This is a genomic window from Pseudomonas sp. KH_027 (assembly GCF_057838565.1).
Genome location: NZ_CM174470.1, coordinates 1,027,077 through 1,141,673, shown reverse-complemented (window position 1 = coordinate 1,141,673; position 114,597 = coordinate 1,027,077). Strand labels below are relative to the sequence as shown.

Genomic DNA, 114,597 nt, shown 5'->3' with positions numbered 1-114,597 from the left:
CGAGGCGGCCATCAAGCTCTACCCGAACCTGACCCAGGTCGCGGTATTCGATACCGCCTTCCACCAGACGCTGCCCGAATACGCTTACCGCTATGCCCTGCCCGAGTCGCTGTACCGCGAACAGGGCATTCGCCGCTACGGCTTCCACGGCACCAGCCACCGTTTCGTCAGCCATCGCGCGGCGGAGTTGGCAGGCCTGGCGTTCGGCGACAGCAGCTGGCTGTCGGCGCACCTGGGCAACGGCTGCTCGACCTGCGCCATCGTCAACGGCCAAAGCCGCGACACCAGCATGGGCCTGACCCCACTGGAAGGCTTGGCGATGGGCACCCGCAGCGGCGATGTCGACCCCAACCTGCACAGCCACCTGGCTCGCTCCCTGGGCTGGAGCCTGGAACGGATCGAACAGCTGCTCAACCACGAGAGCGGCCTGCTCGGTTTGTCCGGCCTGTCCAACGACATGCGCAGCCTGGAGCAGGCGCGCGAGCAGGGCCATGCCGGCGCGACGCTGGCCATCGAGGTGTTCTGCTACCGCCTGGCCAAGTCCCTGGCGGCGATGAGCTGCGCCCTGCCGCAGCTGGACGGGCTGATTTTCACCGGTGGGATCGGCGAGAATTCACCGCTGATCCGCAGCAAAACCGTGGCCCATCTGAAGCTGCTAAACCTGGCCCTCGACCAGCAGGCCAACGCCCGTTGCATCCGTGGCGTCGCCGGGCCGATTCAGGCGTACGGCCACCCGCGAGTGCTGGTCGTGCCCACCAACGAGGAGCGGCAGATCGCCCTGGACACCCTGGCGCTGCTGACCCACTAATACGATCGGATCGGGATGTACTCATGGGCTATGTCCGGCTAGATGTTGAGCGGGCGGTTGCTCTTCGTAGGCGCGGGCCATGCCCGCGATAGGCGGTTTTGCGGGCATGGCCCGCGCCTACAGGTTTTGTGCTTTCCCAATGCGCGACTTAACTCAGCCATAACCCATATATTTGCCCAACGCGGCATCAGCGGACGAGTGCTCTCGCCCACACTCAGGAAATGACATGCAGACCTTTTTCATCGCCCCGACCGGCTTTGGCGTCGGCCTCACCTCCATCAGCCTCGGCCTGGTCGGTGCCCTCGAACGCGCCGGGCTGAAGGTCGGCTTTTTCAAACCCATCGCCCAGCCCCACCCCGGCGATCTCGGCCCGGAGCGCTCCAGCGAGCTGATTGCCCGCACCCATGGCCTGCACTCGCCGAAACCGCTGGCCCTGACACATGTCGAGCGCATGCTCGGTGACGGCCAGCTGGATGAGTTGCTGGAGCAGATCATCAGCCTGTACCAGCAGGCGGCCGTGGATAAGGATGTGGTGATCGTCGAAGGCATGGTGCCGACCCGCCACGCCAGCTATGCGGCGCGGGTCAACTTCCACCTGGCCAAGAGCCTGGATGCCGAGGTGATTCTGGTTTCGGCGCCGGAAGACGAGCCGCTGAGCGAACTGTCCGACCGCATCGAAATCCAGGCGCAGCTGTTCGGCGGGCCGCAAGACCCGAAAGTGCTGGGCGTGATTCTCAACAAAGTGCGCAGCAGCGATGGCATCGAGGCCTTTGCCGAGCGCCTCAAGGAACTCTCGCCACTGCTCAAGAGCAACGACTTCCGTCTGCTCGGCTGCATCCCCTGGCAAGAACAACTGAACGCCCCGCGTACCCGCGATATCGCCGACCTGCTCGGCGCGCGGGTGATCAACGCCGGCGACTACGAACAACGGCGCATGCTGAAAATCGTGCTCTGCGCCCGCGCCGTGGCCAATACCGTGCAGCTGCTCAAGCCCGGCGTGCTGGTGGTCACCCCGGGGGATCGCGACGACATCATCCTCGCGGCCAGTCTGGCGGCGATGAATGGCATGCCGCTGGCCGGCTTGCTGTTGTGCAGCGATTTCGTCCCCGACCCGCGGATCATGGAGCTCTGTCGCGGCGCGTTGCAAAGCGGCCTGCCGGTACTCACCGTCACCACCGGTTCCTACGACACCGCCACCAACCTGAACCGTCTGAACAAGGAGATTCCGGTCGACGACCGTGAACGGGCCGAGCGCATCACTGACTTCGTTGCCAGCCATATCGACTACCAGTGGCTGAGCCAGCGCTGCGGCGAGCCGCGCGAGCTGCGCATGTCGCCGCCGGCGTTTCGCTACCAGTTGGTGCAGCGCGCGCAAGCGGCGAACAAACGCATCGTTCTGCCCGAAGGCAGCGAGCCGCGCACGGTGCAAGCCGCGGCCATCTGCCAGGCCCGTGGCATCGCCCGCTGCGTGCTGCTGGCCAAGCCGGAAGACGTGGAAATCGTCGCCCGCGCCCATGGCATCGAACTGCCGCCGGGCCTGGAGATTCTCGACCCGGACCTGATTCGCAATCGCTATGTCGCACCCATGGTCGAGCTGCGCAAAGGCAAAGGCCTGAACGCGCCAATGGCCACGCAACAACTGGAAGACTCGGTGATGCTCGGCACCATGATGCTGGCCTTGGACGAGGTCGACGGCCTGGTTTCGGGAGCGATTCACACCACCGCCAACACCATCCGCCCGGCTCTGCAGCTGATCAAGACCGCACCCGGCTACAAGCTGGTGTCCTCAGTGTTTTTCATGCTTTTACCCGATCAGGTGGTGGTCTATGGCGACTGCGCGGTGAACCCGGACCCAAGCGCCACGGAACTGGCGGAAATCGCCCTGCAAAGTGCCGACTCGGCCACGGCCTTCGGCATCGAGCCGCGCGTGGCGATGATCAGCTACTCCACCGGTGACTCGGGCAGTGGTGAAGAGGTGGAAAAAGTCCGTGAGGCGACCCGCCTGGCACACCTGGCACGCCCCGAACTGCTGCTGGATGGCCCCCTGCAATACGACGCGGCGGCGATCGACAACGTCGCCCGACAAAAGGCACCGGACAGCCAGGTGGCCGGGCGCGCCACGGTGTTCGTATTCCCCGACCTGAACACCGGCAACACCACTTACAAGGCGGTGCAACGCAGCGCTAACTGCATCAGCGTCGGGCCGATGCTGCAAGGCCTGCGCAAACCGGTGAACGACCTGTCACGCGGCGCACTGGTCGATGACATCGTCTATACCATCGCCCTGACCGCGATCCAGGCCGCCAACTTGCCGACCGACAAAAGCCCTGAATAACCGCGCATACAGGCTGTTGGTCAGGGCTTGCAGTTCACTGAACACAGGTTACCCTGTGCCGCCACACGGCCCATTGCGCGAATAAAAACAGCGTGGGGCCACTCAATAACAACCATGGGCGTACCAGACCGCCCCCTTTTGGAGGCCCCTGCCCCCATGCTGCGTCTTCTGCCTGCCCCACTCAAAGGCTCGATCGCCACACTGTTGTTGGCGCTCAATACCCTGATTTTCTGTTGGCCGCTGTTCATCGGTGCACTGGTCAAGGCACTGCTGCCCTTCCAGGCGGCCAGGCGGGTGATCAATATCGCCATGCACTGGTCGGCCGAAAGCTGGATCAGCGTCAATAAAACCTGGATGAACGCGGTCGGCCACACCCGCTGGGATGTGCAAGGGCTCGAAGGCCTGGACATGCACCATACCTACCTGGTGACCAGCAACCACCAAAGCTGGGTCGACATCCTGGTGCTGCAATACCAGCTCAACCGCCGGGCGCCATTCCTGAAGTTTTTTCTCAAGCGCGAACTGATCTGGGTGCCGGTGATCGGCCTGTGCTGGTGGGCGCTGGAGTTTCCCTTCATGAAGCGCTTCAGCAAGGAATACCTGAAAAAGTACCCGGAAAAACGCGGCCAGGACCTGGCCACCACGCGCAAGGCCTGCGAGCGTTACAAGACCAACCCGGTGTCGGTATTCAACTTCCTCGAAGGCACCCGCTTCACCCGGGCCAAGCACGACCTGCAGAACTCGCCCTTCAAGTACCTGCTCAAACCCAAGGCCGGCGGCATCGCCTTCGTGCTGGACGCCATGGGCGAGCAACTGACTGCGCTGGTCAACGTCACCATTCACTATCCGCAAGGCAAACCGAGCTTCTGGAGCCTGCTATGCGGACAGATCGAGCAGATCGTGGTGCGCGTCGAACAGCAGAGCATTCCGCGCCAATTCATCGGCAAGAATTACGATCAGGACGAGCAGTACCGCCTGGCCTTTCAGCAGTGGGTCAACCAGCTGTGGGAAGCCAAGGACGCGCAGCTGGCCAGCCTGCATGAGCAATTCCCGGTCCCCACCAAGGGCTGAAGCGCGAACACCGGCGGCGCCCACTGCCGTAAGGTGCGAGTGCTCGCCGCTCAGTCATCGCTGCGGTATTTTGACCAGTCGACCTGCGCGGGAAAGGCATCGGCCTCGGCCACCGACAGCCCTTGGGCGACCAGAAAGCCCTGCATGATGTTGCACTGGTGCTCGACCAGCCAATCACGCTGCTCGATGGTTTCCACCCCCTCGGCGATCACCTCCAGGCCAAGATGGCGGCCCAGGTCGATGATGGTGCTGACCACCGCCGCATCCCGCGGCGAGTCGAGCATATTGGCGACGAACAGGCGGTCGATCTTCAGCGTATCCAGCTCAAAATAGCGCAGATAGGCCAACGAGGAATAACCGGTGCCAAAATCGTCGATGGCAATGCGCACCCCCAGCGCGCGCAACTGACTCAGTTGCTCGCGGGTGGTATCCAGATCATTCATCAGGGCGCTTTCGGTCACCTCCACTTCCAGTTGCCGGGGGTTGAGGCCGTGCTCGTCGAGCACCCGGCGCAGGTCATTGACCAACTGCGGCATGCCGAACTGCACCGGGCTGACATTCAGGCTGAGCACCAGCTCTTCACCGAATAGCGGGCGCCAGGCACCGCACTGCTGCACCCCATGGCGGAAGATCCAGTCGCCCAGGCGGTTGATCAGCCGGGTTTCTTCCAGCAACGGGATAAAGACATTGGGCGCGATGGTTCCGACCGTCGGATGCTGCCAGCGCAGCAACGCTTCAAACCCACGCAAACGCCCGCTATCCAGATAGATCTGCGGTTGATAGACCAGCACGAAGTCGTTTTTCTCGATGGCACTGCGTAGACTTTCTTCGAGCATCAGGCGCGAGCGGGCCCGGCCATTCATCTCCGGCGAGAAAAAGCGGTACTGCTGCCGACCAGCGCGTTTGGCCTCGTACATCGCCATATCCGCCGCCCGCAGCAGGCCCTCCACCGTCTGCCCGCATTCGGGAAAACAGGCGATGCCGATGCTGGCGCCCAAGGTCACTTCGACGCCATCAACCCGGTGCCGCACCGAAATCAGCTCAATGAGTTTTTCTGCCACCCGCGCCGCATCCTCCGGGTGATCGAGGGAGTCGAGCAAGGCGGTGAATTCGTCACCGCCCATGCGTGCCAGGATGTCATAGGGGCGCAGACTGGCTTTGAGCAGCTCGCCGACCTGGCGCAGCACCTGATCGCCGGCGGCATGGCCGAGGGAATCGTTGATCCGTTTGAAACCGTCAAGATCCACATACAAGATGGCCATTCTCTTGCCGTGGCGATCAATCCGCGCCAGGGACGACTCAAGGGCCTGGTGGAATCCGCGGCGGTTGAGCAGGCCGGTCAGCGCATCGGTGACGGCCTGCGACTCCAACTGCTCATACAGGTTGCGCACCACCGACATATCCAACGCCAGCACCACCATTGCGCGCTGTATACGCGGCAATGGCGAACAGGAGAGCGTCACCGGCAGCAGGAGCCCGGAGAACGTGCGCAGGGTCGCATCGTGCAAACGGTAGGCTTCGTCGCGCCGCCAGTGTTGGTAGAAATCGGAATCCTTCCACTCCTCCGGCATTGCCGGGGCATGCAGGTAAGACAGCAGCAGGGTGCCCTCCAGATCGGTCACGGTTCCGCACAGCATCCGCGCCATGGTGGGGTTGGCGAAGCTGATACGGCCGTCCGCATCGACCACCAGAATGCCTTCGGCGGCATTTTCCAGCACCGAGGCATTGAAGGCCCGGGCGCTGTCCAACTGCTTGCTCAGCTGCTGCAGTTCATGACGGTTGCGCTCATGTTCGAGCAACGAATTGATCTTGTGTCGCAACACCCGGGGGTCGAAGGGTTTGAGGATAAAGTCCACCGCGCCGGTGGCATAACCGCGCAAGACAGCGTCCTCGGCATGCGCAATGGCCGAGAGAAAAATGATCGGAGTGAGCCGTGTACGCGGGTTGCCGCGCATCAGGCGAGCCACTTCGAAACCATCCATGTGCGGCATCTGCACGTCCAGCAGCACCAACCCCACCTCGTTATTCAGCAAGCACTGCAAAGCCGCCGCGCCCGAGTTGACCGTATGCACCTGCCAGGGGCTGTCGCTCAGCAGCGCCTCCATGGCGATCAGATTCTCTTCACGATCGTCCACCACCAGCAGAAGCTGCCCGCCAGGCTGGACTTTAAGCTGTGCTGGCGTCATTGCGTGCCTCCGAATCAGTTAACCAGCTGTAGAGCAGATCAAGCAGCTTCTGCCGCGCTACCGGCTTGGCCAGGTAATCATCCGCACCCGCAGCCAGACATTTTTCGCGATCGCCCTTCATCGCATGGGCCGTCAGGGCAATGATCGGCACCGTACAGCCCTGCTCCTGCTTCAGCAGGCGGGTGGCCGTGTAGCCGTCCATATTGGGCATGGCCATGTCCATCAGGATCAAATCGAAAGGCTCCCGGGCAAAACACGCCAGGGCTTCCAGGCCATCCTTGGCGGCTGTCACACTGAGCCCGAGGTCATCAAGCACGGCGCTCATGGCGTAGATATTGCGTATATCGTCATCCACCAGCAGGACGCGCTTGCCGCCCAACGGATTGACCTCCGGCGCCTGGCCCTCGGCTTGCGGCTCGCGCACGCTGGACAGAAACCCCTGGACGGCCAAGCTCAGGGCACCGAGGTCGTCGCCGGCCTTGCGCACCACCACGGCCGAATATCGGCGCAGGCGTTGCAGACTCTGCTGGGTCACGTCTACCCCGGTGTTTACCACCACCCGTGTACCGTTCAACGGACGCTGGCGTTGCATGACCTCAAGCAGATCGAAGCCATCCTGGTCGGGAAGATCGAGGTCGATCACCAGGGCCGAAAAGGCCTGCTGGCCGTAAGCCTCACGCGCGTGTTCGGCGCTGGCCACGGCGGTCACGGCAAAGCCCAGCTGACCAAGGTGCTCGCGGTAATGCTCACGCTCGGTCTCGACATCCTCGACCAGCAACAACCGATGCGGTTCGACCTCGTCAGAGTGGGCCAGATCGGTGAAAACCTGTTCCAGATCGGCACGGGCGATAGGTTTGACCAGGTAGCGCGTGTCGTTGTCACCCCAATCCTGGGGCTGCGGCACGCAGGAAATGATATGCACCGGCGTACCCAGGTGCTGGGGCAGGCTGCGCAGGCTACGGTAGATCTGCCAGCCGCTGATGTCCGGCAGCAGAATATCCAGGATCACCGCGGCAAACCGCTCGTGCCGTAGCAGGGCGATGGCCTGTTTGCCGTTGCGGCAGAGCACGCTGGCGAAACCATGGGCCTGAGCCTCTTCAGCAATCAGATCGGCGAAGTCGGCATCATCCTCAACCACCAGCAAGGCCGGTCCATGACCGATGCGCAGCGGTTCACTGCTGGCCTGCTGCTCGGCCGCCGACTGCTGCACCACTGTCACCGGCAGTCGCACGAGAAAACTCGAACCTTCGCCGGGCGCGCTGTCCAGACGAATATCGCCCTCGAGCACCTCTACCAATTGGCGAGTGATGGCCAGACCGAGCCCGGTACCGCCGAAAGCCCGGCTGGTCGAACCATCGATCTGCTGGAACGCCTGAAACACCCGCTGATGCTGCTCGGCCGGAATGCCAATACCGGTATCGCGGACCAGTATCCGCAACATTTCCCGGCCATCTGCCAGGCCACCTTTCAGGTCTTGGGTTTCACAACTTATGGACAGTTCGACCTCGCCACGCTCGGTGAACTTCAGCGCGTTCGACAACAGGTTGCGCAGTACCTGCTGCAGGCGCCCACGATCGCTGTAGATCACCCGCGGCACACCCGGATCCAGCGTGCTGATCAGGCGCAACCCCTTGAGCTCGGCCATCGGCCGCAGGCTGGCGTCCAACTCCAGCAGCAGGTCGTGCACGTTCAGGGGTTCCAGCTTGAGTTGGACACGCCCAGCCTCGATCTTCGCCAGGTCGAGGACATCATTGATCAGTTGCAGCAGGTCGCTGCCGGCGCGATGGACGATATCGGCATGTTTGACTTGCTTCTGGCTCAGGTTGCCGGCGATGTTCTGCTTCAACTGCTCGCTGAGGATCAGGATGCTATTGAGCGGGGTGCGTAGCTCATGGGACATGTTGGCCAGGAATTCCGACTTGTAGCGGTTGGCCAGGGCCAGTTGTTCGGCCTGTTCGCGCAACCGCTGCTCGGCCGCCCGGCGTTCGCTGATATCGATGATCACCGCCTGCACCATCACGGCCTCGCCGCTGCGCAGGGGCGACAGGCCGACCTCCAGGGGAATCAGATGCCCTTCCCGGTGCTGGCCGAAAAGCTCACGGTTATTGCCCATCTGCCGTGGCTCAGGCGCTTTCAGAAAGCTCTGCCGCAGGCCCGCATGCAGGTGACGCAAGGACTCGGGCAGCAGCTTCTCCACGGGCTGTTCCAACAACTCGGCCCGCGGATAACCGAACATCTTCTCGGTCTGACGGTTGACCATGGCGATCCGCCCACTGCCGTCCACCAGCACGATGGCATTGGGCGAGGCTTCGACCACCAGACGAAAACGCTCCTCGGCGGCCTTGCGCGCACTGATATCGATGATCACCGCCTGCACCAGCACATCCTCGCCACTGCGCAGGGGCGACAAACCAACTTCCAAAGGGATCGAACGGCCATCGCGGTGCAGCCCGAACAACTCGCGGTTGCCACCCATCTGCCGCGGCTCCGGCGCCTTTTGAAAGCCCTTGCGCATGTCGACATGGGCCGCGCGCCCCGACTCGGGCAGCAGCATCTCCACGGCCTGCCCCAGCAACTCGCCCCGCGGGTAACCGAACAGCCGCTCGGTCTGGCGGTTGACCATGGCGATCTGACCGCTGCTATCTACCAGCACGATGGCATTGGGCGAAGCTTCGACCACCAGACGAAAACGTTCCTCGCGCTCGCGTAGGCGATCACTCAACAACCGACTGCTGGCCAGCTCGCGTTCACGCAGGTACAGATAGCCACCGACCAGCAACGCCAGCAGCGCCGCGGCCACCAACCCCACCCACAGACTGATGGACAACCTGTTATTACTTTGCGCCAGCTCATAAGCCGGCGTACTGCTGACGGTCAGTTGCCAGTTGCGTCCGAAAATCGACAGGTTGCGCGTCAGTTGGAACTGCGCGGCGGCCGAGAATCCGCCCTTCAGCAGCGAGCCGCCATTATCGGCACTGTCGACCAGCTCGATCTGATACAACTCCCCCCGTGAACCGAGAATGCCCTGCAACAGATCGTGCAGCCGAAAAGTGCCGGCTACCGTACCCAGCATCGCCGCCGTACGCTCTTCCACGCTGGCCACGGGTGCACCCGCACGGTACACCGGCAGGTACAGTATCGCCCCGGTCTGGACATCCTTCTCGGTTTCCTGCCTAAGCCGCAGCGGTGCGGTAAGCACCGCCTCGCCGCTGTTGCGAGCCTGTACGATGGCCTGACTGCGGATGACTTCGCTGAGCATGTCAAAACCCAATGCCCGGCGATTACGCCAATCCAGGGGGCTGATGTAGTCAACGACCAGGTAATGATCCCGTTCGCCAGGTGGGAGGATGCGGAAGTCCTTGCGCCCTACGCCCTGTTCCTGGGCCAGGAACCCGTCCAACTGCCCGGCCAGAATGTAACGCGACCAACTGATGGCCTGGATACCGGGGTAGCGATCCTGCAGTTGCAACTGATCGGTCGCCCGCTGCCAATCGTCGACGGAGACCTCATCACTGCCCACCAGCAGGCCGGACATGCCTCGCAGCACCATCTCGTAGGCGCGCATGCGCTCATTGATGTTTTGCTCGATGTCATCCACTGCCAGACTGAAGCGTTGCGCTTGCTCGTCCTGGCTACTGCTTTCCAATGCCTGCCATTGCCAGCCAACCAACAGACCCAGAACGGTCATCAAACCCAGAGTGACCAGCAAGGGCAACCAGGGTGTATGCGGGTGAGAAACGGATCCATCGTCCATGCCTGCTCCTAATCCATCTCAAGCCTGTGTCTTCCGAGGGGGTAAACGCCTTGAAACGGTTCCAGCGAACCATTGGCCAGGAGTCTAGTCAGGAATTTGCACACTAGCCTTGGCCATCCAACAAATGACCAACGGCAGCGGGCGCCCTGAAACGACAAAGCCTCCTGAAAGGAGGCTTTGGGCACAGCGGAAACGCTTCTTATTGGTACTGCGGCTGGGACTGTTGCTGGGACTGTTGCTCCGGTAGCGGTCGCAGATTGACCTCGACCCGACGGTTTTGCGCACGGCCTTCGACGTTGGCATTGCTGGCAATCGGCTGATCCGGGCCAGCGCCACGGGTGGACAGGCGCGAGCCATCGACCCCTTGCGAGGTCAGGTAGTTGGAAACGCTCTGCGCCCGACGCTGCGACAGGTCCATGTTGTGCTGCCGGCTGCCGGTGCTATCGGTGTAACCGATGATCTCGATACTGTTCTGGTTGAACTGCTTGAACGAGGTCGCGAGGTTGTTCAGCGGCGAATAGAAATTGCTGGCGATATCGGAGGAGTCAGTGGCAAAGGTGATATTGCCGGGCATGATCAGCTTGATCTGGTCGCCCTGGCGCTGCACCTCGACACCCGTGCCTTGCATGCTGCGGCGCAACTCGGCTTCCTGCTTATCGGCGTAGTAGCCATAACCGGCACCCGCGGCACCCGCGACTGCCGCGCCGATCAGCGCGCCCTTGCCGCGGTTATCGTGGTTGATCAGCGCACCAGCCGCGGCACCGGCCAGCGCTCCCAGGCCACCGTATTTGGCGGTTTTATTCGAGCTGGGCGGCTGGTTGTCGTAGGGGTTTTGCGAAGCACAGCCGGCCAACAGGGCCACAGCGGTAGCGGCGATGATCAGGCGACGCGAAATGAACATGAACTCTACTCCTGGATATTTTTTCAGCCTCTGTGGGCCGCGAATGTTTAGAGCGTGGCCGTGGCCATAAATTCCGTGGACAAACCATTAGCCTCGGACATAGGGATTTTCGCGCATTTCATCGCCCAGCCGCGTGTCCGGACCATGACCGGTGATCACGGTGGCGTCCTCGTCCAGGCTGTAGAGGCGCTGCTTGATCGAACGTTCGATGGTGGCGTAATCGCCGCCCCACAAATCGGTACGGCCGATCCCACGCCGAAACAGGGTATCGCCGGCAATCAGCAGCTTGGCCTCAGGGAACCAGAAGCTCATCGAGCCCGGTGTATGCCCCGGCGTATGCAGCGCCACGCCGCAGCCGCAGGCAAGCGCCTCGTCATCGGCAAGCCACTGGTCCGGCGCCGGCACCGGCGTATACGGCACGCCGAACATGCGGCACTGCATCTCCAGGTTGTCCCAGAGGAACTGGTCTTCCTTGTGCAGGTGCAGGGTCGCACCGGTCCTCTCCTTCATCTGCCCGGAAGCGAGGAAGTGATCGAGGTGCGCATGGGTATGAATGATGCTCACCACCTTGAGGCCGTGAGCGTCGAGCCGCGCCATGATCGCCTCCGGGTTGCCGCCCGGATCGACCACGATGGCCTTCTTGGTCACAGGGTCGCCGATGATCGTGCAGTTGCACTGCAAAGGGCCGACGGGGAAGGTTTCGCGTATTAGCGCGGGTTTTGCGGCTTGCATGGGTGGTCCTGTAGGATCGATGGCACAATTTTGGCACAGTGCGGTTGAAGATGGCGACGTTCAGGAAGAAAACCGTCGCTTGACGAAGTGGGCGGCAACGCGGCAACTAAAGATATAAAGTCGAGAATCATTAGCAATTGAGGGGGCCTGTGGAAATGGATAAGCTAACGCCTCCACTTCTCCCACACCGACTGAAGCAGTTCCAGTGATGCCGCAGAAATACTCCTCGCTACTGGCCTGTTTCATTGCCGAACGGCAGCGCCTGGCAATCTACTTGGCCGGACGCACAGGCTGCGCTGCCACGGCCGAGGATCTACTGCAGGAAGCCTGGCTCAAGCTCAGCCGCGCACAGGCCAGCGAATCCATTGGCAACCCGTTGGCCTACCTGCGGCGCATGGCGACCAACCTGGCGATAGACGATGCCCGCGCCAACGCCCGGCGACTGCTGGACCCCATGGAAGTCGACATGCTCCTGGAGATCGCCGACGAAGCACCGAATGCCGAACAACAAACCTCAGACAGCCAGCAGCTTGAACGCTTGATCGAGATCGTCGACGAGCTGCCCGCCCGGCGCCGCGAACTGTTCCTCGCCGCGCGCGTCGAAGGCCTGCCGCACAAACAGTTAGCCCAGCGCTTTGGTATCAGCCTGCGCACTGTCGAACTGGAAGTGCATCGCGCACTCGACCACTGCACCGAACGCCTGCGCCAATTGGCGGGCGAGTCGGCGTCCTAAGCGCATGCTCATGTACAGTCACCCCTTCCGCCAGCCTGTCCGCATGCTATGACCCAGCCCTCATCTCATCCCGATCAGCCGGCAAACCTGGCGAGCCAGGCCAATGCCTGGGTGGTTCGTGTCACCTCGGGCCAGGCCACGGTCGAGGACGCCCGCAACCTGCGCAACTGGTGTGAGCTGAGCGCGGAGCATGCGGCGGCCTATCGCGATGCCGCGCGACTGTGGCAACAAACAGGACAACTGGCTGCACGCTACCAAGCGCCTCGCCGACGTACCTCCCGATGGGCCGGTGGCGCCGTCGCTGCCTGCGCACTGCTCGTACTGATCGGCGCCATGCAGGTCGGAATGCTGCCAGATGGTCGCGCGCTGCTAGTCGACCACCACACCGCGCAGGCCGAACGCCAGCGGGTCGAACTACCGGACGGCAGCGTGGTGGAGCTCGATGCGCGCACCCGGCTGGATGTGAACTTCAGCACCCGCGAACGCCGTATCCAGCTCGACAGCGGTGCAGCGGTATTCCATGTGCAACACGATGCTCGGCGCCCCTTCGTGGTTAGCGCCGAGGGGGGAACGGTTACCGCCCTCGGCACTGTTTTCGAGGTGCGCCACCAAAGCGAAGGCATCAAGGTCACCTGCAGCGAAGGCGTCGTTGCAGTGCGCCAGAGCGGCTTCGCGCAAAAGCTGCTGAAGTCCGGTGAACAGCTTAACTACGGAGCCCAGGGCCCGAGCGCCAGGACCAGGGTCGACACCGACCAGGAACTGGCATGGCGCAAGGGGTTGCTGGTGTTCAAAAACCGCCCCCTGCAGGAGCTGGTGGACGAACTCAACCGCTATCACAGCGGCCGCATCGTCATCGCCAACGATAACGTCGCGCGCACACCGGTCAGCGGGGTGTTCCACCTGCAACGCCCGGACGAAGCCCTGCGCCACATCGAACAAACCCTGCAACTAAGCGCAACACGCCTGCCGGTAGGTCTGATCCTGCTGCGCTGAACTATTTTTTCCAAAAACTTGCGGGTCGCCCTCCCGACCAACGTCATTCAGATAAGAACGATTTTCAGCTGCGCTTATCAAACGATGCTATTTGGGGGGGGGGAACGATGGGAATTCAAAGCAGGCTGCCCGCTGGCAACAGGGTTAACAGCAAGCAGCTACTTATGCGTAATGCACTGGCTTGCGCGGTCATGCTCGGTTGTTCGGCACTGCTTACAGCACCGTCGCAGGCCGCCGAGACACAAGCGGCAAGCGTGACGAGCAAACAGACGTTTAGCTTCGATATTCCCAGCCAGCCACTGGATGAAGCGCTGGCAGCCTATGGCATTGCCAGCGGTATCCAGGTGCTATATGGCGCCCCTCTTACCGCTGGCTTAACGTCGACCACCGTGAGTGCGCGGCTCACTCGCGAGCAAGCCTTGGCCCAGTTGCTATCGGGCACTGGCCTGACCTATCAGTTCACCGGCGAGCGCAGCGTGACGCTCCAGGCGAATTCACCCGAGGCCAGCAACGTTATCGAAGTCTCCCCGATCATGGTCACCGGGGAAAAAATAAATCGCACACTGGAGCAAACCCAGTCCAGCGTGGTGGTCAACACCGGCGAGGACCTGCGTGAGCATGGCGACAAAGACCTGGTGGACGTATTTGCCCGCACGCCTGGCGTGTACACCCAGGCCGGCAACGAAAACTGGGGGATTCGCGGCGTGCCGGTTTCCGGTTTCGACGACCAGGGTCCCGCCACCCTCAACGGCGCCGTTTCGGTGTATGTCGACGGCGCGCAACAACCGAACCGGGCGCTGACCCTGAGCCCGATGCCGTTGTGGGATGTCGAGCAGGTGGAAGTTTTCATGGGGCCGCAATCGACTACCCAAGGACGTAACTCGCTCGCCGGCGCGGTGGTCATCCAGACCAAAAATCCAACCTTCGAGCCGTCGTTTGCGGCGCAAACCAACGCCGGCAATTACGGCGAGAGCGGCGGCGCTGCCGCGGCGGGTGGCGCGATTGTCGACGGTGTCGTGGCCGGCCGTCTGGCAGTGGATTACCAGGAAGGCGATGGCTACATCGACAACGTCACCACCGGTGACGACGCCAATCCACGCCGCACCAGCAATGTCCGCGGCAAGCTGCTGATTCTGCCCAACGACGATCTGGATGTGCTGCTGACCTACGCCCACGGCGAGAGCCGTCAGGGCGACAGGTCGGTCATGCGCGAAAATGGACGCGTCCAGTACTACAAGATCGCCTCGGATACCAAAGCCTTCGACAAGCTCCAGCAAGACACGCTGACGGCCAAGCTGGACTATCGCCTGAATGATGCTTGGACCCTGACCAACATCACCACCGGGACTCGCTCCGACTACGATGCCCTTCTGGATTTTGACCAGACCGCAGACGCGAACATGGAGGTCGTTCGAGCCCAGGAAGCGCGCATGTTCAGTGAAGAACTGCGGCTGGCCTATGAAGACGAAACCGTGCGCAGTTTCGTTGGTGCCTACTATGGCCGCACCACCAATGACTACCACGACCGGCTCAATTTCGACGGCGAGCTTTTCGGGACCGTCCTGGGCGATACCAAGATCAACAACCAGGCGGTGTTCGGCGAGATGAACTGGACGTTCATCCCCCGCTGGACGCTGATCACAGGATTGCGCTACGACCGCGAGCGTAACGATACCGACGTCGAACAGGACGACTTTTCCAGCCCGGGCGAAGTCTCCAAGACCTTCCATGCCGTGCTGCCCAAGCTGGGTCTGGACTATGAGCTGGCGGCCAGCCAGTACCTTGGGTTCATGGTGCAAAAAGGCTATCGCGGCGGCGGTGTGAACGTTCGCGCGGGTGGCGGTCATGCCGACTACGATCCCGAATACACCACCAACTACGAGCTTTCGTATCGAGGTGCCTGGCTGGACGAAACGCTACGGGCGCGCGCCAACCTGTATTACACCGACTGGAAAGACCAACAGGTGAGCATGCTGGATAGCACCGGTAATTTCTTTCAGGTCTTCAACGCCGCGAGCAGCACGATCAAGGGGCTGGAACTGTTCATCGAACAGGACATCACCAGCAGCCTCAAAGTGAACGCGGGGACTGCCTACACCGATGGCCGCTACCGTGACTTCGCCTTCGGTGATCATGCCGATTTGAGCGGCGAGTCGTTCCTCAATGCGCCTAAGTTCAAGGCCTCGGTCGGCGCAACGTACCGCTTCGAGAATGGGCTGATGCTCGCTAGTGACATCATTTACCAGCAAGGCAGCCCTTCGGAATACGAGTTCGATGGCGACGGCAACGTGACCCATGAGCGAAAAAGCGATGACTACGTGCTGCTCAACCTGAACGCCGAATATGAATTGGTCGAAGGGTTGGCGTTGTCCGGCTACGTGAAAAACCTGTTCGACAAGGAGTACGTCACCAACAACCGCAGTGGCGACATCATCGACGTTGGCGCCCCGCGGACGGTCGGCGTGGTCTTGCATTACGACCTTTGAGCGTGAGCCGGGCGAGCGTGCTCTGCGGCACGCCCCGGCGATGTCACTAGCCCTTCGGCGAGTTGCCAGCCATCGGTGTCGAACTGAAAGGAACCGTGGTCCTCTTCATGCTGGATCAGGACAACCGGTGCACCAGCGGCCCGTGCCTTCTCGGCAACGATCCGCTCGTATTGCTGCTGTTGCTTGGGGCCGCCGTCACCCTGGTGGTGTTCATTGTGGTATGGATGGGTTGGCGGTAGCTGTCGTGCCCAAGGATCGTTCTGGAATGGCCGTTGGAATTTTTGGCACTGCTCGACGGGTCAGCGAAGGTACTGCCATCGTGGTGGCAACGGCGACTCTGCTGGGGATGCTGCAGCTTCAGCTGACGCCGGAGCTGGCGTCCAACCTGGCTTTCGGGCGTGGCGTTACAGCTGAAGTCATGGCGGACAAAGCGACTGCCCAGGCATATCTTGCCGCGTTTCAGATGACCTTCCTGGCAATGGCCGGCGTCACGCTTTTCTCTGCAGTCGTTGCCGCAATGACGCTTAGGAGCGGTGCAGAACATGAAAACCTGCCTTGCGCTGAGGGTGAGTCGAGAGTGCCTGGTTAACCACGCAGGAACTACCTCTTGAGAGCTGAATGGCTGCCCCTGGCCGATTACTCCCCTGACCAGCAGCGAGGCAGTGTCCGTTGGTCGCCGCGATCGTATCTTCACCACTGGGTATGTCGATCCGGTGCCAACTGGATCGACTATAAGTAGATCGGCACCGCAGCGATGCTGCCGATTCACGCGAGGTTGACTGCGCTTCTCCATACACTTCAAGCAGGAGATTGATCATGAAATATGTTGATGGCTTCGTTGCCGCCGTGCCCTCAGCCAACCGCGAGTTCTACACGCGGCATGCCGAAACTGCTGCGGCAGTCTTCAAAGAGCACGGCGCACTGAGCGTAGTCGAGTGTTGGGGGGACGATGTGCCCGAAGGCAAATTGACATCTTTCCCGATGGCGGTGAAACGCAAGGATGACGAGACGGTGGTCTTTTCGTGGGTGACCTGGCCTTCTCGCCAAGTGCGCGACGAGGGTATGAAGAAGGTCATGGCAGACCCCCGGCTGAAGCCGGACACCAACCCGATGCCCTTCGATGGTCAGCGGCTGATCTACGGCGGCTTCGAGATGATCGTGAACGCATGAGATCGCGGCGTGAACAGTTATAGGTGCCAAAGCTGCCGGTGGCGAGAGGCAGAGACCGGCCAAAAGCAGGTATCGACGGACGAACCGCTACACCGATTACTCGGCTACCCGCTTGGTGCTAAATAGAACGTTCAGGAACTTGGCTAGCCCAGGTTTTAAGTCCAGCCCCCTGTCGCGCAATGCAGTGAAACGAGGACCGAAATGAGAGCCTGTCTTGAAATAATTGATGTCCCTGAGCCCAAGGTGCAGCGTGATGGATACATTCGCGGCATACCCCACCAGCAGCCAGCGGTGACAGCATGATTGAGGTGACCGAGGCTTCCATTGCCGAACTGCGCGCCGCGCTCGAGTCCGGCCGGGCCACTGCGGTTGAGCTGGTCCAGGCCTATCTCGCCAGGATCGATGCCTACGACGGCCCCGGCACACCCACCGCCCTCAACGCGGTAGTGGTTCGCAACCCCGATGCGCTCAAGGAGGCGGAGGCTTCCGATGCCCGCCGGGCCAAGGGCGAGACGCTCGGGCCGCTCGATGGCATCCCCTATACGGCCAAGGACAGTTATCTGGTGAAGGGGCTCACCGCGGCCTCCGGTAGTCCCGCATTCGCCAACCTGGTGGCCTACCGCGATGCGTTCACCATCGAACGCCTGCGCGCCGCTGGAGCGATCTGCCTGGGCAAGACCAATATGCCGCCCATGGCCAACGGCGGTATGCAGCGCGGCGTGTATGGCCGTGCCGAGAGCCCGTACAATGCTGACTATCTCACCGCGCCCTTCGCCTCGGGCTCTTCCAACGGTGCCGGTACGGCCACCGCAGCCAGTTTCGCGGCATTCGGTCTCGCCGAAGAAACCTGGTCGAGCGGACGCGGGCCGGCCTCGAACAATGGCCTGTGCGCCTACACGCCTTCGCGTGGGGTGATCTCGGTGCGCGGCAACTGGCCGTTGACGCCAACCATGGACGTGGTCGTGCCCTATGCCAGAACCATGGCCGACCTCCTTGAGGTACTGGACGTGGTGGTGGCGGATGATCCCGACACACGGGGAGATCTGTGGCGGATGCAACCCTGGGTGCCCATTCCCAGTGTCGCCTCGGTACGCCCCGCCGCCTATCAGGAGCTGGCCGCCGATGCCGCCGCCCTGGCCGGCAAGCGCTTCGGCGTGCCACGCATGTACATCAACGCCGATCCCGAAGCCGGCACCAGCGAGGCGCCAGGCATCGGTGGTCCAACGGGCCAGCGCATCATTACCCGTCCCTCGGTGATCGGCCTCTGGGAGCAGGCGCGCCAGGCCCTCGAAGCCGCCGGGGCCGAAGTACTCGAGGTCGACTTCCCGCTGGTCTCCAATTGCGAGGGCGATCGCCCCGGTGCGCCGACCGTATTCACCCGCGGCCTGGTGTCCAAGGAGTTCCTGCATCATGAGTTGTGGGATCTGTCGGCCTGGGCGTTCGATGATTTCCTGCGGGCCAACGGTGATCCCAAATTAAACCGTCTGGCCGACGTGGACGGCCCGCTGATTTTCCCGCATGACCCGGGGACCCTGCCAAACCGCGAAGACGACCTGGCTGCCGGCATGGACGAGTATGTGCGGATGGCCGAACGCGGTATTACGCCGTGGGATGAGATCGCAACGCTTGCTGACGGGCTACGCGGGCTTGAGCAGACGCGGCGGATCGATCTTGAGGACTGGATGGATCGGCTGGGGCTGGATGCGGTGATTTTCCCGACAGTGGCCGACGTGGGCCCGGCGAATGCCGATGTCGATCCGCAGTCCGCGGATATCGCCTGGAGCAACGGTATCTGGGTCGCCAATGGCAACCTCGCCATCCGCCACCTGGGCGTGCCCACGGTCACCGTGCCGATGGGAGTAATGCCTGACATTGGCATGCCCGTCGGACTGACCTTCGCCGGCCGTGCCTACGACGACTCGGCTCTGCTTCGCTTGGCTTCGGCGTATGAGTCGACCGGGACGAAGCGCTTGATCCCTTCACGCACCCCACCATTGCAGCACGGCTAAAAATAGAAGCGGCAGGATTGGGGCGGCACAAGCCCCAATCCTGCCCAGTCTCGGCAAGTCCGAGCAAACTGGCCGCACTCAAAAACCATCGCTCGCCAAGATACTTTGTCGATCTCGCCAAGGTCCGCTTTCGGCCCAGGCCGTGTGAAAACGTGACGAACGAAGGTTAGACAAGGCAAAAACAGGCGAAAAAACGCAGTTTACGAGTTGTAAATGAGCATTTTGAGCCTGTTTTTAACGCCGTATAACCGAGTGCAGTAGTTTTCACACAGCCTGGGTCATTAGCGGACGGTCATACATGCCGGAGACACCAACGGCTATAAGTCCTTCGTAATGCTTTCTTTGTCGTTATTTCGCGCCTGAGTGCGAAATAACGCATTGTCCTGTCAATCAAAGCATTGTCATGCAAATCAACGCATGGATGTTTCGGTAAACGCTTCGGTATGCCGTTAAATGCATTCTTAGGAAAACCTACTAACTAAAACATGCAACCCATCGCAGCCAGCTCTTGCCGATGGCAGGGAGCAAGGAGAGTGGTGCGGCCGCAGGACGCGTATCGAACGCTTCGACAGCGGGCATGGACAGACGTCGCCGGCGTGGCTGCTCACTCGCCACTAAGTTGCATCAAGCTCGGCACGGTAATCGCTCGGCAACTTTCCCGTCCACTTCTTGAACGCCCGGCGAAAGTTCGAGGGGTCGCTGAAACCCAGCAAGTAGGCAATTTCGTACAGCGGCAGGTGTGTGGTGGTCAGGTATTGCAGGGCCAGGCGCTTGCGCACTTCATCCAGCACCTGCTGGTAGCTGGTGCCCATCAGCGACAGGTGCCGCCGCAGGCTGCGGCCACTGGTATGCAGGGCGGCGGCGGCGCTGCCGAGGTCGGGAAAATCCCCGGGGCGCGCCAGTAACAGGCGGCGCACCCGCGTCAGCAGCCCATCCTGAACGTCCAGGCTGGCCAGCAGCGCCTCGCATTGCTGCTCGCACATCTGCACCGTGGCCGGGTTGGCCAGGGCCATCGACCGTTCGAGGTAAGCCTTGGGCAGACTCATGCGGTGATAGGCTTGCTCGAACAGCACCTCGGCGCCAAATACCTCCAGATAGCGCTGTGCGTAAGGCGGTGCGGGGTAGGCAAAACCCACTTCGACCCCTTGCATCGGCTCACCGATCAGAAAGTGCGCGATGGTGTGCAGGCTACTGATCAACCCTTCGGCGGCAAAGCGGCTGAGTGCACCCAGCGGCATCGCTTCGCTGGCGCGCAATTCGACGCGCTCGCCCTCCTCGACCATCTCCAACTCGAACGCCAAGCCCAGCACCCGGTAATACTTGAGCGCGAACTGAATGGCCTTGCCCAGGTTAGCGCTGGACAGCACCGCATAGCCGAGAATGCCGTGGGTCGAGACGTTCAACCGCTGCCCCAGCAGCAACCCCAGGGCCGGTTCGTTGCACCGCACCAGCGCAGCGCTGACCAGTAGATTGAAGTCGACGAAAGACAGGCGGCCATTGGGGTTATCCAGCACCTGCGGCCTGACCCGCGCCGCCGCCAGCAACTCGGCCCGCGGCAGGCCAAGCTGCTCGGCCAAATCCAGCAATGCGCCGACATAGGCGATCGGCACCAGTTCGGCAGTGAAATTCAGGGGCTGTCTCATGGTAGCGGCGGCTTCATTGTTATTGTTTTATCGGCTTTGGCTGAAAAGCTTGGCCGGATATGACTTGAATATTGGCTGAAGATAACCTTGTCCAGCTACGCCCGGCAAGCTCATAGTCGTACGATAGTCCTATAAATAATCGGGAGTTCGTATGCTCAGTACCACCCCCAAAGGTTTGGAAATCCGCCCCCGGCAACTGGACTTCGATCTGCCAAACCCTTTGCCGCGCCACTGGCACAGCGGCGATGCCTTCAAGACCCATACCTTCAACGCCATGTCGGTGCTGTTCCCCGACGGCGAGCGCTTTTTCATCGACTCGGTGCGTTTGTTCCGCCAGCAGATCGATGATGCCGAACTGCAAGGGCAGATTCGCGGTTTCATCGGCCAGGAAGGCCATCACAGCCGCGAACATGACACGTACAGCCAGCGTCTGCGCGACCTGGGCTATGACGTCGACTATCTGGAGCGTGGGCTGAAACGCCGGCTCGGCTTCGTGAAAAAACATCTGCCGGCCAAGCTGCAACTGGCCGCCACCTGCTCAGTCGAGCACCTGACCGCGATCATGGCCGACGCGGTGCTGAAAAACCCGCGCTGGCTGGACGGTGCCGACCCAGCCATGGCCAAACTCTGGCGCTGGCACGCGTTGGAGGAAACCGAGCACAAGGCCGTGGCCTTCGACGTGTATCAGGCCGTCTGTGGCAGCAAATGGTTGCGCCGGCGGGCGATGCTGCAAAGCACGCTGTTCTTCACCGTCGACACCTTCAAGGGCCTGGTGCACATGCTCAAGCGCGATGGCCTGCTGTGGAATTGGCGGGTCTGGCGCGATGGCCTGACCTGGCTGTGGGGCAAGGATGGCATCTACCGCGAACTGGTCGGCGTGTATCTGGACTTCTACAGCGGCAACTTCCACCCTTGGCAGCACGACAACCTGCACTTGGTCGAACAGTACCGCCTGGAGTTCGAGCCCCAACCGAAAGCAGCTTGAACGACCCGCCTATTGCCTGAGGCCCCAACCGGGGCCTTGGTTTTTTCAGACGTGGCGTGACGCAAAAGCCATGGCCACAAATGACCTTAACATTGGCTGCTGATAACCTTTTCCAGCCCGAGCGCGCCCCCCATAGTGAGACCATGGTTAAGCAACGACTCAGGGAGTCAGCATGGTCAGCACCACCCCCGAAGGACTGCAAATCCGCCCGCGTCACCTGGACTTCGATCTGCCCAGCCCACTGCCACGGCACTGGCACAGCGGTGACGCCTTCAAGTCCCATCTGTTCGATGCCATGTCGGTGTTGTTTCCCGATGGCGAGCGCTTTTTCATCGACTCGGTGCGCCAGTTCCGCGAGCAGATCAGCGACCCGGCGCTGAAAGAACAGATCCGCGGTTTCATCGGCCAGGAAGGTCATCACAGCCGTGAGCACCTGGAATACAGCAATCGTCTGCGCGAACTCGGTTACGACATCACCCGCATCGAGCGCCGCGCCCAGGCCCGCATCCGCTACACGCAAAAGAAGTTCTCACCCCAGCGCCAGCTGGCGGCGACTGCGGCACTGGAGCACATCACCGCGATCATGGCTGACGGCCTGCTGCGCGACCCCAAGCACCTGCAGGGCGCCCATCCGGAACTGATCCGCTTGTGGCGCTGGCATGCCCTTGAGGAAACCGAGCACAAGGCCGTGGCCTTCGATGTATTCAATCAGGTCTGTGGTGATCGAAAACTGCTGCGCCGGGCGATGATGATGGGCACCTTCTTCTTCGTGCTGGACACCAGCCGCGGCCTGGCGCATATGCTCAAGCGCGATGGCCTGCTGTGGAACTGGCGCGTCTGGCGCGATGGCATCCAGTGGATGTGGGGTAAGGAAGGCGTATTCCGCCCCTTGATCGGCACCTACCTGGACTTCTTCAAGGCCGGCTTCCACCCCTGGCAACATGACAACCTGGAATTGCTATACGGCTCCCGTGCGGAGTTCGAACCGCAATCGGCTTGATTGGCAGGTGTTTCGAGGGTTCCCATGCTCCCGCGTGGGAGCCCCACCCAGGGAACTCCGCGTCCCGCTGGCAGCGCGTTGGACGCGGAGCGTCCAGAGCTGCATTCCCACGATCAATCAATAGTTGCGACACTTCACGCGCGCAAGCTCGGTGGTGGAGATGTGCGAGTGCCGCTATCGCGGCCGCAGGCGAGGTGCCCGGCGACCTTGTAGTGAGTAACCATCGATGAATCTCCTTCGCAGTGAGTGCGGTGCTGGGCAAGCATCACGCGAAGGCCAATTTTGAGTCAGACAAAATGGGCAATCGTCAAGAAAGGCTCCATAAAGGGAATGGAGCTTCAGCTGTGGGTCTTGAGACCGCCTGCCCAAATGCAGAAAAACGGGGTGGCCTTAGCCCTGCCTGGACTCGCATCATCACCGATCGCATGAAGAAGCTCGAAGGCCCTTGCTCGGTCGCGACCCCATCATTCGTCTAGACCACTGCGTGCGGGTCGCGTTCGCCAGAGAGATGCTTGGTCATGGGCTCGCCGACAAAGGCCCCGAGCGGCGACCTACCAAGCATCCGTAGTTTTAACGCCTCAACCCTGCAAGAAGCGCAAGGCATCCGCCGCGCTTTGCTCTGGAATTTCCTCCATCGGGATATGCCCGACACCCGGGTAGGTTTTCACCTGAATACCCGGCAGGTCGCGCTGCCACAGCGGCACATGCTTGGGTGAAATCCAGCGATCGCGCTCGCCCCACATCAGCAGCGTCGGTGCCGTGATTGCCGCAACCCGTGCGGACGTACCCTGCAGTTCTTCACGGTTGACCTGCAGCAGCACGCGGAAGATATCCATCATCGCCCGGCGGTTGCCCGGGCGGCGGCTGAGGTCGTAATAACGGTCGATCACCCCCGCCTTGATCCGCCCCGGCTCACCGTAGACTTCCTTGATACCCTGGGCGATCAGTGCGCGCGGCATCCACAGCGGCATCGCCCAGGTCGCGCCTGGCAGCGCGGCGGCGGCGATCATCAATGGCACCTTCTGCATGTGATAACCGGCCGGGTCGATCAGCACCAGTTTTTCCACCCGCTGCGGCTGGGCCAGGGCGAAGTTCCAGGCGATATAGCCACCGAGAGAATTGCCAACCACCCGCGCCTTGCCAATACCAAGGTAATCGAGCAGTAGACCGAAGATCCTGACCATGCGCTCGGCACTGTAAACGCCATCGCGCGCAGGGCCGGTCAGGCCGAAACCCGGCACATCGAAACGGATGATCCGGTAATGCGCGGCGAAAGCGCTGATCCAACCATCCCAGGTATGCAGCGAAGCCACCACGCCATGAATCAGCACCAGCACCGGCTTGTCGCGGCTGCCTTCGTCACGGTAATGCACATTGAAGCCATCCAGCTCGATAAACCGCGAACCGCTATCGGCATTGGCGTAGCGCGCCTTCAGCCGCTCCAGCGGCAATGCACCGAAGCCCAAACGAGCAAAACCAACCGCCAGCGGCGGCGTCAGGGGAAGGCTTGAAGCAGACATGCAGGCACCTCGGCATTGTTGTTGTTATCGGAGTCATTTCTCAGCTCCGATAAAACCACACCAGCAATGGGCCGACGCCTAACCTAGGTTGTGGATGGGCACAGGGAAGCGATCAGCAGGTCGCTCAAAACAGCCTTGGCCTGTTCGATCTCTACCCGTGAAGCGCTACGACCCAGCAGCTCCAGGGACGCGGCCTCCAACGCCCAGATCAATGCGCGGTAGGTCAGCGGGTCGCGAACGCTGCGGGTTGCCTCCAGACGTTCCACCAGCAAACCGACCATTTCCAAATGCGCACGCTGACGGTGCGGCGCCAACGGCGAGTCCGCCCGCAACGCCTCTTCCTGCATCAGGCGGATGATCGGCCCCACCGCCAGGTGATAGTCGAAGAAGCTGCTGACCATATCGTGCAGCCAGGCTTGCGGGTGGCCGGCCACGTGCTGCATGTCGCGAAAGCGCGCCAGCAGGAGCTGCACGGCGGTCTGGTAGATGCCTTCGAGCACTTCCATCTTGTTCGCGAAGTATTTATAGAAGGTCCTCCGCGAGACCTTGGCCGCATCGAGCAGGTCATTCACCGTAGTGTCCGCCAGCCCCTTGCGGGCAAACAGCGGTATCGCCGCCAGCTGAATATTGATCCGCTGCAAATGCCCGACCAGGGGGCCTCCACCCGTCTCGCCCTGCTGCCGAACGACCGCGCCGTAGCCACCCAGGTCTTCGAATACCGCCCGGACAATTCCTTGTTCGGCCCGCTCCAGATCCATCGCGCACAACTCCCAACCTAGGCCTGGGTGACGGCACACCCTGAGCTGGTTACTCTGGCGCACGCCCTTTCCCGCAGGAATCCTCTTTGCCGATGAAGCTAACACGCCGCCTGCTCTGGCCGCTGGCCATCCTTTTGCTGGTTGTGGCACGCACACTGCCGGCCGCCGAACTGTTCTACCTCGGGCAGAAGATTCCGGATATCCAGAAACCCTGGGGCAGTGCCGAGTACCAGCAGTTGATCGAGGCACTACAGAAGATCGACACCAGCCAGGCCAATGCCCTGCCGCGACGCAGTGGCGAATTCACCGGGCCGCTCTACCAGCGCATGGTCAGCGAGGAGAACTTTCGCCCACAGCTGAACATCTATGCACCGCTGGAGTTGCGCCAGAACGACGCGCGCGAGGTGCTGTTCCAGCTCAAGGAATTGATGCGCCTGTACTTCGATTTTCGCGCCGCACAGCAGCCTTATGGCGCCGAAGCGCTGGGGCTGATGACCTACTCGCTGCGTCAGCAAGCGGTACTGTTCACCCTCACCACCGAGTTCTGGATGACCCTCTCGCAAACGGAGCAGAACAACCCCATGCGCCTGCAAGGCCTGCAGGAAACCAAGGCAGCGGCGGCCATGCTGACCTCCAGTGCGCTGGACTATCTGGGCCTGACCAAGCAATTCGGCCGTGAGGAGCTGGTGCTCTATGCCGCCGAAATCGGCAAGCAGTTGCCAGAACTGTTCGTCCACCTGAATGCCGCCGTGCGCCCGCAAATCCTCGCGCGCGTCGCGCAACTGGCCGAGCAGCACCCCTATGCCGAGGTGCGCACCAGCATGACCGAGCTGCAACCGGTACTGGCCGGGATTCAGGCCGATGTGGAAATCCAGCTGGCCCAGCCTGGCGCGCCGAACAAGCCGGTGACACCCAAGCTCGACCTCACGACGCCGAATTGAGCACCGGTTGTAGGGTGCCGTTCTGGCGCAAAACCCAGCCGAGGACGCCGCGGGGTTTCAGCGCAACAACCCAAGCCCCTTGGCTCGCGCCACCGCCTGAGTACGCCGTTCGACGCCGAGCTTGCTGTTGATATGCCGGGCGTGGGTCTTGACCGTGTGCAGCGAGATGAACAGCTGCTCGCTGATTTCCTGGTTCGAACAGCCCTGAGCGATCAGCTTCAACACCGCCAACTCGCGCGTACTCAAGGCTTCCGCCGGAGCACCTGGCTCGGCGCTCTGCGGCGCCTCATCGAACGCCGGCAAATTCGCCAACAAGGCTTCGCGCAACACACAGGACGGTCGCGCGGCCAGTTGCTCGCGCAACCACTCCGGGTGCTGCACGAGCAACTCATTGAAGGGTAACAAGCCGCCGCCCGCCGCCGAATCCAAGCTACTGGCCAGCTGCTGCTGAGCCTCACGTTCACGTCCTGCGGCACGCAGCAGCAAGGTCAACTGCACTTGCGCGATGACCCCGAGCAGTTGCCCACCGGCGGTTTGCGCCCGCGCGCTCAAGGCGCGCAAACGGCGCTCGGCGTCTGGCAACCGCCCCTCGATCCGCTCCAGAGCCGCGCGCTGCAACTCGATATGCAATGGCAACTGCGGATGGTATTCCGGCGCCGCGGCCGCCTTCTCCCCACTGTAGGTCTCCGCCAGACGCGCCAGCCAGCTGCCCGCCAGCTCCGCCTGGCCACGCAGCAACCAGAGTTCGCATTTGACCAGGGTGATCATCGCCAGGTAGTAGATCGCCGGCACATCCCAGATATGCATCAGGCGCTCGGCCTCGGCGAGATGGGCGAAGGCTTCCGGCAGGCGCCCACTGCGCGCCTCCAGACCAGCGAGTACACAGTAGCCAATCAGCACGCTGGTATCGCGACAGGCGCGCGCCTCCGCAATCCCTGCAGCCAGACGCACGCGCGCGGCCTCGGGTTGCAGCCTGAGGGTCAGCAGATAGCCTTCATACAAGGTCAGCCGCGCACGCACCGCATACAGGCGTTGCGACGGCAAGCCGCGCAGGCATTCGAGGCCCTGGCGCACTTCTTCACACGAACGCAGCACCTCGCCCCGGGCCTGCAGCACACGCGCCCGGTCGTAATGCGCGAGCGCCTCGAACAAGGGGTTGCCGACCCGCTGCGCCAGCTCCAGGGCATCGCGATTGAGGCCTCTGGCGCGCCATAGGTCGTTACTCACGATCGCCAGGTTGGCCAAGGTCGACAGACACATCAGGCGCTGGCCAAACCGCTCCTGCGGCAGTGACGCCAGCGCCTCCACGCAATAGGACTCAGCCTGCACACTGTCGCCACGGCCGCGCGCAATCACGCCACTCAACGCCAGCCACTGCGCCAGCATCGAACGCTGCGCCCGAGCCGAGGGCGCCGGTAGAAAACGTGACAACTGGCTCGCCAACTCATGCGCAGCGTCGAGTTGGCAGGCCAACGCCAGCGCCCAGGCGTACAACACGATCAACCTCGGCGTGCTGCTGAGCAGGCTCTCCGGCAAATCCATTTTCCAACGCAGCAGCATCGCCACATTCTGCTCGCCCAGCAGTTGCTCCTCGGACAGGTTCTGCACCAGGCTCGCCGCCACATCCCGCTGACCGGCGCGCAGGGCCTGCTCTATCGCTTCATTGAGCAGACCCTGGCTGCTGAACCAGCGACAGGCGCGCAGGTGCAGGCTGGCCGCCGGTTGCGAAGCGGCCGCAGCCGGGCGGGCACGCAACAGGTCGGAGAACAGATGGTGATAGCGGAACCAGCGGCCCTGCTCATCCAGCGGCACCAGAAACACCTGGTGCGCCTGCAAATGCTGAAGAATCGCCGCGCTGTCATGGCTTTCGCGCACCGCATCGCAGAGTTCGACGCAAAAGCGCTCGAGGAAGGCCGTTTCATACAGGAATGCCTGCACCTCGGCGCTCTGGCTCTCGATCACTTCCTCCAGCAGGTAATCTCGAATCAAACCATCGGCGCCGTGCAGCGAATGCGCCAAGCCCTGCGTATCACCGGCCTCCGAAGCCGCCAACAGCCACAGGCGCAACCCGGCCACCCAGCCTTCGCTGCGCAGCAACAGATTGTCGAGGGCCTCGCCTTGCAACGTGACGCCCTGGCTGGCGAGCAGCTCGCTGGACTCCTCGGCGGTCAGGCGCAGATCCTGCTCTTGCAGTTCGAGCAATTGCCGCGACAGACGCAGACGGGCCAGGTGCCAGTCCGGTCGTTGCCGACTAGTGACCAGCAACAGCAAACCTGCCGGCAGGTGATTGAGGAAAAATTGCAGGCAACGATCCAGCACCGCGCCTTGCGCCAGGTGATAGTCGTCCAGCACCAGCAATAGCGGCGTAGCCGGATCGAGGCGCCGGGTCAGCTCATCGAGCAGGCCGTCCAGCCACTCTTCGAACGCGAACGGCTGATGCCGCTGACGCATTTTCAACAGCCCCAGCGCATCCTCGCCCAACCCCGGGAAAAACGGTTGCAAGCCCGCCAGCAAACGTTCGAGAAAACGCCCCGGGTCGCAGTCTCGACGGCTGAGGCCAAGCCATAGGCTTTGCCACTGAGCCGGCAGACGCTCGCAAAACTCGATGGCCAGCGAGCTTTTACCAAAACCGGCCGGGGCGCTGATCAGCAGCAGCCGACCGTCCAACCCGGTCGTCAGCCGCTCGCACAAGCGCGGCCGCAACACGTAACCGGCAGGCAGCGGCGGGCGAAAAAAACGGCCCTCAACGGCAGGAGTGGCGGGATAGGCAAAGCCTTGCGAACTGGATAGGTCAGTCATCACCCGGATCTTGTAATGGTTGCGTCATCGGGAGCGTGAACGTCCAGCAGCCTAGTCGCTTGGCGAACGCATTTGAAGCCCCATGACGGCATTACCTGGCAATTTGCCTGGCATTTAGCCGCGGATATTCGCCAGACGAATACCGGAGAGAAGCGCTGGGCATAAAAAAACCGGCCCTAGGGCCGGTTTTTTAGGCTGCAAGACGCTGGATTAACGCACGCCAGCCTGACGCAGTGCTGCCGGGGTGTAATCGGTTTCCGAAGCGGTGTAGCTGAAGTCGTAGGATTGTTTCTCCTCGTTCTTCATGCCCAGTGCCAGGTAACGGCCGGACAGCAGGTCATAGAGGCTTTCCAGGGTGTACCACGGCACTTGCTTGTCGTAGTAGTACTGGGCGTGCGCCTCAGCCACACGCCAGAGGGTACCGCGACCGTCGTAATGATCGACTTCGGCAGCCTGCCAGGTGTCTTCATCAAGGTAGAAGTCACGCTTGGCATAGATGTGGCGTTCGCCAGACTTCAGCGTACCCACCACATGCCAGACGCGGTGCAACTCGTAACGGGTCAGATCCTGATTGATGTGACCGGCCTTGATGATGTCGCTGTATTTCAGCTGGGGCGAATCGAGCTTGTAGCTGTTGTAAGGAATGTAGATTTCCTTCTTGCCTTCCAGCTTCCACTCGTAGCGATCCGGCGAGCCGTTGTACATGTCGAAGTTATCGGATGTACGCAGGCCGTCTGCTGCAGTGCCCGGGCCGTCATAGGACACCTGCGGAGCACGACGCACCCGGCGCTGACCGGCGTTGTAGATCCACGCCAGACGCGGCTCTTTGACCTGGTCGAGGGTTTCATGCACCAGCAACACGTTACCCGCCAACCGCGAAGGAGCGGTAACCCGCTGCTTGAAGTAGAACAGGATGTTGCTTGTCTTGCTGGCGTCGTAGTCCTTCAAGCTGGCGCGGAAGGTGAACTCATCCTGGAAGTAGACCAGCGAGTACGAGCCGTTCGGTTGCGGCGTCGCCTGGGTGACCAGACGGCGCACGCTACCACCGCGGTAACGGGTGATGTGGTTCCAGATCGCTTCTACACCGTTTTGCGGGATCGGGAACGGATAGGCCTCTTTGAAATCTGCCAGGCCGTTACCGCCCTGCACCAACTTGGTAGTCGTCGCATTAGCCTTGGCCGCAGCGGCTACGTTGGCAGGTACACTTGCCGAACGGTGGGTAGGGAATACCGGAATTTTGTAAGTTTCCGGATAACGCTTGAACATCGCGTACTGGCCAGGGGTCAGCTTGTCTTTGTATTGATCGACGTTTTGCGCGGTGATGGTGAACAGCGCCTTCTCGCTTGGGAACGGATCGGACAGGAAGCCCTTGCTGTCCGCCGTGCCGGCATTCGCCGGCAGACCGCCAGTCCAGGCCGGAATCGAACCATTGGCATTACCCGCCATCTCAGCGCCCAGCGGAGTCAGGGTGGTGCCCAACTTTGCAGCTTCGTCAGCAGAAACGGCAGCCATAACGCCTGTAGCGAGCAAAGACAGTGTCAGAACACCGGTTTGCAACAGACTCTTTGTTATTTTCATTTTCATAGTCTTCCTCAAAGTTCCTGTCCGCTTAGAAGTTCACGCCGAAGCTGAGTGCGACGAAGTCACGATCGATCGAGGTGTTGTAGTCGCCACCGAAGAAATCGGTGTAAGACAGGCTGGACGTGTAGGTGTTCTGGTACTCGGCATCCAGACCGAGGCTGACGGCCTTGGAGCCTTCGTTGAAGATGCCGTTGGCGCCATAGCCATCGACGTCATGGGACCAGGAGATGCTTGGTTTCAGGTTCACACCGGCGATGGCGTCGTTGTAGTCCCAGATGGCACGACCGCGATAGCCCCAGGAGGTGGTGGTCACGAAACCATCGTTTTCGCAGTATTTGCTGGCGTTCTCGGCGGTGGCACTGCCCGCAGCGCTGGCGCCCAAGGCCGCGCAGGTATTAATCGAGCCTGTCGCCGGCAGCGGACCGGAACCGTATATCGGATCACGGCCATAGCGAGCTTCAGAGGTATGTTCCAGCCCACCGACATGACTCACGCCAATCTCGCCAACCAAAGTCATACGGCTCGCGCCCATAACCTGATCGAAGAAATGGGTAAAGGTGGTTTGAAATTGCGTGATTTCTTTCCGGCGATAACCATGCAAATCCTGGCCAGGAGAGCCATCGAGCACCGACGCATTACCAAACAGGCCACCCAGCGGTCCTACTCCGGCAAACAGAATATCTGTGGTATTCAGCTGTACCGGCGCATTCGGACGATAGCTGACCTCACCGCTCCAGGCGGTACCCGTGGGCAGAGTGGTGGAAAAGCTCAAACCGTACAGGCGGATATCTTCGGGGTACTCGATGAAGTACTCCGAATTGCCTGCCACCAACAGCGGAGCAAAAGCCGCCAATGGCCCCGTCAGCGAGCGGGCCAGGTTGAAGGTAGCTTGCGATGCGGCGGTAGCGCTGAAGACCGGACCGCGGCTGTGGTAATTCATGAAGTAGCCGCCAAACTCGGTATCGAGTTCCTCGGCGAAGTAACGCAGGGCCAAGCCATACTGACCGTCGTCATCCGCATCCCGGTCCGGTCCGCGGCGTACCAGCACGCCTTCCTCGTTCGCATCTACGCCAAATCGAGCAGCCAGGGCAGTATTGGCCGGCCCTAGAGCGGTACTGCTACGCAGCACTCGCAGGTTGTCGTCGCAACCATCGGCAATGATATCCGGCTGGGCGAAGAAGGTGCCGCAGTTGTCCGTGACGGTCTGATCCCACTCCAACTGGTAGAAAGCTTCGGCAGACAAGTTTTCGGTCAGGCTTTGCTGCACGAAGAACATATTGACCGGAATCAGGCCTTCCTTGATTTCGGCACCTGGACGACGGAATGCAGACACATCAACCGGGTTGATCGAGTTGATACCGTTCTGGATAAAGGTACTTTCACCCCAACTGACGACTTGCTTGCCCAAGCGCACCGAACCAGGCTGGTCGGCGATTTGGTAGTTGTGGTAAACGAAGGCATCGAGAAGCTGCGCGCCAGAGGATTGGGCACCCTCTTTACGATTGTGATCGTCGATGTCCTTGAACGGACGGCTCTCGTCTTTCAGTTCGAAGTCGTACCAGTACTTGCCACGGACGAACACACCCGTGTCGCCGTATTTCAATTCGAGGTCGTGGATACCCTTGAAGATCTTCGAGAAAGTCTCGCCCTTTTTGAAGTTCAGGTGCGAGTCGTCGGAGGTCTGCGACAGACCATCACCACCGTTATTGGCACCGATCAGATCCGGGTCGCCGTCGCGCGCCGACCAACTGGCACCAACCGACAGCGAGGAGTCGAACTGGCCTTCGATTTCGCCAACATTGAAATTGACCGCGAATGCGGGGGTTGCGATTGCGGAAGCGAGACTGACAGCCAATGGCAGTTTTGCCAGGCGCCAGAACGTTCTTGTTGTTGTCATCGACGCGACTCCATGTGTGTTTTTTTGTTATGGATGGCAGTGACTATAGCTACAAGGTGGTAGCCGATGATCCATCTAAAGTGTGATTTGAGGTCGCCGACCACTCTGGCCCGGTGCTTTCGACTGATCAGTCACGCGGAGAAGACGGTAGATAGCGCGTTTAACGCCCCAAGCGCTTGCTCGGCAAGCTGGCCGCATCACCCGGATGCGGCCGAAAAGCACTAAAGCGTGGACAGGAAGGCGCTGCCCGAGGCCTGCCATTGGGCAATATCCAGACGGATGCGCTTCTTATCCAACTTGCCGACGCTGGTCTTGGGAACTTCAGTAACAAGCGCGATTTGCGTAGGAATCGCCCACTTGCTCAGGTGGCCCAGTTCGACAAACGGCTTGAGGTGCTCCTTCAAACCCTTGGCATCCAGCACCTGCCCCTCACGCACCACCAGCAGGGCAAAGGGTCGCTCACCCCACTGTGGGTCAGGCACGCCGACCACCGCCACTTCGCGCACGGCGGGATGGCGGCTGATCAGGTCTTCCAGCTCCAGGGAGGAAATCCATTCGCCGCCGGTTTTGATCACATCCTTGATGCGGTCACGGATATCGATAACCCCCATACCATCGATGGTGGCGACATCACCGGTGTGCAGCCAGCCCCCCGCCCAAAGTTCGGCGCCCTTCTGCGGCTCGCGGAAGTAACCCTGGGTCAGCCAGGGCGCACGCAGCACCAATTCGCCCTGGGACTCGCCATCGGCAGGCAGGAACTGGCCATGGTCATCCATGATCGCCGCCTCGACCAACGGCACCGGTACGCCAGCCTTGATCCGGTAAGTGGTGCGTTCGTCTTCGCTACCGGCCAGCAACTCGTCGTTGAGGTGCGCACAGGAGATCAACGGGCAGGTCTCGGACATCCCGTAAGCGGCGGTGAGCTGAATGCCGCGGGCCTTGGCCGCCTCGTACTGGGCGCGGGTCAGCGCACTGCCGCCGATGATCAGCTTCCAGCCAGCAAAATCCACGCCTTGCGCGGCCTTGGCATTGAGCACCATCTGCAGAATGGTCGGGACACAGTGGGAAAAGGTGACTTTCTCCTTATCCCACAGTTTCACCAGCAGTTCCGGGTCGTAGCGCCCCGGGTAGACCTGCTTCACCCCGAGCATGGTGGCCACATAGGGCACGCCCCAGGCGTGCACGTGGAACATGGGGGTGATCGGCATGTAGACATCGTCGCTGCCCATCAGGCGAATGCTGTCCAGGCTGCCCAACACGCTGGCCATGGACAGGGTGTGCAGTACCAGTTGCCGATGGGTGAAATACACCCCTTTCGGGTTACCCGTGGTACCTGTGGTGTAGAAGGTGGTGGCCAGGGAGTTCTCGTCGAAATCCGCGAAGTCATAACGCGTACTGGCAGCCGCCAGCAGCTCTTCATACTCGCCGAGCAGGTTTGGCAGTGCGGCTGTCTTTTCGGCCGTATCGGTCAGCAACAGGGTTTTCTCGACCGTGGTCAGGTTGCTGGCAATCCCCTGATAGAGCGGCACGAACTCGCTGTTGACCAGCACGAACTTATCTTCCGCATGATTCATGGTGTAGAGAATCTGCTCGGGCGACAGACGGATATTGATGGTATGCAACACCGCGCCCAGCATCGGCACGGCGAACATGCATTCGAGGTAGCGGTGGCTGTCCCAGTCCATCACCGCCACGGTATCACCGGCCTTCACACCTGCCGCCGTCAACGCGTTGGCCAGGCGCGCGACCCGTTCGTTAAAGGTCGCATAGCTGTAGCGCACGCTCTCGCGGTAGACAATTTCGCGGGTTTTTTCGTAGCGACTACCCGAGAGCAGCAAGCTTTTTACCAACAGGGGATAAGGGTAGGCATTTTCGGCCGGAGGGATGACGCGGGTCTGCAACATGGAAGCACCTACTCGAATACGTGTTGTTTTCTGACTGACCTGCACTCTAGAGGCCGGCGGTCGCCTGGAAATCAGTCCTAAGAATGATTTGCCGGATGACTCTTTGGTCGCTTCCGGTCACGCGGTAGAATCAGCCTCAACGGCCGGTAACGGCCTACCCACACTGAGCCAGCACTGTCACAGAGGTAACTACGATGTCCGATATCGTCATTGTCAGCGGCGCCCGTACTCCCATGGGCGGTTTCCAGGGCAGCTTGTCCAGCGTCCCCGCCGTCGAATTGGGCGCCGTGGCCATTCGCGAAGCCGTGGCCCGCGCCGGTATCCAGGCGGCTGATGTGGAAGAGGTGATCATGGGCTGCGTCCTGCCCGCCGGCCTCAAGCAAGGCCCTGCCCGCCAAGCGGCGCTGAATGCCGGGCTACCCAGCGCCACCGGTTGCACCACCATCAACAAGCTCTGCGGTTCGGGCATGAAGGCCGTGATGCTGGCCCATGACCTGCTCAAAGCGGGGACCAACAGCGTGATGGTCGCCGGCGGCATGGAAAGCATGTCCAACGCCCCCTACATCCTGGAAAAAGCCCGCACAGGCTTGCGCATGGGTCACGGCGAGATCAAGGACCACATGTTCCTCGATGGTCTGGAAGATGCCCGCACGGGCCGGCTGATGGGCTCCTTCGCCCAGGAAACCGCCGACAAATATGGCCTCGGCCGTGAAGAGATGGACGCCTATGCCATCGAGTCGCTCAAGCGTGCCCAGGCCGCTATCGCCAATGGCTCGCTGAATGCCGAGATCGTTCCGGTGAACGTCGTCACCCGCAAGGGTGAGGTGCAGGTCAAAGACGATGAGCAACCGCTGAACGCCAACCTGGAGAAGATCCCAACCCTCAAGCCGGCGTTCCGCAAGGACGGCAGCATTACCGCCGCCAACGCCAGCTCGATCTCCGATGGCGCCAGCGCACTGCTGTTGATGACCGCTGAAGAAGCCGCCCGCCGTGGCCTCAAGCCGCTGGCCAGGATCGTCGGCCACGCCACCCAGAGCCAGGACCCGAGCGAGTTCACCATCGCGCCCATCGGCGCCATGAGCAACCTGTTCAAGAAAACCGGCTGGAACAAGGACGACGTCGACCTGTTCGAAATCAACGAAGCCTTCGCCATGGTCACCATGCTGGCCATCCGTGAACACGGCCTGGATCACGCCAAGGTGAATATCTACGGCGGCGCCTGCGCCCAGGGCCACCCCGTTGGCTCCACCGGTTCGCGGATCATCCTGACCCTGATCAACGCCCTGCGTAATACCGGTGGCAAACGCGGTGTCGCGGCCCTCTGCATCGGTGGCGGCGAAGCCACTGCCGTGGCGGTGGAACTGCTCTAAGGCTCGAACCCGCAGGAACAGGTTGGGCCGCGCTCGGCGAGGCCCAACACTGCGCCCCACTGCTCAACCCGGGTTTGGCAGCCCCGTAGCCTGCATGCCGGGGCTCGTCAGCCCGGCAGCAACCTAGGGTAATTCGGCAAACGCCACCTTCACGCCCAGCGCGATCAACACCGCGCCCATCATTCGATCGAACCAATGCCCCATACGGGTAAAGCCCGACCGCACGCGCTGCTGGCTGAACAGCCAGGCCACCAGACAGAACCAACCCGCCGTAGCCGCCGCCAGGTAAACGCCGTAGCCCGCCTGCACCGGCAGCGGGGTATGCGGGTTGATCACCACGGTGAACAGCGAGAGGAAAAACAGCGTCGCCTTGGGATTCAAGCCGTTGGTGACGAAGCCGCTGATAAATGCTGCGCGTGGAGTACGCTCGACCATCGACATGGCAACCGCGTCGACCGCACCAGCCTGCGCCGGTTTGGCCCGCAGGGCCTTGATACCGATGTAAATCAGATAAGCCGCCGCCAGCCATTTCAACGCGTTGAACAGAACGATCGATTGCGACACGATCAGGCCAATGCCCAGCAGTGAATAGGCCACATGCAGGAAAATCGCGCTGCCCACCCCGAGCGCCGTCCAGGTGCCGGCACGACGGCCGTTGGCCACGCTTTCGCGCACCACCACGGCGAAATCCGGACCGGGGCTGGCCACGGCCAGCAGGTGAATCAGCGCAACGGTCAAGAATTCCGTCCAATACATAGGGCCTCCGCTAAGCCACCAAGTGTCTGTTAGGCTCGCAACCATACGCCCTCAACCGACCGCAAAAAAGGTACAGCTGATGAGTAATGACAGCCGCGCCGTGTTCCTCGATCACGCCTCTCTCGATCTTGGCGATCTCGACCTCGCGCCGCTTCGGCAGGTGTTCGGCGAACTGACCCTGCATGGGCAAAGTACAGCCGAGCAGGTCGCAGAGCGCCTGCGGGGCGCCCAGGTCGCCATCAGCAACAAGGTCGCGCTGACGGCCGAGACCTTTGCCGCCTGCCCGCAGCTCAAACTGGTGCTGGTCGCCGCCACCGGCACCAACAATATCGACCTGGCGGCGGCGCGCGCCCATGGCGTCAGCGTCTGCAACTGCCAGGGTTACGGTACCCCCTCGGTGGCGCAGCACACGTTGATGCTGCTACTCGCCTTGGCCACCCGCCTGCCGGATTACCAAGCCGCCGTGCGCGCCGGGCGCTGGCAGCAGGCGCAACAGTTCTGCCTGCTGGACTTCCCGATCGTCGAACTGGAAGGCAAGACCCTCGGCCTGCTCGGCCATGGCGAGTTGGGTGGCGCCGTCGCCAAACTGGCGGAAGCCTTCGGCATGCGCGTGCTGCTCGGGCAATTGCCCGGTCGGCCGCCGCGCGCCGACCGCTTGCCGCTGGACGAGTTGCTGCCCCAGGTCGATGCGCTGACCTTGCACTGCCCGCTGAACGAACACACCCGCAACCTGATCGGTGCCTATCAACTGAGCCTGATGAAGCCCGGCGCCTTTCTGATCAACAGCGCTCGTGGCGGCCTGGTCGACGAACAGGCGCTGGCCGACGCCCTGCGCCGTGGCCACTTGGGCGGCGCCGCCAGCGACGTGCTGACCCAGGAGCCGCCGACTGCTGGCAACCCACTGCTGGCGGCCGATATCCCACGTTTGATCATCACCCCGCACAGCGCCTGGGGTAGCCGCGAAGCGCGACAACGGATCGTGATCCAGCTGACGGAAAACGCCACGGCGTTTTTCAGCGGTGCGCCTCGCCGACTGGTCGGCTAAGCTGCGCCACTTTTCACGCAATGCCCCAGGTTTAAGGAATACTCATGGACCCGCGAAGCGAAGTGCTACTGCGCCAGCCCGAACTGTTCACCGGCAACCTCCTGCTCGCCGGTTTGCCGGCCGACGATCTGCTCGGCCAGTTGCCCGTCGCCCACGGCTGGAGTTGGCATGCTGGCGAATACGCCTCGCTGCAGGCGCGCTTTGCCGAACGCAGCCAGTTTGGCGTGACAGTAGCCGACGCGCAGTTCGACGCAGCGGTGCTATTCCTGCCCAAATCCCGCGAACTGACGGACTACCTGCTGAACGCACTGGCGGCTCGCCTGCCCGGGCGCGAACTGTTCCTGGTCGGCGAAAAACGTAGCGGCATCGAGCGCGCGGCCAAGCAACTGGCGCCGTTCGGCAAACCCCGCAAGCTGGACAGCGCGCGGCACTGTCAGCTCTGGCAGGTCACGGTCGCGCAAGCTCCTGCCGCACCGGACCTGGAAGCCCTGGCCCAGCGTTATCAACTGGAATTGGCCGACGGCCCGCTGACGGTGATCAGCCTGCCCGGCGTCTTCAGCCACGGGCGCCTGGACCGTGGTACTGCCCTGTTGCTGCAACATCTGGACAAGCTACCGAGCGGCCATCTGCTCGACTTCGGTTGTGGCGCCGGCGTGCTCGGCGCCGCGCTGAAGCGACGCTTCCCGCACAACCAGATCAGCATGCTCGACGTCGATGCCTTCGCCGCCGCCAGCAGCCGCCTGACCCTGGCCGCCAATGGCCTGGAAGCCGAGGTGCTGACCGGCGACGGAATCGACGCGGCACCGCTCGGGCTCAACGCCATCCTCAGCAACCCACCCTTCCATGAGGGCGTGCACACCGACTACCTGGCCACCGAGAACCTGCTGCGCCAGGCCGTCAAGCACCTCAAGCCGGGCGGCGAACTGCGCCTGGTGGCCAACAGTTTCCTCAAGTACCAGCCCCTGATCGAAGAACACCTGGGCCCCTGCCAAACCTTGGCAGAAGGTCAGGGCTTTCGGATCTACCAGGCCAAACGCCGTTAAGCGGTACTTGCCCAAAGCCCGGTGCTTGGGCAGAATGCGCCCCGTCCTAGGGGAGTAGTCTCCCGCGAGCGCCAGGTTCACATCGGCAAGCTCGCCCGGCACGCGTCAACATACTTGGTCCTCAGACCATGGCGCGTGCGACCCAAGGTCCGTTCAGACGGGCCCAGGGGTTTGACAAGACCTATGACACGCACACCTTACCCGGGGCGGGAAGGCGTACGTGTCATAGCCGTGTCTACCCGCCCCTGAGGAAGCCTGATGGAATCGCTCTACATACCTACCCTGATCGTTGCCTTGGCCGAAATCGGTGACAAGACGCAGCTGCTCGCCCTGTTGCTGGCCGCCCGCTTTCGCCGGCCCTGGCCCATCATCTGGGGCATCGTGGTCGCCACCCTGGCCAACCATTTCGCCGCCGGCGCCATCGGCAACTGGGTCGCCAGCTTCTTCGCACCCGCGACGCTGAGCTGGATTCTGGCGGCATCCTTCGTCGCCGTCGCGCTGTGGACATTGATCCCGGACAAACTGGACGACGATGAAGCCTCGCGCCTGAAACGTTACGGCCCGTTCCTCACCACCTTGATCGCGTTCTTTTTGGCGGAAATGGGCGACAAGACCCAGGTCGCCACGGTGATGCTGGCGGCGCAATACCCGCACTTCATCCTGGTGATCATCGGCACGACGCTAGGCATGCTGATTGCCAACGTACCGGTGGTGCTGGCCGGCAATTTCGCCGCCGATCGTCTGCCGCTGACGCTCATTCGTCGGCTGGCCGCCACGGCCTTCGCCGCCCTGGCTTTCTACGCCAGCTACCAGGCGCTGAGGCTCAGCGGCTTTTTCTGAAACGCTGGCAGCCCGGCACTATCCTGACGCCAGCCTGCTGGCGTTTCGGCCAATGCCGGTCGGGGCGCGCCTGCAACAGAGTATGCGCACTGTCACACACCTACTGCGCGCCCCGAGAGAGCCGTTATGTCATTGGATGATATGAAAAAACTGGTCCGCCACCACATTGACCTGTCGTGGAACAAAGGTCGCCTGGCCCTGACCGAGCAACTGCACAGCAAGAACTTCCTCTACAAAAGCTCCTTTGTCGGCCGCCCGTTGGGCAGTGCGGCGTTCGCCCAGATGGTGCTCGACATCCGCAACGCCATGCCAGACTTGGAGGTGGTACTCGAAGAGTGCCTGGCCGAAGGCAATAAGGTCTGCACCTGGAGCACCTTGATCGGCACCATAGAGAAACCCGCGCTCGGTTACCCGCCGAGCGACAAGGTGCTGAGCATCTCGGCCATGGCCTTCTGGACCATTACGCCAACCGGGGAAGTGGAAGAGATTTGCACCATGTTCGACATGGAGAGCTTTCGCTCGCAGCTCGGTTTGGAAACCCGGCCCTTTGCCGAAACAGCCATGCCATAGCGCCGCGCGCTTACAGATAGGCGTTGTCGCGAAACCACTGGATAGTCCGCGTCAACGTCTCATCCACGGGGGTTTGCGCAACGAAGCCCAGCTCAGCCTGGGCCTTGCTGCCATCCAGGTACTGCCCCCCCGCCATCACCGCCAGCGCCGTGTCATCCAGGCGCGGCAAGCGGCCGGTCAGGCGATAACGCCCACGCCCCAGCGCGGCGATCACTTTGGCCACGCCCAAAGGCAATGGCTTTGGCGCGGCAACGCCCAAGCGCGCGGCAATCCGTGCGCTCAAGTCGCCCAACTCGATATTCTCTCCGGTCAGCAGGTAGCGCTCGCCCACCCGGCCTTTCTGCAACGCCAGCAACAGGCCGTGGCCGGCATCGGCGGCGTCGATCAGGTTGCGTTTGCCCGGCACGTAACGGCCCATCGCACCACTGGCAATGGCGGTGATCAACCGCCCGGTGCTCGGGCCGACATCGAACTCGCCAAGGGTCATCGCCGGAATCCCGATCACCACCGGCAGGCCATTGCGCGCCTGTTCACGGGCCTGCTCGTCGAGTGCCCATTTGCACATCAGGTAAGGGTTGCGCCAGCGCGGCATGTCCTCGTAAAACAACCCCTCGTGCCCCGGCAGGCCCTGCGGGTGCCGAGGCAACGCAATGGCGGCGCCCACGTAGACGATACGCGGCACCCGCGCCGCCAGGCAGGCGGCATAGAAATGATTGGTCTGGTTCAACGCGCTGGCCAGATCGTCCTGCCAGCGCCGTGGCCTGCTCGGGTAATAGCCGGCGCAGAAGATCACCCCGTCCACGCCCGCCAAGGCACGACTGAGGGCGGCATGATCGAGCAGCTCGGCCGAGCGGAATTCAGGCTCGAGATAGCCCAGCCGCTCGACCCGTGAAGACGGCCGGTGAATCAACACCAACTGCTGACCAGCAGCGCGGATCGCCCGAGCCGTATGGTGGCCGAGCAAACCGGTAGCTCCGAGAACGGCAATCTTCACGACGACTCCTTCGTCAACTAGAGCAACAGATGGCGCCTTGGCTCACTGCGCGCCTTTGGCCTGCTGATACAGCGGCAGCACCTTCGGAATGGCCGCCTGCAGCGCCGCGGTCCGGCTGCTGGAGGACGGGTGGGTGCTCATGAATTCCGGCGGCGAGCCTTCGTTGGCCTGCCCCATCTTGTCCCACAGGCTGATCGCCGCATTCGGGTCGTAACCGGCACGCGCCGCCAGCTCCAGGCCGATCAGGTCAGCCTCGTTCTCGTTACCCCGGCTGTTGGGCAGGGTCATGCTGTACTGCACAACGGTGTCGGCCAGCGCCAGGCTGTCCTGCCCCAGGCCGAGCAACGCACCGGCGCCCTGCTTGGCCATCTCGACGCCATAGGCCTTGGACATTGCCTCGCGGCCGTGCTCACGCAGCGCGTGGGCGATCTCGTGGCCCATCACCGCCGCGATTTCATCGTCACTGAGCTTGAGCTTCTCGATCAGGCCGCTGTACATGATGATCTTGCCGCCCGGGCCGCAATTGGCGTTCAGTTCAGGGCTGTCGATCAGGTTGACCTGCCACTGCCACTGCGCCGAATCCGGACGAAAAATCGGCGCCTGCGCAATCAACCGCTTGGCGATGGCGTCGACACGCTTGGCATTGGCGCTGCTCTTATCCAGGATGCCTTTGCCGGATGCTTCCGTGAGCGTCTGTTGGTAAGACTGCGCATACATCTTGTTGACCTCATCGGTCGACAGCATGCTGAACATGTATTGCTTGCGTTCGACACCGACGGCGCCACCGCTGGTGGTATTCACGGCCTGACAGGCGACCAGCAGTGAGCAGCCCGCCAGAGCGACCAAACGAAACAGGGTGTTCATGTCAAACCTCCATTGCAACGGGCTCGTATGCTAGAACGCCCGCATGCCGAGGACAACCTCGCCTGCGCGCTGTTCGGCGGCCATCTTGGCTGGATGCAGAGCGGCCCGTCGATGCACAGGAGGCCGCCGCTTCGCCCGCAAGAACTTTTCCCGCCGCCGCTCATGCTTTAGCAACCCTCTGCCGATAAGCCAGGGACAGGCGTAATCCGAATAATGCTGTGGAGTCCCTATGCGATTTAAGTCCATCCAGTTTTCCGTCGTGGCCCTGGCCGGCGCCAGCGTCCTGGCCGTGGTCGTGGCACTGGTGCTCTACGCCCTGTTCTCCGGTGCGCGAACCCAAGCCATGGTTCAGGACAGTACCCAGGACCTGCTTGAAGAAGTAATCGACCAACACCTGATTGCCTTGGCCGAAGCCCAAGTTGGCCAACTGCAGCGCCAGTTCGAGCACCCCATGACGATCGCAAAGTCCCTGGCGAGCCTGAACAGCCGGATGGGTAGTGCGAGCGACGGCAGCACAGCCCTGAGCATCAGCCGTGAGGAGCTGACCGCACTGGTTGGCAACGCCCTCAAGAGCAACCCGGAACTGCTCGACTTCTACATCGGCTGGGAGCCCAACGCCTTCGACCAGGATGACGACCTATACGCCGGGCAGAAGGAAAATGGCTACGACGAGAGTGGCCGCTTTATGCCCTGGTGGTACCGCGAGGGCAGCAACCTGAAACTGGAGCCGCTGAGCGCTACCCAGATGGAGAGCGAGAAACTCCTGCCGACCGGGGTTCGCGAAGGCGAATACTACCTGTGCCCGAAGGCCTCGAAACAACCCTGCGTGATCGACCCGGCCGCCTATGACTTTGGTGGCAAGCAGGTTCTGGTCGCCTCCTTCAACGCGCCGATCCTGGTCGACGGCCAATTCCGCGGCGTGGTCGGTAACGACTTGGCCCTGGACTTCATCCAGGGGTTGCTCAACCAGGCCAAGGGCAAGCTCTATGACGGCGCAGGGGAACTCGCACTGGTTGCCGCCAACGGCACACTGATTGCCGCGACCCGAGATGCCGCGCTGATCGGCCAACCCGCCGAGAAGGCGCTCGGTGGCCCGCTGATGGACAAACTCAAGCAAAACAGCGGCGACCAGCCGATCAATAACCTCGACCAGGAGCGACAGCTCTTCCAACTGTTACTCCCGTTCCAGATAGCCGGCACCTCGACACGCTGGACCCTGGCCATCGAGCTGCCGACGTCGGCCGTATTCGCTGACCTGCAAAAGCTCCAGGCAGGCCTGGCCGAGCAAGCCAAGGAAGACACCCTCGGCATGACCCTGGTGGGCTTGCTGGTGGCCGGTATCGGCCTGCTGGTGATCTGGTTCGTCGGCTACGGCATTGCCCGCCCGCTACGGCAGATGGTCGGCATGCTCGACGATATCGCCAAGGGCGATGGCGACCTGACCCAGCGCCTGACGGTGGATCGCGCCGACGAACTGGGGCAGATCGCCAACGGTTTCAACACCTTCCTCAACAAGCTGCAGGGCATGATCCGCGACGTCGTGGGCTCGGTGCAGAAGGTCAGTGACTCCTCCGAGTACACCGCCGACATCGCCATCCGCACCAACCAGGGTGTACAACGGCAAATGGCGGAAATCGACCAGGTGGCCACCGCCGTGCACGAGATGACCGCCACCGCCCAGGACGTGGCGCGCAATGCTACCCACGCGGCGGAAGCGGCCAACCACGCCGACCGATCGGCCAACGAGGGCAAGCGCATCGTGCAGAACACCTCCCATGCGATTGCCGCGCTGGCCACCGAGATCAGCCGGGCAGTGACGGTGGTGCAGACCCTGGCCAAGGACAGCGAGAACATCAACGCCATCCTCACTGCCATCCGCGGGATCGCCGAGCAGACCAACCTGCTGGCCCTCAACGCCGCGATCGAAGCCGCGCGGGCCGGCGAGCAAGGCCGTGGTTTTGCCGTGGTGGCCGATGAAGTGCGCAACCTGGCGCAGAAAACCCAGCAGGCCACCGAAGAAATCCAGACCATGATCCAGCAGCTGCAACACGGCACCCGTGAAGTGGTGCGGGTCATGGAGGGTAGCCAGGTGAAGACCGACGACAGCGTGCAGCATGCCGCCGAGGCCGCCACTGCGCTGGAGTCGATCACCCATGCGGTGTCGGTGATCAACGACATGAACACCCAGATCGCCAGCGCAGCCGAGGAGCAAAGCGCGGTCGCCGAAGACATCAACCGCAACGTCACCAATATCGGTCAGGTCGCCAACGAAGTCGCCAGCGGTGCCGACGAGGCGAGCCAGGCCAGCGCCGAGCTGACCAAACTGGCCGAACAGCAACGACGGCTGATCAACCAGTTCAAGGTGTAAGCGCCAGCCCGACAGCACGCTTCTGTGGGAGTGGCTTCAGCCACGATGCATTTCGCGGCTGAAGCCGCTCCCACAAGGCGTGGTCCAACTCGGTCATGTTGGGCTTCGCGGAGCGAAGCCCAACCTACGCGCGGCTGCTTGTAGCCCCCTCGCCCCTCCGCAGAGACGACGACAAGGATGCAGGAGGTAGAGCGACGCAGGATGCCAAAGCCAAGGCCCGGGGAGAGGGGAATTTAACCCTACGCCGGGGTCAAACACTCCGGTCCATCCAGCTTGGGATCATTGACCAGGTTCGCCAGCACCCGCTCCCGCAAGGGCGGCTGCGCCTGGCACAGCAACGCCTGCAAAGCCGGTAGCGGCGTATCGTCCGCCAGCCAGGCCTCCTGCCCTGCCGCATCGAGGATCAGGGGGCGACGCTGAGTGGCGGCGGCCTGGGTCACCACCGCGACGCTCAGATAGACATGCCCCTCGACCGGATAAGCCTCCCAGACGGCCGCGAAGTACAACGGCGACGCCTCGCTGGTGAGCCAGTACGGCCGCTTGCGCGCAGTACCACGCCATTCGTAGAAGCCATTGGCCGGCAGCAGGCCGCGACGCAGGCGGAACGCGTCGCGGAACATCGGCTGTTCGGCCAGGGTTTCCGCACGCGCATGGGCGGGAGTCTTCGACAGATCGGTCAGCCAGGGCGGTGTCAGCCCCCAACGCGCGCGCGCGGCGTGGCGCTCGCCCTGCACATTGCGCAGCAGCAACACCGCGGTGTTCGGCGCGATATTCCAGGCGGCGCGCTGATCGGTGGGAAAACCAGGGGTCGCCGCTAGCGCAGGCGTCCAGCGGAACAGGGCATAACGTCCACACATCGGGCGGTAAGACTCATCGAGGAAAGGTGTTCAACAGAGCAGAATGCCGTGGAAATTCTCCGGCTCATCGCCCGGCAGCGGCTGCGCGGTATTGTACGCGGCGATCAGACCCCGCGCCTGCTCGGCCTGCTCATTATCCACCAGCAGGCCAAGCAAACCGCTGACCGGCAGTTCACCCACCGCCCCGAGCAGATCGCCACCGGTGAGGTGCGCCGCCACCCCCTCGCTGGCCAGCATGCCCAGCAGCAGTTCGGCTTCCAGCAGATCCTGCGGCTCGTAGATGCGCTGCATCAGTCATTCTCCGCGCGCACATCCAAGGTCCAGTCGGCGCCATCGGTGCGCAGATCGAAAATAATCGGCCGGCAACACACCGGGCAGTCCTCGATGTACTGCTGGTCGCCGCCCGACAGATCCAGCAGCGCCTGCGCCGGTTCACCGCAATACGGGCATTGGTAGTCTTCAGTCTCAAGCATCGCGGCCTCCACTGTGACTTGCGGGTATAATTGCCGGTCTAGTACAGGCCCCCGGATTCAAGGGGCAACTCCCAACCGCAGCCATTTCCAGAACAAGAGAGCATGATGGGCGAATTCGATGCCATCCGACCGTACGCCGATACTGAAGTCCCTGCCGTACTGGCGCGCCTGTTGGCGGATAAGGCTTTTCTCGAAATCCTCACGCACTTTCGCTTTCCGCGCCTGGCCAACCACTTCGGCTGGCTGCTTAAACCTCTTATAGCTCATCGCCTGCGCAATGAGTTCGCCGGCGTCGCTTCTGTCGCGGCGCTGCAGGATAAAGTCGAGCAATACGTCGACCGCACCATCGAGCACGCCACCGATGGCGTAACCTATTCCGGTGTCGAGCAACTCAAGAGCGGCAGCGCCTACCTGTTTCTCGCCAACCACCGCGACATCGTCATGGACCCGGCCTTCGTCAACTACGCGGTCTACCACGCCGGGCTGCCCACCCCGCGCATCGCGATCGGCGATAACCTGCTGCAAAAGCCCTTCGTCAGCGACCTGATGCGCCTGAACAAGAGCTTTATCGTGCATCGCTCACTGAGCGGGCGCCGGGAAAAACTGGCGGCCTATCAACTGCTCTCGGCCTATATCAACCACTCGATTCGCACCGATTGCGAGTCGATCTGGATTGCCCAGGCCGAAGGCCGCGCCAAGGACGGCGATGACCGCACCGATTCGGCGATCCTGAAAATGTTCCACATGAGCCGCAAGAGCGAAGCCTTCGCCGCGGTCATCCAGGAGCTGAACCTGACCCCGGTGTCGATCAGCTACGAATACGACCCCTGCGACCAGGCCAAGGCCCGCGAGCTGTACATCCGCGCCACAACGGGCAGCTACGAGAAGAGTGCCGGCGAAGACGACCAGAGCATCGCCCTCGGCATCACGGGCTACAAAGGCCGCGTCCACGTGAATTTCGGCGTGCCGATCAGCGCTGCGTTCGAAGACACCAAGCAATTGGCGCTGGAAATGGATCGACAGATCCTCGGCGGCTACCGGCTGTTCCCGGTGCACTACCTGGCCTATGCGCTATGGAGCGGGCGTGACCCGGCGTTGAACGTGCCGAACGCCGCCGAGCTGTTCCCGGCCGCCGAGCTGGCCGCCGCCCAGGCCGAATGGCAGAAACGCCTGGAGGCCTGCCCGCCCGAGCAACGGCCGTATCTGGTTTTGCAGTACGCCAACCCGGTGCGCAATCAATACCGCATCAAGCAGTTGCAGTGACACCTGGGCCACGGGGCAAACCCACGGCCCTGCAACGGCCCGGACTCTGGCGTTGACGGGAATGACGGCACTAGACAACCAGCGCCCCCCCTCAGCCCAGCGCCCTCGCGAAGGCGTGGCCCGGTAATTCACTCAGAGCCGGGTGCTGCACCAGGACACCAGCAATGCAGCCGCCAGGCAGGCGTAACCGAATGCGTTGAAAAACCGATTCAGGCGCAGGGTCCGCTCATCCAGTAACGACGCTTCCTCAGCCCCCTGCTCCAGCTCGGCGTCCGCCGCCAGCTGCGCCACCGCGCGCCGCTCGCGCAAGCGGGTAGCCACCAGCAGCCAGCCGCCGGCAATGGCGAAGAACAACGCCAAACCATTGATCAACTGGGCTGGATGGGCCAATCCCAGGGATAACAACGTCTGCAGCGACATCAAAAACCTCTGCCTCAGGTGGCACGCGGCGAATGGCGTACGCCCCCTGAATAGACTCGCGCAACCCCGACATGGGTTCGCTACGGCGGCGGATTCTACCCAAGCCATCACACCGCGCACGGCGTTTCCGACGAATGCCCGAATACCGCACCTGCGCAGGGCGCACCCGCCAGAAAAACCTCGGGCTCGCCGTTCAACGTCATCAGACCGTCAAACGACTAGGCCACTCTGATGCCCCCACACCCCATCAGGAGCACCGTATGCTGCATGCCCAGAATCAGGACCTGCTCTACCACATCAGCCCCAGCGATGAGCAGCAAGCGCTGATCGACGGCCTTGCCTTCAACGTGCAGGATCGCCATTGGCTGGTCTATTGCGCCCTCGGTGGCCACGAACATTACGATCTGCCAGAGATCGACCAGCAAAGCGGCCTGAGCCTGCCGCTGTGGTACAGCGAAGCAGCCTGAGCACCCGGCTGGCGTCGTTTGCAGCTGACGGCGTTGCCCGCGGCAACGGCACGCAATAAAAAGCCCGGCTTTGACCGTAATGCTGTTCACTTAAGCATTTGAACGCCAGCCGGGCTTCCCCGAGAATCCGATGCCAGTCTTCCTGGTATCGGATTTTTTATGTCTTTCCAACAGCATCTGCTCGATCTGGGCGAGCTATTCAACTTCTCCGACCTGAGCACCTTCACCCAGAACATCCCAATCGAGTGGGTGGCGTCCGCGCTTGATCTTTCCTCTCAGGCCACCATCCGCCGTCGTCGGCTACCTGCCGATCAGGTGCTCTGGCTGGTGCTAGGCATGGCGCTCTTCCGCGATGAGCCTGTCCATGAGGTGGCCAGGCGTCTAAACATTTGTGCCCAGGGACTGGCTTCGGATTGCTTGCTGGCCAAAAGTGGTGTCACTGAGGCTCGCAAGCGGCTTGGCGCCGAGCCGGTCGAGTGGCTGTTCCGCAAAACTGGCAGCCAATGGGGAGGCGAACGCTATAGCGATGACACCTGGCGGGGGCTGCAGGTTTTTGCCGTGGACGGGGCACTCATGCGCACGCCCGATACGCCTGAACTACGGGACCATTTCGGGTCTGGCAATACCTCCACCGAGCGCCAGACGCCCTTCCCCATGATGCGTCTTGTAGCCTTGATGAATGTGCGCTCCCATTTGATTCTGAATGCCCAGCTGAGCCCCTATCGGCGCAGTGAAATGCGCCTGGCCGATGAGTTTTTGCAACAGATCCCCAACCATTCGGTCACGTTGTTCGATAAAGGCTTCTGGAGTGCTGATTTGCTGCTGAAAGTGGCCACGGCCGGTGACAACCGACACTGGTTGATCCCCGCTCGTCAGGGCCTGATCAGCGAGGAGGTGATCCGTTACGGCAAGCAGGATCGCCTGCTGCGTATGAAGGTTTCACCGCAGGCGAGAAAGCGTAACCCAGACCTACCAACCTACTGGGACGTGCGTGAAGTCAGCTATGCAGTGCAGGGCAAAGTGAAAACCGTCCTGACCTCGCTACCGGCCGACGCCTACAGCGCCGAAGCCGTTGCAGAGCTGTACCAGGAGCGCTGGGAAATTGAACTGGGCTTCAGGGATATCAAAAGCTCCATGCAGCAGAATGCCGCAACCCTGCGCAGCAAGAAGATTGACCTGATCTACCAGGAAGTTTGGGGATTGCTGCTGGCCTACAACATCATTCGTCGGGAGGCGAGTCAGGCGGCGGTAGCGTTTGGACGCACCCCGTCCGATATACGCTTCAAGCCGGCTTGCCAGTACATCGCCGTGCAGCTGATCGTGATGGCCGCTGCCAATCCACTGTCGGCAACAGGTAGACGCTTGTCGGCTTTGCGGGCGGGCATCGGAGGGTTGTTTCTGGATCACCGTCCAAGGCCATCACGACCAAGGACGGTGAAAATTTCCAAGACCCGTTACCCAGTTAACCGCAATGCTGCTCCGCTTAAGTGAACAGCATTACGGCTTTGACCGGGCTTTTTCATTACACCTAATCAGCGCATCGGGCTTACTGCGACAACAGTTGGCCAATGGTCGGATCTTTGAAGGTGCGCGTCAGCGCATCGCTGAGCACGTCGCTCACCAGCTTGGTGTTGGTCTGCTGGTTCGGCGCCATGCCGAAACGCTGATCCAGCGAAGCACCGTAGCGGCCGCTGTAACGGCGCGTGGCATTCTGCACATCGGCACGGAAGGTCGCACTGATGGTGGCTTCGGTCACGTACAGGCCTTCTTTCGGCGACTGGTACTTCAGTTCGGCCAAGGTGATGGTCAGCTGTGGCGCGTTATACGCGTTCGGCGTCGGGGTGAAACCGAGCAAACGCACCGCCGCTTCGGCCTGCGCCTGCAGCTTGGGCACGATATCGTTGGCCGCGACGCTGATGGCGCTGGTTTCCGGGTACAAGCCACCGCGGGTACCCAGCAGCGGCGATGGTCGCCCATCGACCACGCGCACCACGACCGGCTGACCTTGACCAACCGCGGTCAGCGGCGTGGTCAGTTTCGGTTGCGGGCTGAGTTGTTGCGGGCTGTGGGCACAGCCGACCAATGTCAGGCTGGTAACAGCGATCAGACCAAGCAACAGGCGATGCAGCATGCTCATCTCTCCAGAGGGTGGAACGCCCGATTGGGCAGCTCAAAGTGGCCGGCAGTATAACCAGCGGCGTCGCGCGCTAACAGGGCTGCACACTCTGACCCAATGCGTTTCCGGAGGTTCCTCGCCGACCATGATCGAGCCATCACGCTGGCGCAACCCTAGGCATGTTCACCATGCCAAGCCCCGGGCGTACCGGTCGTCACGCACTCAGCGCGTCGGCAAGCGTTGGTGGCCTGACCGACGGAAGAAGAAAAGTCACGCTAAAAAAGCGACATTACCGATTTCGCCGTTATAATCGCGCCCCGATTATAAGGACGTCTCCTGATCGGGCCTCGCAGCTACTCTGATGTGCTCAACATCAGCCCGCACCGCCCCAGAGAGTCGCCCACTTCGTGTTGCCTTTTCCGGTTGCACCTGACGCAACAAACGCCTGGCTACCCAGCCGCGTATCGCCCGTCAGGTCTTAACAGCGTGCCGGCGGTACATGAGCTTTTGAGGTTCACGACTCCAAAAGAGCGTGAAAAAACGGTTTCACTACTTCACAAGAGTGTGGCGAGCAAATGGCGCAAAACGATTACGAGGCTGTCGATGTGGTGCTGGTTGGAGCCGGCATCATGAGTGCGACACTGGCCGTGCTGTTGAAAGAGCTCGACCCCAGCATCACGCTGGAAGTCGTTGAGTTGCAAGAGTCGGGGGCTATCGAGAGCTCTAACCCTTGGAACAATGCCGGTACCGGGCACGCTGGTCTGTGTGAGCTGAACTACACACCGGACGCTGCAGACGGCTCCGTCGACATCAAGAAGGCAGTCAGCATCAACACCCAGTTCGAGGTGTCGAAGCAGTTCTGGACCTATCTGATCGAGCAAGGCACCTTCGGCTCGCCGAAATCCTTCATCAACCCGATACCGCACCTGAGCTTCGTACAGGGCGACAAGGGCATTGCCTTCCTCAAGACGCGTTTCGAGGCGATGATCAAGCACCACGCCTTCGCCGAAATGGAATACACCGAAGACAAGGCCACCATGGCCGAGTGGATGCCGCTGATGATGCCCGGCCGCCCAGCCGATGAACCAGTTGCAGCTACCCGCGTACTCGGTGGTACTGACGTCAACTTTGGCGCCCTGACCACACAATTGCTCAAGTACCTGGCCAACAAATCGGATTGCCAGGTCAAGTACAACAAGAAAGTCACTGGCCTGCAGCGCACCGAAAAAGGCTGGCGTGTCAGTATCAAAGACACCCAGAGCGGCAGCGTGCGTGAGCTGGACTCGCGCTTCGTCTTCCTCGGCGCTGGCGGCGGTGCCCTGCCGTTGCTACAGATGTCCGGCATTCCGGAAGGCAAAGGCTTTGGGGGCTTCCCGGTCAGCGGCCAGTGGTTGCGTTGCGATGATCCCGAAATCGTTAAACAGCATGAGGCCAAGGTTTACAGCCAAGCCGCTGTTGGCTCACCGCCAATGTCGGTGCCGCACCTTGATACACGCGTGGTGGATGGCAAGAAATCCCTGCTGTTCGGGCCGTATGCCGGCTTCAGCACCAAGTTCCTCAAGCACGGCTCGTTCCTCGATCTGCCGTTGTCGATTCGCCCAAGCAATATCGGCCCGATGCTGGCAGTCGCTCGCGACAACTTCGATCTGACCCGCTACCTGGTCGGTGAAGTGTTGCAATCCAGCGAGCAGCGCATGGACGCACTACGGCGTTTCTACCCACAAGCCAAAGCCAGTGACTGGCGTTTGGAAGTGGCGGGGCAACGCGTGCAAATCATCAAGAAAGATCCGAAAAAGGGCGGCATCCTGCAATTCGGGACCGAACTGGTCGCAGCCGAAGATGGCAGCATCGCCGCACTGCTCGGCGCCTCGCCAGGCGCCTCGGTGACGGTATCGATCATGCTGGAACTGATCGAACGCTGCTTCCCTGAGCAGGTACGCTCTGCAGAGTGGGCGGACAAGCTGAAGATCATGTTCCCAGCCCGGGAAAAGGTGCTCGAAGCCGATGCAGCGCTGTACCGTGAGGTCAGCGCGCGCAGCGACGAAAGCCTGGAGTTGACGGCTAAGAGCAGCGTCCCTGAGGCTAGCCTCTAAACGCGCTCCACATCTGCCCTAGCCAGTTCGCTCGCTAGAAAAAACCGCCCCTCGGGGCGGTTTTATACCTGCGCTCAGGGTACCGAAGTCCCTGGCTCAGCCGTCTCGCAATTAACCATCCAGCTCACACCGAAGCGATCTGCGAGCGTACCGAAAGCCGATGCCCAAAAGGTTTTCTGCATCGGCATGGTGATCTGCCCACCCTCAGCCAGTGCTTTAAAAACCCGCTCGGCCTGCTCCACGCTATTGGTGTTGATCGACAGACTGAAGCCATTGAACGCCGCCTGGGCGCCTGAACACATTCCGTCCGACGCCATCACCTGGTTGCTACCAATCTGTAGACAGGCGTGCATTACCTTGTCCGGGTCAACCTGAGGCCCACCCTCTTGTTCTGGCGCATCTTTGAAGCGCATAAGGAAAATGACTTTCGCATCCAACGCCTGCGTATAGAACTGCAACGCCTCGTCACAACGACCGTTGAAGAACAGATAGGGTTCGATTCGCATACTGGCCTCCCGAAGCAAATGGCTGTTGCTGGAAAGCTCAGTGTAGAAAAGGCGCCAAATCGCGCAGACAAAAAAGCCCGCCGGATGATGAGCGGGCTTTTCGTGGCCAGTCGATCAGCCGCGGGCGGCTTTGATCACCTCGATGTAAGGCGCGGCCTGGCGTTGATCCTGGATCAGCGCGACAAAGTCCTGGCCCTGGGCATCCTTGGCATCCAGGTCGTAACCGGCGGCCACGAAGAAGCCGATAAACCGCTCGAAATCATCGATGCGCAGGCCGCGGTAAGCCTTGACCAGCTTGTGCAGGGACGCTGGCGTGTCGTCGCCCGGCTCCACATCGAGGAACAGCTTGATCGGCTCATCACCAATCTCTTCGCCAATCACCTGCTTCTTGTCTTTACGCATCGTTCACTTCTCTTGCCGTAATGGTTCGCCGGGCCGGCAGTTTACCCCCGCCATGCCCTGACGCTCAACGCGCGCGCTGCGCACCGGTATGCAGATCGGCCCAGACATGGCCGTTGGCGTAGCTGAGGAACTGGCAATACAGCGTGCCGTTGCGCAGCAGGTCGAGCAGCACGCTGTATTGTGCCAATGGATAGTTCAGGCTCAGTTCGCGGGTTTTCGCATCGTAGCTGGGCTTTTTCAGGCTTTTGCCTTCGGCGTCGAAATGGATCAGCACCTGGCTGACATTCGCCCCCTGACTCAGCGGCTTGCCTTTCAAGCGCAGCAACAACGGCGAGGTGATCGGAATCGGCTGCTGATTGGATTGCCGCTGGCTGCCGACCACCACCGAGTACTCGGTGATCTGAATCAGCTGTTGCTGCTCGGGACCCTCCTGGCGCAAGGACAGCTCATCCGGCGGCAGGAACTGAGCATGCAGCGGGGGCGCGGCGCTGGCGGACAACGGCAGGCTGCAAACCAGCATCAACCATGCAGTGCAACGGATACGGACGCGCATCGGGAACTCCGAAAAAATCAGCGCCCCACTCTAGCATGCGACTCCGCCACCCCATAGATGACTTAGGTGCCCGGTCGGGCAGCCTGCGGCCCTGACGATTGCCGTCGGTGCCGTGCTGCAGGGGGCGCTTGAGGCTGCGATGCGCAATTGTGCCGATGTCGTCTTGTTGCCGGAAGCGGAGCGCAGCTTCGTCGAAACCCTGATGAAAAAGGCCTTGGCCAAACGGCCGAACCTGCCAAATGTGTGGCTGTAAGGGGGGTAAGTTCATTGCGGCTGACGCCGCTCCCACAGCGAAGCCGTAGGTTGGGTTGAGCCTGCGAAGCCCAACAGTGAACAGCGATCAGTCGAACTGCGCACGCATCCAGGCGAGGTAATCGGCAACCTTGCTGTCGCCTTCACGCGGCGCCCAGTCGGCCTGCTCGCCCGCACCCACCGGCCGATAGGGGCCGGCTTTGCACTCGAACAGAATGCTGTCGGCCTCCAGCACCACCAGGGCATGGAACACGCCGGGTGGCAGGTCGACGCCCACGCACTCGCCGCCCGCCTCCAGCACCCGCTTGCTCAGCACCTCGCCGCTGTCGCTGAAGATCAACACCCCCAAGCGCCCTTTGAGCACCAGCAGGGCTTCGGCCTTGTCGGCCGAGAGATGGCGATGCGGTGGGATATAGGTGTGCGGCTGCAGCCCGACGGCCATGCGATGACAAGGCTCTTCCATCTCGTGGAAGTTGTGGTGCTGCCGACCACGCGGGCTGAGCGTGGCGTTCTGCGCCAGCTCGGCGAACAGCGTACGGTCGAGAAAGCGCGGCACGGCCACCGTTACAGGCCTTTGACCGCGTAGATGCCCGGCGCATTGCGCCAATAGCCTTTGTAGTCCATGCCATAACCGAAGATGTAACGGTCAACGCAGGGCAGGCCGACATAGTTGGCCTTGAGGTCCGGGCGCGCTTTACGGTCGTGGGTTTTGTCGATCAGCACGGCGATGTGCACATTGGCCGCGCCGGCGTGACGGCAGAAGTCGATGATCGCGCCCAGGGTGTGTCCTTCATCGAGGATGTCGTCGATGATCAGCACATCGCGGTCGATAAAGGAGACTTCCGGCTTGGCCTTCCAGAACAGCTCGCCACCGCTGGTTTCGTTGCGATAGCGGGTGGCGTGCAGGTAGGACAGCTCCAACGGGAAATTCAGCTTGGGCAGCAACTTGCCGGAGAAGATCAGACCGCCGTTCATCACACAGAACACCACCGGATTGCTCTCGGACAATTCGCGGTTGATCGCGACAGCCACTTCGTTGATCGCACCTTCGATCTGCGCTTCGCTGTACAGGCAGTCGGCTTCAGCCATGACTTGACGGATATGAGCGAGATCGACAGACATGAGTTTTCCTCTAGGGTCAGTGAGGCAAAGATCAGAACCTGATCGAGGCGTCAAAATAAAAGTCGGCAAAGGTACCCATCCGCTTGCCAGGGAGCAAGCCCCGCCGGTCACGTGTCGTCCACAATGACAAGCATGCCTGGCTGCGACATTTCCTGGCCGCTTGCGCAGGAAATCAGTTTGACCAGGCGGTCACCAGAGCACTTGGCATAACGAATGCTTTACTCTAACGCAATTTTTTTGCCAGCCCGTTCGGAGAATTTCCATGCCCATCCGCGAAATCCGCCACCCTCTGATCCGCCACAAGCTCGGTCTGATGCGTCGCGCCGATATCAGCACGAAGAATTTCCGCGAATTGGCCCAGGAAGTGGGCGCCCTGCTCACCTACGAAGCCACCCAGGACCTGCCGCTGGAAAGCTATGACATCGAAGGTTGGTGCGGCACCGTGCAGGTAGAGAAGATCGCTGGCAAGAAGATCACCGTGGTGCCGATCCTGCGCGCCGGCATCGGCATGCTCGATGGCGTGCTCAGCCTGATTCCGGGCGCCAAGGTCAGCGCCGTGGGCGTCGCGCGCAATGAGCAGACCCTGGAAGCGCACACCTACCTGGAAAAACTGGTTCCCGAGATCGACGAACGCCTGGCGCTGATCGTCGACCCGATGCTGGCCACCGGCGGTTCGATGGTCGCCACCATCAACCTGCTGAAAAAAGCCGGCTGCAAGGAGATCCGTGCCATGGTGCTGGTGGCCGCGCCCGAGGGCATCAAGGCGGTGCAGGACGCGCACCCGGACGTGATCATCTTCACCGCCTCCATCGATGAAAAACTCAACGAACACGGTTACATCATTCCCGGGCTTGGCGATGCCGGCGACAAGATTTTCGGCACCAAGCAAAAGGATGCGTAAGCATGCAGGATGAATTCAACGACCCGCTCTGGCGGCAGATTCTGTCGGGCGCGCAGATGCTCTTCGTCGCCTTCGGCGCGCTGGTGCTGATGCCGCTGATCACCGGCCTCGACCCGAATGTCGCGCTGTTCACCGCGGGCCTGGGGACTATCCTGTTCCAGGTCGTCACCGGGCGACAGGTGCCGGTGTTCCTCGCCTCCAGCTTCGCCTTCATCACCCCGATCATTCTCGCCAAGGGCCAGTTCGGCCTGGCCGAAACCATGGGCGGCATCGTCGCCGCGGGCTTCGTCTACACCTTCCTCGGTCTCGCGGTGAAGATCAAAGGCACCGGCTTTATCGACCGCCTATTGCCACCGGTGGTCATCGGCCCGGTGATCATCTCCATCGGCCTGGCCATGGCGCCGATCGCCGCCAACATGGCCATGGGTAAAAGTGGCGACGGCACCGAGCTGATCCCTTACCGCACCGCCATGCTGATCTCCATGCCGGCGCTGCTGACCACCCTGATCGTCGCGGTGTTCGGCCGTGGCATCTTCCGCCTGGTACCGATCATCTCCGGGGTACTGGTCGGTTTCGCCATGGCCTTCTACTTCGGCGTGGTCGACACCGCCGCCATCGCGGCGGCGCCCTGGCTGGAACTGCCGAACTTCACCGCGCCAGCGTTCAACTGGCAGGCGATTCTGTTTATCGTACCGGTCGCCCTGGCTCCAGCCATCGAGCACATCGGCGGGGTGATCGCGGTCGGCAGCGTGACCGGTCGCGACTACCTGAAAAAACCCGGCCTGCACCGCACCCTGCTGGGCGACGGGATCGCCACCTCGGTCGCCGGCCTGTTCGGCGGCCCGCCGAACACCACCTATGCCGAAGTGACGGGCGCGGTGATGCTGACCAAGAACTACAACCCGAAAATCATGACCTGGGCGGCGATCTTCGCCATCACCCTGGCCTTTATCGGCAAGTTCGGCGCGCTGTTGCAAAGCATCCCGGTGCCGGTGATGGGCGGCATTCTCTGCCTGCTGTTCGGCTCCATCGCCGCGGTCGGGATGAACACCCTGATCCGCCACAAAGTCGACCTGGCCGAAGCGCGCAACCTGGTGATCGTCTCCGTGACGCTGGTGTTCGGCATCGGCGGGGTCTTGATCGGCACCGGCACCGGGCCGGATGACTTCGGCCTGAAGGGCATAGCCCTCTGCGCCATCGTCGCCATCGGCCTGAACCTGCTGCTGCCGGGCAATGACAGCTGGAAGAACAAGGTGCTGGACGAGCACAAGCTCTGACCTTCCAGGCATGAAAAAGCCCCGCAACCGCGGGGCTTTTTCATGGAGCCTGTTGATCTCAGATGCCAGCCTCTGCGGGAATAGCCGCTGAGGGTGACGATGCACTCGGTGCTGAGCCGCCTGCAGCGGGTTCGGCAGCCCACTGCTGCAGGCGCGCCACGCTCTCACGGTAGGGTTGCAAGCCCTTGTTCAGCAGGTACACCGAGCTCAGCACCGCCAGGCTGGTGACGATCAGCAGCGAATAGCGCAGCGCGTTATCGTCGGCGAACACATAGTCGGTCACCAGGGCCACGGCTGTCGGGCCGATACCCAGGCCGATCAGGGTGATGACGAACAGATAGATCGCCGACGCCTGGCCACGCATGGCATTGGGCATGATGTCCTGGATCGCCGCCGGCGCCACCCCGAACGGCATGCTCAGGAAGAACACGGTCGGGGCCATCAGCAGCGCCGCCATGTTGGCATTGTCCAGCAGCGGGAAGACCAGCACGCACGGCAGCGCACCCACCGCCGCGTAGAGGCCGACGCGCATATTGGCGTCCGTGCGCCCGTGCTTGGACATCCAGTCCGCCAAGCGCCCGCCGAAGACGATGCCCAGGCAACCGAAGACCGCCACGATACTGCCGTAAACCACGCCGACGTGCCCGGCATCCCAACCATAGGTGCGGATAAAGAATGTCGGAATCCAGGCGGCGCTGCCGTAACCGGCGAAGGCCAACCCGGCGAAGCCGAAGTTATGGCAGAGCACGGTGCGACGGTTGGCGCCAATGTAACGACCAACCTCCGCCAACGGCACTGCCACTCCGGCTCCCACGCCACGCCGAGCGGGCTCGCGCACGGCCAGCATCAGCAAGGTGAAGACCACACCCGCGGCGCCCAGCAGCAGGAAGATCAACTGCCACGGACGCACTTCGCCGAGCACCGGCAACAACACATCGCCCTGCGCCGAGGCGAACTTGATCACCAGGCCACCGAGCAGGAAGGCCAGCCCGGAACCGAGGTAGACGCCCATCGAGTACACGCTGATGGCGGTGGCACGGCGATCGGCGGGAAAGCTGTCGGCGATCAGCGAATAGGCCGCCGGCGACAACGCCGCCTCACCGACCCCGACGCCGATCCGGCAGAGCAGGAATTGCCAATACAGCCTGGCCATGCCGCAGGCCGCGGTCATCGCGCTCCAGAACAGCACGCCGATCGCGATCAGGCCGCGCCGGCTTTTGGTATCGGCAAGGCGGCCGAGGGGAATGCCACAGACGGTGTAGAAAACCGCGAAGGACAAGCCCATCAACAGGCTCATCTGGGTGTCGCTGATCATCAGGTCGCGGCGGATCGGCGCCACCAGCAGATTGAGGATCTGCCGGTCGATAAAGGACAGGACGTACGCCACCATGAGGATGGCGACAGTGCTCCAGGCACGAAAACTGGAGGGATAACCGACATTATTGTTGTTATGCACAAGCGGTCTCCTCGGCGCCGTTTACGCGACGCGCGACGGTTAGAAGTGAGCGCAGCTTAGCCTCATCAATAACCGTACTTATACAGCCTGGAGAGTGTTATCCATCGAGCGAATGCAGCAAGCGCCCTTGCGCGAATGACCGGCAGGTCACAACCCTTGCGGCGCGCGTTCGCACAGGCGGTTCAGCGCCGCCACCCAGCGCGGCTGATCATTCAGACAAGGCACCAGCACCAGTTCCTCGCCACCGGCCTGCTGAAACTGCTCAAGGCCGCGAATACCGATTTCTTCCAGGGTCTCGATACAGTCGGCCACGAACGCCGGGCACATCACCAGCAGCTTTTTCACCCCCTGGCGGGCCAGCGCTTCGAGCCGGGCCTCGGTGTAGGGTTCGATCCATTTGGCCCGCCCCAGGCGCGACTGGAACGACACCGACCACTGCCCGGGCTGCAGGCCCATGCCGGCGGCGAAGGCTTCGGCACTGCGCAGGCACTGGGCCCGGTAGCAGGTCGCGAGCACGTCCGGGGCGGCCGTGCGGCAGCAATCCGGGCCTTTCAGGCAATGGCCGGGCGTGGGGTCGAGTTTGCGCAGGTGGCGCTCCGGCAAACCGTGATAACTCAGCAGCAGGTGATCGAAACCCTGTTCGAGGTGAGGCTTGGCGCTCTCCACCAAGGCATCGATGTACTCGGGTTGCTCGTAGAACGGCGGCAGGATGGCGAACTGCAGGTTCAACTTCTGCTCGCGCACCACGCGCTTGACCTCTTCGATCACCGTGGTCACGGTGCTGTCGGCGAACTGTGGGTACAGCGGCGCCAGCGTTACCCGCTGGATGCCTTGCGCGGCCAGGCGTGTCAGTACGCTCTGGAGCGACGGCTCGCCGTAGCGCATCGCCAGCTCCACCGGGCCCTGGGTCCAGCTGATTTTCATCGCGTCTTGCAGGCGCTGGCTGAGCACCACCAGGGGCGAGCCCTGCTCCCACCAGATCGAGGCGTAGGCATGCGCCGACGCCGCCGGCCGCTTGATCAGGATCAGCGACACCAGCAGACGCCGCAACGGCCACGGCAGATCGATCACATAGGGGTCCATCAGGAACTGGTTGAGGTAACTGCTCACATCCGCCACCTCGGTAGAAGCCGGCGAACCCAGGTTGACCAGTAGCAAAGCGTGATCGGTCATGCAAAATCCCTAGTCAATGACGGCCCAAAATATCGTTCAGGGCCGAATCCACATCGTTGAAGCGAAAACTGAAACCGGCCTCGCTCAGCCGCGTTGGCAACGCCCGCTGGCCCCCCAGCAACAGCGCGGCCAACTCGCCCAACGCCAGGCGCAACAGCGCCGCCGGCACCGGCAGGAAAGCCGGCCGGCGCAGCACCCGGCCCAGCGCGCGGCTGAACTCGGCATTGCGCACCGGCTGCGGCGCGCAGGCATTATAAGGACCCTGGGCGCTGTCCTGCTGTAAGAGAAAATCGATCAGGGCGATTTGATCGGTCAGATGAATCCACGGCATCCACTGCCGCCCATTGCCAATCGGCCCACCCAGGCCCAGCTTGAACGGCAGCAGCAGGCGCTTGAGAAAACCGCCATCGTAGGCCAGCACCAGCCCGGTGCGCACCAGCACCACGCGGATGCCCTGCCTGGCCGCCTGCTGCGCCGTCTCTTCCCAGGCGCCGCACAACTGGCTGGCAAAATCCTCGTTCACCGGAGTGGCGGATTCTCGCAACTCGCGCTCGCCGCCATCGCCATACCAACCCACGGCGGAACCGGAGAGCAGCACCTGCGGCTTTTGCTCGCGACCCTCCAGCCAACTCACCAGTCGTTCGGTCAGGGTGACCCGGCTGGCCCAGAGCAACGCCTTGCGTTTGCTGCTCCAGGGCCGATCGGCGATGGGTGCGCCGGCCAGGTTGATCACCGCATCCAACGGCCCGCTGCCATAGTCCTCGAGCCGACCGATGCCACGTACTGTTGCACCGCAGAGCGCGGTCACCCGCTCCGGCGTGCGGCTCCAGACCGTCAGGTGGTGCCCTTGGGCCAACCAATGCCGGCACAGGCCACGGCCGATCAACCCGGTACCGCCAGTCAGCAAGATGTGCATGGAATCCTCCTCGCAGGGTGTAAAAAATCGAATGCACCCTAGTCTGGTTATCAAGCGTGAACGGCTTTTTTAACCCTAGCGGCTGTCCTAACCTTAGAGAGACTTTTTTGGAAACTCGCGTCGACGGCAGTCATCCTATACATCATGGAGTTATTGTATAGGTTTTACTCAAGGCGTAACCTGAAGATACGGGTAACGAGGTAAACCATGAATGCACCCATCGCGATTATCGGCACCGGCATAGCCGGGCTGTCCGCAGCCCAGACCCTGCACACCGCCGGCCAGCCGATTCACCTGTTCGACAAAAGCCGCGGCAGTGGTGGCCGCATGGCCAGCAAACGCAGCGACGTTGGCCCCCTGGACCTGGGCGCGCAATATTTCACCGCCCGCGACCGCCGTTTTCTCGAAGCCGTGCAGCAGTGGCAGGCCCGGGGCTGGGTCGCGGAGTGGACGCCGAGCCTCTACAACTTCAGCGATGGACGCCTGAGCGCCTCGCCCGACGAGCAGGTGCGCTGGGTCGGCACGCCACGCATGAGCGCCATCACCCGCGCCATGCTCGGGGCTTTGCCGGTGAACTTTTCCTGCCGCATCACCGAAGTGTTCCGCGGCCCGCGCCACTGGAACCTGCAGGATGCCGATGGGCAGAGCCACGGCCCCTTCAGCCACGTCATCATCGCCACTCCCGCCCCGCAGGCCAGCGCCCTGCTGGCCGCCGCGCCGAAGCTGGCCGGTGCCGCCGCCAGCGTCGCCATGGAGCCAACCTGGGCCGTCGCCCTGGCATTCAGCCAGCCGCTGGCGACCGCGGTCGAAGGCTGCTTCGTGGAGGGTGGCCCGCTCACTTGGCTGGCGCGCAACCGCAGCAAACCCGGCCGCGACGCACAGATGGACACTTGGGTGCTGCACGCCAGCAGCGCGTGGAGCAAGCAGCATCTGGACCTGCCCAAGGACAAGGTGATCGAGCATTTACTCGGGACCTTCGCCGAACTGATCGGCTGTGCCGTACCGGCCCCCACCTTCAGCCTGGCCCATCGCTGGCTCTACGCTCGCCCCGTCAGCAGCCACGAATGGGGCTCGCTGGCGGATGCCGACCTGGGGCTTTATGCCTGTGGCGACTGGTGCTTGTCCGGTCGCGTCGAAGGGGCTTGGTTAAGCGGTCAGGAAGCGGCGAAGCGCTTGCTCGAACACCTGCAATGAACCGCCTAACCCCGCGCAAATTGCTGCTGTCGAAATGGACCGCGGCGCAACCGGCAAACCGTGAAAAGCACTTTCTGGTCACCGAGTTGTTTCGTGACGAAGCGGGCACGGTGCTGCAGATCGAACTGCAGGCGGTCCTCACCCAGCGCAGCGAGCGCCTCGACTGGCGAGTACTGCAAGATGGCCAGCGCTGGCGAATGGGCTGGCAATAGCAACCCAAGCAAGGCCCGCCCCCGCTCCGCCACTGAGCCAAGACGCCCCCGCCCCCCCTCAATCGCTCGCGACATCCGCCGAGCTGTCGCCCGCATATCCTGTACAAAAAGCTTGACCTGTACAACTGCGCTTCTATGATGACCATTACCTGTACATAAATTACGCCTTGTACAAGTAAAACGCAGAAGGTGCAGCATGACAGCGTCCACAGCCAGCAAGCCCAGACTGGGCATCAGCGCCTGTCTGCTCGGCAGCGAGGTGCGCTACAACGGCGGTCACAAAGAATCGCGCCTGTGCAGCCGCGTCCTGAGCGAGCACTTCGAGTTCGTCGCGGTCTGCCCCGAAGTTGCCATCGGTTTGGGTATTCCGCGCGAACCAATCCGTCTGGTCGGTGACCCGGATGCGCCACGAGCGCTCGGTACGCTGCAGCGCGCCCTTGATGTCAGCGTGCCGCTGGCCGAGTACGGCGAGCGCATGGCCGCCGAGCTGAACGGCATCTGCGGCTACATCTTCATGCAGAAATCGCCTTCCTGCGGCCTGGAACGGGTCAAGGTTTACCAGGACAACGGCATGCCGGCCGATGCCGGCGGCCGCGGGATATTCGCGGCCGCCTTCTGCGCGCGGCACCCGGATCTGCCGGTGGAGGAAGATGGCCGGCTCCACGACCCGATCCTGCTCGAGAACTTCCTCAGCCGCGTGTTCGCCTATGCCCAATGGCAGGACCTGCTGCAGAGCGGGCTGACGCGCCACACGCTGATCGCCTTCCACTCACGCTACAAATACCTGCTGCTGGCCACCGATCCGCTGCAATACAAGGCGCTTGGCCAGATGCTCGGCAGCCTGGGTCAGCAAGACCTGCAGCAGCTGGCCTCGCGCTATTTCAGCGCGCTCATGGCGGCCCTGAAGAAATGCGCCACCCGCCGCACCCACAGCAATGTGCTGCAGCACCTCAGCGGCTACCTGAAACGCACCCTGTCGGCCGACGAAAAGCTCGAGATCAACCAACTGATCCACCAATACCGCCTGGGCATCGTGCCGCTGGTCGTGCCGCTGACGCTGCTCAAACACCATTTTCGCCGGCACCCGGATCACTACGTGGCGCAACAGGTTTACCTGCAACCGCATCCGGAAAACCTCAGCCTCAGGAACGCGCTCTGAGCCATGGACGAGCCCATCATCACCCCGTCCGATGACGACGAGCTGCTGGCCGCGCTCGCCAGCGACCTGCTGCCGATCCGTGACGTCGCGCGCCAAACCGGGGTCAACCCGGTGACCTTGCGTGCCTGGGAGCGCCGCTACGGCCTGATCGTCCCGCAGCGCACCGCCAAGGGTCATCGCCTGTACTCCGCGGCGCATGTGGCGCGCATCCAGGCGATCCTCACCTGGCTCAATCGCGGCGTTGCGATCAGTCAGGTCAAGGGCCTGTTGGACGCCCCCCGGCCCAGCGCCAACGACAGCGACAACAGCTGGTATACCGCGCGCCAAGTGCTGCTCGGTGCGATCAGCGAGCAGGCCGAACGACGCCTGGACGACAGTTTCAACCGCGCCCAGTCGCTTTATCCGCCGCGCACCCTCTGCGAGCAATTGCTGCTGCCGCTGCTGGCCGAGTTGGAGCAGCGCTGGCAAGGCCAGTTCGGCGCGCAACTGGAGCAGGTGTTCTTCTATTCCTGGCTGCGGAGCAAGTTGGGCGCGCGCATCTACCACAACAACCGCCAGCAAAGCGCTGCGCCGCTGCTGCTGATCAACCTCTCGGCCTTGCCAATGGAGCCCGCGCTGTGGCTCTGCGCCTGGCTGGTCAGCAGTGCCGACTGCCCGGTGGAGGTGTTCGATTGGCCGCTCCCGGCACTGGAGCTGAGCCTGGCGGTCGAGCACATAAAGCCGCGCGCGGTGCTGCTGTATTCCAGCCAGGCGCTGAATGGCAGCCTGCTCCCCGGCCTGCTGTCAGGCCTCGACTGCCCACGGCTACTGGCCGGACCAACGGTACGCATCCATCGGCGCGAGCTACGTGTACTTACACAACAGATCAGCGGCGTAAGCCTGGCCACCGACCCGCTCGATGCCCTGCAAACCCTGCAGCGCCTCGGCTTGCTGGAAAATCATTAGGAAAAGCTCAATGCGTCAATTGATCTGGTTTCGCACCGACCTGCGCGTACAGGACAACACCGCCCTGGCTGCCGCCATGAGCGCGGGGCCGACTGTCGCCGTGTTTTTGCTCAGCCCCGGCCAGTGGCAAGCCCATGACGATGCGCCGAGCAAGGTCGACTTCTGGCTGCGCAACCTGCAGGAATTGTCCCGCACCCTCGGCGAGCTGAACGTGCCGCTGCTGATCCGCAGCGCCGACACCTGGAACGAGGCCCCGCCGGTCATCGCCGGCCTGTGCCGGGAGTTGCAAATCGACTGCGTGCAGGTCAACGAGGAATACGGCATCCACGAAAGCCGCCGCGACCAGGCGGTGGCCGCCGCACTCGATGCGCAAGGCCAGACGTTTCGTAGCCACCTCGATCAATTGCTGTTCAAGCCGGGCAGCGTGCTGAGCAAAACCGGCGGCTATTTCCAGATCTACAGCCAGTTCCGCAAGGTCTGTTACAGCCGCCTGCACACCGCCATGCCCGGCCTGGTAAGGCTGCCCGCCGCCCAGGCGCCACTGGGCCTGGCCAGCGACCCGCTGCCCAGCGCCGTGGACGGCTTCGCCACGCCCGACGCCGGCCTGCGCGCGCTTTGGCCGGCAGGTGAAACCCAAGCACTGGAACGCCTGCAGCGCTTTGCCGACGAGCAGATCGACGGCTACAAGGAACAGCGCGACCTGCCGGCCAAACCCGGCACCAGCCAGCTGTCGACCTACCTGGCCGCGGGCGTGGTTTCGCCGCGCCAATGCCTGCACGCCGCGCTGATGAGCAACTGCGGCGAGTTCGAAAGCGGCAACCTCGGCGTGGTCACCTGGATCAATGAACTGCTCTGGCGCGAGTTCTACAAGCACATCCTGGTTGGCTACCCACGGGTTTCGCGCCATCGCGCCTTCCGCCCGCACACCGAAGCCTTGCCCTGGCGCCAGGTGCCGAAAGAGCTCGCCGCCTGGCAGGAAGGCCGCACCGGCTTTCCGATCATCGACGCGGCCATGCGCCAGTTGCTGGCCACCGGCTGGATGCACAACCGCCTGCGCATGATCGTGGCGATGTTCCTGACCAAGAACCTGCTGATCGACTGGCGCGAAGGCGAGCGTTTCTTCATGCGCCACCTGATCGACGGTGACCTGGCGGCGAACAACGGCGGCTGGCAATGGAGCGCCTCCACCGGCACCGACTCGGCGCCGTACTTCCGCATCTTCAACCCGATCAGCCAGTCGGAGAAATTCGACCCCGAAGGCCGCTTCATCCGCCACTGGCTGCCGGAACTGGTGGGCTTGAACAACAAGGACCTGCACAACCCCGCCGCCTTGACCGCCCATGGCCGCGGCCTGTTCGGTCCGCTCGAATATCCACAGCCGATGGTCGACCTGGGCAAGAGCCGCACGCGCGCCCTGGCCGCCTTCAAGCATCTGGGCAAAGCGCTCCCGCGCGATGCCTATGCCGATGGAGAAGCACAATGGATGAACTGACAGCCGCGAGCGAGCCAAGCGATTTTCTGCGCCGTTTCGCCCACGCCTTCGCCGCCCTCGACGGGCGCAACCTCCAGCGCCTGGAGCAGTTGTACAGCGATGACGTGCAGTTCAGCGACCCGTTGCAGGCCATCAACGGCCTGCCGGCGATGCGCCGCTATTTCGCCCAGCTGTACGCCAACGTCAATGAGCTGCGCTTCGACTTCCATGGCTTCGACCCGGTGCGCACAGGCGAAGGTTACCTGCGCTGGACCATGAGCTACCGCCACCCGCGCTTGAACGCTGGCCGCTCGATCCAGCTGCAGGGCTGCTCGCACCTGCGGTGGCGCAACAAGGTGCATTACCACCGCGACTACTTCGATGCCGGCGCCCTGCTCTACGAGCACGTCCCGCTGCTGGGCCGCGTCATTGGCTGGCTGAAAGGACGACTGGCATGACTGAGGCGCGGCGTATCTGGCTGACCGGCGCCAGCAGCGGGATCGGCGCGGCACTGGCCGAACAGCTGCTCCAGGCCGGCCATCGCCTGGCCCTGAGCGCGCGCAGCGTAGCGCCCCTCGAGGCACTGGCGGCCCGCTACCGCGAACAGGTGCTGGTGGTGCCGGGCGATCTTGGCGAACGGCAGCAAGTGCACGCCATCGGCGAACGCATCGAGCAGCACTGGGGCGCCCTGGATACGGTGATTCTGAATGCCGGCACCTGCGAGTATGTCGAGGTCAGCGACTTCCAGGCGGCTATGGTCGAGCGTGTGCTGCGCGCCAACCTGCTGTCTGCCAGCTACTGCGTCGAGGTCGCCCTGCCGCTGCTGCGCAAAGGCCATAAGCCGCATCTGGTCGGCGTCGGCAGTTCGGTGACCTACCTGCCGCTGCCGCGTGCCGAGGCTTATGGCGCCTCGAAAGCCGGCCTGCGCTACCTGCTCGAAGCGTTGCGTATCGACCTGGCGGCAGAAGGCATCGACGTCAGCGTGATCAGCCCGGGCTTCGTCGACACCCCGCTGACGGCAAAGAACGACTTCCCCATGCCAATGCGCTGGCCGGTACTGAAAGCCGCCCGGCACATCGCCCGGCGCCTGGACAAAAGGCCCTACGAGATCGCCTTTCCCGGCCCCTTTATCGCCACCCTGCTCCTGTTGGCGCACCTGCCCAAACGCCTGCAGCTGGCCCTTGGCAAACGCCTGGCGCGCGCGCAACCGCCGAAGAATTGCTGAGGAAGCCGTATGAAAATCGCCATCATCGGCAGCGGAATCTCCGGCCTGACCACGGCTTATCTGCTGAACCGCCAGCATGAGATCCAGGTGTTCGAGGCCAGCGACTGGGTCGGCGGCCACACCCATACCGTGGACGTCGAGGTAGCCGGCCGTAGCTATGCGCTGGATACCGGCTTCATCGTGTTCAACGACTGGACCTACCCGAACTTCATCCAATTGCTCGAACGACTGGGCGTCGGCTACCAAGCCACCGAGATGAGTTTTTCCGTGCACGACCCGCTCAGCGGCGTGGAATACAACGGCAACAGCCTCAACAGCCTGTTCGCCCAGCGCCGCAACCTGCTGTCGGTGAGATTTTGGGGCATGCTGCGCGACATCCTGCGCTTCAACCGCGCAGCCCTGGACGACCTCAACCACAACCGCATCAGCGCCGACACGACCCTCGGCGCCTACCTGCAGCGCGGCGGCTACAGCCCGCGCTTCATCGAGCACTACATCGTACCGATGGGCGCCGCGATCTGGTCGATGTCGCTGGCCGACATGCTCGGCTTTCCGCTGCAGTTCTTCGTGCGCTTCTTCAAGAACCACGGCCTGCTCTCGATCGGCGATCGCCCGCAGTGGCATGTGGTCGAAGGCGGCTCGCGCCGCTACGTGGCGCCGCTGAGCGCCGGCTTCCGCGAGCGCATCCGCCTCGATTGCCGGGTCGCACGGGTCGAGCGCGACGAGTTCGGCGTCACCTTGCACAGCAGTGCCGGCGTCGAGCGTTTCGACAAAGTGGTGTTCGCCTGCCACAGCGACCAGGCGCTGCAGCTGCTGGCGCAACCGAGCGCGGCCGAGCGGAGCATCCTGGGCGCCCTGCCCTATGCCGACAACGAGGTGGTGCTGCATACCGACACCCGCCTGCTGCCCGACCGGCGCCTGGCCTGGGCCAGCTGGAACTACCGCCTGGGCGGCCCGAGCGCGCGGCCGGCAGCGGTGACCTACGACATGAATATCCTCCAAGGCATCGAAAGCGAGACCACCTTCTGCGTCAGCCTGAACCAGACCGCGGCCATCGACCCGGACAAGATTCTCTCGCTGCATACCTACGCCCATCCGCAATACAGCCTGGCCGGCATGGCCGCCCAAGCGCGCTGGGCCGAGTTGCTCGGTGCCCGGCACAGCTATTACTGCGGCGCCTACTGGGCCAATGGCTTCCATGAAGACGGCGTGGTCAGCGCCCTGCGTGTGGCCCGCGCCTTCGGCGAGGAGTTGTAATGAACAGCGCCCTGTACAGCGGCTGGGTTCAGCACCGGCGCTTTGCGCCCAAGCCGCACGACTTCCGCTATCGCATGGGCCTGCTCTACCTCGACTTGGAGGAACAGGAGCAGGTGCTCGGCCTGTCGCCCCTGGCCGGACGCGGACGCTGGGCGCCTTTTGCCTTTCGCGAAAGCGACTTCCTGCCGCAGTTCACCCGCGCCGGCGTCAAGCTGATCGACGCCGTACGCCAGCGGGTCGGCGAGGCCCTCGGCCACACACCGCACGGCGCCGTCCGCCTGCTGGCGCAGCCGCGCAGCTGGGGCCTGGCGTTCAATCCGGCGAGCTTCTTTTATTGCTTCGAGGCCGACGGACGACTGGCAGCCGTGCTCTGCGAGGTCAGCAACACCCCCTGGCGCGAGCGCTACCACTATGTGCTGCCAGCCGCCGGCGAGGGCCGCCAGCATGTCAGCGTGGCCAAGGCCTTTCACGTTTCGCCGTTTCTGCCGCCCGACCTGGAATACCGCATGGCCTTCAGCCCGCCGGGGGCTCGCCTTGGCCTACGCATGGCCGACTGGCAGGGCGAGCAAAAACTGTTCGACGCCAGCCTCAGTCTGCAGCGCTGCGAGCTCGACCGCCGCAGCCTGCACCGCCACCTGCTGAGCTTTCCGTGGATGACCGGAAAAACCGTCCTGGCCATCTACTGGCAGGCCCTGCGCCTGCTGCTCAAACGTACCCCACTGTTTTCCCATCGGGTGGCGCAAGGCTCTGTGCGCATGGCCAGCCTGAGCCCAAAGGAAACGCCTGATGAAAAGCCCTAGCCTCACCTCCGCCAAGAATCAGCTGCGTACCGGCAACGGTATCGGCGCCAGCCTGTTGCGGCGCGCCGTGCTGCGCCAACTCGGCCGGTTGCGCCATGGCCAGCTGGTGCTCAGCGAAGGTGGTGATCGCCTGGTGTTCGGCCAGACCGATGCGCCGCTGCAAGCCGAGATCCATGTCCTGGACTCCGCGCTCTGGGGGCTGGTGGCCGGCAACGGTTCGATCGGCGCCGGCGAGGCCTATATCCACGGCTACTGGAGCAGCCCGGACCTGACCGCGGTGATCCGTGTCTTCGCCAGCAACCTGGAGGTGCTGGACGGTATGGAGCGCGGCCTGGCCCAGCTCGGCCGGCCGCTACTGCAGGGCCTGCACTGGCTCAACCGCAACACCCGCAGGGGCTCGCGGAAAAACATCGAGGCCCATTACGACCTCGGCAATGCGTTGTTCGAGCAGTTTCTCGACCCGACCATGATGTATTCGGCCGCACAGTTCCTCAGCCCGACCGACAGCCTGGAACAGGCCCAGCTGAACAAGCTGGAGCGCATCTGCCAGAAACTCGCCCTGAGCACCGATGACCATCTGCTGGAAATCGGCACCGGCTGGGGCAGCATGGCCCTGTATGCCGCCACCCACTACGGTTGCCGGGTCACCACCACCACGCTGTCGAAGGAGCAGTTCGCCTATACCCAGCAACGTATCGAGCAGCAGGGGCTGCAGGAACGCGTCACCCTGCTGCTGGAGGACTACCGCGACCTCGACGGCCAGTACGACAAGCTGGTGTCCATCGAGATGATCGAGGCCGTCGGCCACCGTTTCCTGCCGACCTATTTCAAGCAATGCGCCCAGTTGTTGAAACCCAACGGGCTGATGCTGCTGCAGGCCATCACCATCCGCGACCAGCGCTATGAACAGGCGAAAAGCAGCGTCGACTTCATCCAGCGCTACATCTTCCCCGGCGGCGCCCTGCCCTCGGTGCACAAGATGCTGGAAATCGTCACCCGCGAAACCGACATGAACCTGCACCACATGGAAGACTTCGGCCTGCATTACGCCCGTACCCTGCACCTGTGGCACGACAACCTGCGTGCGGCGCGACATAACCTCGAACAACTTGGCTACGACGATTACTTCTACCGCCTGTGGGAGTTCTACCTGTGCTATTGCGAAGGCGGCTTCATCGAACGCAGCATCGGCACCGCGCAATTGCTGCTGGCCAAACCGGCGGCGCAACCGGCACCCTTGCTGGGACGTTTCGATGCCTAAGGTGCTGACCAACGCCGTGTTATTCCAGCTCGGCTGGTTCGCCTGTGTGTTCAGCCCGCAACAACCCTGGTTGCTGCTGGTACCCTTGCTGGCGATCGGCGTCCATCTGGCCTGGGTCAGCAGTTTCCGGGCACAGGAAGGCCGCTTGCTGCTCAGCGTGCTGCTGATCGGCAGCGCCCTGGACAGCTTGCTGATGCACCTGGGGCTGTTCGACTTCGGCCGGGAGCGTCTGCTGATTCCGCTCTGGCTGGCGTTGCTCTGGCTGCTATTGGCCAGCACCCTCAATCACTGCCTGGCCTGGGCCGCGCAACCCTGGTGGCGCGCTAGCCTGCTGGGCGCCATCAGCGGGCCGCTGTCCTATTACGCTGGCGCGCAACTGGCCGGCGTCGTGCTGCCCCACGGCACCTGGCCGAGCCTGTTGCTGCTGGCGGCCATCTGGGCGCCGGGGTTACCGCTGCTGTTGGCGCTGGCCCGCTGGTACCGAGAAGAACCGACGCCTGACGTTTGATCAGGCGCTGGTCGGTTGCTTCACACCGACGGTTGCTGCTGGCTTAAACTGCCGGCCTATGACGACCGACCCCAACCATATCCCGCTCACGCCCCTCGAGCCCGAGCCTGCCGTGACCTGCTCCACCTGCGCGGCCTGCTGCTGCCAGCTGGAAGTCATACTGCTGACCGACACCGGCGTGCCCGATCGTTATATCGACACCGACGAATGGGGCGGCGATGTCATGGCCCGGCTCGATGATGGCTGGTGCATCGCCCTCGACCGCGACACCATGCTCTGCACCATCTACGAGAATCGCCCCTGGGTCTGCCGCGAGTTCGAAATGGGCTCGCCCGAATGCCTGGAGGAGCGCAGCGGCATCTCGACGATTTATCGCTGAGCCGCGCCGTACTCAGGCATGAAAAAACCGGGCATGGCCCGGTTTTTTGTGTCCCTACACCTTAGCCCTAGAACGAAAGGCGGTAATGCAGGGTATAGGTCTCGACCCCGTCGTTCGGGCTCTGCAGGCCGGCGTTGGAATAGTGCATCGCCCGGACCCCCACTTCCTGGCCGGCAAAGCGCAGGCCGGCGCCGATCCGATCCTCGAACTGGAAGGCCGAGCCCAGCTTCTGCTCTTCCACCTCGGTATCGGCGAACAATGCCAAACCGATGCCGGCCTCGACATAGGGCTTCACGGTTTCGCCCGCGAACTCATAGACGAATACCGGAGCAAACGACAGGCTGTGGTTAGTCGAGCTCTCGTCGCCATCCCAATAGGTGTAGGCGGCATCCCAGTAACCGGTCAGGCGACCGACATCGCTCTGGAACCAACTGCTGGAAAAGTCGAACTGTGTACCCAGGCGATAGACCATGGTCGACTCGCCCGTCTGACCGATAGCCACGGATACATCAGCAGCCTGTACCGAGATAACGCCCCCGAAGATAAAAGCTGCACCCGCAACCAAAGAGCTCAACTTCATAGCAACTTCCTTTTTCTTAGTTGGCAAAGCTGAAGAATCTGCGTTCTTGACTTGAGTATAGAAATATTAGCTCTAAACAGAAGCAGGCCAGGGCATAAATGCTACAAGCCCTGCTCAGCGCGCTAACGCCTCGACTCCTGCCGACTCGCCCCACAACACCGGCAATACCCGCGCCAGCCGCGCCGGCTCACCGCTCGACCAGAAGCGCGCGAGCCGCGCCGGGCCCAGCGCCAACAGTTCGCGCTCAGCGAGCAGGCGCTGCAACTGCCGCGCCACCGCCGCGCCGGTGTCGATCAGGCTGACCGACTCCGGCACCAGTTGCCGCAACAACGGCTTGATAAAAGGGTAATGGGTGCAGCCGAGGATCAGCGTGTCGCAGCCCTCGGCCAACAGAGGGTCGACGTAACTGCGCAGCAATTCGCGGATAGCCGGGCCATCCAGCTCGCCGGCTTCGATGCATTCGACCAGGCCGGGACAGGGTTGGGTGATGACCCGCACGTCACTGGCGAAACGATCGAGCAACGCGGCGAACTTGGCGCTCTGCAAGGTGCCGGTGGTCGCCAGTACACCGACCACGCCGCTCTGGGTCGCTGCGGCAGCCGGCTTGACCGCCGGCTCCATGCCGATGATCGGCAATTGCGGGTAACGCCCACGCAACTCGGCGATACCCGCCGCAGTCGCGGTATTGCAGGCCAGGACCAGCGCCTTGGCGCCCTGCTGCAGAAGAAATTCGGCGATGACGCCACTGCGCTCGCGAATGAACGCCGGGCTCTTTTCGCCGTAGGGCACATGACCGCTGTCGGCGACATACAGCAAGGACTCGGCCGGCAGCAGCGCGCGAAGCTCGCGCAGCACGGACAGGCCACCGACCCCGGAGTCGAAGACGCCAATCGGCGCGGACTCAAGCATGCCCGGTGCCACACACCGCGCAAGCCGGGTCGCGCTTGACCCGCAACTCACGAAAACGCGTGCCCACGGCGTCGATCAGCAACAGGCGACCGATCAGCGGCTCACCAAAACCGGCGAGCAGTTTCAACGCCTCCAGCGCCTGCAACGAACCGACCAGACCGACCAGGGGCCCGACGACACCGGCCTCGCTGCAGGTCAATTCGGCTTCGCTGCCGTGGCCGTACAGGCAGTGGTAACAGGGGCTGTCGGCGCGGCGCGGATCGAACACCGAAAGCTGGCCTTCCAGGCGAATCGCCGCGCCGCTGACCAATGGCTTTTGCGCCGCGACGCAGTGGGCATTGACCGCCTCACGGGTGCCGAAGTTGTCCGAGCAATCCAGCACCAGATCCACCGCAGCCACGGCCGCGGCCAGCGAATCCTGGTCCAGCGCAACGCGATGGGCACGCAACTGGACGTCCGGGTTGAGCGCCGCCAGCCGGTTCATCATCGAGTCGACCTTGCTCAGGCCGATGCTCGCGCTGTCATGGGCGATTTGCCGCTGCAGGTTGCTCAGTTCGACCGTATCGAAATCCGCCAGGTGCAGCTCACCGACCCCAGCGGCAGCCAGGTAAAGAGCGACGGGCGAACCCAGGCCACCCAGGCCGACGATCAGCACACGGCTCTGTTTCAGCCGCAGTTGGCCGGCGATATCGATCTGCGCCAAGAGGATCTGCCGGCTGTAGCGCAGCAGTTCCTGGTCACTGAGGAAGCTTGCATCATTCATGGTCATAACGCCCCAGGCTGATCCGTTCATGGCCGCCGAGATCGCGGCGACTCTCCACTGCGCTGAACCCCTGCGCCGTCAATAGCGCACGAACCGCGCCGGCCTGATCGAAGCCATGCTCCAGCAACAACCAGCCGCCGGCCTCGAGATGCTCGGGCGCCTGCTGGATGATCTGGCGGATATCGTCCAAGCCATCGGCCCCGGCCACCAAGGCGCTGGCAGGCTCGAAACGCACATCGCCCTCGGCCAGATGCCGGTCGTTCTCGGCAATATACGGCGGGTTGCTGACAATCAATCGATAACGTTGTTCGGCCACGGCGCCGAACCAGTGGCTGGCGCAGAATTGCGCATTGCGCAACTGCAAGCGGGCGCGATTGCGCTCGGCGAGACTGACCGCTTCGGCCACTCGATCGACCCCGGTGACGCGCCAGCCCGGTCGCTCGTATGCCAACGCCAGTGCGATAGCCCCCGTGCCAGTGCCCAGGTCCAAGACACTCAGCGGCGTTTGCGGCAGCAGCGCCAAGGCGGTTTCCACCAGCAACTCGGTGTCCGGACGCGGGATCAGCGTGTGTGCGGCGACTTCCAGGTCCAGGCTCCAGAAACCCTGCAGGCCGAGGATATAGGCCACCGGCTCGCCCGTACGACGGCGTTGCAAGTCGGCTTGGAAGCGCACGACCAGTTCATCCGGCACTTCGCGCTCCGGCCAGGTGCGCAGGTAGCTGCGCGACTTGCCCAGTATCGCGGCGAGCAGCAGCTCAGCGTCCAGGCGCGGGGATGGCGAGTCCGGAAGTTCGGCGTGGTTCAGCAGGTTGTCGATGGTTACCATCGGTACGACTCCAGACGGTGCGCACACTCAATCGCCCAACGCGGCCAACTGATCGGCCTGGTATTCGCTGAGCAGTGGCTCGATCACCGCGTCGACGCCGCCGGCCAGCACATCGTCCAGGCAATAGAGGGTCAGGTTGATGCGGTGGTCGGTGACCCGCCCCTGCGGGAAGTTGTAGGTGCGGATGCGCTCGGAGCGATCGCCGGAGCCGACCAGCAGCCGCCGCGTATCGGAAATCTCCTTGTGCGCCGCCGCCTCCTGCTGGTCGTTCAGCTTGGCCGACAGCCAGGACATGGCCTTGGCGCGGTTCTTGTGCTGCGAGCGCTCTTCCTGGCATTCGACGACGATGCCGGACGGCAGGTGGGTGATACGGATCGCCGAGTCGGTCTTGTTCACGTGCTGACCACCGGCCCCGGAGGAACGGTAGGTGTCCACGCGCAGGTCGGCGGGGTTGATCTCGATCGCCTGCTGCTCATCCGGCTCGGGCAACACCGCCACGGTGCAGGCCGAGGTGTGGATGCGACCCTGGGACTCGGTTTCCGGCACACGCTGCACACGGTGGGCGCCGGACTCGAATTTCAATTTGGCATAGACGTTGTCGCCTTCGACCCGGGCGATGACTTCTTTATAGCCGCCGTGCTCGCCAAGGTTCTCGGACAGGATTTCGACCCGCCAGCCACGCCGCTCGGCATAACGCGAATACATGCGAAACAGATCGCCAGAGAAAATCGCCGCCTCGTCGCCACCGGTGCCAGCGCGAACTTCGAGGAAAACGTTGCGGCCGTCATTCGGATCCTTGGGCAGCAGCATGCGTTGCAGGCGAGTTTCCAGTTCGAGCAGTTGCACCTTGCTCTCGGCCACTTCCTGCTCGGCCATTTCGCGCAGGTCAGGGTCGCTGTCCTTGAGCAGCGCCTGGGCGCCCTCCATGTCCGACTGCACCTTGCGAAACTCCTGGAAGGTCCGCACCACCGGCTCGACTTCGGCATATTCCTTGGAATAGCCACGAAATTTGTTCTGGTCGCTGATCACCTCAGCATCCCCGAGCAACGCGGTAAGCTCCTCGAAACGGTCGTGGAGAATGTCCAACTTGTTCAGCAGTGACGCTTTCATTGCGGGGGTTTATCCGTCGTACCCTCGTCGAGGGCAAAGAGTTCCTGGGCCACGGCGAGCGCATCGATGCGGCCGTCAGCGGAAAGTTTTTTCAGTTGCACGCTCGGTGCATGCAGCAGCTTGTTGGTCAGGCCACGGGCCAGCTGGGCCATGACCTCTTCCGCCGAACTGCCGTTGGCCAACAAACGCTGCGCCTTGGCCAGCTCCTCGTCGCGCAGACGCTCAGCCTGCTGGCGGTAAGCCTTGAGCACATCCACCGCCGCCAGTTCGCGCAGGCGCGACATGAACTCTTCAGTGCCCGCCGCAACCAACTCTTCGGCAGCTTGCGCGGCGCCCTGGCGACTCTTGAGGTTTTCCGCGATGACATCGTGCAGGTCATCGACGCTGTACAGATAGACGTCATCCAGCTCGCCAACCTCCGGCTCGATGTCGCGCGGCACGGCGATATCGACCATGAAGATCGGTTTGTGCTTGCGCAGCTTCAGCGCGCTCTCGACCGCGCCCTTGCCGAGAATCGGCAGTTGGCTGGCGGTGGAGCTGATGACGATATCGCTGTTGACCAGCTCGTGGGGGATTTCCGAGAGCAGCACCGCATGGGCGCCGAACTGTTCCGCCAACTGACTGGCGCGCTCCAGGGTACGGTTGGCCACCACGATGCGCTTCACACCCTGCTCGTGCAGGTGCCGCGCGACTAGGGTAATGGTCTCGCCGGCACCAATCAGCAGCGCCTGGCTACGATGCAAGTCACTGAAAATCTGTTTCGCCAGGCTGACGGCGGCGAACGCCACCGACACCGGGTTTTCGCCGATCGCGGTGTCGGTACGCACCTGTTTGGCGGTACTGAAAGTTGCCTGGAACAGCCGCCCGAGCAAGGGGCCGACGGTGCCGGCCTCGCGGGCCACCGCGTAGGCCGACTTCATCTGCCCAAGGATCTGCGGCTCGCCGAGCACCATGGAATCGAGGCCAGAAGCCACGCGCATCATGTGCCGTACCGCCAGATCGTCCTGATGCACATAGGCGCAGGCCCGCAGCTCGTCGAGGCTGAGCTGGTGGTAATCGGCCAGCCAGGCCAGCACCGCATCGGCGGTCAGGCTGTCCTGTTCGATATACAGCTCGCTGCGGTTGCAGGTCGAGAGGATCGCCGCCTCACGACTGTGGGTATGCAGGCACAGCTGCTGCAGGGCGTCGACCAACTGCTCGGGAGTGAACGCCACGCGTTCGCGGACATCCACCGAGGCGGTTTTATGGTTGATACCGAGGGCAAGAAAGGCCATGCAGGGTCGCTGACGGGAACGGGAAGCCGGCAATTGTCCTACTTCACTAGATTGAGAACAACCACCGCAGACCATTGTCCGAGCTTCTGTATAACAAAGTTGTCGAGCGCAGATCAGGCAAGGCGGAAACAAACGAAGAGGCAGCGTTTACGCTGTGCAAGCGAGCATTCCGAGCCTGTTTTTAACCCGGCGGCATCGATGCGCAGACACTTTAGCTGCAGAACTTGATAGCGGGTCCTCGCTTCCCACCCTAGATAGGCCCTTGCCCCATGGGTTTGCCCAACGGCTTGTGTCATGATGATCCGACCGCAGGTAAGTCGCCCTTTCCGCTATGAATAGATCGTTGCCGTTACTCGCCGCCCTACTGTTGCTCGGCGGTTGCCAGACATTGAGCCCTTCCGCACCGGATGGCACGCCGCCGGTGGAGGATGTCACGCAAGCGCCTGCCGCCGCCAAGCCGCAAACCTATGGCTCGTTCAGCCAGGAAACGCTCTACCAACTGCTCGCCGCCGAGCTGGCCGGGCAGCGCAACCGCTTCGACATCGCCCTCGACAATTATGTGCAGCAGGCCAACGCGACCCAGGATGCCGGCGTCGCCGAGCGCGGCTTTCGCATCGCCGAATACCTGGGCGCCGACCAGCCGGCATTGGATACCGCGCTGATCTGGGCGAAAAACGCCCCCGACAACCTCGAGGCACAACGCGCTGCGGCAATACAGCTGGCCCGCGCGGGGCGCTACGACGAATCCATGACCTACATGGAGACGGTCCTGCAAGGGCAAGGCGATACCCATTTCGACTTCCTCGCCCTCTCCGCCGCCGAGACCGATCCCGATACCCGTGCCGGCCTGCTGCAAAGCTTCGACCGCCTGCTGGTGAAATACCCCGACAACGGCCAGCTGCTGTTTGGCAAAGCCCTGCTGCTGCAACAGGACGGTCACCCGGACACGGCCCTAAAACTGCTGGAAGATCAACCCGCCGGCAGCCATGACGTGGCCCCGCTGCTGCTGCGCGCACGCCTGCTGGTAGGTCTGAAACGCGGCGATGAAGCCCTGCCACTGCTGGAAAAGGGCATCAAACAGCACCCGGACGACAAACGCCTGCGCCTGGCCTACGCCCGCCTGCTGGTCGAACAAGACCGCCTGGAGGACGCCAAGGGCGAGTTCGCGACCCTGGTGCAGCAGTTCCCGGATGACGACGACCTGCGCTTCTCCTTGGCCTTGGTCTGCCTGGAGGCTCAGGCCTGGCAGGAGGCCATCGTCTACCTGGAAGAACTGGTTACTCGCAACAGCCATGTCGACGCGGCACACTTCAACCTCGGCCGCGCCTACGAAGAACTGGACGACAAAGACAGTGCCCTGGCTGAATACGGCCTGGTCGGTCCCGGCAACGACTACCTGCCAGCACAGCAGCGCCAGAGCGAGATTCTATTCGACGGCGGCCGCGGCACCGAAGCCTCCAAGCAGTTGGCCAAGGCCCGCGACAGCCAGCCCGACTACGCCATTCAGCTGTACCTGATCGAAACCGAAGCACACTCCAATCGCGAGCAATACGATGCCGCCTGGCGGGTCATCCAGCAGGCGCTGGAACAATACCCGGACGACCTCAACCTGCTCTACACCCGCGCCATGCTGGCGGAAAAGCGCAACGATCTGAGCCAACTGGAGAAGGATCTGCGCTTTATCCTGGCGCGCGAGCCGGACAATGCCATGGCCCTCAACGCCCTCGGCTACACCCTGGCCGACCGCACCACGCGCTATGCCGAAGGCAAAGCCCTGATCGAACAAGCCCACAAACTGAGCCCCGAAGACCCGGCGATTCTCGACAGCCTCGGCTGGGCGAACTTCCGCATGGGCAATCTCGATGAGGCCGAGCGCTTGCTGCGCCAGGCCCTGCAACGCTATCCCGACGCCGAAGTCGCCGCCCATCTCGGCGAAGTGCTGTGGGCCAACGGCAAGCAGCCCGAGGCGCGGCAAGTCTGGGCCAGCGCCCTGAAAGACCAACCTGACAACAGCATCCTGCGTGGCACCCTGCTGCGCCTGACCGGTTCCGAGAAGCTTTAATCCATGCGTTTTCGCCACCTCATCGTCATTGGCCTGCTTGCCGTACTCAGCGGCTGCGCCGGCTTCACCTCCCGCGAATCATTGGAAGGCCAGGGTGACCCCGGCCAGTGGCAAGCCCACAAGCAACGGATCGGCACCCTGGATGGCTGGCAGATCAGCGGCAAAGTCGGCATCCGCGCCCTGCGGCCTGGCGGCAAGACCGAAAGCGGCAGCGCCACCCTGTTCTGGCTGCAACGCCAGGACTACTACGATATCCGCCTGGCCGGCCCCCTTGGGCGGGGCGCCGCGCGGCTGACCGGCCAGCCCGGCGAAGCCACCCTGGAAGTGGCCAGCCAAGGTCGCTATCAGGCCGACTCGCCCGAAGCGCTGCTGGACGAACAGCTGGGCTGGAAGCTACCGGTCTCCCATCTGGTATGGTGGGTCCGCGGCTTGCCGGCACCGGGCAGCAAGAGCAGCCTGACCCTGGACAGCGCCAGCCACCTCGCCCGCATGGAGCAGGACGGCTGGCAGGTCGAATACCTCAGCTACACCGAACAGAACGGCTACTGGCTGCCGGAGCGTCTCAAGCTGCATGGTCGCGACCTCGACGTCACCCTGGTGGTGAAGGACTGGCAGCCGCGCCAGCTCGGTCAGTGACATGCCCGCGACACGCCTGACCCTGCCGGCACCGGCCAAGCTCAACCTGATGCTGCACATCCTCGGCCGCCGCGCCGATGGCTATCACCAGTTGCAGACGCTGTTCCAGTTCCTCGACCACGGCGACGAGCTCGGCTTTGCCCCGCGCACCGACGGCGAGATCCGCCTGCACAGCGAAATCGTCGGCGTCCCTCACGACAGCAACCTGATCGTACGGGCCGCTCGGCAACTGCAAGCGCAAAGCGCCTGCAGCCTCGGCGCCGATATCTGGCTGAACAAACGCCTGCCCATGGGCGGTGGCATCGGCGGCGGCAGTTCGGATGCAGCCACCACCCTGCTCGGCCTCAATCACCTCTGGCAACTGGGCTGGGATGAAAATCGTCTGGCCACGCTGGGCCTTGCCCTGGGTGCCGACGTGCCGGTATTCGTCCGCGGCCATGCGGCGTTCGCCGAAGGCATCGGCGAACGCCTGACCCCGGTTGAGCTGGCGGAACCCTGGTTTCTCGTGGCTGTACCGCAAGTATCTGTCAACACAGCAGAAATTTTCTCCGACCCGGAGTTGACACGCGATACTCCGGCGATTACATTGGCCGCCGTTCTCGAGCAGGGCGGTCGTAATGACTGTCAGTCGGTTGTCGAGAAGCGTTACCCAGAAGTTCGTAACGCTTTGATCTTGCTAAACAATTTTTGTTCTGTTAGATTAACCGGCACTGGATGTTGTGTTTATGGGAGCTTCCCTAACAAAGCCGAAGCTGATAAAGTCGCGGCCCAACTTCCAGTCTCCCTGCCAGGATTTGTAGCAAAAGGTAGTAACGTTTCGATGTTACACCGCGCGCTTCAAAGCCTGTCCTGAGAAACGGATGCTCGGCATCCAGTTGCACTATTACAGGGGCGTCGCCAAGCGGTAAGGCAGCAGGTTTTGATCCTGCCATGCGTTGGTTCGAATCCAGCCGCCCCTGCCATTTTCTATACTCATCCAGGTATACCCTCAGCCGGCAGGTACTGCGCGTGTCCAAGATGATGGTCTTTACGGGGAATGCTAACCCCGATCTGGCGCGACGTATCGTACGTCAGCTGCATATCCCCCTCGGCGATGCCTCTGTTGGAAAGTTTTCCGACGGCGAAATCAGCACCGAGATCAACGAAAACGTCCGCGGTAAAGACGTCTTCCTGATCCAGCCGACATGCGCGCCAACCAACGATAACCTGATGGAACTGGTGGTAATGGCTGATGCCTTCCGCCGCTCTTCAGCTTCTCGAATCACAGCGGTAATCCCCTACTTCGGTTATGCACGCCAGGATCGCCGTCCGCGCTCCGCCCGTGTAGCCATCAGCGCCAAAGTGGTGGCTGATATGCTGACCGTAGTTGGCATTGACCGGGTTCTGACTGTCGATTTGCACGCCGATCAGATTCAGGGCTTCTTCGATATTCCCGTGGATAACATCTACGGCTCCCCCGTTTTGGTGGATGACATCGAAGATCAGCGCTTTGAAAACCTCATGATCGTCTCCCCGGATATTGGCGGCGTGGTGCGTGCGCGTGCCGTGGCAAAATCCCTGGGTGTCGATCTGGCGATCATCGACAAGCGTCGTGAGAAAGCCAACCAATCGGAAGTGATGCACATCATCGGCGATGTCGAAGGCCGTACCTGCATCCTGGTCGATGACATGGTCGACACCGCCGGCACACTCTGCCACGCGGCCAAAGCCTTGAAAGAACGCGGCGCAGCCAAGGTCTTTGCCTACTGCACCCACCCTGTTCTCTCGGGTCGCGCCATCGAAAACATTGAAAGCTCCATGCTCGACGAGCTGGTGGTGACCAACACCATCCCGCTGTCTGCAGCTGCACAAGCCTGTAAGCGTATCCGTCAACTGGATATCGCACCGGTAGTCGCCGAAGCGGTTCGCCGCATCAGCAATGAAGAATCGATCAGCGCGATGTTCCGCTAAGGGCTAAGCCCCTGGCCAGGATTGCGTAGAACGAAAAGCGCCCCGCCTCGTGCGGGGCTTTTTGCCGAATCGCCCGAGCGCCGGTCGCAAGCGCTACGGGCGTTGTTGTTTATATTGGAGATACACCATGAACGAATTTACTCTGAATGCTGAAGCGCGTTCCGACCTGGGGAAAGGTGCGAGCCGCCGCCTGCGTCGTCTCGCCAGCCAAGTTCCTGCCGTAATTTACGGTGGCGAAACAGCTCCGCAATCCATCAGCCTGCTGGCCAAAGAAGTTGCCAAGCTGCTGGAAAACGAAGCGGCCTTCAGCCACGTGATCAGCCTGACCGTTGACGGCAAAGCCGAAAACGTTCTGATCAAAGCCCTGCAACGTCACCCGGCCAAAGGCCACGTGCTGCACGCTGACTTCATGCGCGTAATCGCCGGCCAGAAACTGGTCGCTCACGTACCGCTGCACTTCATCAACCAGGAAACCAGCACTGCCGTTAAGCAACAAGGCGCTGAAGTTTCCCACACCATGATCGAAGTTGAAGTTTCCTGCCTGCCGAAAGACCTGCCGGAATTTATCGAAGTCGACATGGCTAAAGTCGAAATCGGTCAAATCGTCCACCTGTCCGACCTCACCGCTCCTAAAGGCGTTGAGTTCGTTGCACTGGCGCACGGTAACGACCTGGCTGTTGCCAACGTCCACGCTTCGCGCGTAGTTAAAGAAGAAGGCGCAGCCGAGTAATACTCGCTTAGTCTGAGGAAGGGCTCCTGTCGTGACTGCCGTGCAACTGATCGTCGGCCTGGGTAATCCAGGCGCTGAATACGAACAGACCCGGCATAACGCAGGGGCCTTTTTTGTTGAGCGCCTGGCAGCGGCGCAACGGGTCAATCTCGTTGCAGAGCGCAAGTTTTTCGGCCTGACGGCGCGCTTCAGCCATCAAGGCCACGACATTCGTCTGCTGATACCGACTACCTTCATGAATCGCAGCGGCCAAGCCGTAGCGGCGCTGGCGAGCTTTTACCGGATACCGGTAGACGCCATTCTGGTCGCGCACGACGAGCTGGACCTCCCCCCCGGCATCGCCAAGTTCAAACAAGGTGGTGGCCACGGTGGGCACAACGGGTTGCGCGACATCATCGCCCAGCTCGGCAATCAGAATACCTTTCACCGCCTGCGGCTTGGCATCGGCCACCCGGGCGACAGCAACAAGGTAACTGGCTTTGTCCTCGGCCGCGCACCACGCGCCGAACAGGAAAAGCTGGATGCCAGCATCGACTTCGCCCTCGGCGTGATGCCAGAGGTTTACGCCGGGGAATGGAACCGCGCGATGAAACTCCTGCACAGCCAAAAGGCCTGAATACTCTTTTCAGCGATTCATCTCCGCGAGGGATACACCATGGGATTCAACTGCGGCATCGTCGGCCTGCCCAACGTCGGCAAGTCCACCCTGTTCAATGCCCTGACCAAGGCCGGCATCAGCGCGGAGAACTTCCCCTTCTGCACCATCGAGCCGAACAGCGGCATCGTGCCGATGCCTGACCTGCGTCTCGACGCCCTGGCAGCCATCGTCAAGCCCGAGCGCGTGCTACCGACGACCATGGAGTTCGTCGACATCGCAGGCCTGGTGGAAGGCGCCTCCAAGGGCGAGGGCCTGGGCAACAAGTTCCTGGCCAACATCCGCGAGACCGACGCCATCGCCCATGTGGTGCGTTGCTTCGAAGACGACAACGTGATCCATGTGTCGAACAGTGTCGACCCCAAGCGCGATATCGAAATCATCGACCTCGAGCTGATCTTCGCCGACCTCGACAGCGTCGAAAAGCAGATCCAGAAGGCCCAGCGCAATGCCAAAAGCGGCGACAAAGAAGCCGTGGCCCTGAAAGACCTGCTGGAAAAGCTGCAGAACCACTTCACCGACGGCAAGCCGGCCCGCACCCTGCTGAAAGACCTCAGCGACGACGAGAAGCTGCGCATCAAGTCGCTGCACCTGCTGACCGTCAAACCAGTGATGTACATCGCCAACGTCGCCGAGGACGGCTTCGAGAACAACCCGCTGCTCGACATCGTGCGTGAAATCGCCGCCGCCGAAGGCGCCATCGTGGTGCCGATCTGCAACAAGCTGGAAGCCGAAATCGGCGAACTGGAAGAGGAAGAGAAAGCCGAATTCCTCGCTGATCTAGGTATGGAAGAACCAGGCCTGAACCGCGTCATCCGCGCCGGTTACGAACTGCTCAACCTGCAGACCTATTTCACCGCAGGCGTGAAGGAAGTACGCGCCTGGACCGTCCGCGTCGGCGCCACCGCACCGCAGGCCGCCGCCGTCATCCACACCGACTTCGAGAAAGGTTTTATCCGCGCCGAAGTGATCACCTACGACGACTTCATCCAGTTCAAGGGCGAAGCCGGGGCGAAGGAAGCTGGCAAGTGGCGTTTGGAAGGCAAGGAATACATCGTCAAGGACGGCGACGTCATGCACTTCCGCTTTAACGTCTAAGCGCTTGATCGCGCGCATAAATTTTCTGAGGTTAAGCTTGACAGCCAAGCTCCAGACAAGAATAATGCGCGCCACTTGGCTACATAGCTCAGTTGGTTAGAGCATAGCATTCATAATGCTGGGGTCCGGGGTTCAAGTCCCTGTGTAGCCACCAAACAAAACAAGGGTTTAGCAAAAGCTAAGCCCTTTTTTGTTTTCCGGGCAGACTACATCCAAACTACCCGCCTCATCATCCGTGAGCACGTAGCGGCTCAATCTCATGCTCGATCTCTTCGCCATTTGCAGCAAAGGTTGTTGCTAGCGAGTAGTCGGTCTGCAGGTTCATCCAGAACTGTGCAGACGTATCGAAGTAACGCCCCAGGCGAATAGCCATATCTGCAGTAACACCCCGACGCTCACGAACGATTTCATTGACCGTTGGAGCAGATACATGCAGTGCACGCGCAAGCGCTGCCGGTGAAATGTCCAACGGTTCCAGAAATTCTTCCCGCTGTATTTCGCCCGGATGAATGGGGCGCATTCCGTTAATTGCCATGGCGCGACCTCCTCAGCGGTAATCGACGATTTCAACGGCAGATACGCCATTGATCGTTGCTGATGTTGTATTGCCTGGCCCTGTTGCCCTGCAATAGCTCCAGTCGGTTGCCGGGTGGAGACCGTAGGTCTCGTAGCTCAGCAGCAACATGGAGCATGAGCAGCTTTCGGGTGGCGACATTCGGGATGCTCTTCCCGCGCCGGGAGTATCCAGACTCGAACAGGGACTGGGTTTCGGCACATCGGAAACTCAGCATCACGCTTTAACCCTTAACGTTAAGCGTTACGCGTTAAATCCAGACTAGACACCCCATAACCAAGGGGTTAGCCCTCAGCCGGCGCCGGCGCCGGCGCGACCTCGAAACTCATTCGCCATCCTTCGTTATTGATCCCGAAGCGCCCGATAGAAACCGTTCTGTTGGGATATACCAGCTGCAACCGCTCACACAGCTGCTTCGCAACTGAGTGCTTTATTTCCTGAGTGCGGTCTTCTACCGCCACGTCGACATTAAGAAGCCGGATATGTGTGCTTAGGGTTGGTTCAGGATCTGGGAGGTTGTCCAACGGCATCAATTGATCCGCGTATTCCTGTGCTGTTTTGCTCATGTCGCTTCTCCTGTCTGAGGGCTCAATGATCGCCATCTGGAGACGGATGCACGACCTGTCGCTTGCGCCTGGATGGTGTTGCGTAACCGGCTTCTCAGAGGTGAGATGCCCCACTGTATACGAAGCCCTGCTCTTGGCAGTATCTATCAGCTCAAGGCGCTAAAGGGAATTACCGCTCCAGGCCGTATGCGCTCACCACTGAAAACCGTTATCGAGCAAGGCGGAGGGTTCGAGAGGCGGGCTGTGGCAAGCGCCTGGCGCCTGCTCATCGGAATTGTGGCGGGCGCAGCAGGCGTTGCTGGCTCGGGCTGTTCACTGGCGATATGGCGTAGCCGGCGTGTGCCGGCAACAGATAGCAGAAAGCCCGCACATGGCGGGCTTTCTGTTGATAGGGCTGATCCTTCAGCTGTTTGGAGTATTGCGCGACGTTTGTGAAAATTTCGTGATGGGCCTGAAAAAACTTCCCGTGCCGGGCCACCACCTGAGCCTCGCGGCGAGGAGCAGTTCGAGCCTCTGCGGCTATGGGCAACGCCCCTCAACGAACCTCGAACGCGCAGCCGCCTATTGCCTACAACGAACCAAAGCCCAAGTTGAGCAGTCAAAAACTGGCATCATGATCACCAACAAGTGACTGAGCGTGGCGATACAAAGGTGATGAAGATGGATAAACGAACGCGGCTTGAAAGCTTTAGTGCACGGGAAGATGACCTGCGGGAGTCGGATGAGCTGTATGGCATCACCCGGAACAACCGGCAGCAACCCCGCCAACGCAACCTCACGCTGCAGATCGCGCTGGGCATATGGCTTGGCGGCATGGCCTTGATGCTCACTTGGTTCCTCCTCAGCCTGCTGTTTGCCAACCTGGCGGGCAATGTACTGAACGGCAGCCTGCACCCGAAGCTCGGCAGCGCAAGCCCGGCAGGCGCCCAGCAGGAGCAGGTTGAGCGCCCGCAGTTGGCGCTGTTGATCGAAGCGAGCCCCACCCATGCGCCGCATATAAACGCCTGACGGCACTGAAACAGCTGGCGAAAGCTGAAAAGGGGGGTTGGCGCAGGCCACCCCCCTTTTTCTCTGCCCAACCGTTCTGTGCCGAAGCGCTATTACCGGCCGACTGCAACAAAGCCGACGCGCCCTTCCCCGCCTCGCCGGTAAGAGCCACTACGGCAACAGCACGCGTTAACTCTGCCCCAGCGGGCGCAGGCGATACTGCGGCGGCAGTTGTTCCATACCGCTGACGGTGACGTTGAGGTTCTTCCAGCGGCCATCCTTGATGCCGTAGATGCAGCCATGCACCGAGAGCGGCTGGCCACGGTGCCAGGCGTTCTGCACGATGGTGGTATGGCTGACGTTGGCGACCTGCTGGATCACGTTCAGCTCGCACAGGCGATCGACCTGTTCCTCTTCCGTGGGGAATTGCGCCAGGTGCTCGCGGTGCTCGTAGTAGAGGTCGCGAATGGTGCGGATCCAGCCATCGATCAAACCCAGCTGTGCGTCGCGCATCGAAGCCCGTACGCCACCGCAGCCGTAGTGGCCGGTGACCAGGATGTGTTTGACCTTGAGCACATCGACCGCGTACTGGATCACCGACATGCAGTTGAGGTCGGTGTGCAGCACCACGTTGGCGACATTACGGTGCACGAACAGATCGCCCGGCAACATACCGACGATCTCGTTAGCCGGTACGCGGGCATCCGAGCAGCCAATCCACAGGTATTCCGGGGTCTGCTGGCGTGCCAGTTTTTCGAAGAACTCCGGGTCTTCCTGCTTGATCGCCTCAGCCCAGCGCTCATTGTTGTCGAAGAGGTGCTGTAGATCACTCATGCCAGATGCTCCCAAAAAGCCGGATGCGCACCATACGGAGCGCGTGTGGGTTTTGACAAGCCGCGTATGCCCTGGGTCACAGCCTGATGGGCTCTGTCTTTGCAACAATGTGTGGCTGACTGGCGGCCAACGCAGCACAGAGCGGGGTCGCCGCCGCGAGCAGGCACCTGTAATGAGCGAGCCCCGGCAACAGGTGCAGGCGCGTCGGCCCGGCCAGCCTGGAAAGTAGATTATGCGCCACACTCCCCCTTCCCACACGTGACACTCAACGCCGCCGCAGTGCTCGGCTCAGTAGCCACAGGATCAGCAGCAGGCCCAGCAACAACACGACGCTGACGCCCCATTGCAGGATACCGGCGTTGCGATACAAATTGCTCGGCAGCAGGCTGGGCTCGCGCAGCATGCGCTGTTCGGCGGCGGCGCCGTTGGTCGGGACATCGGCCAGACCGTCGCCGTCCAGGTCTGGCAGGCTGCGGATGTGGTCGAGCAGGCCCTGCCACTCCTTGTACTCCTGCATGCCCGGCGCTTGCGGGTCGGCATCGATGACCGCGGCCTTGATCTCCGCCAAGGGCTGGCCTTGGGCGTCCTTGGGCACGACGTTTAGCAGGCCCTTGGTGATGTCGGCGATCAGCCAGGTGAAGCTGCCGACATAGCTGCTGGCGCCAATGCTGTAGAGGCGCGGGTCGTTCATATCCAGCTCGCGGTAGCCCTGCACGGCATCGCCCAGTTCGATCCGGCTGACCCGATCGAACGGCACGCGGTAGGGGTTGTAGCTGAACTTCAAGCCGGCAACCCGTGGGAAATAGCTGTCGCTGTCGCGCAACTGATAGGCCAGCAGCAACACTTCAAGGATGCTTTTCAGCTCTTTGGCGCTGACATAGACCTTGATCAACGGATAACCCGGGGCGTCATCGTACTGGCCGATGCCCAGCGGGGCGATGCGGAACAGGTCGGACACCGCCTGCACGCCGCTACGGCCTTTGATCATGTCATCGCGGAGGGTGCCATTACCGGTGAACGCCACATCGCTACCGGTGGCGTGGCGCAGCGAATCGGTAACCAGATTGGCGAGAATCGGGTCGTCGTGCTCACGACTCAGGGTTTTATCGACCTTGGCCAACGGCTGGTCGAAACGATAGCCCTTGGGCCCCAGCACCTGTTCGTCGACTAAGCGCTTGAAGCTCTCGACCTGGGTGGTGACCCGAGCATCGCCGAGGGTGCTGTCGTTGACCGGGTGCAGGCTGTAGTCGAGCACCTGGGTCTTGCCGCTGTCATCCAGGCGCATATGCAGCTCGCCGAGGTACTGGATCTCCGAGCCGGCCTGTAGCACCGGCGTACGCCCGTTGACCAGGACCGGCTGCGCCAACGCAGTATGCGAATGGCCGCCGACGACGATATCGATGCCCGGTACCTGTTCGACCAATTCGACTTCTTCGCCGCGCCAGCTGCCGTCGGCCTGCTGGCTGACACCCATGTGCGAGAGGAGGATCACCACATCGACCGACTGCTCCTCGCGGAGTATTTTCACCATCGCCTTGGCCGTTTCGATCGGGTCGGCAAAGCTCACCGGCTTCATCATCGGTGCCACGGTGATGGCGTTGTAACCGAGCAAACCGAACAAGCCGAAACGAATTCCGCCCTTCTCTATCACCTTGTACGGCAAGATACGTCCGGCGTCGGAATGGGCCTTGAGGCCGTCGTCTTCCGGGCGCGCGGGGTCGAACCGGATGTTGCTGGAGAGCAACGGCACCAGCACCAGGCCCTCGACCTGCTGCACGGCGCTGAGCATGGCGGCGAGGCCGGCCGGGCGGAAGTCGAACTCGTGGTTGCCGAGGGTGGCCGCGTCGTAGCCCAGCTCACTCATCAGACGCAACTCACCGCCAACCTCGCGGCTCACGGTATGGAACAGCGTGCCCATGCTGAAGTCGCCGGCATCGAGCAACAGCAGCGGTTGCTCGCCGGCCGCCGCACGCCGCTCCTTGACCAGGGTCGACAAGCGCGCGATGCCACCCACGGTACCGTCGTCATTGGCGGTCGCCGGGGTGTATTCATTGTTGGGGCCGAACCCGAGCAGCCGCGATTGCCAGTCGTTGGTGTGCAGCAGGGTGAAGCTGCGTTCGGCCGCCGGGGCCTGGGTTGCCGCCAGCAAGCAAGTGGCCGCTAACAAGGGGCGAAGCAGTCGCATCAGAACATCCTTGATCAATCAGGTGGAGAGCTGCCGGTTCTAGAGCGGCGAGCCGACGCAGTATGGGCGAGGCCCGTGCAGCGAACAGCGACCGATGGCGTCGCCCGCTGTAGCCAATCGGGTCAGCTGTGCAGCACCTCCGTCACCGCCCGTTCGGCCGCCTGTACCGCGCCATCGAAATAGCCCATCCAGCGGGTCGCCATCTCGGTGCCGGCAAAGTGCAAGCGCCCGAGCGGCTGACGCAGGCGCGCCGCACCATTGCTCCACACACCTGGCGGGAACAGTGCAGCGTAGCAACCGCGAGCGAAAGCTTCGTCGGCCCAACACTTATCGACGTACTCGAGGGGCTGCCGCGCCTGTGGGCCAAAGTAGCGGGCGAAGCATTCCAGCACCACCGCCCGGCGCTCAGCCTCATCACGGCCGCTCCAGTGACGGGCCTCATCGCCTTCGATAAAGCCCATCAGCACACCCTTGTTCGAACCCGGCACGCTGTTGTCGAAGGTCAAGCGCAGCGGGCCGAGCTCGCTGGTAGCCTGACCGGACAACCCGCGCGCGCGCCAGAACGGCGTGTCATACAGGGCCATGCACTTGATCACCGCGCCCTGCGGCAAACGCTGCAGCAACTGGTCACGCCAACCCGGCAGCAGCGGCTGCTGAGTGATGCGCAACAGCAAGGTGGGCGGCAGCGCGAAGATCACCCGCCCGGCCCGGTGACTGCCGACATCGGTGATCAGCTCGACGCCGGAATCGTTCTGGCGCACGGCCCGCACCGGCTGCTGCAGGTGCACGGCGTCACCGAGCTTTTCCGCCAGTACGCTGCAGATCTGCTGCGAACCACCGAGGATGCGGTCCTGTTGGACACCCTGGTCGACGCCGAGCAGGGTGTCGAGGTCGGTGCCACTCTTGATATAGAACAGCACATGCAGGAACGACAGGTCATGGGCGCTGGCGGCGAATACCGCGCCGCTGAGCAGCTCGAACACCTTGCGCCCGTGGGCAGTTTGCAGGCTGCGGCGGATCCACTCGGCGAAGGTCATGCGATCCCAGACCGAGGCCTTGGGATGCAGGCCGGGGTCGTCGAGGGGAATCTGCCTGGCCAGCCGATCCAGCCGCACTTGCGCCTGTAGCACATCGAGCAGCACATGCGGGGCGAAGCGCGGAATGGTGCCGCGATAGGGTTTGAGCTTGCCGCCGAACAGGGTCAGGTTGTTGCCCTGATTCCAAAGCGGGAAGGTCGACAAGTCCAGTTCCTTGAGCAGATCGAGAATCCGCTCCTGGGTCGGGCCGACCCACTGCCCACCGACCTCCACCACTTCGCCGCTGCTGAAGCTGTGGTTGAGGGTGCGTCCGCCAACGCGGCCGTTGGCCTCGAGCACCCGCACGCGTTTACCCGCCTGCGCCAGCCGCCAGGCAGCGGTCAGCCCGGAAATCCCGGCACCCACGACTATGACATCGGTACGACTCATCCCTCACCACCGAACTGGTCCTCACGGGGCAATAGAGTACGTCAGTACCAAGACAATACCAAAGCGCGCGCACCCACCGCCGCAGGTTGGCACTGAGCCGGTGAAGCCCAACAGCGGGTCGCGACAGGTTGTTGGGCCCGACGGAGCAGTGGGCTTCGCGGTGCGAAGCCCACTTACGGTCTCATTACGGAGACCGAGCCCTTCAATCGAACAGGGTGCAGGCCATCACCAGCGCATCCTCGCGCCCACCCACCGCGGGGTAGTAGTCGCGGCGCCGGCCGATTTCGTTGAAGCCGTAGCGTTCATACAGGCGATAGGCGGACAGGTTGCTGGCGCGCACCTCGAGGAAGCACTCCCCCGCTTTCAGCTCGCAGGCACGCCGCATCAAGTGCTCCAGCAGCAGCAGGCCGAGGCCATGCCCCTGATTTTGCGGTGCGACCGTGATGTTCAGCAGGTGCGCCTCGTCGATGATCACATTGATCACGCCATGGCCGACCTGCCGCTCGCCTTCGAACATCAGCCAGCAATCGTAGGATTTCAGGCCATCGAGGAAGATGCCACGAGTCCAGGGGTGGCTGAAGGCGGCGTGTTCGATCTTCAGTACAGCGTCCACATCCGCCTCGGTCATCGGGCGGAACGTTACGGCATCACTCATGCGTAGACTCTACTTCCAGCTGTTGCCAACGCCGCATCACGCGGCGCATGGCCTGCCATAGCTCGGCCTTGCGGGCCGGCTCATCCATTAACAGCTCAAGACCAGGCAGGGCCCAGGCGCTGCCGAGTCCTTCGATCTGCAGTTCGCGGTTATAGGCCTCGGCCCCCGCTTCGCCGGCAAAGCGCACCGCCGGCAGGCCGATCAGCCAGAGGCAGGCGCAAGCGCTTTGCTCTTCCAGACGCGCCGAGATAAAGCCCTGCACATATTCCGTGGCGGCTTGCGGGCCCTGGTCCATGGTGCCGCGCACCAGCAGTGGCCAGCGCACCGGCTCGCCGATCAGCTGCGGGCTGTCCGGCAACTGCGCAGCGCGCAGCAGGTCCTTGAGCAACAGGTAGGCCGGATCACGGGCGGTAAACGGCTCGCCGGTGGGCAATTCGACCAGCAGCACGCACTGCCCGGCACGCAACAGCTGCAGGGCAAAGCGCGGGGGCGGCTGCGGCACGGGTTTGCTCGGCGTTGGCTCAGCCTCAGTCTCGGCCGGCATTTCCGGCTTGGCCGTCAGCCGAGATACCACGCTGGGGCGCGGCACTTCGATCTTCGGGCGTTCCGGGGCGCGCTCGGCCGGGCGCTCGTGCGCCGGCGCAGCGCTGGCTACGGTGGCATCTGGCGCAGCCAGCGCTACGGGCGCCTCGCTCTGCGGCACAGTTGGCGCAGGCTCGGGTTCAAGCGGCGCCAGCAGTTGCGGGCGGGACGCGGCAGCAAAGGGCAAGGCCGTGCGCGGTAGCCAGTTGGCGACCTGCATGGCACTCAGGTAGGCACGACGACGCAGTTCCGAAATCAAACGCCGACCACCTGTGGATGCGCCTTCGAACCACTGACCTGCATCAGGTTCAGGGCATTGATATAAGCCTTGGCCGAGGCCACCAGGATGTCGGTGTCGGCACCGTTGCCGTTGACGATCCGTCCGCCCTTCTCCAGGCGTACGGTGACTTCGCCCTGGGAGTCGGTGCCCTGGGTGATGGCATTGACCGAATACAGCTGCAAATTGGCCTCGGAATTGGCGATCGATTCGATGGCCTTGAAGGTCGCATCGACCGGCCCTGAGCCTTCGGCACCAACGCTCCGCTCCTCGCCGGCGACGCTGATCACCAGCGTGGCGTGCGGCACTTCACCGGTTTTGCTCGCCACCTCCAGGTAGACCAGCTTGAAGTGTTCCGGCGCCTCAGCGGCCAGCGTGTCGGAAACCAGCGCCTGCAGGTCTTCGTCGAAGATCTCGTGCTTCTTGTCGGCCAGCGCCTTGAAACGCGCGAAGGCGGCATTCAGCTCGGCCTCGCCGGCCAACTGGATACCCAGTTCGTCGAGACGGGTGCGGAACGCGTTGCGCCCGGACAGCTTGCCCAGCACCATCTTGTTGGCGTGCCAGCCAACCGACTGGGCGGACATGATTTCGTAGGTTTCACGGTGCTTGAGCACGCCGTCCTGGTGGATGCCGGACTCGTGGGCGAAGGCGTTGGCGCCGACGATGGCCTTGTTCGGCTGCACCGGAAAACCGGTGATCCCGGACACCAGCCGCGAGGTGCTGAGAATGTGCGGCGTGTCGATATTGGTGTAGACGTTCAGCAGGTCGGCGCGGGTCTTGATCGCCATGACGATTTCTTCCAGCGCGGCGTTGCCCGCGCGCTCGCCGAGGCCGTTGATGGTGCATTCCACCTGGCGCGCACCGGCGACCACGGCAGCCAGCGAGTTGGCCACGGCCAGGCCGAGGTCGTTATGGCAATGCACCGAGAACACCGCCTTGTCGGCGTTGGGTACGCGTTCCAGCAGTTGCCGGATCATATCGGCGTATTGATGCGGAATGGCGTAGCCGACGGTGTCGGGAATGTTGATGGTGCGCGCGCCGGCGTCGATGGCGGCTTCGATGATACGGCAGAGGAAGTCGATCTCCGAACGACCGGCATCCTCGCAGGAGAACTCCACGTCGGCACAGAGGTTGCGCGCCCGCTTGACCGCCTTGACCGCCTGTTCGAGCACCTGCTCCGGCTGCATGCGCAGCTTGTACTGCATATGGATCGGGCTGGTGGCCAGGAAGGTGTGGATACGCCCGGAGTTGGCACCGGCCAGCGCTTCGGCGGCGCGGTCGATATCGCCGTCCACCGCGCGCGACAGGCTGCACACGGTGCTGTCCTTGATCGTGTCGGCAATCAGCTTGACCGCCTCGAAGTCGCCGGGGCTGGCAATCGCAAAACCCGCCTCGATCACATCGACACGCATGCGCTCCAGCGCCTTGGCGATCCGCAGCTTTTCTTCCTTGGTCATGGAAGCGCCTGGGCTCTGCTCGCCGTCGCGCAGGGTGGTGTCGAAAATGATGACGCGGTCGTTGCTGCTCATGTCGAACTCCTCTGGGCCCCACCGTGGATGCGGCCGAGGCACTGGCTATGGCGTCGTAACGCTTGTGACGGCGGCGCCGAATAGCGGAATTGTGGCTTGAAACGCAGCGGGCGGGAAGCGCGGCGACACCGAACGGTGCTTAACCTTGTATTGCCAGCGGCACCAGTGCCTCCGGCAGCGGTCTGGCTTCAGTTGATTGGCGTGGCGGTGAGGTTGGCGCGGATATCGGCGTTCTGCGCCTTGATGCCGTACATCGCGGTCACCGCCCCGCCGGTGGGATGGACATTCTGCAGGCGCTCGACGTTGATTTCCTTGAAGTGGATGCGGCCGTTCACGGCAAAGCCCAGCGGGTCCGGCCTGACGGTGCTGCCGGCATTGGCGCCGCTTTTGATCTTGACCTTGGTCGGCGCCACATCGAGGTTGATGTCGGCGTTGAAGCCGTAGGTATTGGCGTTGGGGTTGTTCGGGTTGCCGTCGGAGGTGGAAAAATTGTCGACCACCAACTGGCTGCCCGTGCCATTGCCGGCCGTACGGTTGGTTTCCCAGAGGATCTGGTTGCGCTTCTCGTCGGTGGCCACGCCATTGACCGAGCTTTCAACGCTGCCGTCACGGACGAAGACATTCTTCAGCTTGACCGAAACGCCCTCGTTGCCGCGGTCTTCCCAACGCCCGCCGCTGCTGGAGCAGGCGCCGGCATTGCTGCCGCTGCCACCGACACAGAGCGCCCCCGCGCCACCGGAACTGAGAGCCAGGGTCGAACCCTGCTCGTAGCGCTTGAGCATGATCCGCCCCAGGCTGGTGCCGAACACGCGGTCACCCCAGCGCACATCGCTGACTTCCAGCTTCGACCAGTAGGTGCCTTTGCGCAGTTCGACGCCGCCGTTGTCGCCATTGACGCCGGTGCCGCTGCTGATATCCAGCGAGCCATCGCGAAAGTGCATGTCGTAACTCGTGCCGGACAGCCACAGGCCTTTGCCGGCCTCGTCCACGGTGATCGCGGCGCGCGCTTCGGTCACATAGACGTCGGCGTTGTAGCGCAGGCCATCGCCCACCGAACCACCCGGCTGAATGGTCAGTTGGCCACTCAAGGTGAAATCGTAGGCCGGGAATATCTCCATCAGCACCAGCAGCTCGGTGCCGCCTTGCAGCGGCGCGTCGGCTGTTCCGACGCGCAAGCCATCGAAGCTGTAGCTGCCTTTGACGTTGTTCAAGCCCAGGCGCAGGCCGTCGAAATGGCCGTTGTAGTTGCCTTTGCCCATGTCGCTCTGGCTGCCGGCATAGCAGCTGGTGGTGACACCGGCGGCGCAGCTCTTGGTCAGGTCGAGGGTGAACTGTCCCGTGCCGCTGGTGCGCAGACCGCTGAACCACAGGCTGTTGCCGTTATCGGTGAGCGATACCGAGCTGTTGAGCAGGTTCCAACTGAGGTCGGCCGTCAGCCCCTTCAGCCCGGAGTTGGAATCACCACCGGGACGCAGCTTCAGCCAGTTCTGCTTGGCGCCCTCATCGAGGAAGTTGAGGTCGATGCCCAGGCTGCCGAGCTTCTGATTGCTCGGGTTGCCCATGATCAGGCCACCGAGGGTGGCATTCAGGCGCAGGTCCTGAAAAGCGACCTTGGCGTAACTGCCGCTACCGTCCGCCTGCAGATCGAGGGTCAGGCCGGCGTTGCTGCTGAGGATGCCGGCGAAGTTTTCTGCCCGCAGCACACCTTCGTCCTGATATTGGAACAGGCTGCTGTTGATGATCACGTTCGGCGTGATGCGCACGCCCTGGCCACTGGCGCCGCCGCTGGCAATGCTGATGCTGCCGCCCAAGTGCAGATCCATATCGAGTTTGCCGAAGCTGCGGCTGGCGCCGGGGTCGCGGGTATCGGGATTGCCGGGCGTCACCGGCACACCGGCAAGCGGGTCGCCATGGGCCAGATCCAGACCAAAACCGGCGATCGACGCGACGAACCGCGAGCTGCCCAGATCCAACTTGATCTCCTTGCCGCTGCCACCACTGACGATGTCCAGGTAGGCATTGTTCAGGTAGGTATCGAAGGACATGCCTTTGACGATCAGGTCGAAACCATTGTCGCGGTAATAGAAGGTCACATCGGTGAGCGACAGCCGGCTGTCGTCCAACGCAATACCACTGACGCCACTGGCACCGCCGCCCTTGATTTTGAGGCTGGCGCCAAGGGTGTAAAAAGCCCGAAAGCTGCCGAAGCTTTTACTGCTGCCGGCCATTTCGACATTGCCGACGCTGAGCACCTGCGGGCTGGCATGGTGCTCGACCTGCAGCTGGCTACCGACCACATCGAGGCGGGTGGTCGAGCTGGCCGTGCCGCTTTGCGGCTGGTTGCCGACGTCCTTGAGGTTGAGGGCCTGGCCGTCTTCGCTGTAGCTGAGGTTGGCGGCCGACCAGCCATTGCCGGTTACTTCCAGGCTGATGCCGGACTGCCCGGCAACACTGGACAAGCTGGCGTCATCCAGTGCCTGCATGGCTTGCGCGAACGGGCTGAGGAGCAAGGGCAAGAGCAGAAAGCGGCGCATTGGCATACTCCTCAATTCTTCGGAAAGACCAGCACGTTGCCCTGCATCCGAATGCCGCCCTCAATCTTCGCCGAGAAGATATTGGTCTGCTGATAGCTGGGATCGCCGCCATTGGCCTCGCTGCTGGCCTTGTTGCGCCAGCCGCCCTGGTTGGCCACGGCGAAGGTGAAACGGGTGTCCTTGAACTTGACCTCGTTGGGCAGGCCGAACTCCAGCACGTCCTGATTGAAGGCCGCACCGTCGCCATCGAAGCCGCCGTTGATCACCCGCGTGCGCAGGGTCAGGCCTTCGAAGCTGAACAGGCCTTTCATATTGTCCAGCACGTACCAGCCGCCCGCCGCCTCGGAGCGGATCGCCAGGCGCATGCCGCAGTTTTCCGCCGTGCTGGCGCCCTGGGTGGCGCAACTGCGCTCGCCGACGGCCCAGGTGCTCGGCGTGTTGCTCGCCGGCTTGCTCCAGAGCACGCCGCCCTCCTTGTTGATGCTGAAGTCCCCGGACAGGTACACCCCACCCTGGCCACTCAACTCGCTCAGTGCGGCATCCTCCAGCGCCTGGAGTTCGGCCTGCACCACGGCGGGGAGCATCAGCAGCAGGCTCAGAAGCCCGGCTTTACAGGTCATGGCTGGTCACCTTCAGGTAGTTGATGCTCAGTCCCTGCAGGGTGTTGTAACCGAAGTTGTAGCCACCCGAGGCGTAACTGCCGTTACCGACCTTGAGGTTGTCGATCACGATGGTGGTGCGCGGAGCGTTGGCATAGAAGTCGCTGGCCAAGGCATTGCGCTGGCTGGCCGTGGTGCCGCCCGATACCGGGTTGGGCAGCTCCAGCACGAACTGACCGTTGCTGTTGACATCGAACAGCAGCGGCTGGGTTTTGCCATAACCCAGGGCAATATTGGCGAAGGTGTTGCTCAGGGTGACGGTGCGCGCCTCCTGCTCGGCGGCAGTCGCGCAATTGCTCGCACCCGCCGCGCAGGACATGATCTGCAGGCTCTTGGCGTAGAGATTCAAGCGCATCTCGCCGACCAACTGGCTGCGGCCACTGTCGCCCCACAGCCGCAAGTAGGAGCCATCCATCGCCAACTCGCCGATGTCGATATTGAGAATGTCGGTGCGCCCCGCCGCCACCTGGAAGTCGAAGCGGATGCCGAGGTCGACCTTTTCGCTGGCGCGGCTGGAGCAGTTGCTGCCCGCCGCCGCATAACCGGCAATGCACGGTTGGCCAGCCGTGCCGGTCAACCGTTCGGGAAAGGTGAACTCCAGCACGCTGACGTTGCTCGGCGTGGTCTGCACCCACACGCCGTCGTCACGCAGGGTCCGCAAACTCTCGCCCATGGCCAGGTTCAGGGTGAACGGCGAACTCAACCGGCCGATGGTCACCGGGTTGAGGTTGGCGCCTTTATTGCTGCCCGCCGCGCCCAGATAGAACTCCTTCACCGCGATGGGTACGTTCTGCCCGCTGCTATTGGTGATGTCGTTGACGGTGATGGTGGCCTGGTTGGCATCCAGCAGGATGTTTTCCAGCACGAAACCGAAACCGGCACCCTGCACCCCGGACAGCTCTTGATCGTCCAGCGCTTTCAGTTCGGCCAGCGTCGGGCCGGCCAGCAACGCCAGGGTCATGACAGCCATGCGGCGGATCATGCTCAGCACCCGGCCGTGGCGGTGCCGAGGCAGGTGTCCTGCCGCGGAATACCGTTGAAGGCCTGATCGAAATCGATATTGATCGGCGCGACCATGTTGCCGTTGGCGTCGCGGTACTTGGGCATGTTCATGAAGGCGCCTTTGAGGGCCGTCATAAAGGCATTGCTGTCCATGTCGCGCCAGGCTACATCCTGGCTCTGCATGGAAATGAAGAAGCCCTTGGCCGCGCCCTCGATGGCCGCGGTATTGGCCACATCGCTAACCCCCAGGTTGCCGACGGGCAGCGACTGGAAATTGCTGAGCGGGAAGCAGGTGGCGATCGACAGCACTTCACAACCATTGGACTTGAACAGGCTCAGCAGCGCATCCGACAGCCCACCGAGGTTGCAACCGCTGACACAACTCAGGGCCTGGCCGTTCTCCATCCCGGCGTTGGTGCCACGCACCGGATCCGCCACGCCACCGCCGGTGACCAGGGAGGCATCCGCCTGCAACTTCGTACTGCGCGTCACCCCGGCGAGCCCGAGCAAGAACTGCTCCCAACCGGAGGCTTGGTCATACACCGCACCGGCAGTCCCTTCGATATGCACGGGGATACTCCCCGTCAGGCTCTGGATGTCACCAGACAACATGCCCTTGGCCTCGCCAAAACCAATGCGCACCCCAACCACCTTGTTGCCGGAATAGGCGAGTTCAAGGAATGGGTTGGCAATCTTGAAGACGTTGATCGAGTCATCGGCATTCACGGTGCCGAGGGCGAAGTTGTTGATCAGAATATCGGAGGAACCGGCAACCTCGCCCGGTCGCGTAGTCGCATCGTTGTACTGACCCAATTGCAGCTTTTTCATGTTCAGCTGGGTATCGACGTTCACGCCGAAATTGACCCGGGTGTAGTTGATGCCCGCGTTGCTGTCGGTGGTCAGGTTGATGAACGCCTGCCCGGTGACTTCCGACAACTCGTTATCGGCCAGCGCCTCCAGCTTGGCCTGGGCAGTACCCGCCAGCAGGCAGGCGCAGCAGACGGCCAGGGCGCATTGGGCGAGGCGAAAGGTCGGGCGCATGGCAATTTCCTTATTCTTGTAGCGGCCGAGCCCAGCAGGCTCGAACCCTTGTCGCCACTATAAGAAGCTCAGGAGAGGAAAGGCCCGACCCATAGTCGAGAAAACAGCGCCAATGAGTTGCCTGTCGCGTGGGCGACAGCCGTGGACTGTTACCCAAGGTCACACTGGCGTAACGCCAGGCGTCAGCGCTGGCGAAACATCCCGATCAGGTGATCGGCGATGGCAGCTTTGATCGCGTCGATGCTTAGCTGGGAGTTGCGCGCCAGCTTGCCGGGGTTGATCCGGTGCAGGTGCAACGATGGCATGCGCGCCTCGTACTCGCGCAGGTCGCCCTTGGTCAGCACCGGCAAAAAGCACTCGCCCCGGGCCTGATAACGCTGGATCAGCAGCCTGAGCCCATCCTGGAACGGCAGTTCCTTGGAGGCGACCAGCCGGTGCTCGCCCGGCACCTTCATGTACAGCCCGCTGTAGCCCATGGTCTCTCCCGGCAGGATATGAATCCCGGTCGGCTCCACGGCATCCGCCGGAATGTCATTGAAAGTGTCATGCCAGGCCTGTTCGTCCGGCAGGATGGTGATGCTGCCCTCCGGCGTTTCAGGCACCACGAAGCTGTAGTTGCTGTAGAGCTTTTCAACGTAACTGGAGTAGATGCACAGGCGATTTTCGAAGCGCAGCAGAAAGGCGATCGCTTCACGGTGGTCGGTGATCGCGTCCAGGTCCCAGTCAAGGTCACTCTGACGTTGCAGCTCGGCCCAACGGGCTTCGGCATAAGCGGCGGTAGTGGTGGACATGGGCTCGCTCTGAATCCGGTTTGCGTGCCCTCCCTATCGCAGAAAACATGCCAAGCGATTCAGTCACTTGAATCAACACCCGCGCGACTAAAACTGACATGAGAAACGCTTGGGCCAGTCGCAAACTGCCCTGTTTGGTCACTTTGACACCCGCCACGCGGCCAGCCCGGAGGCTCAATAGCGTCCTTTGATCAGTTGAGGATGAATCGAGCCAAGGCGCATGCAGTACAATCGCGACTTTTGCGAAAAAGTCCGAATTGCGATGATCGAACCCAAGCGCGTATTGCGTGTACTCGCCGAACACTGGACGTTGCTCGAGCCGCTGTGCGAGCGCTTCGACCAAGGCACCATGAGCCTGATCGAATTGCGCGGCCAGCTCGGCGTGCAGTTGGCGCAAAGCACCCCGGCGGACATCACCGGCCTGCTCGACACCTGGATCCGTCTGGATATCCTGGTGCCGGTGGCGAAAAGCCCGAACCGTTTCGAACTGAACGCGCAGATCCACGACTTCCTCGCCTACCTGCGACGCGAGCACCGGCTGGGTCTGTGCCTGGAAATCGAAGCCTACCTGCGCCATCTGGAACGCTTGGCCGGCTATATCCAGGATGCCTTCGAGATCCGCGATGCCAGCGACCTGGCGCGTCAGCTGCGGCTGCTGGATATGCGCGTGCGCGACGTGCTGAAGAAACTGGCCAACGACGAACAGGCGCTGGTCGGCGTGGCCGAGCGGGCCAAGACCAGCGACCGGCAGATCCCGCTGCGCCAGCGTTATGCCGAAGTGCTGGCGACCTGGGATGAATATGTCGAGCCGATGATCCAACTGGTGAATGCCGACGGCGCCTTCGAGCAAGGCGTGCGACGGGTCGAGCAGGTGCTGCTGAAACTGCTCAGCGACCAGCAGCGCCTGGGCCAACTGGTGGATGACGACCTGCTGCTGCGCACCCACGCGCGCATTCTGGAAATGCAGACCACCGCCCAGCTGACCCTGCGCCGCGCCCGCGAACTGCTGTTGCCGCTGCGCGAGGAAGCACGGCGACACAACGCCGTCACCCGTGGCGCCGCGCTGGCCCTGGCGGCGATCCGGCGTAAAGGTCTAGATGGTGTACCGCAAGCCGCGCTGCCGCTGTTCACCCGACCACAAAGCACCTTCCTCGGCAGTACCAGCCAGGTCGAAGCCTACGTCTATGCACTGGCGCGCTTCGAGCCGAAGCCGACCCAGTTCCCGAAAGCCAGCGGCACCCGCAAAGGCGAACCGCCACAGGCGCCGCGCACCGCGCGGGAAATGCTCGAACGCTGCCAGAGCGCTTTGCCGATGCCGGACCTGATGGTCTGGCTGCTGGAGCAGGAACCGGAGGGCGCGACCGACGAGCTGCTCTACTGGTTCTCGCGACTGTCGCGCGACAGCCGTTTCCAACGCGAGCGCCTGCAGCGCCGCGACTACCTCACCGCCGAGCATCAGGTCAGCCTGTGCTCTTTCGCCCTGGCGGGGACGACGCCGTGAGTCCAAACGTAAGCCTATCGACCTACCGCGATCGGCCCCTTCTCTCGCTTGCGGGAGACGACTGCATGGATGCAGGAGGTAGGGCGCCGCAGGATGCCAAAGCCGAGGGTTCGGGAGAGGGCCGCTTCAACACCGGGCCGCCCGCCGCCCTCTCCCCCAGCCCCTCGCCCATACATGGGAGAGGGGAGAAAAGCTGCATAGGGTGGACGACGCTTTATCCGTCCACCATTAGCGAATCCAGAGCGAATGCCTGCGAGCGAGTTGCATGAATATTGATCTCTCCGAACTGAGCCTTCTGGCACCGATCTTCCGCGAGCTGTTCAAGGGCTACCACGTCAGCCGCCGCGACGCCGAGCTCTACAGCCAGCTGTCGAACCTGCAGGACCAATACCGTGCGCTGTTCAAGGCCCTGGGCTTCGAGCTGGTCTGCGACAGCCGCGGCTTCTACTACTTCGTCCCCGAACAGATGGGCGCGCAGGTCAACAAGACCGCCCAGCGCCTGGCATTGTTCACCTTCATTCTGGTCGAACATCTCGCCGACCAGGGCCGCGACCCGCTGGCCGTGCTGGATGGCGGCAGCCTCGGCCGTGACGAACTGCCGCCGCTGCTGGAGAAATACCGCGACCTGTTCCTCCAGGCCGAAGTGCAGACCCAGGAAGAGCTGGAAGAAAAGGTCATGCGGCGCATGACGCAACTGGGCTTCGCCGGCGAGGAAAATGGTATCTACCGCTTCCTGCCGCCGATGCACCGCTTCCTCGACGTCTGCCTGTCCGTGCAGCAGGACCGCGACCTCGCCGCCAGCCTGCACAGCGTGCTGCCCTTGCCCACTCCGGTATTGCTGGATGACGACAGCGGCGACGAAATACTGCTGATCGACAGCGACGAAACCGAAACCGATGCAGCCGGCGAGTCCGAAGAACAGGCGCTGGCTCGCGCCATGGCCGAAGAACGCGCCCAACAGGAGGTTGAAGCATGAGTCAGGAACGCTATGGCATCCGCCGCTTCGCACTGCTCAATACCGCCGGTTACAGCCTCGGCCTGTTCCCGTTGGAACAACCGCTGTCGGTGTACGGCGCCAACAACCTGGGCAAGAGCGCCTCGATCAACGCCCTGCAGTTCCCGATTCTGGCGCGCATGTCGGACATGAGCTTCGGCAAATACAGCCTGGAACAGTCGCGCAAATTCTATTTCGCCAGCGACACCAGCTACATCCTGGTGGAAGTCGCCCTGCCCCACGGCCCCCATGTAATAGGGGTGGCCGGGCGCGGCCCGGGCGGTGGTTTCGGTCACCAGTTCTTCGCTTATGCCGGTGAACTGCAGCTGGGCCACTACCAGAAAAACGGCACCTGCCTGCGCCAACGCGAGCTGTTTGCCAACCTCGAACGCGAAAACATCAAGGCCTACGAGCTGAAACCGGAAGAGCTGCGACGCCTGCTGGTCGGCGGGCATACCTCGATTCCGCTGGATCTGACCCTGATCCCGCTGCGCTCCACCAGCGAGCAAAGCCTGAAGACCTTCCGCGCGCTGTTCATCAACCTGCTGCACATGCGTGAAATCACCGCGGCCAAGCTCAAGCAGCTGTTCCTCGATGCCTTCGAGCACAGCCTGCGTTCCGGCAGCGTCGACTACATCGCCGCCTGCGAAGAAGCCTTCCGCGATGTACGGCGCATGGAGCAAGACTACCAATCGTTGGTCGCCGCCGGCCCGCTGGTCGAGGCCCTGGCCGCCGGCGTGGCCCAGCGTGAGCTGCTGCGCGGCAAACTGCACCGCATCTCGCCGCTGCTCGACTCCCTGCTCGGCACCTGGCAGGACTACGCCGGCGCGCGCCGCGAGGAACTGCTGATCCAGGCCGAACACTACCGCGCCGAACAGGATGGCCTGCAGCACGAACAACGCGGCGGCACCCAGGAGCTGATGCGCCTGGAGCGCGAAATCAGCGAGATCCAGCGCTGGCTCGGCGAGCTCTCGGCACTGAAGAACCGCTTCGCCCTGGTGGACAATCCGCAAGTGCTGGAACAGCAATTGCTGGCCGCCAAGGATGCCCACGACGAACTGGCCGGCGCCCTGGCGCAATCCCGGCAGTTCTCCGCCGAAGACCTCGATGAACGCCTGCGCGACCTGGAAAAACGCCTGAAGTCGGTGAAGCAACAGCTCGAACACGCCGACAACAACAGCTACGCCCGCCTGCGCGAGGAGTTCACCCAGCAGGACGTGGAACGCCTGATGCGCCTGTTCAACGGCGCGCTGTTCAGCCTGCCGCTCGGCGAACACGGCATTACCCTGGACGACAACAGCGCCTGGGTGAAATCCCTCGAAGCGGTGCTGGATGGCTTCAAGGGCGAGCGCTTCGAAGTGCCTGGGCTGTCCATCGACCTCTCGCACATCGAGCCGCCCGCCTTGCAAGCATTGGCCGATCGGGCTGCGCTGCGCGACCAGAAAGAGCGCCTGGAAAAAGAGCTGAAACAACTGAAGACCCAACAAGCCGTCGCCGCCGACCGCGCTGCCAGCAAAGCCCAGACCGAAACGCTGTATCAGCAGGTGTTGGACGCGCAGAAAGCCCTGGAAGACTTCCGCCGCAGCCAGACTCTGACGGTCGAGGAGCCGGCTAAGCTCGAACAGCTAGCCCAACTGGAAGCCGCGCAGGACGAACTCAAACGCTCCAGTGATGCCTTCACCGAACGGGTCCAGCAGATTTCCGCCAAGCTGCAATTGGTTGGCCGGCAACTGGCCGACCTGGAAGCCAAGGAGCGCACCTTGGAAGACTCCCTGCGCCGTCGTCAGTTGCTGCCGGCAGACCTGCCATTCGGCACGCCGTTTATGGACCCGGTCGACGACTCGCTGGAGAACCTGCTACCGCTGCTCAACGATTATCAGGATGCCTGGCAAAGCCTGCAGCGCATTGACGGCCAGATCGACGCGCTGTACGCGCAAATCCGCCTCAAGGGCGTAGCCAAGTTCGATAGCGAAGACGATGTCGAACGCCGCCTGCACCTGCTTATCAACGCTTATGCACACCGCCAGGACGAAGCGTTGACCCTCGGCAAGGCGCGCCGCGCCGCAGTCACCGATATCGCCCGGACCCTGCGCAATATCCGCAGCGACTACGACAACCTGGAACACCAGTTGGCGCTGTTCAACCGCGAAATCAACCGTCGCCAGGTCTCCAACCTGGAGAGCTTTCGTATCGTCCTCGCGCCGAACAAAGACGCGCTCAAGCACATCGACCAGATCATCCACAGTGCCGGCCAGTACGAGGAAGGCGAGACGCTCTCGGTGTTCGACCTCAACCAGTCGGCCGATCAGGATGTGAAGAACGAGGAAGCCAAGGAATACCTAGCTCGGCTAGTGGCGGCCAACCACAACCAGTTGGGCTTGAAGGACCTGTTCGAACTGGCCTTCGAGATCACCAAAGTCGGCGGCCAGCCAGTGGTTCACACCGATATCGACGGTGCCGCCTCCAACGGCACGACCATGACCATCAAGGCGCTGACCAACATGTACCTGTTGCTGCACCTGATGGATCGCGAGCAGGCAGGGCGGATTCGCTTACCCTATTACCTCGACGAAGCCGCGGATATCGATGAGCGCAACCAACAGGCACTGATCGAAACCAGCCTGCAACTGGGCTTCGTGCCGATCCTCGCCAGCGTCAAACCGCAGGTCTGCGCCCATGTGGCGATCGACCTGGAAGGCGGCAGCGGGCCGAACGGTATCTATATCGATGAGGCCGACTGGAAATACATCCGCCGCCATGAGAACAAGCCAGAACCTGTTGCCGAACCGGCCTGAAGCCATCACGGGGTAAACCTGTTTACTCGCTGGCAAAACGCCAAGGGCCGCAGAGGCGGCCCTTGGCGTTTATGGCTGTGGCGGCGCGGGCTTACTTACCCAGGGCGATCTTCGGCGCCCACATCAACCACTCTTCATTCGCCTCATCAAACAGCGCGAAGGTTTGCTCAGGTTTCGCCGGGCCGCCCATCTGCTCGCCTTCCGGGGTAGCGAACGCGATCCCGCCCTCGATCAGCGTCTCCAGCGACTCGGTGCGCACCTTCACGCCCTTGAACAGCCCGGCGTCCACCCCTATGCCACTGGAATTCCAGAAGCGGCTGCCGCCGCGCACCAACGTGGCATAGCGCGGCTCGATGAGGATATGGATCAGTACCCGGTCGGCCGTGGCGCCAAGCTCGAAGCCCGTCACCTTGCCGACCGCCACCTCGCGGTAGGTCACCGGCACACCCGGCTTGATCGAACCGCGGCGAGGCGCGCTGAGAACCAGGCTCAGGCCTTTCTCCTGCTCTGCGGCTGACGGCGGCTGCTCCAGAGCGATAAAGCGGGTTTGCGGCGCTCCGGGTCTGGCGGCAGGTTGCACTTGCAAGTATTGGCCGCTGACCAGGGTTTCAAGATTCGCCGTGCGCGCCAAACCGAGCTCCGGCTTCACCACCCAGAACTGCGTACCGGCACGCGCCACCCGCTCGGAGCCATCGGTGATGCGCGCATGCAGCAACACCGCCTGCATGTCCTCGGTCAGCTCAACGGTTTCCACCTTGCCGATATCCAGGCCTTTGTAGCGGATCGGCGAACCAGGACGCAGGCCGTCGCCACTGTCGACACGAATCTGCACGCTAACGCCCTGTTGCAATGCACTGTCGCGGTCAGGATGCAGGCTGAAACGCTGCACCCGCTTGGTAGCCGGAGCCTTGGGATCGGGCGTCTCGAAGGAGATGCCGCCGGCCAACAGGCTCTGCAGTGACTCGCTTTTCACCGTAACGCCCGACAACCCCCCCGTCAGGGTGATGCCGCTGGCGTTCCAGAAGCGTGTCGAGTTGTTCACCAGGTTGGCGTACTCCGGCTCGATATGCACACCCAGGGCCACTTGCTTGCGATCACGGGAAAGCTGGAAACTCTGCACCGATCCGACTTTGATCTGCTTATAGAGAATCGGACTGCCAACCTCCAATGAACCCAGGGCATCGCTGAACAGCACCAGGTGCAGCCCCGCGGCGCTCAGGTCCAGCGGCGGCGCCTTGGCCCGGGCAGTGAACTCACGTGCCGGCGCTGCACCCTTGTCGCCGGGGCGCACAGCGATGTAGTTACCTTTGACCAAGGCTTCCAGCCCAGTGATCCCAGCCAGCGAGATCGAGGGCTTGACCAGCCAGAACTCGGTGCCCTCGACCAGATAATCTTCCGTGCGCGGATCGAGCGCCAATTCCGCCGAAGCGCTGCTCAGATCATCGTTGACCTTGATGGCCTTCAGGCTGCCTACCTGAGTACCCTTGTACATCACCGGCGTGCGGCCCGCCTGCAGGCCTTCGAAATCCGTCAGTTTGACCTGCACCTTGATGCCCACTTGCGCGGCATCGAAGTCTTCGTAAAGGCGGAACGGCAGGCTCGGATCGGTCGGCGGGCTGTCTTTGCGGTGCTCCGGCGTGGCGAAGGCGATCCCGCCGGCAACCACGCTGGCGAGCGATTCGCTGTGCACCTTGAAGCCCGACAGGTCGGCGTTGACCGTGATCCCGCTGGCATTCCAAAACCGCGTGTGTTTGCGCACCAGAGGCGCATACAACGGCTCGATGAACACTTTGACCTCAACGGTACTCTGGTCCGCTGCCAGCTCATAACTCTTCACCCAACCGACCTTGATCTGCTTGTAGAACACCGGGCTGTCGCGATTCAGCGAGCCCAACCGATCGGCCTTGAGGATCAGGTGCAAGCCGGGCACCGTGTCGGCGAGTGGTGGTGCCTCAGTGAGTGCGGTGTACTTGCGCATCGGCTCGCCATCACTGGGGCTCACGGCGATGTAGTTGCCGGACACCAGGGTTTCCAGGCCAGTCACCCCAGCCAGGGTCACGCTCGGCTTCACCAGCCAGAAATGTGTATTGCCTCTCAGGTACCCCTGGACCTCCTTGTTCATCTCAACCGTGGCGATCACGCTGCGCTTCTCGCCGGTTTCTTCCAGGGCCAGGGCCTTGACCTTGCCAATGGGCATGCCCTTGAAGATCACCTCGGTCTTGCCAGCCTGAATGCCATCGCCAGTGGCAAAAGCGATCTGAATATCGATCCCAGCCTGGTCGTAGGCACGCCATGCCAGCCAACCGCCTATCAGCAACGCAATCAATGGCAAGATCCAGATGGCAGACCAATTGGAGGCTGGGCGGGTTTTCGCCGTTGGCAGGTCACTCATAGTCATCATCCGATTCCGTGTTATCCCAAATCAAGCGCGGGTCAAAAGTCAGGGCGGCCAGCATGGTCAACACCACTACACTGGCAAAGGCTGCAGCGCCAAGGCCTGGCGTAATGGTCGCCAGACTTCCGAAATTCACCAACGCAACCAGGATCGCGATGACGAATACATCCAGCATCGACCAGCGACCAATCCACTCGATAAAGCGGTACATGAGAATCCGCTGGCGCGGCGACATCGGTAAGTGCCGTTGCACCGAGTAGAGCAACATGGCGATGCCCACCAATTTGAAAGTCGGCACCAGAATACTGGCGACGAACACGACCGCCGCGATCGGCCACATACCGAACTGCACCAAGGTGATCACACCCGACATGATAGTGTCCGGTTCGCCCTTGCCTAATGAACTCACGGTCATAATCGGCAGCACGTTGGCCGGTATGTACAGAATGGCGGAAGTGAGCAGCAACGCCCAGGTACGTACCAGGCTGTTCGGCCGACGCCCATGCACCACGCCACCACAGCGGCTACAGAACTGCTTGGCACAATCCGGCTCCTGCCTGTTCAGTTGATGGCACTCATGGCAAATCAGGATGCCTGCATCAATGGCCCGCATGAGCATCCTCTCCCGATAAAGCTTCCCAGACCTGATGCGGCGACATCGTCACATCCAGCCAAATCTGCAATAAGAGCAAACCAATGAAACACGCCAGGCCGAACCCCAGGCTGAGATCGGCGAGGTCAATCAGTTTGACGATCGACACCAGGGTGCCCATCAGATAAACCTCAAGCATCCCCCACGCCCTGAGATGGTGGTAGATGCGGTAGAGCAGCAAGCCATAACTGCGACCGATGTCCCAGCGAATACTCAGCAGCACCGCAAACTGACACAAAAGCTTCAACAGCGGGACCCCCATGCTGCAGAGGAACACCACCACCGCGATGCCCTGCATACCGGAGCCGTACAAGCCCAGCACGCCGCTCCAGACGGTTTCCTGAGAGGTCTGTCCGAGCAAATTGAGTTGCATGATCGGCTGGAAGTTCGCCGGGATATAAAGCAGCAAAGCGGCTATGACCAAGGCCATGCTGCGCCGCACCATCTGATGACGATTCATGTACAACTCATAGCCACAGCGAGGGCACTCAGCACGCTCACCGCTCTGCAACCGCGGCTTGAGCATCAGCAGGTCGCATTCGTGGCAGGCCACCAGCGCTTCCAGGGGTAACTCAGTCAATCCACGCGAGGCGGCCGGATCTGGCATAGACAAGGGCTCTGGGGCGGTTTGCGCTCATTTTAAACGAGCCTAAGGTAAATTAGCGTAAAACTGTTTTGTTATCGTTACAGAACACTATAGAAGAGTAAGGCTTGGCTCGCGGATAAAGGCCAGCAAGCCCAGCGGTCCAAAATCCCCTGGGCTTTTTCCGGCGCAAAGACAAACCCCCCACCCGCTTGCGCGGATGGGGGGTTTGGAATTTAAGCTTGACGATGACCTACTCTCACATGGGGAGACCCCACACTACCATCGGCGATGCGTCGTTTCACTACTGAGTTCGGGATGGGATCAGGTGGTTCCAACGCTCTATGGTCGTCAAGCAATTCGGGTGGAGTGTCGCTTTCGCGCTACTCCAAATTGGGTCTGTGATAGATCGTATTTCGCGAGTTCGACGAACTTTCGGTATCGTCTTCACACTCATCAATTTGCCTAAGCAAATTGCTTGGGTGTTATATGGTCAAGCCTCACGGGCAATTAGTATGGGTTAGCTCAACGCCTCACAGCGCTTACACACCCCACCTATCAACGTCGTAGTCTTCGACGGCCCTTTAGGGAACTCAAGGTTCCAGTGAGATCTCATCTTGAGGCTAGTTTCCCGCTTAGATGCTTTCAGCGGTTATCTATTCCGAACATAGCTACCCGGCGATGCCACTGGCGTGACAACCGGAACACCAGAGGTTCGTCCACTCCGGTCCTCTCGTACTAGGAGCAGCCCCTCTCAAATCTCAAACGTCCACGGCAGATAGGGACCGAACTGTCTCACGACGTTCTAAACCCAGCTCGCGTACCACTTTAAATGGCGAACAGCCATACCCTTGGGACCGGCTTCAGCCCCAGGATGTGATGAGCCGACATCGAGGTGCCAAACACCGCCGTCGATATGAACTCTTGGGCGGTATCAGCCTGTTATCCCCGGAGTACCTTTTATCCGTTGAGCGATGGCCCTTCCATACAGAACCACCGGATCACTAAGACCTACTTTCGTACCTGCTCGACGTGTCTGTCTCGCAGTCAAGCGCGCTTTTGCCTTTATACTCTACGACCGATTTCCGACCGGTCTGAGCGCACCTTCGTACTCCTCCGTTACTCTTTAGGAGGAGACCGCCCCAGTCAAACTACCCACCATACACTGTCCTCGATCCGGATAACGGACCTGAGTTAGAACCTCAAAGTTGCCAGGGTGGTATTTCAAGGTTGGCTCCACGCAGACTGGCGTCCACGCTTCAAAGCCTCCCACCTATCCTACACAAGCAAATTCAAAGTCCAGTGCAAAGCTATAGTAAAGGTTCACGGGGTCTTTCCGTCTAGCCGCGGATACACTGCATCTTCACAGCGATTTCAATTTCACTGAGTCTCGGGTGGAGACAGCGCCGCCATCGTTACGCCATTCGTGCAGGTCGGAACTTACCCGACAAGGAATTTCGCTACCTTAGGACCGTTATAGTTACGGCCGCCGTTTACCGGGGCTTCGATCAAGAGCTTCGCGTTAGCTAACCCCATCAATTAACCTTCCGGCACCGGGCAGGCGTCACACCCTATACGTCCACTTTCGTGTTTGCAGAGTGCTGTGTTTTTAATAAACAGTCGCAGCGGCCTGGTATCTTCGACCGGCATGAGCTTACGGAGCAAGTCCTTCACCCTCACCGGCGCACCTTCTCCCGAAGTTACGGTGCCATTTTGCCTAGTTCCTTCACCCGAGTTCTCTCAAGCGCCTTGGTATTCTCTACCCAACCACCTGTGTCGGTTTGGGGTACGGTTCCTAGTTATCTGAAGCTTAGAGGCTTTTCTTGGAAGCATGGCATCAACCACTTCGCGCTCTAATGAGCACTCGTCATCAGTTCTCAGCCTTAACCGCCCGGATTTACCTAAGCAGTCAGCCTACAACCTTAAACTTGGACAACCAACGCCAAGCTGGCCTAGCCTTCTCCGTCCCCCCATCGCAATAACTAGAAGTACAGGAATATTAACCTGTTTTCCATCGACTACGCTTTTCAGCCTCGCCTTAGGGACCGACTAACCCTGCGTCGATTAACGTTGCGCAGGAAACCTTGGTCTTTCGGCGTGGGTGTTTTTCACACCCATTGTCGTTACTCATGTCAGCATTCGCACTTCTGATACCTCCAGCAAGCTTCTCAACTCACCTTCACAGGCTTACAGAACGCTCCTCTACCGCATCACCTAAGTGATACCCGTAGCTTCGGTGTCTAGTTTGAGCCCCGTTAAATCTTCCGCGCAGGCCGACTCGACTAGTGAGCTATTACGCTTTCTTTAAAGGGTGGCTGCTTCTAAGCCAACCTCCTAGCTGTCTAAGCCTTCCCACATCGTTTCCCACTTAACTAGAACTTTGGGACCTTAGCTGACGGTCTGGGTTGTTTCCCTTTTCACGACGGACGTTAGCACCCGCCGTGTGTCTCCCGTGCTCGCACTTGTTGGTATTCGGAGTTTGCATCGGTTTGGTAAGTCGGGATGACCCCCTAGCCGAAACAGTGCTCTACCCCCAACAGTGATACACGAGGCGCTACCTAAATAGCTTTCGAGGAGAACCAGCTATCTCCGAGCTTGATTAGCCTTTCACTCCGATCCACAGGTCATCCGCTAACTTTTCAACGGTAGTCGGTTCGGTCCTCCAGTTAGTGTTACCCAACCTTCAACCTGCCCATGGATAGATCGCCCGGTTTCGGGTCTATTCCCAGCGACTAAACGCCCTATTAAGACTCGCTTTCGCTACGCCTCCCCTATTCGGTTAAGCTCGCCACTGAAAATAAGTCGCTGACCCATTATACAAAAGGTACGCAGTCACCCAACAAAGTGGGCTCCCACTGCTTGTACGCATACGGTTTCAGGATCTATTTCACTCCCCTCTCCGGGGTTCTTTTCGCCTTTCCCTCACGGTACTAGTTCACTATCGGTCAGTCAGTAGTATTTAGCCTTGGAGGATGGTCCCCCCATATTCAGACAAAGTTTCTCGTGCTCCGTCCTACTCGATTTCATGACTAAGAGATTTTCGCGTACAGGGCTATCACCCACTATGGCCGCACTTTCCAGAGCGTTCCGCTAATCTCAAAGCCACTTAAGGGCTAGTCCCCGTTCGCTCGCCACTACTAAGGGAATCTCGGTTGATTTCTTTTCCTCCGGGTACTTAGATGTTTCAGTTCCCCGGGTTCGCTTCTTACGCCTATGTATTCAGCGCAAGATACCTAACTTATGTTAGGTGGGTTCCCCCATTCAGAAATTTCCGGATCAATGTCTGTTTGCCGACTCCCCGAAACTTATCGCAGGCTACCACGTCTTTCATCGCCTCTGACTGCCAAGGCATCCACCGTATGCGCTTCTTCACTTGACCATATAACCCCAAGCAATCTGGTTATACTATGAAGACGACATTCGCCGAAAATTCGCAATAAACTCGCAAATTTTACCTTAGCCTGATCACACCCCAGTGAAAAGGGTGACCAGTCTATTCTTTCTATCACATACCCAAATTTTTAAAGAACGATTAATACTTTCTAGTCAAAGACCAGAATTCAATATTCCAACCTCGCGGCGAATACTCAATTCTGAACTCTCTCAAGCAAGTCGTCGTGGTGGAGCCAAACGGGATCGAACCGTTGACCTCCTGCGTGCAAGGCAGGCGCTCTCCCAGCTGAGCTATGGCCCCTACTGAGGCTTTTCCACAACAATTGGTGGGTCTGGGCAGATTCGAACTGCCGACCTCACCCTTATCAGGGGTGCGCTCTAACCAACTGAGCTACAGACCCAATTGTTCGGGCTACTAGGCTGACAACTCTTACCTGATCCTCCCCTTCCAGCAGGGACGACCCAATCGTCTTTCGCAATGAATCAAGCAATTCGTGTGGGAGCTTATAAGGAAGCTGATGTCGTCGATTAAGGAGGTGATCCAGCCGCAGGTTCCCCTACGGCTACCTTGTTACGACTTCACCCCAGTCATGAATCACACCGTGGTAACCGTCCCCCTTGCGGTTAGACTAGCTACTTCTGGTGCAACCCACTCCCATGGTGTGACGGGCGGTGTGTACAAGGCCCGGGAACGTATTCACCGTGACATTCTGATTCACGATTACTAGCGATTCCGACTTCACGCAGTCGAGTTGCAGACTGCGATCCGGACTACGATCGGTTTTATGGGATTAGCTCCACCTCGCGGCTTGGCAACCCTTTGTACCGACCATTGTAGCACGTGTGTAGCCCTGGCCGTAAGGGCCATGATGACTTGACGTCATCCCCACCTTCCTCCGGTTTGTCACCGGCAGTCTCCTTAGAGTGCCCACCATAACGTGCTGGTAACTAAGGACAAGGGTTGCGCTCGTTACGGGACTTAACCCAACATCTCACGACACGAGCTGACGACAGCCATGCAGCACCTGTGTTCGAGTTCCCGAAGGCACTTCCGCATCTCTGCAGAATTCTCGACATGTCAAGGCCAGGTAAGGTTCTTCGCGTTGCTTCGAATTAAACCACATGCTCCACCGCTTGTGCGGGCCCCCGTCAATTCATTTGAGTTTTAACCTTGCGGCCGTACTCCCCAGGCGGTCGACTTAATGCGTTAGCTGCGCCACTAAGAGCTCAAGGCTCCCAACGGCTAGTCGACATCGTTTACGGCGTGGACTACCAGGGTATCTAATCCTGTTTGCTCCCCACGCTTTCGCACCTCAGTGTCAGTATCAGTCCAGGTGGTCGCCTTCGCCACTGGTGTTCCTTCCTATATCTACGCATTTCACCGCTACACAGGAAATTCCACCACCCTCTACCATACTCTAGCTGGCCAGTTTTGGATGCAGTTCCCAGGTTGAGCCCGGGGATTTCACATTCAACTTAACCAACCACCTACGCGCGCTTTACGCCCAGTAATTCCGATTAACGCTTGCACCCTCTGTATTACCGCGGCTGCTGGCACAGAGTTAGCCGGTGCTTATTCTGTCGGTAACGTCAAAACAGCAAGATATTAGCTTACTGCCCTTCCTCCCAACTTAAAGTGCTTTACAATCCGAAGACCTTCTTCACACACGCGGCATGGCTGGATCAGGCTTTCGCCCATTGTCCAATATTCCCCACTGCTGCCTCCCGTAGGAGTCTGGACCGTGTCTCAGTTCCAGTGTGACTGATCATCCTCTCAGACCAGTTACGGATCGTCGCCTTGGTAGGCCTTTACCCTACCAACTAGCTAATCCGACCTAGGCTCATCTAATAGCGTGAGGTCCGAAGATCCCCCACTTTCTCCCGTAGGACGTATGCGGTATTAGCGTCCGTTTCCGAACGTTATCCCCCACTACTAGGCAGATTCCTAGGCATTACTCACCCGTCCGCCGCTCGCCACCAGGTACAAGTACCCGTGCTGCCGCTCGACTTGCATGTGTTAGGCCTGCCGCCAGCGTTCAATCTGAGCCATGATCAAACTCTTCAGTTCAAACATCTTTGGGTTTTGAGAAAACCCTAAACTTGGCTCAGCAATCGCAAATTGCTTTATTTAAAAAGCTAAACTCTTTGAATTCACGAAGAGTTACTTGTGACGCTGATAATCAGTTGACTATCAGTCTTACCTCACAAGCACCCACACGAATTGCTTGATTCAGTTGTTAAAGAACAGGTGGTTAAGTCTTTCGTCTCAACCGAGGCGCGCATTCTACAGCAGCCTCTCAATCTGTCAAGCGGTTATTTCAACGAAGTTTCAAAATTTCTTGATCAACTTCAACCACTTGCGCTTACGATCAACCGGAGCTTCTCGTCAGCGGGAGGCGAATTCTACAGCGTTTCAAACCGCTGTCAACCACCTCGTTCAACCGCTTTCGATCCCTCCAGGAGACCCACCAACAAGGCTCAACCACCACCTTGTCAGCCCGGCGCATTCTACGCGGTTTTCACCGCTTTGCAACCCCTCTTTTAAAGCTAACTTCTTGTTATCTAAGAAGTTTTCCGAGAGGCTTGCGCCGTAAGAGGTGCGCATTATAGGCCCAGCAAATTAACCGTCAAGCGCTTATTGAAACCTTTTTGTCATTTTTATCGAAGCCTTCGGCGAAAGCCTGGGAATCCGCGCTGCAAGGGCCGGTATTCGCAGCATAAGCAGAAGTGCGCCGGAGACCGCATACCACAGCCACTCCTGCAGATCCGCGCGCACTACCCAAAGCATGTGCAGCAGCACCAGCCCCAAAATCAGGTAAACCAAGCGATGCAGTGCTTTCCAGCGCTTGCCCAACTTACGAACACTAAAGCGGTTAGAGGTGACGGCCAGGGCAAGCAAGCCGATAAAGGCCAACGCGCCCACAAAGATGTATGGCCGTTTGCGCAAATCAATCAGCAATTGCGCGCCATCCAAGCCCAGAATGAACACTGCATAGGACGACAGGTGAAGCACGGCATAGGTGAAACACCACAACCCCAGCTGGCGCCGCACAGCGATCCAGCCACCCCAGCCCGTAAAACGCTGCAAAGGGGTCATTCCCAGGGTGATCAATAGCAACGTCAAGGCGCCCAGCCCCAGACGATCGACCAAAACCTTGCCGGGATCGGCGCCAAGGGCGAACGTCCACGCTTGATACAACCAGAGCAACGGCGGCACTAGCGCCAGACTGAAAACCGCAATTCGCCAAAGCCGGTAGCGCATTAGTAGTTAGTCCGCAGATCGAGCCCGCTGTAG

The 114,597-nt window shown here is 61.8% G+C and carries 100 protein-coding genes, 4 tRNA genes, 3 rRNA genes, 1 pseudogene and 1 riboswitch (2 of these 109 running past the window's edge); of the genes and pseudogenes, 51 read left to right on the top strand and 57 right to left on the bottom strand.

Annotated elements, in window-relative coordinates:
- The 3 genes from AC3IYG_RS05255 to yihG all read left to right on the top strand — a co-directional run.
- A protein-coding gene (locus AC3IYG_RS05255) for an acetate kinase (RefSeq protein ID WP_489312698.1) crosses the window boundary here: on the top strand, nt 1-808 show its 3' portion. It extends 380 nt beyond the left edge of the window; the window shows 808 of its 1,188 coding nt (coding positions 381-1,188); the start codon falls outside the window, past its left edge; its stop codon occupies nt 806-808.
- A 226-nt stretch (nt 809-1,034) separates the two neighbouring features.
- Complete coding sequence (pta, locus tag AC3IYG_RS05250) at nt 1,035-3,143, top strand: phosphate acetyltransferase (protein ID WP_489312697.1); 2,109 nt, start codon at nt 1,035-1,037, stop codon at nt 3,141-3,143.
- 156 nt (nt 3,144-3,299) lie between these two features.
- Nucleotides 3,300-4,214, top strand: a complete 915-nt coding sequence (gene yihG / locus AC3IYG_RS05245) for a 1-acylglycerol-3-phosphate O-acyltransferase, YihG family (RefSeq protein WP_489312696.1) — start codon at nt 3,300-3,302, stop codon at nt 4,212-4,214.
- A 50-nt stretch (nt 4,215-4,264) separates the two neighbouring features.
- Here yihG and AC3IYG_RS05240 read toward each other — a convergent pair whose 3' ends face one another.
- From AC3IYG_RS05240 to AC3IYG_RS05225, 4 genes are all read right to left on the bottom strand, one after another.
- Nucleotides 4,265-6,400 carry a putative bifunctional diguanylate cyclase/phosphodiesterase gene (locus AC3IYG_RS05240; RefSeq protein WP_489312695.1) on the bottom strand — a complete coding sequence of 712 codons (2,136 nt, stop codon included), beginning with the start codon at nt 6,398-6,400 and terminating at the stop codon, nt 4,265-4,267.
- Nucleotides 6,381-10,154, bottom strand: a complete 3,774-nt coding sequence (locus tag AC3IYG_RS05235) for a response regulator (RefSeq protein WP_489312694.1) — start codon at nt 10,152-10,154, stop codon at nt 6,381-6,383. Before AC3IYG_RS05235 ends, AC3IYG_RS05240 begins: the two co-directional genes overlap by 20 nt.
- Before the next feature lie 199 nt (nt 10,155-10,353).
- Nucleotides 10,354-11,055 (bottom strand): YiaD family glycine zipper/OmpA-like lipoprotein, encoded by a 702-nt coding sequence (locus AC3IYG_RS05230; RefSeq protein WP_489312693.1) that lies wholly within the window; start codon nt 11,053-11,055, stop codon nt 10,354-10,356.
- Between the two features lie 87 nt (nt 11,056-11,142).
- A complete protein-coding gene (locus AC3IYG_RS05225; RefSeq protein ID WP_489312692.1) occupies nt 11,143-11,787 on the bottom strand; it encodes an MBL fold metallo-hydrolase in 645 nt (214 codons plus the stop codon).
- Between the two features lie 208 nt (nt 11,788-11,995).
- On the opposite strand from AC3IYG_RS05225, the gene AC3IYG_RS05220 reads away from it, so the two are divergent.
- The 6 genes from AC3IYG_RS05220 to AC3IYG_RS05195 all read left to right on the top strand — a co-directional run bounded on the left by AC3IYG_RS05220 (nt 11,996) and on the right by AC3IYG_RS05195 (nt 19,178).
- Nucleotides 11,996-12,520, top strand: coding sequence for an RNA polymerase sigma factor (locus AC3IYG_RS05220; protein WP_489312691.1), 525 nt, complete (start codon nt 11,996-11,998; stop codon nt 12,518-12,520).
- Nucleotides 12,521-12,568: 48 nt separating this feature from the next.
- Nucleotides 12,569-13,513 carry a FecR family protein gene (locus AC3IYG_RS05215; RefSeq protein WP_489312690.1) on the top strand — a complete coding sequence of 315 codons (945 nt, stop codon included), beginning with the start codon at nt 12,569-12,571 and terminating at the stop codon, nt 13,511-13,513.
- A 164-nt stretch (nt 13,514-13,677) separates the two neighbouring features.
- Nucleotides 13,678-15,999, top strand: a complete 2,322-nt coding sequence (locus AC3IYG_RS05210; RefSeq protein WP_489312689.1) for a TonB-dependent receptor — start codon at nt 13,678-13,680, stop codon at nt 15,997-15,999.
- A gap of 265 nt (nt 16,000-16,264) precedes the next feature.
- Nucleotides 16,265-16,588 (top strand): hypothetical protein, encoded by a 324-nt coding sequence (locus AC3IYG_RS05205; RefSeq protein WP_489312688.1) that lies wholly within the window; start codon nt 16,265-16,267, stop codon nt 16,586-16,588.
- A gap of 227 nt (nt 16,589-16,815) precedes the next feature.
- Nucleotides 16,816-17,169, top strand: coding sequence for a DUF1428 domain-containing protein (locus tag AC3IYG_RS05200; RefSeq protein WP_489312687.1), 354 nt, complete (start codon nt 16,816-16,818; stop codon nt 17,167-17,169).
- A gap of 299 nt (nt 17,170-17,468) precedes the next feature.
- A complete protein-coding gene (locus tag AC3IYG_RS05195; protein ID WP_489312686.1) occupies nt 17,469-19,178 on the top strand; it encodes an amidase in 1,710 nt (569 codons plus the stop codon).
- 614 nt (nt 19,179-19,792) lie between these two features.
- On the opposite strand, the gene AC3IYG_RS05190 is transcribed toward AC3IYG_RS05195, so the two are convergent.
- Nucleotides 19,793-20,821, bottom strand: coding sequence for an AraC family transcriptional regulator (locus AC3IYG_RS05190; RefSeq protein ID WP_489312685.1), 1,029 nt, complete (start codon nt 20,819-20,821; stop codon nt 19,793-19,795).
- 151 nt (nt 20,822-20,972) lie between these two features.
- On the opposite strand from AC3IYG_RS05190, the gene AC3IYG_RS05185 reads away from it, so the two are divergent.
- Together AC3IYG_RS05185 and AC3IYG_RS05180 are read left to right on the top strand one after the other, a co-directional pair.
- Nucleotides 20,973-21,806: a metal-dependent hydrolase gene (locus AC3IYG_RS05185; RefSeq protein WP_489312684.1), complete on the top strand. Its 834-nt coding sequence runs from the start codon at nt 20,973-20,975 to the stop codon at nt 21,804-21,806.
- 172 nt (nt 21,807-21,978) lie between these two features.
- A complete protein-coding gene (locus AC3IYG_RS05180) occupies nt 21,979-22,806 on the top strand; it encodes a metal-dependent hydrolase (protein ID WP_489312683.1) in 828 nt (275 codons plus the stop codon).
- 578 nt (nt 22,807-23,384) lie between these two features.
- On the opposite strand, the gene AC3IYG_RS05175 is transcribed toward AC3IYG_RS05180, so the two are convergent.
- Together AC3IYG_RS05175 and AC3IYG_RS05170 are read right to left on the bottom strand one after the other, a co-directional pair.
- On the bottom strand, nt 23,385-24,326 hold the full coding sequence (locus AC3IYG_RS05175; protein ID WP_489312681.1) for an alpha/beta fold hydrolase: 942 nt from the start codon (nt 24,324-24,326) through the stop codon (nt 23,385-23,387).
- Between the two features lie 83 nt (nt 24,327-24,409).
- A complete protein-coding gene (locus AC3IYG_RS05170) occupies nt 24,410-25,084 on the bottom strand; it encodes a TetR/AcrR family transcriptional regulator (protein WP_489312680.1) in 675 nt (224 codons plus the stop codon).
- A gap of 92 nt (nt 25,085-25,176) precedes the next feature.
- Between AC3IYG_RS05170 and AC3IYG_RS05165 the strand changes: the two genes are divergently transcribed.
- On the top strand, nt 25,177-26,025 hold the full coding sequence (locus AC3IYG_RS05165) for a hypothetical protein (RefSeq protein WP_489312679.1): 849 nt from the start codon (nt 25,177-25,179) through the stop codon (nt 26,023-26,025).
- A 57-nt stretch (nt 26,026-26,082) separates the two neighbouring features.
- Here AC3IYG_RS05165 and AC3IYG_RS05160 read toward each other — a convergent pair whose 3' ends face one another.
- From AC3IYG_RS05160 to AC3IYG_RS05145, 4 genes are all read right to left on the bottom strand, one after another.
- Nucleotides 26,083-28,824 carry a winged helix-turn-helix domain-containing protein gene (locus AC3IYG_RS05160; RefSeq protein ID WP_489312677.1) on the bottom strand — a complete coding sequence of 914 codons (2,742 nt, stop codon included), beginning with the start codon at nt 28,822-28,824 and terminating at the stop codon, nt 26,083-26,085.
- A 210-nt stretch (nt 28,825-29,034) separates the two neighbouring features.
- The gene (locus AC3IYG_RS05155) at nt 29,035-30,402 is read right to left on the bottom strand and encodes a DUF1329 domain-containing protein (protein WP_489312676.1); all 1,368 of its coding nucleotides are present in this window, start codon (nt 30,400-30,402) and stop codon (nt 29,035-29,037) included.
- Between the two features lie 31 nt (nt 30,403-30,433).
- Nucleotides 30,434-32,302 (bottom strand): DUF1302 domain-containing protein, encoded by a 1,869-nt coding sequence (locus tag AC3IYG_RS05150; protein ID WP_489312675.1) that lies wholly within the window; start codon nt 32,300-32,302, stop codon nt 30,434-30,436.
- Nucleotides 32,303-32,523: 221 nt separating this feature from the next.
- Nucleotides 32,524-34,206 carry a fatty acid--CoA ligase gene (locus tag AC3IYG_RS05145; protein ID WP_489312674.1) on the bottom strand — a complete coding sequence of 561 codons (1,683 nt, stop codon included), beginning with the start codon at nt 34,204-34,206 and terminating at the stop codon, nt 32,524-32,526.
- Nucleotides 34,207-34,400: 194 nt separating this feature from the next.
- Between AC3IYG_RS05145 and AC3IYG_RS05140 the strand changes: the two genes are divergently transcribed.
- The gene (locus tag AC3IYG_RS05140) at nt 34,401-35,576 is read left to right on the top strand and encodes a thiolase family protein (protein ID WP_489312673.1); all 1,176 of its coding nucleotides are present in this window, start codon (nt 34,401-34,403) and stop codon (nt 35,574-35,576) included.
- A 123-nt stretch (nt 35,577-35,699) separates the two neighbouring features.
- On the opposite strand, the gene AC3IYG_RS05135 is transcribed toward AC3IYG_RS05140, so the two are convergent.
- Nucleotides 35,700-36,332 carry a LysE family translocator gene (locus AC3IYG_RS05135; RefSeq protein WP_489312672.1) on the bottom strand — a complete coding sequence of 211 codons (633 nt, stop codon included), beginning with the start codon at nt 36,330-36,332 and terminating at the stop codon, nt 35,700-35,702.
- A gap of 79 nt (nt 36,333-36,411) precedes the next feature.
- Between AC3IYG_RS05135 and AC3IYG_RS05130 the strand changes: the two genes are divergently transcribed.
- From AC3IYG_RS05130 to AC3IYG_RS05115, 4 genes are all read left to right on the top strand, one after another.
- Nucleotides 36,412-37,377, top strand: a complete 966-nt coding sequence (locus tag AC3IYG_RS05130) for a 2-hydroxyacid dehydrogenase (protein WP_489312671.1) — start codon at nt 36,412-36,414, stop codon at nt 37,375-37,377.
- Nucleotides 37,378-37,421: 44 nt separating this feature from the next.
- The gene (locus tag AC3IYG_RS05125) at nt 37,422-38,420 is read left to right on the top strand and encodes a methyltransferase (RefSeq protein ID WP_489312670.1); all 999 of its coding nucleotides are present in this window, start codon (nt 37,422-37,424) and stop codon (nt 38,418-38,420) included.
- 37 nt (nt 38,421-38,457) lie between these two features.
- A riboswitch (yybP-ykoY riboswitch) is annotated at nt 38,458-38,593 on the top strand.
- Between the two features lie 85 nt (nt 38,594-38,678).
- Entirely contained in the window at nt 38,679-39,260 is a 582-nt protein-coding gene (locus AC3IYG_RS05120) for a TMEM165/GDT1 family protein (RefSeq protein ID WP_489312669.1), read from the top strand.
- 126 nt (nt 39,261-39,386) lie between these two features.
- Entirely contained in the window at nt 39,387-39,830 is a 444-nt protein-coding gene (locus AC3IYG_RS05115; RefSeq protein WP_489312667.1) for a ketosteroid isomerase-related protein, read from the top strand.
- Between the two features lie 10 nt (nt 39,831-39,840).
- Here the strand turns inward: AC3IYG_RS05115 and AC3IYG_RS05110 are convergent, their stop codons facing one another.
- On the bottom strand, nt 39,841-40,824 hold the full coding sequence (locus AC3IYG_RS05110) for an NAD-dependent epimerase/dehydratase family protein (RefSeq protein ID WP_489312666.1): 984 nt from the start codon (nt 40,822-40,824) through the stop codon (nt 39,841-39,843).
- Nucleotides 40,825-40,866: 42 nt separating this feature from the next.
- Nucleotides 40,867-41,688, bottom strand: a complete 822-nt coding sequence (locus AC3IYG_RS05105; RefSeq protein ID WP_489312665.1) for a M48 family metallopeptidase — start codon at nt 41,686-41,688, stop codon at nt 40,867-40,869.
- A gap of 229 nt (nt 41,689-41,917) precedes the next feature.
- Here AC3IYG_RS05105 and AC3IYG_RS05100 point away from each other — a divergent pair.
- Nucleotides 41,918-43,198 (top strand): annotated as a pseudogene (locus AC3IYG_RS05100) (methyl-accepting chemotaxis protein); the annotation flags it as partial.
- A 15-nt stretch (nt 43,199-43,213) separates the two neighbouring features.
- Complete coding sequence (locus tag AC3IYG_RS05095; protein WP_489313841.1) at nt 43,214-44,056, top strand: methyl-accepting chemotaxis protein; 843 nt, start codon at nt 43,214-43,216, stop codon at nt 44,054-44,056.
- Between the two features lie 239 nt (nt 44,057-44,295).
- Here AC3IYG_RS05095 and AC3IYG_RS05090 read toward each other — a convergent pair whose 3' ends face one another.
- The 3 genes from AC3IYG_RS05090 to AC3IYG_RS05080 are packed head-to-tail and all read right to left on the bottom strand — an operon-like array spanning nt 44,296 to nt 45,386.
- Entirely contained in the window at nt 44,296-44,913 is a 618-nt protein-coding gene (locus tag AC3IYG_RS05090) for an SOS response-associated peptidase (RefSeq protein ID WP_489312664.1), read from the bottom strand.
- Nucleotides 44,914-44,943: 30 nt separating this feature from the next.
- Nucleotides 44,944-45,204 carry a putative signal transducing protein gene (locus tag AC3IYG_RS05085; RefSeq protein ID WP_489312663.1) on the bottom strand — a complete coding sequence of 87 codons (261 nt, stop codon included), beginning with the start codon at nt 45,202-45,204 and terminating at the stop codon, nt 44,944-44,946.
- Complete coding sequence (locus tag AC3IYG_RS05080; RefSeq protein ID WP_489312662.1) at nt 45,204-45,386, bottom strand: CPXCG motif-containing cysteine-rich protein; 183 nt, start codon at nt 45,384-45,386, stop codon at nt 45,204-45,206. Before AC3IYG_RS05080 ends, AC3IYG_RS05085 begins: the two co-directional genes overlap by 1 nt.
- A 102-nt stretch (nt 45,387-45,488) precedes the next feature.
- Here AC3IYG_RS05080 and AC3IYG_RS05075 point away from each other — a divergent pair, with 102 nt between their 5' ends.
- Entirely contained in the window at nt 45,489-46,649 is a 1,161-nt protein-coding gene (locus AC3IYG_RS05075; RefSeq protein WP_489312661.1) for a 1-acyl-sn-glycerol-3-phosphate acyltransferase, read from the top strand.
- A gap of 132 nt (nt 46,650-46,781) precedes the next feature.
- Here AC3IYG_RS05075 and AC3IYG_RS05070 read toward each other — a convergent pair whose 3' ends face one another.
- Nucleotides 46,782-47,069, bottom strand: coding sequence for a hypothetical protein (locus AC3IYG_RS05070; protein ID WP_489312659.1), 288 nt, complete (start codon nt 47,067-47,069; stop codon nt 46,782-46,784).
- Nucleotides 47,070-47,329: 260 nt separating this feature from the next.
- Here AC3IYG_RS05070 and AC3IYG_RS05065 point away from each other — a divergent pair, with 260 nt between their 5' ends.
- Nucleotides 47,330-47,536 (top strand): hypothetical protein, encoded by a 207-nt coding sequence (locus AC3IYG_RS05065; RefSeq protein ID WP_489312658.1) that lies wholly within the window; start codon nt 47,330-47,332, stop codon nt 47,534-47,536.
- Nucleotides 47,537-47,695: 159 nt separating this feature from the next.
- Nucleotides 47,696-49,027, top strand: a complete 1,332-nt coding sequence (locus tag AC3IYG_RS05060; RefSeq protein ID WP_489309617.1) for an IS4 family transposase — start codon at nt 47,696-47,698, stop codon at nt 49,025-49,027.
- Between the two features lie 55 nt (nt 49,028-49,082).
- On the opposite strand, the gene AC3IYG_RS05055 is transcribed toward AC3IYG_RS05060, so the two are convergent.
- Nucleotides 49,083-49,667 carry a YajG family lipoprotein gene (locus tag AC3IYG_RS05055; RefSeq protein WP_489312657.1) on the bottom strand — a complete coding sequence of 195 codons (585 nt, stop codon included), beginning with the start codon at nt 49,665-49,667 and terminating at the stop codon, nt 49,083-49,085.
- Between the two features lie 560 nt (nt 49,668-50,227).
- Between AC3IYG_RS05055 and mqo the strand changes: the two genes are divergently transcribed.
- Nucleotides 50,228-51,745: a malate dehydrogenase (quinone) gene (mqo, locus tag AC3IYG_RS05050; protein ID WP_489312656.1), complete on the top strand. Its 1,518-nt coding sequence runs from the start codon at nt 50,228-50,230 to the stop codon at nt 51,743-51,745.
- A 74-nt stretch (nt 51,746-51,819) separates the two neighbouring features.
- Here the strand turns inward: mqo and AC3IYG_RS05045 are convergent, their stop codons facing one another.
- The 5 genes from AC3IYG_RS05045 to AC3IYG_RS05025 all read right to left on the bottom strand — a co-directional run bounded on the left by AC3IYG_RS05045 (nt 51,820) and on the right by AC3IYG_RS05025 (nt 54,580).
- Nucleotides 51,820-52,251: a VOC family protein gene (locus AC3IYG_RS05045; RefSeq protein WP_489312655.1), complete on the bottom strand. Its 432-nt coding sequence runs from the start codon at nt 52,249-52,251 to the stop codon at nt 51,820-51,822.
- 114 nt (nt 52,252-52,365) lie between these two features.
- Nucleotides 52,366-52,653: a PA4642 family protein gene (locus AC3IYG_RS05040; RefSeq protein WP_489312654.1), complete on the bottom strand. Its 288-nt coding sequence runs from the start codon at nt 52,651-52,653 to the stop codon at nt 52,366-52,368.
- 64 nt (nt 52,654-52,717) lie between these two features.
- Nucleotides 52,718-53,206: a hypothetical protein gene (locus AC3IYG_RS05035; RefSeq protein ID WP_489312653.1), complete on the bottom strand. Its 489-nt coding sequence runs from the start codon at nt 53,204-53,206 to the stop codon at nt 52,718-52,720.
- 340 nt (nt 53,207-53,546) lie between these two features.
- Nucleotides 53,547-54,014, bottom strand: coding sequence for a WbuC family cupin fold metalloprotein (locus tag AC3IYG_RS05030; RefSeq protein WP_489313840.1), 468 nt, complete (start codon nt 54,012-54,014; stop codon nt 53,547-53,549).
- Nucleotides 54,015-54,022: 8 nt separating this feature from the next.
- On the bottom strand, nt 54,023-54,580 hold the full coding sequence (locus AC3IYG_RS05025) for a hypoxanthine-guanine phosphoribosyltransferase (protein WP_489312652.1): 558 nt from the start codon (nt 54,578-54,580) through the stop codon (nt 54,023-54,025).
- Between the two features lie 262 nt (nt 54,581-54,842).
- On the opposite strand from AC3IYG_RS05025, the gene upp reads away from it, so the two are divergent.
- Entirely contained in the window at nt 54,843-55,481 is a 639-nt protein-coding gene (gene upp, locus AC3IYG_RS05020; protein ID WP_489312651.1) for a uracil phosphoribosyltransferase, read from the top strand.
- Between the two features lie 2 nt (nt 55,482-55,483).
- Nucleotides 55,484-56,758 (top strand): uracil-xanthine permease family protein, encoded by a 1,275-nt coding sequence (locus tag AC3IYG_RS05015; protein ID WP_489312650.1) that lies wholly within the window; start codon nt 55,484-55,486, stop codon nt 56,756-56,758.
- Between the two features lie 58 nt (nt 56,759-56,816).
- Here AC3IYG_RS05015 and AC3IYG_RS05010 read toward each other — a convergent pair whose 3' ends face one another.
- The 3 genes from AC3IYG_RS05010 to AC3IYG_RS05000 form a co-directional block, all read right to left on the bottom strand.
- Complete coding sequence (locus AC3IYG_RS05010; RefSeq protein ID WP_489312649.1) at nt 56,817-58,214, bottom strand: spinster family MFS transporter; 1,398 nt, start codon at nt 58,212-58,214, stop codon at nt 56,817-56,819.
- 147 nt (nt 58,215-58,361) lie between these two features.
- Nucleotides 58,362-59,387, bottom strand: coding sequence for a ferrochelatase (hemH, locus tag AC3IYG_RS05005; RefSeq protein WP_489312648.1), 1,026 nt, complete (start codon nt 59,385-59,387; stop codon nt 58,362-58,364).
- 13 nt (nt 59,388-59,400) lie between these two features.
- Nucleotides 59,401-60,303, bottom strand: coding sequence for a TIGR01777 family oxidoreductase (locus AC3IYG_RS05000; RefSeq protein WP_489312647.1), 903 nt, complete (start codon nt 60,301-60,303; stop codon nt 59,401-59,403).
- 207 nt (nt 60,304-60,510) lie between these two features.
- Between AC3IYG_RS05000 and AC3IYG_RS04995 the strand changes: the two genes are divergently transcribed.
- The 12 genes from AC3IYG_RS04995 (at nt 60,511) to AC3IYG_RS04940 (ending at nt 70,714) form a co-directional block, all read left to right on the top strand.
- Complete coding sequence (locus tag AC3IYG_RS04995) at nt 60,511-61,497, top strand: NAD(P)/FAD-dependent oxidoreductase (RefSeq protein ID WP_489312646.1); 987 nt, start codon at nt 60,511-60,513, stop codon at nt 61,495-61,497.
- Nucleotides 61,494-61,709 carry a TIGR02450 family Trp-rich protein gene (locus AC3IYG_RS04990; RefSeq protein ID WP_489312645.1) on the top strand — a complete coding sequence of 72 codons (216 nt, stop codon included), beginning with the start codon at nt 61,494-61,496 and terminating at the stop codon, nt 61,707-61,709. The genes AC3IYG_RS04995 and AC3IYG_RS04990 overlap by 4 nt, the downstream gene beginning before the upstream one ends.
- A gap of 196 nt (nt 61,710-61,905) precedes the next feature.
- Nucleotides 61,906-62,868, top strand: a complete 963-nt coding sequence (locus AC3IYG_RS04985; RefSeq protein ID WP_489312644.1) for a YbgA family protein — start codon at nt 61,906-61,908, stop codon at nt 62,866-62,868.
- Between the two features lie 3 nt (nt 62,869-62,871).
- Nucleotides 62,872-63,813: a MerR family transcriptional regulator gene (locus AC3IYG_RS04980; protein WP_489312643.1), complete on the top strand. Its 942-nt coding sequence runs from the start codon at nt 62,872-62,874 to the stop codon at nt 63,811-63,813.
- A gap of 10 nt (nt 63,814-63,823) precedes the next feature.
- Nucleotides 63,824-65,305, top strand: a complete 1,482-nt coding sequence (phrB, locus tag AC3IYG_RS04975; RefSeq protein ID WP_489312642.1) for a deoxyribodipyrimidine photo-lyase — start codon at nt 63,824-63,826, stop codon at nt 65,303-65,305.
- On the top strand, nt 65,293-65,742 hold the full coding sequence (locus AC3IYG_RS04970) for a nuclear transport factor 2 family protein (protein ID WP_489312640.1): 450 nt from the start codon (nt 65,293-65,295) through the stop codon (nt 65,740-65,742). The genes phrB and AC3IYG_RS04970 overlap by 13 nt, the downstream gene beginning before the upstream one ends.
- Nucleotides 65,739-66,509, top strand: a complete 771-nt coding sequence (locus AC3IYG_RS04965; protein WP_489312638.1) for an SDR family NAD(P)-dependent oxidoreductase — start codon at nt 65,739-65,741, stop codon at nt 66,507-66,509. The genes AC3IYG_RS04970 and AC3IYG_RS04965 overlap by 4 nt, the downstream gene beginning before the upstream one ends.
- Before the next feature lie 9 nt (nt 66,510-66,518).
- Complete coding sequence (locus tag AC3IYG_RS04960) at nt 66,519-67,766, top strand: NAD(P)/FAD-dependent oxidoreductase (RefSeq protein WP_489312637.1); 1,248 nt, start codon at nt 66,519-66,521, stop codon at nt 67,764-67,766.
- Entirely contained in the window at nt 67,766-68,566 is an 801-nt protein-coding gene (locus AC3IYG_RS04955; RefSeq protein WP_489312636.1) for a DUF1365 domain-containing protein, read from the top strand. Before AC3IYG_RS04960 ends, AC3IYG_RS04955 begins: the two co-directional genes overlap by 1 nt.
- Entirely contained in the window at nt 68,553-69,827 is a 1,275-nt protein-coding gene (locus AC3IYG_RS04950; protein ID WP_489312635.1) for a class I SAM-dependent methyltransferase, read from the top strand. The genes AC3IYG_RS04955 and AC3IYG_RS04950 overlap by 14 nt, the downstream gene beginning before the upstream one ends.
- The gene (locus AC3IYG_RS04945; RefSeq protein WP_489312634.1) at nt 69,820-70,335 is read left to right on the top strand and encodes a DUF2878 domain-containing protein; all 516 of its coding nucleotides are present in this window, start codon (nt 69,820-69,822) and stop codon (nt 70,333-70,335) included. Before AC3IYG_RS04950 ends, AC3IYG_RS04945 begins: the two co-directional genes overlap by 8 nt.
- A 58-nt stretch (nt 70,336-70,393) precedes the next feature.
- Nucleotides 70,394-70,714 carry a YkgJ family cysteine cluster protein gene (locus AC3IYG_RS04940; RefSeq protein WP_489312633.1) on the top strand — a complete coding sequence of 107 codons (321 nt, stop codon included), beginning with the start codon at nt 70,394-70,396 and terminating at the stop codon, nt 70,712-70,714.
- A 67-nt stretch (nt 70,715-70,781) separates the two neighbouring features.
- Here the strand turns inward: AC3IYG_RS04940 and AC3IYG_RS04935 are convergent, their stop codons facing one another.
- From AC3IYG_RS04935 to hemA, 6 genes are all read right to left on the bottom strand, one after another.
- Nucleotides 70,782-71,294, bottom strand: coding sequence for an acyloxyacyl hydrolase (locus AC3IYG_RS04935; protein ID WP_489312632.1), 513 nt, complete (start codon nt 71,292-71,294; stop codon nt 70,782-70,784).
- A gap of 114 nt (nt 71,295-71,408) precedes the next feature.
- The gene (gene murI / locus AC3IYG_RS04930) at nt 71,409-72,203 is read right to left on the bottom strand and encodes a glutamate racemase (protein ID WP_489312631.1); all 795 of its coding nucleotides are present in this window, start codon (nt 72,201-72,203) and stop codon (nt 71,409-71,411) included.
- Nucleotides 72,196-72,966 (bottom strand): molybdopterin-synthase adenylyltransferase MoeB, encoded by a 771-nt coding sequence (locus tag AC3IYG_RS04925; protein WP_489312630.1) that lies wholly within the window; start codon nt 72,964-72,966, stop codon nt 72,196-72,198. The genes murI and AC3IYG_RS04925 overlap by 8 nt, the downstream gene beginning before the upstream one ends.
- Nucleotides 72,959-73,792, bottom strand: coding sequence for a peptide chain release factor N(5)-glutamine methyltransferase (gene prmC, locus AC3IYG_RS04920; protein WP_489312629.1), 834 nt, complete (start codon nt 73,790-73,792; stop codon nt 72,959-72,961). The genes AC3IYG_RS04925 and prmC overlap by 8 nt, the downstream gene beginning before the upstream one ends.
- Nucleotides 73,793-73,819: 27 nt before the next feature.
- Entirely contained in the window at nt 73,820-74,902 is a 1,083-nt protein-coding gene (gene prfA / locus AC3IYG_RS04915; RefSeq protein WP_489312628.1) for a peptide chain release factor 1, read from the bottom strand.
- Nucleotides 74,899-76,176, bottom strand: a complete 1,278-nt coding sequence (gene hemA / locus AC3IYG_RS04910) for a glutamyl-tRNA reductase (protein WP_489312627.1) — start codon at nt 76,174-76,176, stop codon at nt 74,899-74,901. Before hemA ends, prfA begins: the two co-directional genes overlap by 4 nt.
- Nucleotides 76,177-76,507: 331 nt before the next feature.
- Here hemA and AC3IYG_RS04905 point away from each other — a divergent pair, with 331 nt between their 5' ends.
- The 9 genes from AC3IYG_RS04905 (at nt 76,508) to AC3IYG_RS04865 (ending at nt 83,461) form a co-directional block, all read left to right on the top strand.
- Entirely contained in the window at nt 76,508-78,238 is a 1,731-nt protein-coding gene (locus tag AC3IYG_RS04905) for a tetratricopeptide repeat protein (protein ID WP_489312626.1), read from the top strand.
- Nucleotides 78,239-78,241: 3 nt separating this feature from the next.
- Nucleotides 78,242-78,874 (top strand): lipoprotein insertase outer membrane protein LolB, encoded by a 633-nt coding sequence (lolB, locus tag AC3IYG_RS04900; RefSeq protein ID WP_489312625.1) that lies wholly within the window; start codon nt 78,242-78,244, stop codon nt 78,872-78,874.
- Nucleotide 78,875: 1 nt separating this feature from the next.
- Entirely contained in the window at nt 78,876-79,727 is an 852-nt protein-coding gene (gene ispE / locus AC3IYG_RS04895; protein WP_489312624.1) for a 4-(cytidine 5'-diphospho)-2-C-methyl-D-erythritol kinase, read from the top strand.
- Nucleotides 79,728-79,761: 34 nt separating this feature from the next.
- Nucleotides 79,762-79,836 (top strand) — tRNA-Gln (locus AC3IYG_RS04890).
- A 46-nt stretch (nt 79,837-79,882) separates the two neighbouring features.
- Nucleotides 79,883-80,824 carry a ribose-phosphate pyrophosphokinase gene (locus AC3IYG_RS04885; protein WP_489312623.1) on the top strand — a complete coding sequence of 314 codons (942 nt, stop codon included), beginning with the start codon at nt 79,883-79,885 and terminating at the stop codon, nt 80,822-80,824.
- A gap of 127 nt (nt 80,825-80,951) precedes the next feature.
- Entirely contained in the window at nt 80,952-81,554 is a 603-nt protein-coding gene (locus tag AC3IYG_RS04880) for a 50S ribosomal protein L25/general stress protein Ctc (RefSeq protein ID WP_489312621.1), read from the top strand.
- A gap of 31 nt (nt 81,555-81,585) precedes the next feature.
- A complete protein-coding gene (gene pth, locus AC3IYG_RS04875; protein WP_489312620.1) occupies nt 81,586-82,170 on the top strand; it encodes an aminoacyl-tRNA hydrolase in 585 nt (194 codons plus the stop codon).
- Between the two features lie 39 nt (nt 82,171-82,209).
- Nucleotides 82,210-83,307 carry a redox-regulated ATPase YchF gene (ychF, locus tag AC3IYG_RS04870; RefSeq protein WP_489312619.1) on the top strand — a complete coding sequence of 366 codons (1,098 nt, stop codon included), beginning with the start codon at nt 82,210-82,212 and terminating at the stop codon, nt 83,305-83,307.
- Nucleotides 83,308-83,384: 77 nt separating this feature from the next.
- Nucleotides 83,385-83,461, top strand: a tRNA-Met gene (locus AC3IYG_RS04865).
- A gap of 75 nt (nt 83,462-83,536) precedes the next feature.
- Here the strand turns inward: AC3IYG_RS04865 and AC3IYG_RS04860 are convergent.
- The 3 genes from AC3IYG_RS04860 to AC3IYG_RS04850 all read right to left on the bottom strand — a co-directional run bounded on the left by AC3IYG_RS04860 (nt 83,537) and on the right by AC3IYG_RS04850 (nt 84,447).
- On the bottom strand, nt 83,537-83,842 hold the full coding sequence (locus AC3IYG_RS04860) for a HigA family addiction module antitoxin (protein ID WP_489312617.1): 306 nt from the start codon (nt 83,840-83,842) through the stop codon (nt 83,537-83,539).
- Between the two features lie 31 nt (nt 83,843-83,873).
- Complete coding sequence (locus tag AC3IYG_RS04855; protein ID WP_489312616.1) at nt 83,874-84,101, bottom strand: type II toxin-antitoxin system RelE/ParE family toxin; 228 nt, start codon at nt 84,099-84,101, stop codon at nt 83,874-83,876.
- A 64-nt stretch (nt 84,102-84,165) separates the two neighbouring features.
- The gene (locus AC3IYG_RS04850) at nt 84,166-84,447 is read right to left on the bottom strand and encodes a hypothetical protein (RefSeq protein WP_489312615.1); all 282 of its coding nucleotides are present in this window, start codon (nt 84,445-84,447) and stop codon (nt 84,166-84,168) included.
- 370 nt (nt 84,448-84,817) lie between these two features.
- Here AC3IYG_RS04850 and AC3IYG_RS04845 point away from each other — a divergent pair, with 370 nt between their 5' ends.
- Complete coding sequence (locus tag AC3IYG_RS04845) at nt 84,818-85,078, top strand: hypothetical protein (RefSeq protein ID WP_489312614.1); 261 nt, start codon at nt 84,818-84,820, stop codon at nt 85,076-85,078.
- A gap of 29 nt (nt 85,079-85,107) precedes the next feature.
- Entirely contained in the window at nt 85,108-85,455 is a 348-nt protein-coding gene (locus tag AC3IYG_RS04840; RefSeq protein ID WP_489312613.1) for a hypothetical protein, read from the top strand.
- A 168-nt stretch (nt 85,456-85,623) separates the two neighbouring features.
- On the opposite strand, the gene can is transcribed toward AC3IYG_RS04840, so the two are convergent.
- The 11 genes from can to AC3IYG_RS04785 all read right to left on the bottom strand — a co-directional run bounded on the left by can (nt 85,624) and on the right by AC3IYG_RS04785 (nt 98,989).
- Nucleotides 85,624-86,268 (bottom strand): carbonate dehydratase, encoded by a 645-nt coding sequence (gene can, locus AC3IYG_RS04835; RefSeq protein WP_489312612.1) that lies wholly within the window; start codon nt 86,266-86,268, stop codon nt 85,624-85,626.
- A gap of 265 nt (nt 86,269-86,533) precedes the next feature.
- Complete coding sequence (locus tag AC3IYG_RS04830) at nt 86,534-88,453, bottom strand: bifunctional metallophosphatase/5'-nucleotidase (RefSeq protein WP_489312611.1); 1,920 nt, start codon at nt 88,451-88,453, stop codon at nt 86,534-86,536.
- A 122-nt stretch (nt 88,454-88,575) separates the two neighbouring features.
- A complete protein-coding gene (locus AC3IYG_RS04825) occupies nt 88,576-89,919 on the bottom strand; it encodes a flavin monoamine oxidase family protein (protein ID WP_489312610.1) in 1,344 nt (447 codons plus the stop codon).
- A 202-nt stretch (nt 89,920-90,121) separates the two neighbouring features.
- Nucleotides 90,122-90,574, bottom strand: coding sequence for a ribosomal protein S18-alanine N-acetyltransferase (gene rimI / locus AC3IYG_RS04820; protein WP_489312609.1), 453 nt, complete (start codon nt 90,572-90,574; stop codon nt 90,122-90,124).
- A complete protein-coding gene (locus AC3IYG_RS04815; protein ID WP_489312608.1) occupies nt 90,567-91,415 on the bottom strand; it encodes an energy transducer TonB in 849 nt (282 codons plus the stop codon). Before AC3IYG_RS04815 ends, rimI begins: the two co-directional genes overlap by 8 nt.
- Complete coding sequence (locus AC3IYG_RS04810) at nt 91,412-92,962, bottom strand: 2-isopropylmalate synthase (protein ID WP_489312607.1); 1,551 nt, start codon at nt 92,960-92,962, stop codon at nt 91,412-91,414. Before AC3IYG_RS04810 ends, AC3IYG_RS04815 begins: the two co-directional genes overlap by 4 nt.
- A 188-nt stretch (nt 92,963-93,150) precedes the next feature.
- Nucleotides 93,151-95,496 (bottom strand): DUF6160 family protein, encoded by a 2,346-nt coding sequence (locus AC3IYG_RS04805; RefSeq protein ID WP_489312606.1) that lies wholly within the window; start codon nt 95,494-95,496, stop codon nt 93,151-93,153.
- 11 nt (nt 95,497-95,507) lie between these two features.
- Nucleotides 95,508-96,116: a DUF6160 family protein gene (locus AC3IYG_RS04800; protein ID WP_489312605.1), complete on the bottom strand. Its 609-nt coding sequence runs from the start codon at nt 96,114-96,116 to the stop codon at nt 95,508-95,510.
- Nucleotides 96,106-97,125, bottom strand: coding sequence for a hypothetical protein (locus AC3IYG_RS04795; RefSeq protein WP_489312604.1), 1,020 nt, complete (start codon nt 97,123-97,125; stop codon nt 96,106-96,108). The genes AC3IYG_RS04800 and AC3IYG_RS04795 overlap by 11 nt, the downstream gene beginning before the upstream one ends.
- A gap of 14 nt (nt 97,126-97,139) precedes the next feature.
- Complete coding sequence (locus AC3IYG_RS04790; protein WP_489312603.1) at nt 97,140-98,198, bottom strand: DUF6160 family protein; 1,059 nt, start codon at nt 98,196-98,198, stop codon at nt 97,140-97,142.
- A gap of 182 nt (nt 98,199-98,380) precedes the next feature.
- Nucleotides 98,381-98,989, bottom strand: a complete 609-nt coding sequence (locus AC3IYG_RS04785; protein ID WP_489312602.1) for a hypothetical protein — start codon at nt 98,987-98,989, stop codon at nt 98,381-98,383.
- Between the two features lie 262 nt (nt 98,990-99,251).
- Here AC3IYG_RS04785 and mksB point away from each other — a divergent pair, with 262 nt between their 5' ends.
- From mksB to mksF, 3 genes are all read left to right on the top strand, one after another.
- Nucleotides 99,252-100,490 carry an Mks condensin complex protein MksB gene (mksB, locus tag AC3IYG_RS04780; protein WP_489313839.1) on the top strand — a complete coding sequence of 413 codons (1,239 nt, stop codon included), beginning with the start codon at nt 99,252-99,254 and terminating at the stop codon, nt 100,488-100,490.
- 265 nt (nt 100,491-100,755) lie between these two features.
- Complete coding sequence (mksE, locus tag AC3IYG_RS04775) at nt 100,756-101,466, top strand: Mks condensin complex protein MksE (protein WP_489312601.1); 711 nt, start codon at nt 100,756-100,758, stop codon at nt 101,464-101,466.
- Nucleotides 101,463-104,279: an Mks condensin complex protein MksF gene (gene mksF / locus AC3IYG_RS04770; protein WP_489312600.1), complete on the top strand. Its 2,817-nt coding sequence runs from the start codon at nt 101,463-101,465 to the stop codon at nt 104,277-104,279. The genes mksE and mksF overlap by 4 nt, the downstream gene beginning before the upstream one ends.
- A 91-nt stretch (nt 104,280-104,370) precedes the next feature.
- Here mksF and AC3IYG_RS04765 read toward each other — a convergent pair whose 3' ends face one another.
- The 10 genes from AC3IYG_RS04765 to msrP form a co-directional block, all read right to left on the bottom strand.
- Nucleotides 104,371-106,671: a PqiB family protein gene (locus AC3IYG_RS04765; protein ID WP_489312599.1), complete on the bottom strand. Its 2,301-nt coding sequence runs from the start codon at nt 106,669-106,671 to the stop codon at nt 104,371-104,373.
- A complete protein-coding gene (locus AC3IYG_RS04760) occupies nt 106,664-107,287 on the bottom strand; it encodes a paraquat-inducible protein A (RefSeq protein ID WP_489312598.1) in 624 nt (207 codons plus the stop codon). Before AC3IYG_RS04760 ends, AC3IYG_RS04765 begins: the two co-directional genes overlap by 8 nt.
- Nucleotides 107,274-107,933: a paraquat-inducible protein A gene (locus AC3IYG_RS04755; protein ID WP_489312597.1), complete on the bottom strand. Its 660-nt coding sequence runs from the start codon at nt 107,931-107,933 to the stop codon at nt 107,274-107,276. Before AC3IYG_RS04755 ends, AC3IYG_RS04760 begins: the two co-directional genes overlap by 14 nt.
- A gap of 216 nt (nt 107,934-108,149) precedes the next feature.
- Nucleotides 108,150-108,265, bottom strand: a 5S ribosomal RNA gene (rrf, locus tag AC3IYG_RS04750).
- Between the two features lie 133 nt (nt 108,266-108,398).
- Nucleotides 108,399-111,288 (bottom strand): 23S ribosomal RNA (locus AC3IYG_RS04745).
- 239 nt (nt 111,289-111,527) lie between these two features.
- Nucleotides 111,528-111,603: transfer RNA gene (locus AC3IYG_RS04740), tRNA-Ala, on the bottom strand.
- A gap of 23 nt (nt 111,604-111,626) precedes the next feature.
- Nucleotides 111,627-111,703, bottom strand: a tRNA-Ile gene (locus tag AC3IYG_RS04735).
- 128 nt (nt 111,704-111,831) lie between these two features.
- Nucleotides 111,832-113,370, bottom strand: a 16S ribosomal RNA gene (locus AC3IYG_RS04730).
- The 16S, 23S and 5S rRNA genes sit together here with 2 tRNA genes alongside, the layout of an rRNA operon.
- Nucleotides 113,371-113,937: 567 nt before the next feature.
- Complete coding sequence (msrQ, locus tag AC3IYG_RS04725) at nt 113,938-114,564, bottom strand: protein-methionine-sulfoxide reductase heme-binding subunit MsrQ (protein ID WP_489312596.1); 627 nt, start codon at nt 114,562-114,564, stop codon at nt 113,938-113,940.
- On the bottom strand, nt 114,564-114,597 hold the 3' end of the coding sequence (msrP, locus tag AC3IYG_RS04720; protein WP_489312595.1) for a protein-methionine-sulfoxide reductase catalytic subunit MsrP. The gene runs 974 nt beyond the window's last position; 34 of the gene's 1,008 nt are visible here — the last part of the coding sequence; the start codon falls outside the window, past its right edge — the gene reads right to left on this strand; the stop codon is at nt 114,564-114,566. Before msrP ends, msrQ begins: the two co-directional genes overlap by 1 nt.

Bases quoted from the DNA above. Each gene is read 5' to 3' on its own strand.
- AC3IYG_RS04760 (WP_489312598.1), bottom strand. From the start codon at position 107,287: ATGCGGGCCATTGATGCAGGCATCCTGATTTGCCATGAGTGCCATCAA.
- AC3IYG_RS04950 (WP_489312635.1), top strand. From the start codon at position 68,553: ATGAAAAGCCCTAGCCTCACCTCCGCCAAGAATCAGCTGCGTACCGGC.
- AC3IYG_RS05120 (WP_489312669.1), top strand. From the start codon at position 38,679: ATGGAATCGCTCTACATACCTACCCTGATCGTTGCCTTGGCCGAAATC.
- rimI (WP_489312609.1), bottom strand. From the start codon at position 90,574: ATGAGTGATGCCGTAACGTTCCGCCCGATGACCGAGGCGGATGTGGAC.
- AC3IYG_RS05045 (WP_489312655.1), bottom strand. From the start codon at position 52,251: ATGCGAATCGAACCCTATCTGTTCTTCAACGGTCGTTGTGACGAGGCG.
- AC3IYG_RS05240 (WP_489312695.1), bottom strand. From the start codon at position 6,400: ATGACGCCAGCACAGCTTAAAGTCCAGCCTGGCGGGCAGCTTCTGCTG.
- AC3IYG_RS04980 (WP_489312643.1), top strand. From the start codon at position 62,872: ATGGACGAGCCCATCATCACCCCGTCCGATGACGACGAGCTGCTGGCC.
- AC3IYG_RS05200 (WP_489312687.1), top strand. From the start codon at position 16,816: ATGAAATATGTTGATGGCTTCGTTGCCGCCGTGCCCTCAGCCAACCGC.
- AC3IYG_RS05075 (WP_489312661.1), top strand. From the start codon at position 45,489: ATGATGGGCGAATTCGATGCCATCCGACCGTACGCCGATACTGAAGTC.
- AC3IYG_RS05035 (WP_489312653.1), bottom strand. From the start codon at position 53,206: ATGCGCGTCCGTATCCGTTGCACTGCATGGTTGATGCTGGTTTGCAGC.
- AC3IYG_RS05040 (WP_489312654.1), bottom strand. From the start codon at position 52,653: ATGCGTAAAGACAAGAAGCAGGTGATTGGCGAAGAGATTGGTGATGAG.
- AC3IYG_RS05185 (WP_489312684.1), top strand. From the start codon at position 20,973: ATGCTCAGTACCACCCCCAAAGGTTTGGAAATCCGCCCCCGGCAACTG.
- ychF (WP_489312619.1), top strand. From the start codon at position 82,210: ATGGGATTCAACTGCGGCATCGTCGGCCTGCCCAACGTCGGCAAGTCC.
- AC3IYG_RS04970 (WP_489312640.1), top strand. From the start codon at position 65,293: ATGGATGAACTGACAGCCGCGAGCGAGCCAAGCGATTTTCTGCGCCGT.
- AC3IYG_RS05155 (WP_489312676.1), bottom strand. From the start codon at position 30,402: ATGAAAATAACAAAGAGTCTGTTGCAAACCGGTGTTCTGACACTGTCT.
- AC3IYG_RS04785 (WP_489312602.1), bottom strand. From the start codon at position 98,989: ATGTCCACCACTACCGCCGCTTATGCCGAAGCCCGTTGGGCCGAGCTG.
- AC3IYG_RS04790 (WP_489312603.1), bottom strand. From the start codon at position 98,198: ATGCGCCCGACCTTTCGCCTCGCCCAATGCGCCCTGGCCGTCTGCTGC.
- AC3IYG_RS04800 (WP_489312605.1), bottom strand. From the start codon at position 96,116: ATGACCTGTAAAGCCGGGCTTCTGAGCCTGCTGCTGATGCTCCCCGCC.
- mksB (WP_489313839.1), top strand. From the start codon at position 99,252: ATGATCGAACCCAAGCGCGTATTGCGTGTACTCGCCGAACACTGGACG.
- AC3IYG_RS05220 (WP_489312691.1), top strand. From the start codon at position 11,996: ATGCCGCAGAAATACTCCTCGCTACTGGCCTGTTTCATTGCCGAACGG.
- lolB (WP_489312625.1), top strand. From the start codon at position 78,242: ATGCGTTTTCGCCACCTCATCGTCATTGGCCTGCTTGCCGTACTCAGC.
- AC3IYG_RS05090 (WP_489312664.1), bottom strand. From the start codon at position 44,913: ATGTGTGGACGTTATGCCCTGTTCCGCTGGACGCCTGCGCTAGCGGCG.
- can (WP_489312612.1), bottom strand. From the start codon at position 86,268: ATGAGTGATCTACAGCACCTCTTCGACAACAATGAGCGCTGGGCTGAG.
- AC3IYG_RS05060 (WP_489309617.1), top strand. From the start codon at position 47,696: ATGTCTTTCCAACAGCATCTGCTCGATCTGGGCGAGCTATTCAACTTC.
- hemA (WP_489312627.1), bottom strand. From the start codon at position 76,176: ATGGCCTTTCTTGCCCTCGGTATCAACCATAAAACCGCCTCGGTGGAT.
- AC3IYG_RS04810 (WP_489312607.1), bottom strand. From the start codon at position 92,962: ATGAGCAGCAACGACCGCGTCATCATTTTCGACACCACCCTGCGCGAC.
- AC3IYG_RS05165 (WP_489312679.1), top strand. From the start codon at position 25,177: ATGAAGCTAACACGCCGCCTGCTCTGGCCGCTGGCCATCCTTTTGCTG.
- AC3IYG_RS05235 (WP_489312694.1), bottom strand. From the start codon at position 10,154: ATGGACGATGGATCCGTTTCTCACCCGCATACACCCTGGTTGCCCTTG.
- AC3IYG_RS04940 (WP_489312633.1), top strand. From the start codon at position 70,394: ATGACGACCGACCCCAACCATATCCCGCTCACGCCCCTCGAGCCCGAG.
- AC3IYG_RS04990 (WP_489312645.1), top strand. From the start codon at position 61,494: ATGAACCGCCTAACCCCGCGCAAATTGCTGCTGTCGAAATGGACCGCG.
- AC3IYG_RS05145 (WP_489312674.1), bottom strand. From the start codon at position 34,206: ATGTTGCAGACCCGCGTCATCCCTCCGGCCGAAAATGCCTACCCTTAT.
- AC3IYG_RS04935 (WP_489312632.1), bottom strand. From the start codon at position 71,294: ATGAAGTTGAGCTCTTTGGTTGCGGGTGCAGCTTTTATCTTCGGGGGC.
- AC3IYG_RS04945 (WP_489312634.1), top strand. From the start codon at position 69,820: ATGCCTAAGGTGCTGACCAACGCCGTGTTATTCCAGCTCGGCTGGTTC.
- AC3IYG_RS05055 (WP_489312657.1), bottom strand. From the start codon at position 49,667: ATGCTGCATCGCCTGTTGCTTGGTCTGATCGCTGTTACCAGCCTGACA.
- prmC (WP_489312629.1), bottom strand. From the start codon at position 73,792: ATGGTAACCATCGACAACCTGCTGAACCACGCCGAACTTCCGGACTCG.
- AC3IYG_RS05195 (WP_489312686.1), top strand. From the start codon at position 17,469: ATGATTGAGGTGACCGAGGCTTCCATTGCCGAACTGCGCGCCGCGCTC.
- AC3IYG_RS04985 (WP_489312644.1), top strand. From the start codon at position 61,906: ATGACAGCGTCCACAGCCAGCAAGCCCAGACTGGGCATCAGCGCCTGT.
- AC3IYG_RS05025 (WP_489312652.1), bottom strand. From the start codon at position 54,580: ATGTCTGTCGATCTCGCTCATATCCGTCAAGTCATGGCTGAAGCCGAC.
- AC3IYG_RS05065 (WP_489312658.1), top strand. From the start codon at position 47,330: ATGCTGCATGCCCAGAATCAGGACCTGCTCTACCACATCAGCCCCAGC.
- yihG (WP_489312696.1), top strand. From the start codon at position 3,300: ATGCTGCGTCTTCTGCCTGCCCCACTCAAAGGCTCGATCGCCACACTG.
- AC3IYG_RS04995 (WP_489312646.1), top strand. From the start codon at position 60,511: ATGAATGCACCCATCGCGATTATCGGCACCGGCATAGCCGGGCTGTCC.
- AC3IYG_RS04845 (WP_489312614.1), top strand. From the start codon at position 84,818: ATGGCGGGCTTTCTGTTGATAGGGCTGATCCTTCAGCTGTTTGGAGTA.
- AC3IYG_RS05000 (WP_489312647.1), bottom strand. From the start codon at position 60,303: ATGCACATCTTGCTGACTGGCGGTACCGGGTTGATCGGCCGTGGCCTG.
- hemH (WP_489312648.1), bottom strand. From the start codon at position 59,387: ATGACCGATCACGCTTTGCTACTGGTCAACCTGGGTTCGCCGGCTTCT.
- AC3IYG_RS05095 (WP_489313841.1), top strand. From the start codon at position 43,214: ATGATCCGCGACGTCGTGGGCTCGGTGCAGAAGGTCAGTGACTCCTCC.
- AC3IYG_RS04805 (WP_489312606.1), bottom strand. From the start codon at position 95,496: ATGCGCCGCTTTCTGCTCTTGCCCTTGCTCCTCAGCCCGTTCGCGCAA.
- AC3IYG_RS05130 (WP_489312671.1), top strand. From the start codon at position 36,412: ATGAGTAATGACAGCCGCGCCGTGTTCCTCGATCACGCCTCTCTCGAT.
- AC3IYG_RS04840 (WP_489312613.1), top strand. From the start codon at position 85,108: ATGGATAAACGAACGCGGCTTGAAAGCTTTAGTGCACGGGAAGATGAC.
- AC3IYG_RS05170 (WP_489312680.1), bottom strand. From the start codon at position 25,084: ATGGATCTGGAGCGGGCCGAACAAGGAATTGTCCGGGCGGTATTCGAA.
- AC3IYG_RS05080 (WP_489312662.1), bottom strand. From the start codon at position 45,386: ATGCTTGAGACTGAAGACTACCAATGCCCGTATTGCGGTGAACCGGCG.
- AC3IYG_RS04765 (WP_489312599.1), bottom strand. From the start codon at position 106,671: ATGAGTGACCTGCCAACGGCGAAAACCCGCCCAGCCTCCAATTGGTCT.
- AC3IYG_RS05160 (WP_489312677.1), bottom strand. From the start codon at position 28,824: ATGACTGACCTATCCAGTTCGCAAGGCTTTGCCTATCCCGCCACTCCT.
- AC3IYG_RS04955 (WP_489312636.1), top strand. From the start codon at position 67,766: ATGAACAGCGCCCTGTACAGCGGCTGGGTTCAGCACCGGCGCTTTGCG.
- AC3IYG_RS04960 (WP_489312637.1), top strand. From the start codon at position 66,519: ATGAAAATCGCCATCATCGGCAGCGGAATCTCCGGCCTGACCACGGCT.
- prfA (WP_489312628.1), bottom strand. From the start codon at position 74,902: ATGAAAGCGTCACTGCTGAACAAGTTGGACATTCTCCACGACCGTTTC.
- AC3IYG_RS05070 (WP_489312659.1), bottom strand. From the start codon at position 47,069: ATGTCGCTGCAGACGTTGTTATCCCTGGGATTGGCCCATCCAGCCCAG.
- AC3IYG_RS05210 (WP_489312689.1), top strand. From the start codon at position 13,678: ATGCGTAATGCACTGGCTTGCGCGGTCATGCTCGGTTGTTCGGCACTG.
- AC3IYG_RS05225 (WP_489312692.1), bottom strand. From the start codon at position 11,787: ATGCAAGCCGCAAAACCCGCGCTAATACGCGAAACCTTCCCCGTCGGC.
- AC3IYG_RS04880 (WP_489312621.1), top strand. From the start codon at position 80,952: ATGAACGAATTTACTCTGAATGCTGAAGCGCGTTCCGACCTGGGGAAA.
- AC3IYG_RS05135 (WP_489312672.1), bottom strand. From the start codon at position 36,332: ATGTATTGGACGGAATTCTTGACCGTTGCGCTGATTCACCTGCTGGCC.
- mksF (WP_489312600.1), top strand. From the start codon at position 101,463: ATGAGTCAGGAACGCTATGGCATCCGCCGCTTCGCACTGCTCAATACC.
- AC3IYG_RS04850 (WP_489312615.1), bottom strand. From the start codon at position 84,447: ATGAGCAAAACAGCACAGGAATACGCGGATCAATTGATGCCGTTGGAC.
- AC3IYG_RS05230 (WP_489312693.1), bottom strand. From the start codon at position 11,055: ATGTTCATTTCGCGTCGCCTGATCATCGCCGCTACCGCTGTGGCCCTG.
- AC3IYG_RS05205 (WP_489312688.1), top strand. From the start codon at position 16,265: ATGGCCGTTGGAATTTTTGGCACTGCTCGACGGGTCAGCGAAGGTACT.
- AC3IYG_RS05175 (WP_489312681.1), bottom strand. From the start codon at position 24,326: ATGTCTGCTTCAAGCCTTCCCCTGACGCCGCCGCTGGCGGTTGGTTTT.
- AC3IYG_RS05105 (WP_489312665.1), bottom strand. From the start codon at position 41,688: ATGAACACCCTGTTTCGTTTGGTCGCTCTGGCGGGCTGCTCACTGCTG.
- msrQ (WP_489312596.1), bottom strand. From the start codon at position 114,564: ATGCGCTACCGGCTTTGGCGAATTGCGGTTTTCAGTCTGGCGCTAGTG.
- AC3IYG_RS04755 (WP_489312597.1), bottom strand. From the start codon at position 107,933: ATGCCAGATCCGGCCGCCTCGCGTGGATTGACTGAGTTACCCCTGGAA.
- AC3IYG_RS04860 (WP_489312617.1), bottom strand. From the start codon at position 83,842: ATGGCAATTAACGGAATGCGCCCCATTCATCCGGGCGAAATACAGCGG.
- AC3IYG_RS04830 (WP_489312611.1), bottom strand. From the start codon at position 88,453: ATGCGACTGCTTCGCCCCTTGTTAGCGGCCACTTGCTTGCTGGCGGCA.
- mqo (WP_489312656.1), top strand. From the start codon at position 50,228: ATGGCGCAAAACGATTACGAGGCTGTCGATGTGGTGCTGGTTGGAGCC.
- AC3IYG_RS04825 (WP_489312610.1), bottom strand. From the start codon at position 89,919: ATGAGTCGTACCGATGTCATAGTCGTGGGTGCCGGGATTTCCGGGCTG.
- murI (WP_489312631.1), bottom strand. From the start codon at position 72,203: ATGCTTGAGTCCGCGCCGATTGGCGTCTTCGACTCCGGGGTCGGTGGC.
- AC3IYG_RS05190 (WP_489312685.1), bottom strand. From the start codon at position 20,821: ATGAGACAGCCCCTGAATTTCACTGCCGAACTGGTGCCGATCGCCTAT.
- upp (WP_489312651.1), top strand. From the start codon at position 54,843: ATGCCCATCCGCGAAATCCGCCACCCTCTGATCCGCCACAAGCTCGGT.
- AC3IYG_RS04925 (WP_489312630.1), bottom strand. From the start codon at position 72,966: ATGAATGATGCAAGCTTCCTCAGTGACCAGGAACTGCTGCGCTACAGC.
- AC3IYG_RS05150 (WP_489312675.1), bottom strand. From the start codon at position 32,302: ATGACAACAACAAGAACGTTCTGGCGCCTGGCAAAACTGCCATTGGCT.
- AC3IYG_RS05215 (WP_489312690.1), top strand. From the start codon at position 12,569: ATGACCCAGCCCTCATCTCATCCCGATCAGCCGGCAAACCTGGCGAGC.
- AC3IYG_RS05085 (WP_489312663.1), bottom strand. From the start codon at position 45,204: ATGCAGCGCATCTACGAGCCGCAGGATCTGCTGGAAGCCGAACTGCTG.
- mksE (WP_489312601.1), top strand. From the start codon at position 100,756: ATGAATATTGATCTCTCCGAACTGAGCCTTCTGGCACCGATCTTCCGC.
- AC3IYG_RS05125 (WP_489312670.1), top strand. From the start codon at position 37,422: ATGGACCCGCGAAGCGAAGTGCTACTGCGCCAGCCCGAACTGTTCACC.
- AC3IYG_RS05115 (WP_489312667.1), top strand. From the start codon at position 39,387: ATGTCATTGGATGATATGAAAAAACTGGTCCGCCACCACATTGACCTG.
- pta (WP_489312697.1), top strand. From the start codon at position 1,035: ATGCAGACCTTTTTCATCGCCCCGACCGGCTTTGGCGTCGGCCTCACC.
- phrB (WP_489312642.1), top strand. From the start codon at position 63,824: ATGCGTCAATTGATCTGGTTTCGCACCGACCTGCGCGTACAGGACAAC.
- AC3IYG_RS04905 (WP_489312626.1), top strand. From the start codon at position 76,508: ATGAATAGATCGTTGCCGTTACTCGCCGCCCTACTGTTGCTCGGCGGT.
- AC3IYG_RS05140 (WP_489312673.1), top strand. From the start codon at position 34,401: ATGTCCGATATCGTCATTGTCAGCGGCGCCCGTACTCCCATGGGCGGT.
- AC3IYG_RS05180 (WP_489312683.1), top strand. From the start codon at position 21,979: ATGGTCAGCACCACCCCCGAAGGACTGCAAATCCGCCCGCGTCACCTG.
- AC3IYG_RS04795 (WP_489312604.1), bottom strand. From the start codon at position 97,125: ATGGCTGTCATGACCCTGGCGTTGCTGGCCGGCCCGACGCTGGCCGAA.
- AC3IYG_RS05015 (WP_489312650.1), top strand. From the start codon at position 55,484: ATGCAGGATGAATTCAACGACCCGCTCTGGCGGCAGATTCTGTCGGGC.
- AC3IYG_RS04965 (WP_489312638.1), top strand. From the start codon at position 65,739: ATGACTGAGGCGCGGCGTATCTGGCTGACCGGCGCCAGCAGCGGGATC.
- ispE (WP_489312624.1), top strand. From the start codon at position 78,876: ATGCCCGCGACACGCCTGACCCTGCCGGCACCGGCCAAGCTCAACCTG.